The 108,287-nt window shown below is 46.5% G+C and carries 86 protein-coding genes and 1 pseudogene; 42 read left to right on the forward strand and 45 right to left on the reverse strand.

Going from position 1 to position 108,287, the window contains the following annotated elements; translation table 11 throughout:
• Window positions 1–181: 181 nt before the first annotated feature.
• The 4 genes from QUA90_RS11495 (at window position 182) to QUA90_RS30425 (ending at window position 1,430) form a co-directional block, all read left to right on the forward strand.
• A complete protein-coding gene (locus QUA90_RS11495) occupies window positions 182–475 on the forward strand; it encodes a hypothetical protein (RefSeq protein ID WP_333384843.1) in 294 nt (97 codons plus the stop codon).
• Between the two features lie 388 nt (window positions 476–863).
• The gene (locus QUA90_RS11500) at window positions 864–1,178 is read left to right on the forward strand and encodes a transposase (protein ID WP_333445549.1); all 315 of its coding nucleotides are present in this window, start codon (window positions 864–866) and stop codon (window positions 1,176–1,178) included.
• Window positions 1,160–1,216: a hypothetical protein gene (locus QUA90_RS11505; protein ID WP_333322245.1), complete on the forward strand. Its 57-nt coding sequence runs from the start codon at window positions 1,160–1,162 to the stop codon at window positions 1,214–1,216. The genes QUA90_RS11500 and QUA90_RS11505 overlap by 19 nt, the downstream gene beginning before the upstream one ends.
• A 7-nt stretch (window positions 1,217–1,223) precedes the next feature.
• Window positions 1,224–1,430 carry a hypothetical protein gene (locus QUA90_RS30425; protein ID WP_445300104.1) on the forward strand — a complete coding sequence of 69 codons (207 nt, stop codon included), beginning with the start codon at window positions 1,224–1,226 and terminating at the stop codon, window positions 1,428–1,430.
• Here the strand turns inward: QUA90_RS30425 and QUA90_RS11510 are convergent.
• Window positions 1,423–2,352, reverse strand: coding sequence for a hypothetical protein (locus QUA90_RS11510; protein ID WP_333445552.1), 930 nt, complete (start codon window positions 2,350–2,352; stop codon window positions 1,423–1,425). The two genes, QUA90_RS30425 and QUA90_RS11510, sit on opposite strands and share 8 nt — an antisense overlap.
• A gap of 301 nt (window positions 2,353–2,653) precedes the next feature.
• Here QUA90_RS11510 and QUA90_RS11515 point away from each other — a divergent pair, with 301 nt between their 5' ends.
• The 4 genes from QUA90_RS11515 to QUA90_RS11530 all read left to right on the forward strand — a co-directional run bounded on the left by QUA90_RS11515 (window position 2,654) and on the right by QUA90_RS11530 (window position 6,915).
• On the forward strand, window positions 2,654–2,830 hold the full coding sequence (locus QUA90_RS11515) for a hypothetical protein (RefSeq protein WP_333445555.1): 177 nt from the start codon (window positions 2,654–2,656) through the stop codon (window positions 2,828–2,830).
• Between the two features lie 646 nt (window positions 2,831–3,476).
• On the forward strand, window positions 3,477–4,379 hold the full coding sequence (locus tag QUA90_RS11520; RefSeq protein WP_333085160.1) for an MBL fold metallo-hydrolase: 903 nt from the start codon (window positions 3,477–3,479) through the stop codon (window positions 4,377–4,379).
• Between the two features lie 234 nt (window positions 4,380–4,613).
• On the forward strand, window positions 4,614–5,828 hold the full coding sequence (locus tag QUA90_RS11525) for a bifunctional riboflavin kinase/FAD synthetase (protein WP_333445556.1): 1,215 nt from the start codon (window positions 4,614–4,616) through the stop codon (window positions 5,826–5,828).
• A gap of 178 nt (window positions 5,829–6,006) precedes the next feature.
• On the forward strand, window positions 6,007–6,915 hold the full coding sequence (locus tag QUA90_RS11530) for a MoxR family ATPase (protein WP_333322016.1): 909 nt from the start codon (window positions 6,007–6,009) through the stop codon (window positions 6,913–6,915).
• Window positions 6,916–7,294: 379 nt separating this feature from the next.
• Here the strand turns inward: QUA90_RS11530 and QUA90_RS11535 are convergent, their stop codons facing one another.
• Both QUA90_RS11535 and QUA90_RS11540 read right to left on the reverse strand, forming a co-directional pair.
• The gene (locus tag QUA90_RS11535; protein WP_333445558.1) at window positions 7,295–8,494 is read right to left on the reverse strand and encodes a glycosyltransferase; all 1,200 of its coding nucleotides are present in this window, start codon (window positions 8,492–8,494) and stop codon (window positions 7,295–7,297) included.
• 384 nt (window positions 8,495–8,878) lie between these two features.
• Window positions 8,879–9,085 carry a hypothetical protein gene (locus QUA90_RS11540; protein WP_333322020.1) on the reverse strand — a complete coding sequence of 69 codons (207 nt, stop codon included), beginning with the start codon at window positions 9,083–9,085 and terminating at the stop codon, window positions 8,879–8,881.
• A gap of 114 nt (window positions 9,086–9,199) precedes the next feature.
• Here QUA90_RS11540 and QUA90_RS11545 point away from each other — a divergent pair, with 114 nt between their 5' ends.
• Complete coding sequence (locus QUA90_RS11545) at window positions 9,200–9,526, forward strand: MgPME-cyclase complex family protein (protein ID WP_333042436.1); 327 nt, start codon at window positions 9,200–9,202, stop codon at window positions 9,524–9,526.
• Window positions 9,523–10,260, forward strand: coding sequence for a hypothetical protein (locus QUA90_RS11550; protein ID WP_333322022.1), 738 nt, complete (start codon window positions 9,523–9,525; stop codon window positions 10,258–10,260). Before QUA90_RS11545 ends, QUA90_RS11550 begins: the two co-directional genes overlap by 4 nt.
• 67 nt (window positions 10,261–10,327) lie before the next feature.
• Here QUA90_RS11550 and QUA90_RS11555 read toward each other — a convergent pair whose 3' ends face one another.
• Both QUA90_RS11555 and QUA90_RS11560 read right to left on the reverse strand, forming a co-directional pair.
• The gene (locus tag QUA90_RS11555; protein WP_333445560.1) at window positions 10,328–12,424 is read right to left on the reverse strand and encodes a tetratricopeptide repeat protein; all 2,097 of its coding nucleotides are present in this window, start codon (window positions 12,422–12,424) and stop codon (window positions 10,328–10,330) included.
• Window positions 12,425–12,715: 291 nt separating this feature from the next.
• Window positions 12,716–13,657: an NAD-dependent epimerase/dehydratase family protein gene (locus tag QUA90_RS11560; protein ID WP_333445562.1), complete on the reverse strand. Its 942-nt coding sequence runs from the start codon at window positions 13,655–13,657 to the stop codon at window positions 12,716–12,718.
• 251 nt (window positions 13,658–13,908) lie between these two features.
• Between QUA90_RS11560 and dnaG the strand changes: the two genes are divergently transcribed.
• A complete protein-coding gene (dnaG, locus tag QUA90_RS11565) occupies window positions 13,909–15,936 on the forward strand; it encodes a DNA primase (protein WP_333445564.1) in 2,028 nt (675 codons plus the stop codon).
• An 87-nt stretch (window positions 15,937–16,023) separates the two neighbouring features.
• Here dnaG and QUA90_RS11570 read toward each other — a convergent pair whose 3' ends face one another.
• Window positions 16,024–16,350: a YnfA family protein gene (locus QUA90_RS11570; RefSeq protein WP_333445566.1), complete on the reverse strand. Its 327-nt coding sequence runs from the start codon at window positions 16,348–16,350 to the stop codon at window positions 16,024–16,026.
• A 256-nt stretch (window positions 16,351–16,606) separates the two neighbouring features.
• Window positions 16,607–17,131, reverse strand: a complete 525-nt coding sequence (locus QUA90_RS11575) for a pentapeptide repeat-containing protein (RefSeq protein WP_333322032.1) — start codon at window positions 17,129–17,131, stop codon at window positions 16,607–16,609.
• Between the two features lie 14 nt (window positions 17,132–17,145).
• Between QUA90_RS11575 and QUA90_RS11580 the strand changes: the two genes are divergently transcribed.
• Window positions 17,146–17,775, forward strand: coding sequence for a YraN family protein (locus QUA90_RS11580; RefSeq protein ID WP_333199168.1), 630 nt, complete (start codon window positions 17,146–17,148; stop codon window positions 17,773–17,775).
• A 198-nt stretch (window positions 17,776–17,973) separates the two neighbouring features.
• Here QUA90_RS11580 and QUA90_RS11585 read toward each other — a convergent pair whose 3' ends face one another.
• Complete coding sequence (locus QUA90_RS11585) at window positions 17,974–18,363, reverse strand: hypothetical protein (RefSeq protein ID WP_333057186.1); 390 nt, start codon at window positions 18,361–18,363, stop codon at window positions 17,974–17,976.
• A gap of 157 nt (window positions 18,364–18,520) precedes the next feature.
• On the opposite strand from QUA90_RS11585, the gene queA reads away from it, so the two are divergent.
• Window positions 18,521–19,660: a tRNA preQ1(34) S-adenosylmethionine ribosyltransferase-isomerase QueA gene (queA, locus tag QUA90_RS11590; RefSeq protein WP_333445568.1), complete on the forward strand. Its 1,140-nt coding sequence runs from the start codon at window positions 18,521–18,523 to the stop codon at window positions 19,658–19,660.
• Window positions 19,661–19,702: 42 nt separating this feature from the next.
• Here the strand turns inward: queA and rpmF are convergent, their stop codons facing one another.
• Together rpmF and QUA90_RS11600 are read right to left on the reverse strand one after the other, a co-directional pair.
• Entirely contained in the window at window positions 19,703–19,876 is a 174-nt protein-coding gene (rpmF, locus tag QUA90_RS11595) for a 50S ribosomal protein L32 (protein WP_006632406.1), read from the reverse strand.
• Between the two features lie 176 nt (window positions 19,877–20,052).
• The gene (locus tag QUA90_RS11600) at window positions 20,053–20,529 is read right to left on the reverse strand and encodes a TM2 domain-containing protein (RefSeq protein ID WP_333085149.1); all 477 of its coding nucleotides are present in this window, start codon (window positions 20,527–20,529) and stop codon (window positions 20,053–20,055) included.
• 403 nt (window positions 20,530–20,932) lie between these two features.
• Here QUA90_RS11600 and acsF point away from each other — a divergent pair, with 403 nt between their 5' ends.
• A complete protein-coding gene (gene acsF / locus QUA90_RS11605; protein ID WP_333058837.1) occupies window positions 20,933–22,009 on the forward strand; it encodes a magnesium-protoporphyrin IX monomethyl ester (oxidative) cyclase in 1,077 nt (358 codons plus the stop codon).
• Window positions 22,010–22,148: 139 nt separating this feature from the next.
• On the opposite strand, the gene QUA90_RS11610 is transcribed toward acsF, so the two are convergent.
• The gene (locus QUA90_RS11610; protein WP_333445570.1) at window positions 22,149–25,517 is read right to left on the reverse strand and encodes a tetratricopeptide repeat protein; all 3,369 of its coding nucleotides are present in this window, start codon (window positions 25,515–25,517) and stop codon (window positions 22,149–22,151) included.
• A gap of 87 nt (window positions 25,518–25,604) precedes the next feature.
• Between QUA90_RS11610 and QUA90_RS11615 the strand changes: the two genes are divergently transcribed.
• Entirely contained in the window at window positions 25,605–27,119 is a 1,515-nt protein-coding gene (locus tag QUA90_RS11615; RefSeq protein ID WP_333445572.1) for a phospholipid carrier-dependent glycosyltransferase, read from the forward strand.
• 149 nt (window positions 27,120–27,268) lie between these two features.
• Here the strand turns inward: QUA90_RS11615 and trmB are convergent, their stop codons facing one another.
• From trmB to csaB, 3 genes are all read right to left on the reverse strand, one after another.
• The gene (gene trmB, locus QUA90_RS11620) at window positions 27,269–27,901 is read right to left on the reverse strand and encodes a tRNA (guanosine(46)-N7)-methyltransferase TrmB (RefSeq protein WP_333135951.1); all 633 of its coding nucleotides are present in this window, start codon (window positions 27,899–27,901) and stop codon (window positions 27,269–27,271) included.
• A gap of 159 nt (window positions 27,902–28,060) precedes the next feature.
• Window positions 28,061–28,813 (reverse strand): Uma2 family endonuclease, encoded by a 753-nt coding sequence (locus tag QUA90_RS11625; RefSeq protein ID WP_333322049.1) that lies wholly within the window; start codon window positions 28,811–28,813, stop codon window positions 28,061–28,063.
• A gap of 22 nt (window positions 28,814–28,835) precedes the next feature.
• Window positions 28,836–29,873, reverse strand: coding sequence for a polysaccharide pyruvyl transferase CsaB (gene csaB, locus QUA90_RS11630; RefSeq protein WP_333445574.1), 1,038 nt, complete (start codon window positions 29,871–29,873; stop codon window positions 28,836–28,838).
• Between the two features lie 406 nt (window positions 29,874–30,279).
• Here csaB and QUA90_RS11635 point away from each other — a divergent pair, with 406 nt between their 5' ends.
• Window positions 30,280–30,591, forward strand: coding sequence for a DUF2499 domain-containing protein (locus tag QUA90_RS11635; RefSeq protein ID WP_333154630.1), 312 nt, complete (start codon window positions 30,280–30,282; stop codon window positions 30,589–30,591).
• Window positions 30,592–30,607: 16 nt separating this feature from the next.
• Window positions 30,608–31,027 carry a lysozyme inhibitor LprI family protein gene (locus QUA90_RS11640; protein WP_333384782.1) on the forward strand — a complete coding sequence of 140 codons (420 nt, stop codon included), beginning with the start codon at window positions 30,608–30,610 and terminating at the stop codon, window positions 31,025–31,027.
• Between the two features lie 73 nt (window positions 31,028–31,100).
• Here QUA90_RS11640 and QUA90_RS11645 read toward each other — a convergent pair whose 3' ends face one another.
• On the reverse strand, window positions 31,101–31,964 hold the full coding sequence (locus QUA90_RS11645; RefSeq protein WP_333445576.1) for a DUF4037 domain-containing protein: 864 nt from the start codon (window positions 31,962–31,964) through the stop codon (window positions 31,101–31,103).
• Window positions 31,965–32,224: 260 nt separating this feature from the next.
• On the opposite strand from QUA90_RS11645, the gene QUA90_RS11650 reads away from it, so the two are divergent.
• Entirely contained in the window at window positions 32,225–36,124 is a 3,900-nt protein-coding gene (locus QUA90_RS11650; RefSeq protein WP_333445578.1) for a DNA polymerase III subunit alpha, read from the forward strand.
• On the opposite strand, the gene QUA90_RS11655 is transcribed toward QUA90_RS11650, so the two are convergent.
• The 3 genes from QUA90_RS11655 to QUA90_RS11665 form a co-directional block, all read right to left on the reverse strand.
• Window positions 36,101–38,188: a protein kinase domain-containing protein gene (locus QUA90_RS11655; protein ID WP_333445580.1), complete on the reverse strand. Its 2,088-nt coding sequence runs from the start codon at window positions 38,186–38,188 to the stop codon at window positions 36,101–36,103. The two genes, QUA90_RS11650 and QUA90_RS11655, sit on opposite strands and share 24 nt — an antisense overlap.
• 329 nt (window positions 38,189–38,517) lie before the next feature.
• Window positions 38,518–38,856: a DUF3593 domain-containing protein gene (locus QUA90_RS11660; protein ID WP_333322069.1), complete on the reverse strand. Its 339-nt coding sequence runs from the start codon at window positions 38,854–38,856 to the stop codon at window positions 38,518–38,520.
• A gap of 297 nt (window positions 38,857–39,153) precedes the next feature.
• Window positions 39,154–39,804 (reverse strand): ATP-binding protein, encoded by a 651-nt coding sequence (locus tag QUA90_RS11665; protein WP_333445581.1) that lies wholly within the window; start codon window positions 39,802–39,804, stop codon window positions 39,154–39,156.
• 170 nt (window positions 39,805–39,974) lie between these two features.
• Here QUA90_RS11665 and QUA90_RS11670 point away from each other — a divergent pair, with 170 nt between their 5' ends.
• Both QUA90_RS11670 and QUA90_RS11675 read left to right on the forward strand, forming a co-directional pair.
• Window positions 39,975–40,184: a hypothetical protein gene (locus QUA90_RS11670; protein ID WP_333445583.1), complete on the forward strand. Its 210-nt coding sequence runs from the start codon at window positions 39,975–39,977 to the stop codon at window positions 40,182–40,184.
• A 206-nt stretch (window positions 40,185–40,390) separates the two neighbouring features.
• Window positions 40,391–41,134, forward strand: a complete 744-nt coding sequence (locus tag QUA90_RS11675) for a pentapeptide repeat-containing protein (protein ID WP_333322076.1) — start codon at window positions 40,391–40,393, stop codon at window positions 41,132–41,134.
• Between the two features lie 102 nt (window positions 41,135–41,236).
• Here the strand turns inward: QUA90_RS11675 and QUA90_RS11680 are convergent, their stop codons facing one another.
• Both QUA90_RS11680 and gatA read right to left on the reverse strand, forming a co-directional pair.
• Window positions 41,237–42,271: an alpha/beta hydrolase gene (locus tag QUA90_RS11680; protein WP_445300105.1), complete on the reverse strand. Its 1,035-nt coding sequence runs from the start codon at window positions 42,269–42,271 to the stop codon at window positions 41,237–41,239.
• Between the two features lie 142 nt (window positions 42,272–42,413).
• Window positions 42,414–43,874 (reverse strand): Asp-tRNA(Asn)/Glu-tRNA(Gln) amidotransferase subunit GatA, encoded by a 1,461-nt coding sequence (gatA, locus tag QUA90_RS11685; protein ID WP_333082744.1) that lies wholly within the window; start codon window positions 43,872–43,874, stop codon window positions 42,414–42,416.
• A gap of 1,089 nt (window positions 43,875–44,963) precedes the next feature.
• On the opposite strand from gatA, the gene QUA90_RS11690 reads away from it, so the two are divergent.
• A complete protein-coding gene (locus tag QUA90_RS11690) occupies window positions 44,964–45,419 on the forward strand; it encodes a helix-turn-helix domain-containing protein (protein ID WP_333082743.1) in 456 nt (151 codons plus the stop codon).
• Window positions 45,420–45,615: 196 nt separating this feature from the next.
• On the opposite strand, the gene tnpA is transcribed toward QUA90_RS11690, so the two are convergent.
• Complete coding sequence (gene tnpA, locus QUA90_RS11695) at window positions 45,616–46,014, reverse strand: IS200/IS605 family transposase (protein WP_333322080.1); 399 nt, start codon at window positions 46,012–46,014, stop codon at window positions 45,616–45,618.
• Between the two features lie 105 nt (window positions 46,015–46,119).
• Between tnpA and QUA90_RS11700 the strand changes: the two genes are divergently transcribed.
• The 3 genes from QUA90_RS11700 (at window position 46,120) to QUA90_RS11710 (ending at window position 49,513) form a co-directional block, all read left to right on the forward strand.
• Window positions 46,120–47,208, forward strand: a complete 1,089-nt coding sequence (locus QUA90_RS11700) for a transposase (protein ID WP_333445585.1) — start codon at window positions 46,120–46,122, stop codon at window positions 47,206–47,208.
• Between the two features lie 110 nt (window positions 47,209–47,318).
• A complete protein-coding gene (locus QUA90_RS11705) occupies window positions 47,319–48,620 on the forward strand; it encodes a serine hydrolase (RefSeq protein ID WP_333445587.1) in 1,302 nt (433 codons plus the stop codon).
• A gap of 56 nt (window positions 48,621–48,676) precedes the next feature.
• Complete coding sequence (locus QUA90_RS11710) at window positions 48,677–49,513, forward strand: alpha/beta hydrolase (RefSeq protein ID WP_333445589.1); 837 nt, start codon at window positions 48,677–48,679, stop codon at window positions 49,511–49,513.
• A gap of 128 nt (window positions 49,514–49,641) precedes the next feature.
• Here the strand turns inward: QUA90_RS11710 and QUA90_RS11715 are convergent, their stop codons facing one another.
• The 5 genes from QUA90_RS11715 to carA all read right to left on the reverse strand — a co-directional run bounded on the left by QUA90_RS11715 (window position 49,642) and on the right by carA (window position 54,451).
• Window positions 49,642–49,920: a DUF1816 domain-containing protein gene (locus QUA90_RS11715; RefSeq protein WP_333384762.1), complete on the reverse strand. Its 279-nt coding sequence runs from the start codon at window positions 49,918–49,920 to the stop codon at window positions 49,642–49,644.
• Window positions 49,921–50,213: 293 nt separating this feature from the next.
• Window positions 50,214–51,662, reverse strand: a complete 1,449-nt coding sequence (gene rlmB / locus QUA90_RS11720) for a 23S rRNA (guanosine(2251)-2'-O)-methyltransferase RlmB (protein WP_333445591.1) — start codon at window positions 51,660–51,662, stop codon at window positions 50,214–50,216.
• Window positions 51,663–51,925: 263 nt separating this feature from the next.
• Entirely contained in the window at window positions 51,926–52,372 is a 447-nt protein-coding gene (locus QUA90_RS11725; RefSeq protein WP_333227565.1) for a ribonuclease III domain-containing protein, read from the reverse strand.
• A gap of 383 nt (window positions 52,373–52,755) precedes the next feature.
• The gene (locus QUA90_RS11730) at window positions 52,756–53,112 is read right to left on the reverse strand and encodes an STAS domain-containing protein (RefSeq protein ID WP_333082737.1); all 357 of its coding nucleotides are present in this window, start codon (window positions 53,110–53,112) and stop codon (window positions 52,756–52,758) included.
• Window positions 53,113–53,293: 181 nt separating this feature from the next.
• Window positions 53,294–54,451 (reverse strand): glutamine-hydrolyzing carbamoyl-phosphate synthase small subunit, encoded by a 1,158-nt coding sequence (carA, locus tag QUA90_RS11735; protein ID WP_333384754.1) that lies wholly within the window; start codon window positions 54,449–54,451, stop codon window positions 53,294–53,296.
• 410 nt (window positions 54,452–54,861) lie between these two features.
• On the opposite strand from carA, the gene QUA90_RS11740 reads away from it, so the two are divergent.
• Window positions 54,862–55,506 carry a retropepsin-like aspartic protease gene (locus QUA90_RS11740; RefSeq protein ID WP_333150830.1) on the forward strand — a complete coding sequence of 215 codons (645 nt, stop codon included), beginning with the start codon at window positions 54,862–54,864 and terminating at the stop codon, window positions 55,504–55,506.
• Here the strand turns inward: QUA90_RS11740 and QUA90_RS11745 are convergent.
• A complete protein-coding gene (locus tag QUA90_RS11745) occupies window positions 55,503–55,679 on the reverse strand; it encodes a hypothetical protein (protein WP_333445594.1) in 177 nt (58 codons plus the stop codon). The genes QUA90_RS11740 and QUA90_RS11745 overlap by 4 nt on opposite strands.
• Entirely contained in the window at window positions 55,676–56,791 is a 1,116-nt protein-coding gene (gene trpD, locus QUA90_RS11750; RefSeq protein WP_333445596.1) for an anthranilate phosphoribosyltransferase, read from the reverse strand. Before trpD ends, QUA90_RS11745 begins: the two co-directional genes overlap by 4 nt.
• Before the next feature lie 875 nt (window positions 56,792–57,666).
• On the opposite strand from trpD, the gene QUA90_RS11755 reads away from it, so the two are divergent.
• The gene (locus tag QUA90_RS11755) at window positions 57,667–60,648 is read left to right on the forward strand and encodes a PAS domain S-box protein (protein WP_333322101.1); all 2,982 of its coding nucleotides are present in this window, start codon (window positions 57,667–57,669) and stop codon (window positions 60,646–60,648) included.
• A gap of 185 nt (window positions 60,649–60,833) precedes the next feature.
• Here the strand turns inward: QUA90_RS11755 and QUA90_RS11760 are convergent, their stop codons facing one another.
• The 8 genes from QUA90_RS11760 to QUA90_RS11795 all read right to left on the reverse strand — a co-directional run bounded on the left by QUA90_RS11760 (window position 60,834) and on the right by QUA90_RS11795 (window position 77,260).
• Window positions 60,834–62,603, reverse strand: a complete 1,770-nt coding sequence (locus QUA90_RS11760; RefSeq protein WP_333445598.1) for an adenylate/guanylate cyclase domain-containing protein — start codon at window positions 62,601–62,603, stop codon at window positions 60,834–60,836.
• The gene (locus QUA90_RS11765; RefSeq protein WP_333445600.1) at window positions 62,600–62,995 is read right to left on the reverse strand and encodes a response regulator; all 396 of its coding nucleotides are present in this window, start codon (window positions 62,993–62,995) and stop codon (window positions 62,600–62,602) included. The genes QUA90_RS11760 and QUA90_RS11765 overlap by 4 nt, the downstream gene beginning before the upstream one ends.
• Before the next feature lie 621 nt (window positions 62,996–63,616).
• Window positions 63,617–69,244 (reverse strand): AAA family ATPase, encoded by a 5,628-nt coding sequence (locus QUA90_RS11770; protein WP_333445601.1) that lies wholly within the window; start codon window positions 69,242–69,244, stop codon window positions 63,617–63,619.
• Window positions 69,245–69,458: 214 nt separating this feature from the next.
• Window positions 69,459–70,145 (reverse strand): ribonuclease HII, encoded by a 687-nt coding sequence (locus tag QUA90_RS11775; protein WP_333445603.1) that lies wholly within the window; start codon window positions 70,143–70,145, stop codon window positions 69,459–69,461.
• Between the two features lie 2 nt (window positions 70,146–70,147).
• Complete coding sequence (locus tag QUA90_RS11780; RefSeq protein ID WP_333445605.1) at window positions 70,148–72,469, reverse strand: Rne/Rng family ribonuclease; 2,322 nt, start codon at window positions 72,467–72,469, stop codon at window positions 70,148–70,150.
• A gap of 408 nt (window positions 72,470–72,877) precedes the next feature.
• Window positions 72,878–73,006 carry a hypothetical protein gene (locus tag QUA90_RS11785; RefSeq protein ID WP_333082727.1) on the reverse strand — a complete coding sequence of 43 codons (129 nt, stop codon included), beginning with the start codon at window positions 73,004–73,006 and terminating at the stop codon, window positions 72,878–72,880.
• Between the two features lie 940 nt (window positions 73,007–73,946).
• On the reverse strand, window positions 73,947–76,766 hold the full coding sequence (locus QUA90_RS11790) for a TIGR03960 family B12-binding radical SAM protein (protein WP_333445607.1): 2,820 nt from the start codon (window positions 76,764–76,766) through the stop codon (window positions 73,947–73,949).
• Between the two features lie 140 nt (window positions 76,767–76,906).
• Window positions 76,907–77,260: an STAS domain-containing protein gene (locus tag QUA90_RS11795; protein WP_333389936.1), complete on the reverse strand. Its 354-nt coding sequence runs from the start codon at window positions 77,258–77,260 to the stop codon at window positions 76,907–76,909.
• Between the two features lie 383 nt (window positions 77,261–77,643).
• Between QUA90_RS11795 and QUA90_RS11800 the strand changes: the two genes are divergently transcribed.
• Window positions 77,644–77,838 (forward strand): hypothetical protein, encoded by a 195-nt coding sequence (locus QUA90_RS11800; RefSeq protein WP_193975465.1) that lies wholly within the window; start codon window positions 77,644–77,646, stop codon window positions 77,836–77,838.
• A 461-nt stretch (window positions 77,839–78,299) separates the two neighbouring features.
• Here QUA90_RS11800 and QUA90_RS11805 read toward each other — a convergent pair whose 3' ends face one another.
• A complete protein-coding gene (locus QUA90_RS11805) occupies window positions 78,300–81,134 on the reverse strand; it encodes a PAS domain S-box protein (RefSeq protein WP_333445609.1) in 2,835 nt (944 codons plus the stop codon).
• Window positions 81,135–82,397: 1,263 nt separating this feature from the next.
• On the opposite strand from QUA90_RS11805, the gene QUA90_RS11810 reads away from it, so the two are divergent.
• The 6 genes from QUA90_RS11810 (at window position 82,398) to argH (ending at window position 90,021) form a co-directional block, all read left to right on the forward strand.
• Entirely contained in the window at window positions 82,398–83,123 is a 726-nt protein-coding gene (locus QUA90_RS11810; RefSeq protein ID WP_333082723.1) for a DUF502 domain-containing protein, read from the forward strand.
• Window positions 83,124–83,395: 272 nt separating this feature from the next.
• Window positions 83,396–84,028, forward strand: a complete 633-nt coding sequence (gene nusB, locus QUA90_RS11815; protein WP_333322117.1) for a transcription antitermination factor NusB — start codon at window positions 83,396–83,398, stop codon at window positions 84,026–84,028.
• A gap of 114 nt (window positions 84,029–84,142) precedes the next feature.
• Entirely contained in the window at window positions 84,143–85,900 is a 1,758-nt protein-coding gene (gene ftsY / locus QUA90_RS11820) for a signal recognition particle-docking protein FtsY (protein WP_333445611.1), read from the forward strand.
• A gap of 730 nt (window positions 85,901–86,630) precedes the next feature.
• Entirely contained in the window at window positions 86,631–88,118 is a 1,488-nt protein-coding gene (locus tag QUA90_RS11825) for a PP2C family protein-serine/threonine phosphatase (RefSeq protein ID WP_333445613.1), read from the forward strand.
• Window positions 88,108–88,347, forward strand: coding sequence for a hypothetical protein (locus QUA90_RS11830; RefSeq protein ID WP_333082718.1), 240 nt, complete (start codon window positions 88,108–88,110; stop codon window positions 88,345–88,347). The genes QUA90_RS11825 and QUA90_RS11830 overlap by 11 nt, the downstream gene beginning before the upstream one ends.
• A gap of 288 nt (window positions 88,348–88,635) precedes the next feature.
• Window positions 88,636–90,021 carry an argininosuccinate lyase gene (gene argH, locus QUA90_RS11835; RefSeq protein ID WP_333445615.1) on the forward strand — a complete coding sequence of 462 codons (1,386 nt, stop codon included), beginning with the start codon at window positions 88,636–88,638 and terminating at the stop codon, window positions 90,019–90,021.
• Between the two features lie 99 nt (window positions 90,022–90,120).
• Here argH and QUA90_RS11840 read toward each other — a convergent pair whose 3' ends face one another.
• Complete coding sequence (locus QUA90_RS11840) at window positions 90,121–90,312, reverse strand: hypothetical protein (protein ID WP_190738786.1); 192 nt, start codon at window positions 90,310–90,312, stop codon at window positions 90,121–90,123.
• A gap of 465 nt (window positions 90,313–90,777) precedes the next feature.
• On the opposite strand from QUA90_RS11840, the gene bcp reads away from it, so the two are divergent.
• From bcp to QUA90_RS11860, 4 genes are all read left to right on the forward strand, one after another.
• A complete protein-coding gene (gene bcp, locus QUA90_RS11845) occupies window positions 90,778–91,251 on the forward strand; it encodes a thioredoxin-dependent thiol peroxidase (RefSeq protein WP_333445617.1) in 474 nt (157 codons plus the stop codon).
• 77 nt (window positions 91,252–91,328) lie between these two features.
• Window positions 91,329–91,784 carry an NUDIX hydrolase gene (locus tag QUA90_RS11850; protein ID WP_333094826.1) on the forward strand — a complete coding sequence of 152 codons (456 nt, stop codon included), beginning with the start codon at window positions 91,329–91,331 and terminating at the stop codon, window positions 91,782–91,784.
• 215 nt (window positions 91,785–91,999) lie between these two features.
• Window positions 92,000–93,157, forward strand: coding sequence for an RNA-guided endonuclease TnpB family protein (locus tag QUA90_RS11855; protein ID WP_333445619.1), 1,158 nt, complete (start codon window positions 92,000–92,002; stop codon window positions 93,155–93,157).
• A 116-nt stretch (window positions 93,158–93,273) separates the two neighbouring features.
• On the forward strand, window positions 93,274–94,080 hold the full coding sequence (locus QUA90_RS11860) for an alpha/beta hydrolase (RefSeq protein WP_333445621.1): 807 nt from the start codon (window positions 93,274–93,276) through the stop codon (window positions 94,078–94,080).
• A gap of 53 nt (window positions 94,081–94,133) precedes the next feature.
• Here QUA90_RS11860 and QUA90_RS11865 read toward each other — a convergent pair whose 3' ends face one another.
• Window positions 94,134–95,045 (reverse strand): pantothenate kinase, encoded by a 912-nt coding sequence (locus QUA90_RS11865; protein ID WP_333445623.1) that lies wholly within the window; start codon window positions 95,043–95,045, stop codon window positions 94,134–94,136.
• Between the two features lie 315 nt (window positions 95,046–95,360).
• Between QUA90_RS11865 and QUA90_RS11870 the strand changes: the two genes are divergently transcribed.
• Window positions 95,361–97,469, forward strand: a complete 2,109-nt coding sequence (locus QUA90_RS11870) for a GAF domain-containing protein (RefSeq protein ID WP_333389946.1) — start codon at window positions 95,361–95,363, stop codon at window positions 97,467–97,469.
• A 642-nt stretch (window positions 97,470–98,111) separates the two neighbouring features.
• A complete protein-coding gene (locus tag QUA90_RS11875; protein ID WP_333445625.1) occupies window positions 98,112–100,718 on the forward strand; it encodes a Calx-beta domain-containing protein in 2,607 nt (868 codons plus the stop codon).
• 472 nt (window positions 100,719–101,190) lie between these two features.
• On the opposite strand, the gene QUA90_RS11880 is transcribed toward QUA90_RS11875, so the two are convergent.
• Together QUA90_RS11880 and QUA90_RS11885 are read right to left on the reverse strand one after the other, a co-directional pair.
• On the reverse strand, window positions 101,191–101,391 hold the full coding sequence (locus QUA90_RS11880; protein ID WP_333384098.1) for a hypothetical protein: 201 nt from the start codon (window positions 101,389–101,391) through the stop codon (window positions 101,191–101,193).
• A 9-nt stretch (window positions 101,392–101,400) separates the two neighbouring features.
• The gene (locus QUA90_RS11885) at window positions 101,401–101,631 is read right to left on the reverse strand and encodes a hypothetical protein (protein WP_333322151.1); all 231 of its coding nucleotides are present in this window, start codon (window positions 101,629–101,631) and stop codon (window positions 101,401–101,403) included.
• A gap of 238 nt (window positions 101,632–101,869) precedes the next feature.
• Between QUA90_RS11885 and QUA90_RS11890 the strand changes: the two genes are divergently transcribed.
• The 3 genes from QUA90_RS11890 to QUA90_RS11900 all read left to right on the forward strand — a co-directional run bounded on the left by QUA90_RS11890 (window position 101,870) and on the right by QUA90_RS11900 (window position 106,289).
• The gene (locus QUA90_RS11890) at window positions 101,870–103,597 is read left to right on the forward strand and encodes a diflavin flavoprotein (RefSeq protein ID WP_333445627.1); all 1,728 of its coding nucleotides are present in this window, start codon (window positions 101,870–101,872) and stop codon (window positions 103,595–103,597) included.
• Between the two features lie 324 nt (window positions 103,598–103,921).
• On the forward strand, window positions 103,922–104,551 hold the full coding sequence (locus QUA90_RS11895; protein WP_333445630.1) for a hypothetical protein: 630 nt from the start codon (window positions 103,922–103,924) through the stop codon (window positions 104,549–104,551).
• On the forward strand, window positions 104,544–106,289 hold the full coding sequence (locus QUA90_RS11900) for a diflavin flavoprotein (protein ID WP_333445632.1): 1,746 nt from the start codon (window positions 104,544–104,546) through the stop codon (window positions 106,287–106,289). Before QUA90_RS11895 ends, QUA90_RS11900 begins: the two co-directional genes overlap by 8 nt.
• Window positions 106,290–106,394: 105 nt before the next feature.
• On the opposite strand, the gene pgsA is transcribed toward QUA90_RS11900, so the two are convergent.
• The 4 genes and pseudogenes from pgsA to QUA90_RS11920 form a co-directional block, all read right to left on the reverse strand.
• Window positions 106,395–106,913, reverse strand: a complete 519-nt coding sequence (gene pgsA / locus QUA90_RS11905) for a CDP-diacylglycerol--glycerol-3-phosphate 3-phosphatidyltransferase (RefSeq protein WP_333445634.1) — start codon at window positions 106,911–106,913, stop codon at window positions 106,395–106,397.
• Between the two features lie 485 nt (window positions 106,914–107,398).
• Complete coding sequence (locus QUA90_RS11910; RefSeq protein ID WP_333445635.1) at window positions 107,399–107,686, reverse strand: hypothetical protein; 288 nt, start codon at window positions 107,684–107,686, stop codon at window positions 107,399–107,401.
• A gap of 105 nt (window positions 107,687–107,791) precedes the next feature.
• A pseudogene (locus tag QUA90_RS30430) lies at window positions 107,792–107,881 on the reverse strand (hypothetical protein); the annotation flags it as partial.
• Between the two features lie 173 nt (window positions 107,882–108,054).
• The coding region (locus QUA90_RS11920; protein ID WP_333445639.1) for a hypothetical protein at window positions 108,055–108,287 on the reverse strand (233 nt) is incomplete at its 5' end.

A 108,287-nucleotide genomic window follows, 5' to 3' on the forward strand; every position in this document is an offset into this window, starting at 1 on the left:
TTGCACTTTACCCTCGCTCTCGCGAGCGCATAACCCAGGCTACGTCAAGTGCCATCGATATATTCAGCAAGCCCTAACTATGTTTGCCGTCAAACGATCGCTAAAATTGAATAACAACGAAGCGACTTTGATGGCAAAACACGCAGGATGAAGGCGGGTTGTGTTTAATTTCGGGTTAAGCTTGCGAACTCAAATATATAGTGAGGGCAAGCTTTCGGACTCGAAGGTGATAAATGAAGTCAAAAAAGTTCTCACCAACCACGTCAAGAAGCAACCTGAATTCGCTTGGATGAATCGGTTGTCTAGCGGAGTCTACCAAAACGCTTTGATTGACTGGAAAGATGCGTTTACTCGGTATCGTTCCGGGAAAGCAGGTCATCCAAACTTCGCCAGTCGCCGGAATAGTCAATCTTTTACAGTTGACTCATCTAGCCCAAAAGTTCTTCTAAAAGGTGGTAAGCTGTCGCGCATTTAAATTGTATATTCAGGGCGGGCGGGACGCCCAACCCCTACTCCCCACAAGACTTTAAATTTTTTTGACATACAATTTAAATGCCACAACAGCTTAACACCATTAAGATTCCTACATTGGGAACGTTTCGGCTTGGCGTGTGCCACTAGAATGTGGTTACGTGTCTCAAACTTTTACTCTTTCAAAATAAGGCAGTCGTTGGTTTATTTCATTGTGTGTTGATGCAGAACGTTTACCAGTTCAGCAATCTCAGGCATCCGTGGGAATCGACCTAGGCATTAACTATGAATTAAAGATGTCCCAATTGCGATCAGCCCTCGCAGGGTGAGTTTTGTAACTTCAAGCGAAAAGGTAATTCCTACCGTGAATCAGCAACGCCGCACCAAAACCGTTGATAGGCAGTGCGAAAACCAAACTTGCTACTTTACAACGTCAAGCGTCAAAGCAGGTAAAAGGCTCCAATAACCAGCGCAAAACCTACAATAAAATTAGCCTAATTCACACACAAATAGCTTGTATTCGTCAAGATTTTTTGCACAAGTTAACAATTTACTTAGCCAAGACTTTCAAGCTCATCAAAATAGAAGACTTGAATATAAAAGGGATGATGGCTAATCACAAACGGGCGGGGCAATATCCGATCTTGGGTTTTACGAGTTCAATCGTCAACTCGATTACAAATGCCAAATGTATGGAGCAAATTTAATCCTAGTAGACCAATGGTACCCTAGTTCTAAAACTTGATCGAATTGTGGGAATAAAAAAGATATGCCACGCTCGTCTTCGGACTTATGATTGTCCTGCTTGTGGTAGATATATCGATCGCAATTGGAATGCAAGCGTTAATATTTTGAACTGGGAACCCTCGGCAGCCAGGGGGATAGCCGACTCTTTCCACTACGTTCCACTCAATAGCGTAGGAAGTAAACTCGGACGATCTAAAAATAGCTTTAGATAAGTTTAGATAATTTGTCCGAAGCAACAAAGCCATAAGTAGCGTCCCAAGTCTGCAAACCTTCGAGAAGGGCATTGCGGACTACAGCTTCTGGTTCCCGACTCAGCATCAGGCGAAAGCACTCGGCAGCGCGGGAACGGGCGATCGAACTTTTGACGGAACTCACAGGGCCAAACCCACCCTGATTCACCAAATCGGTCATTTGCCGCACTGCAATCAAACGCTTCACGGGGTCAGCATCAGTCAAATCCGCCAGAATGCGATCGAGCGCCACTTCATCTTTTGCGGCCCCCAGACTCAACCCTTGCCGCAGCAACAGCCCTGCAATCGCGATCGTGCCCAAGTTCTGCAAAATCACGCTCAAAGCCATCCAGTGGCTGCTTGAGTCCGCCCAAATCGCCAAACTCATGTAAGCGCCCAAGGTAGCAATGCCGCCGGTGCCGACGGCTAAAACGAACCGACGGTTCGGGCCCTCCCAAAATTGCTCGCCTTTTGCCCGCAGCAATTGCCAGTCCCACGACTGCCCTCGGTAAACCAGCATCATCGCTGCTATCCCCAGGCCTGTAGAAAACAGTAACTGACTGTTCCACCACCCCCAAACTGCTGCCAGGGTGACAACTCCCAGCCAACCTTTCGATCGAGTCAAACTCTCTAGCAGCCACTTGAGAAACGCAGTAGAAACCACAGGCGATCGGGCCCAGGAGGTCTTGCCATTTACCCTCTGGCGTCTTGTTTCGACAGTCCGGCCTGTGGCTGTTGGGGTTGCCGGCGGGCGATCGTCCAAACTAAATTCTCTCAAAGCTTGACCATCAGTTATTTCTAAAGACAGGTCGCTCAACGGAAGATTACCGAGTTCCAAAGTGCGATCGGACACTTTCACAGGCGATATATTCAGCTTGGTTGTAGTTTTTTTAACTTGATTCATACTGACTTTTTTGAAAAATAACTTAAAGTTATCCAGGCTTTTTTAGCACTGATTTAGATTCTCTGCAAATAAGACTCTAAGTTTCTATGATACCGGAAATTCAACCCCGTGGCGAGTACCGCAACTGCGCTGAATTCCGAGAAATCCTTACCAAAAATAGAGCAATTGAAGATTTTTGAGAAAATCACGAGAGGTTAACAGCGAATATTTCTGCATCACTCTGGAGACAGAATGGCGATCGGAGTTGGCATGATGGCAAAAAATCGAAATTTTTTAATTTCCGAAAATAGGGGAATTTTGAGTGATTCAATTCGTCCGCCAAGAAATGCACGACGAAAATTTAGCCTTTTGCCAGCAGGCCCGGACTCTCGCTGCTACCCCGGTGTCAGATGAGGCTGGGTTCAGCTTGACCGCTTGCGGGACGAACCGCAGCGCGCAGGGCGGGCCGACAATCCAGACAGTATTGGCGGATAATTAATAGCAGGAGCATTCCTAAACTGCTAAGATTTTTGAATTAATGGGAGTTGAGTTAATTAAACCGGGTTCGGGTAAAAACGACTCCCTGATGCTCATGGGCAGCGGTTAAATGGCCGGAGCATCTCCAGTCGGGTAAATTAACCGTCATTCTTGTAGAGGCGCCTTTACGCCCGATCGGCAATATCAGCCAGATATCGGCGCAAAAAAGTCCCGACACCTGCATATTATGGTTGATCGACCTGACTAAATAGCAGGAAGCCCATCATCCGCGTTCTAACCCGTAAAGCAGCAAGGCAAACAACCGACCGCGCGATCATGTTCGCCAAGTGCGGAGGCTGGAAAAACAGCGGCTTTTGACCAAACTAATACAGAACTACTGCCCCAAAGTGTGTCTGCGGAGGTTAGGCTAGTGAAGAGACGAAAAGAATAGTTACGATCGAGACTTCATTAGTCTACCTTGTAATTTATTGCTCAGTTGTCAAGCCCAACAGTTTTGCATTCTCGCGATGAGCGAGACTCTTGGCACTTCCAACAAGTGGGGAACTCGACCGTCAAAGAACTTGGGTTTGATGGTTAAGCCCTTAGTAATATGTAAACACCTTATCGATAACTCGCCAACTCGCCGGAACAATCTTGCAAGAAAACTCATGTCTAGTATGCAAAACCAATTCACGGTTCACTTCTGGGGCGTTAGAGGTAGCATAGCGTCTCCCGGGGCAGAAACAGTACGTTACGGGGGCAACACGCCCTGTGTAGAAATGCGAGTGGGTGACAGTCGCCTAATTTTCGATGGCGGTACTGGATTGCGGGTTTTGGGACAAACTCTCCTGTCCCAGATGCCCGTAAAAGCTCATATGTTTTTTACTCACTCTCACTGGGATCACATTCAAGGATTCCCATTTTTTGTCCCAGCTTTTATTCCTGGGAACTGCTTTCACATCTATGGGGCTATTGCTCCTAATCAGGCTACTATCCAGCAGCGCCTCCATGACCAGATGCTGCACCCCAATTTTCCGGTACCCTTGCAAATTATGGGGGCAGACCTGAAATTTAACGATATAGAAGTGGGCAAACCGCTGGAAATCGGAGAGATTAAGGTGGAAACTGCTTTGCTGAACCATCCTGGGGAAGCTATAGGCTACCGCGTCAACTGGCGGGGGTATGCGGCTGCTTACGTGACTGATACCGAACATTTTCCCGATCGTTTAGACGAAAATGTGCTGCATTTGGCTCAGGATGCTGAGGTGCTGATCTACGACGCTACTTATACCGATGAGGAGTATTATGCCGAGAAGAGCAGCAAGGTCGGCTGGGGACATTCGACTTGGCAGGAAGCGGTGAAGGTAGCAAAGGCTGCTAATGTCAAAAAGTTGGTGATTTTTCACCACGATCCGCTGCACAATGACGAGTTTTTAGACAGGGTGGGAGAACAAGTGGCTCAAAGGTTCCCGAACAGTTTGATGGCGCGGGAAGGTTTGTCGTTACAATTGTTGCCTCCTGATAACGATTTGTCTGAAGCGTCGGTGCAAGCGCCTCAAGTTCATGTCTGATGGATTTGAGCTTGTCAGATGGTTCTGAAATCTCGATCGGTGAAATCTGACATTTAAGCGAGGGCTGACCTCACTCAAAGACGGATACCGTGCCACGTGCTTCGGTCGTGGAAAACCAAAAAGTTTAGACCAAAGTTCAAGCTTCCAGATTTATCTGTGAAGTCAATTCTAAAATCTAAAATCTAAAATCTAACATCGACTGGCGATCGCACTAAGTATGTCAAAATTTTAAGCGTGTGGGTAACTTCTTCTTGTACCGCTGCTCTGACTCCAACTTCTGTTGCCTTGGGAAACTTTGATGGTTTGCACCTAGGGCATCGACAAGTCGTGCAGCCAATTTTAAATCGATCGCCTGAGCAAAATTCTGCGACGATTCTTGCGTCGGGGCCAAACTTGCGCTCCAACGCGGGCAGAGATGAAAATTTGGAAAGCGAACCTCCGGCGACCTGCTACAACGACTCAGCAGCACCGCCCGATCGAGCCGGCAGCAGCCATAATTTCGATAGTTTGATAGCCCCCAAAGCAGAGGGCAACAGCCTCTCTGGTCGCGATTCTGATGGGGTCGATCGGCTTTACGGCACTGTGGTGACATTCGATCCCCACCCGCAAGAATTTTTTACGGGTCAACCGAAAAAACTGCTGACGCCTCTGGCAGAAAAGGTAGAATTGCTCGCAGCAATGGGCGTCGAGCAACTTGTGCTGCTGCCGTTCGATCGAGAATTGGCGGCTTTGACTGCTTGTGAGTTTGTCGAGGAAATTTTGGTGCGACAACTAAAAGCGAGTCGAATTAGTGTGGGGGTTGATTTTCGGTTTGGGCGGGGACGCGCTGGGACGGCTGTGGATTTGCAGTCGATCGCGTCGGGTTACGGTATTGATGTTGCTCTTGTACCCCTGCACAATTGCGGTGAGGGCGATCGGATCAGCAGTTCTGCAATCCGCGAAGGTCTGGCATCCGGCGACCTCAGAAGAGCGAATCAGTTGCTGGGGCGACCTTACAGTTTAGTCGGAACTGTGGTTGGGGGACAGCGGCTGGGTAGGACGATCGGATTTCCTACTGCTAATATCGAACTGCCGCCGGAAAAATTTTTGCCACGTTTTGGCGTGTACGCGGTGCGAGTCTCGGTGAAGCAGGGAGGGGAAAAGATGGAAGATGGAAGTTCTTCCTATCAGCCGGAAAATGCCAAATCTCTAATCCCCGGCATAGCACCAACTTTATCTTTTGTCAATGGGGTGATGAATGTTGGCTGTCGCCCGACGGTAGACGGCCTGCAACCCACTGTGGAAGTTCACCTGTTAGATTGGTCTGGGGATTTGTACGGTCAAACCTTGAGCGCGAGTTTGGTAGAGTTTTTGCGACCCGAACAAAAATTCGCTTCTCTGGGTGCTCTCAAAACTCAAATTCAGGCAGATTGTGATATTGCTAGAAGCGTATTAGCTGCTAAAGTCTAATAATTATGTGATCTAGAACAGGCGATCGGTTTTAAAAATGGTGCAAGATGAGTCAGACTAAATTCTAGTTGTACAAATACGAAGTCCGCAAGGCAAAGACTCAAGATTTTGGCAATCTTGATATCTTTTCAACAATTAGCAATTAGCAATTCGCAATTAACAATTAGAAATCAGGGATATGAGACAACATATTGAGCGGCTCAAACAAAATCTAGGCAAAACTATTGTTGGCAAAGCCGATGCTATTCGCTTGGTGTTGGTAGCGGTGCTTTCGGGCGGACACGCGCTGCTGGAAGACGTGCCTGGTGTGGGAAAAACGCTGCTGGCGAAGTCTTTGGCGCGATCGATCGATGGGAAGTTTCAGCGGATTCAGTGTACTCCCGATTTGTTACCGACGGATATCACGGGTACTAATATTTGGAATCCGCGCAGCGGAGAGTTTGAGTTTTTGCCCGGGCCAGTTTTTGCTAATGTTTTGCTTGCCGATGAAATCAATCGGGCGACGCCGCGAACTCAGTCAGCTTTGCTGGAAGTGATGGAAGAAAAGCAGGTGACAGTAGATGGAGTTTCTCGGAATGTTCCGACGCCGTTTTTTGTGATTGCGACTCAGAACCCGATCGAATATCAAGGCACTTTTCCCCTACCGGAAGCGCAGATGGATCGGTTTACTTTGTCTTTGACTTTGGGCTATCCCGCTGCGTTGGAAGAGTTGCAAATGTTGGAACGGCTTTCTGATAGTTTTGCTGTTGAAGATTTGCAGCCTTGTATTTCTTTGGAAGAAGTGCAGGAATTGCGTCGTTTGTGCGCTGGTGTGAAGGTGGAAGCCTCTTTGAAACAGTATATTGTAGATTTGGTGCGATCGACGCGAGAGGATGAGGAGATTACTCTGGGGGTGAGTCCCCGGGGTGCGGTGGCTTTGCACCGGGCGTCCCAGGCATTGGCATTTATTTCAGGGCGGGATTTTGCTACCCCGGATGATGTGAAGGATTTGGCGCCGCACGTACTGTCTCACAGGTTGATTCCGGCGGGGGGAAGGAGGGCTAAGACGATTGTTGACAAGTTGTTGCGATCAGTTCCTATTCCTTAAAAAGTTTGTAAGTAGGTTGTTTTATTTAAAGGAACAGGCATCTTGCCTGTTCCACAAAGAATGAATTTTTTTGTGGAACAGGCATCTTGCCCGCCCTTGAAAGACTTATTAATAATTGTGCAAGATGCCATATCAAATCGGGTAGCATCGGAATTATAAAATCAAGTCAACAATCACGGACGCTGCAACCGGAATTGAGAGAATTCATCTGCGTTAATCTGTGTTTATCTGCCTGTATCTGCGGTAAAAAAAAGATAATTTATTCACCGCAGATGAGAATGGATTGACTCTGATTCACGCAGATAAAGAGAAGAGATATATGAAGAATTCCCCTGCTAACAGATTTGATGTCAGTTAATCAATAGGTTTTGCACCATTATCAAGCACTCTCAAACAGCCCCACTAATTTTTTTGCCTCTAAATCAACATTGTGTTGTTGAGCCACTCTCTCTGCTCCTGTTTTCCCCATTTGTTCTAGTTTTTCTAAAGGTGCTTCCAATACCGCGCGCATCGCTACCGCTAATGCTTCTGCGGAACCGGGAGGAACTAACCAACCGCAAACACCGGGTTCTACGAGTTCCGGGATGCCAGCAACATAAGTGCTAATTACGGGCCGATTGAGAGCGAGGGCTTCCATAATTACGACGGGCAAACCTTCAGCAAAACTCGGCAATACCATTGCCCGTGAAGCTAAAATCTCTTGCTGAACTCGATCGCCACTGGCCCAGCCGGTAATTTCTATATGATTTTGCAGGCCGAGTTGCAGAATCTGCTGTTCAATATCCGATCGCAGCGGCCCGTCTCCTACCAGTACCAACTTAAACTCTAAGCCTTGAACTGCTAGCAAGTTAGCAGCTTCTAGCAATAACAAATGACCTTTTTGTTCGCTGAGTCTGCCAATGCAAGCTAAGCGGGGTGCTGCGGGTATGGGGACGTAGGGTGCAGCTAAAAATGCGGCATCTACGCCGCAGTGTATGACGTGAATTTTTGACCAAAAAGTGCGATCGCACCACCGAAAAAGCTGACTTTTACCGAAGGAACTAACTGCTGCTACAAAGGTCGATCGCTTAATTTTTTCGTCTAAGGAAAGAAGTGTCGCTTTATCAAATTCTTCAGGGCCGTGAACGGTGAAACTGTAAGTCGGGCCGCCAAGCACGCGGCACAGCATAGCGACTGTTGTCGAATTTGTCCCAAAGTGAGCGTGAACGTGTGCTGTACCGGATTCTGCAAACCAATTTAAAAGAATGCAAGCTTCTGCTAAATAAGCTAGATGCAGCAAAATCCCCCGTTCCGAGTGCCAGCCAACTTTGAACATTAACCGCACAGCTTCGATGAATCGAATTGGTCTAGTTGCGGCAACGCGCAGCAAACCCCACGCTAACCCCTGTACACCAACTCCTAAGATTACTTTAGTCAATTCTTGCTCTAGTTTGTCGGCCTCATCAACGAGTTCAGACTCGCAGGATCGGATCGAAAAACGTGCGACTTTCATGCCGCAATTTTCAACGGCTAGCACTTCTCTGCGGACAAAGCTGTGGCTGACTTTGGGATATTGGTTGACTAAATAAGCGATGTTCATGAACGGGGAGAAAATTTTATGGTAAAACTTAGATTAGTTTAGCCTTTGGCTGCAATACGTGGGCAACAAATTTAGCTGATTTGTTGAGCTTATTTGAACAGGGGCGGAGGGCGATCGCTTTTGGCGGGATGGGGGAAGTGACAGCGGGGCGATGGCTATTCCGGTCAGAGCAAATCAATCCACACATTTTACATTTTTAATACAATAGTAAGGACTATTTTTAGGTAGTAGCCACAAACCCGTGATTTTCCCGCGAGCACATTGATCACCATGAAAGCCTTTTTTTAGGGTTCCCAATCAAAAACTGTCCGAAGTATTTTCATATGCAAACTACTCCCAATCAAGTTTAACAGCCCCCAGATTGCCTCAAGAATTGGTAATTATTCAACCTGCAATTCCATCTAATTTCCTATTGTCACCTAAATTTTCCCAAAAATCACTCGCCAGAAAAATAATCGCCCAAATCCCCAAACAACCAGCCACTCTCGCAACTCTCACAACTCCTCCAACTCTCACCACCAAAGATTTTTCTGAGGCGACTTGCTCTGCATCTACCCAAGATGACAGCAAATAAGGTAAAGTAAACGGCACAAGAGTCTAGAACTCTCCAACGACCGCAACTCGGCAAACCCGCCCCTGACCAGCAAAACTGGCCAGTACAGGCGGCATTAACCGCTAACCGTCAACCCCTAACAACCGACAAAAATGCAAACCTACTACTACGTTTTAGCCAGCCAACGCTTTTTGCTAGAAGAAGAAGCCCTAGATGAAGTGTTTAAAGAAAGAACCCGCAACTACAACGAACAAGAAAAACAAATAGACTTCTGGTTGGTCAAACAGCCGGCTTTCCTAGAAGCACCGACAATGGCAGAAGTTAAAGCAAAATGCCCTCAGCCAGCCGCTGCTATTATTTCTACCGATCCAGTCTTCATCACCTGGTTGAAACTGCGATTAGAATATGTACTGACAGGTGAATTTCAAGCACCGTCAGCAACTATTCCCGATGCCCTCGCATCCCTACAGACAGCATGACTAAAATAGCAAAATATCCGACAAAAGAACTAACAACAATTAGGGGTAAATTGTACAAACTTATTTTGTCTCTTCCCCTATTTTCTGCTACTTCGATCGCCCTTTTGGTATTGACAATTTTATCGAGTTCTGTTAAAGCTCAATCGAGCTGCCAACCGCCTCAGCCCGATGAATATCTACTGTTAATTGTCACCCGAACACCCGAACAGCAAGAAAGAGCAAAACGCTCTTTCCCTGGAAATACTAACAACACAGTTTGTCGGTACATCAATGACACGGTGACGCGAGTTGGTGGCTTTCGCGACTCGCAAATTGCCAGCGATTGGGTTAAATACATCGAAGATGTTGTCGGATTGCAAGCTTACGTAGTACGATCGCCCGCAGCGGCACTACCCCAAAATTTGCCAGTCTACAGCCCTCAGCCAGCACCAGGTTCTGAACCAATCACCAATCCTTCAACGGGCAATCTAGGCTTCAATCCCCAACCCCTGGGCCCTGGTTATGCAGTGTTAGTAGATTACTTCAACCAACCGGAATTAGCCGCCCAAGTCAGGCAAGCATTAGGCACGCAAGTAGGCTTAGCTTCCTACGGCCAGCGTCCCTTTTTATTCGTCGCTTATACAACGGATCAAAACGCCGCTACTGATGCGGTAAAAGCATTGAGTGATCGAGGTTTTTGGCCGATGTTAGTAGACAGCCGCCGAGTTACCGTAATTGCTCCCGCTGTTCGCTAAAATATAAAAGTTGGCAATTAAAATTGCTTCTTGTCAAACAAAGTCCGCTTAAGGGAACTAATAAGAATTATTGTTGTTGTTCGGATTCTAGCGGGCTGCTTCCTAGCTGACTTTCTGCCCGCTTTTTTGCTTCCATTGCCGCTCCGTAATCCGGTTTGTAGCGAGTTGCTTTGTCATAGGAGGCGATCGCATCTTCGTATCTTTTTACTGCTACAAGTGCATTGCCGCGGCTGTACCAAGCTTCCGAGTAGTCAGGCTTGACATAGACGGCTTCATTGTAAGAGGCGATCGCATCTTCGTACCGTTTTAAATTGTACTGGGCATTCCCTCTATTGTACCAGGCTTGATATTCTTTCGGGTTTAAGTCTAAGGCTCTGCTGTAACACTCAATTGCTTGTTCATACTTGCGTAATTCGTGGTACGACCAACCTAAATTGTACCATGCTTGATAATAATCAGGTTTTAATTTGACAGCTTTTTCGTAAGCTTCTACCGCTTCTTCATGTCGGCGCATTTTTAGCAAAGCGATGCCTTTACTGTACCAGCCTTGATAAAAATTGGGCTGAAACCGTACGGCTTTTTCGTAGGCTTCAAAAGCTTCTTGGTTTTTGTTTAATTCTAGGAAAACATTGCCTAAATTGTACCAAGCTTCAGAATTATCGAATTTAATTTCAACTGCTTTTTCATAGGATTCTACGGCTCGATCGTACTGTTTTAATTTTTGGTAAGCTTGTCCCCGATTGTACCAAGCACCGTACAAATTGGGCTGAAATTGTACAGCTTTTTCGTAGGAGGCGATCGCCTCTTCGTACCGCTGCGAATCTAACAGACTATCGCCTCTGCCTTCCCAGGCGGCGGCATAGTCGGGCTGGATTTTCAAAGCGTTATCAAAAGATGCGATCGCCTCTTGAGACTGTTGCAACTTATCCAAAGCATAACCGCGTCCCGTCCAAGCTTCCAAGTATTCCGGCTTTAATTCTATGGCTTTATCATAAGCTGACTGCGATTCTCGATATTTTTTCAATTCGTACAAAGTTTTGGCTTTTTCCTGCCAAACTTCCGCGTAGTCAGGCCTGAGAGTTATTGCTCGCTCGTAAGCTGCCAGAGCTTCTTCAAATCGGCTTAAATTGTAAAGAGTATTGCCTCGGTTGTACAGGTCAGTTGCATTGGCAGAATTAAAACTATTTACACCATAAATAGATGCTATAATACTGATGCCAATTAAACTGGCGATCAACAATATTTTTAAGTACAGTTTTTTGCGGGTTTTTACAGGCTTATTCGCAGCAGCAACCGGAGGCAATACAGGAACTGTACCGCTGAAAGAATCTTTCAATTCTTTAATAGCTTGCAGCGTTTCGCCGGCACTAGAATAACGCTGGCGAAAATCGTACTTTACCATCTTATCTAAAATCTTCGCAAATTCAGGGCTGACTGATGTTTTGTCCTGCCAAATAATTTCCTCTGTATCGGCGTTTCTTGGCATTTGGTGAGGATTTATGCCAGTGAGGAACTGAATTGCGATCGCACCTGCGGCATAGATATCGCTGCTGAGTTTGGGGTTGCCGTGAGCTTGCTCGCTGGGCATATAACCGGGAGTACCGATGCTGACACTCAGGCTATTCTTGGGCTGAGGAGTGGTGATTTGAGTAGTAATTTCTTTAACTGCGCCGAAGTCAATTAAAACTAATTTTCCGTCTCTATCTCTGCGGAGGATATTGCGGGGATTGACATCGCGGTGAATGACATTTTGCTGGTGTACAAAATCTAAAATTTCCAGAAGTTCTTGCAATATACAAATAACTTGATCTTGCTGCATGACTCCCGCATTCCCAGGAGAAGCGGGTGTAATTTCTTGACTTAAATCGTGACCTTCTATAAATTCTTGAACTAGGTAAAACTCTTGGTTCTCTTCAAAAAAAGCAAAAAGTCGGGGAATGCGATCGTGATTTCCCAATTTGTACAAAACTTGTGCTTCGGTATCGAATAAACGTCTTGCTACCTGTAGAGTTTGCGGATCAGTTGCTTGAGGTTTAAGCTGCTTAACGACGCAGAGGTGATGGCCTGGTAGCTGCTTATCTTCAGCTAAATAAGTTTGAGCAAATCCGCCGCCTCCCAAGTGACGGATAATACTGTAGCGATTGCCGAGTGTTATTCCAAGCATGAAATTCACCTAATATTTCCTAGTCGTTTGGAGAATTAGCTTCCAACCAAGCTGTCACATCTTCCGCATTTGAAAATTCTAACATGGTCTCTCTAAATTTTTTAATGGGTCGAACGACCACTGGGGAGTTTGAATTTCCATAAAATAAATTTACGGGTGAAATCCATTATGCCGTTCTTCAATCATTAATTTAGTTCCCTTTGCTTTCTTTCTTGTTCCCTCCCCTTACTAAGGGGAGGGTTAGGGTGGGGTTCTAGATTTTTTCGGGGATTGGGATGCTCCCACTCTAACTTAACTTTGAACCGATTTCAAAATTTGATCATCGACTGAAAAATCTATCTCAGCTTTGTCCCGTCCCGAAACTACATAATCATTCTGAAAAGAATCTTTCAATCCAGAAAGTAAGTCAAATTCCGGCTGCCAGTTAAGATCGGTGACAGCTTTATTAACTGAAGCAAAAAAGTGCTGCAATCGCATCGGAAAAGCTTTCTTTTTGCCGAAGTCAAATTGTTTCGGATCGTAGTGTACAATCTTAATAGCATCAGGGGATTTGCCTGCGGCTTGAATGCAGGCGCGGGCTAAACCGTCAAAGGTGACAAATCGATCGCCCGAAACGTTGTAAATTTGCCCGATCGCCCTTTCGTTCCCCAAAACCGCCGCCATTGCTTTAGCCAAATCCTGACAGTGCCCCAACTGCGTGAAGTGCATTCCGTTACCGGGAATCGGAATCGGTCGATCGCGCACAATCCGATCGAAAAACCAAGCCTCTAAATCGTTATAATTTTGGGGGCCGTAAATGTAAGTCGGGCGAATCGAAGTCCAAGGCAAACCGGACTCGGCCAAGTAATTTTCGGTTTCGCATTTACCCAAGTGCCGGCTTTTAGGATCAGTAGCGTCCCCTTCGATATGAGGCATTTGATCCGATTTCAAATAAACCCCTGCAGAGCTCATGTAAACAAAGTGCTGCACCCGCCCTTTAAATATTTCAGCTAAAGGCTTTGTATCGCTGAGTTCGCGGCCGTTGTTGTCAAAAACCGCGTCAAACTCGACCGTCGATAACTTTTCTTTTAGTTGTTCGACATTTGTGCGATCGCCCTGAATCTGTTTTACGCCCGCAACCGGTACAGGCTTGTTGCCCCGGTTAAACAACACCACTTCATGCCCTTGTGCTGCTAAAATCTTAGTAAGATAAACCCCGATAAACCGAGTACCGCCCATCATTAAAATTCGCATTATTTTCGATGCTCCTTACAGTTAGTGTAAATATCTTACAATAAATTTATGCCCTAGGGCGTGTTTTCTATCCCCGGAGATCCCCCTTAAAAAGAGGGACTTTGATACTGATTCTTTCACCTTTTTTAGGGGGCTGGGATTTTGAATCTCATGAGAAATCACTCAGAGTAGATAATTCATCCGTGTATCCGTGTCCTCATCCGTGTAGTGCTTTCCTTCTCCAATACTTTCAATTTGCCTAAAATAGCCCTATGCAAGTTCCCCGGCTGCACCCAGAAACAATCGAAGAAGTCCAACAAAGAGCGGACATAGTAGACGTTATTTCCGGTCGCGTCGTGTTGCGAAAACGCGGCAAAGAATTTGTAGGTTTGTGTCCCTTTCACGACGAAAAATCTCCCAGCTTTACAGTCAGTCCCGGCAAACAAATGTATTATTGTTTCGGCTGCGGTGCAGGCGGCAATGCTTTTAAGTTCCTCATGGAATTGGAGAAACGCCCTTTCAGCGAAGTAGTATTAGAATTAGCTAAAAATTATCAAGTTCCCGTCAAAACTGTCGAACCGGAACACCGACAAGAATTGCAGCGGCAAATTTCTCTGCGGGAACAACTCTATGAAATCTCAGCGCTGACAGCCAACTTTTACGAACACGCTTTGCGACAAACCCAAGGAGAAGAACCCTTAGCATATCTCAAATCAGAGCGCAAGCTTAGCGAAGAAACTATCCAACAATTTCAATTAGGTTATGCACCCCAAGGTTGGGAAGCACTTTACAGTTATTTAGTAGAACAGAAAAACTATCCGGCGCAATTAGTAGAACAAGCTGGATTAATTGTGCCCCGAAAAAATGGCGGCAGCGGTTATTACGATCGCTTCCGCAATCGCATTATGATTCCCATTCGCGACACCCAAGGCAGAGTCATTGGTTTCGGCGGCAGAGCTCTCGGCGACGAACAGCCGAAATACCTCAATTCTCCCGAAACAGAACTGTTCGACAAAGGCAAAACTTTGTTCGCCTTAGATACAGCAAAAACAGCCATTAGCAAAGCCGATCGAGCAGTGGTTGTAGAGGGGTATTTTGACGCGATCGCACTTCATGCCGCCGGCATCTCCAACGCCGTCGCTTCCCTCGGCACAGCCTTAAGTTTAAACCAAGTGCGGCAGTTATTGCGCTACACTGACTCCAAACAAATTATCCTCAACTTCGACGCCGACAAAGCAGGAACTCAAGCAGCAGAACGCGCGATTGGAGAAATAGAAAAACTCGCTTATCAAGGAGAAGTGCAACTGCGGGTGCTCAACATTCCCGACGGCAAAGATGCCGACGAATACCTCAAAACATACTCCCCAGAACAATATCGAGAATTGCTCGAAAATGCTCCGTTGTGGATCGATTGGCAACTGCAACAAATGCTCGTCAATCAAGATTTGAAGCAAGCCGATACTTCCCAGCAAGTCACCAAAAAAATCATTAATTTATTAACCAATATTACTGACGACAATCAGTTAGCACATTACTTGCAAAAGTGTGCAGAAATTCTCAGCAAAGGAGATTTTAGACTCACAAAAATGATCGCTGAAAACTTGCTCAATCAAGTAGTCAGCGATTGGGCCAAGCGGCAGACTCAAGACGAATCATTGACAATGCCCCTGTTAATTAGAAACAAGCTGAAGCCGAACAAACAATATAAAAAGCAACGTGCAAGCAGCGAAAATAAAAGCTCGAAATCAAGCCTATCTTTTGTAGCCCGCAGTCTTTTAGAAGAAGCAGAAGCGCAATTATTGCAGATTTATTTGCACTGTCCCGAATACCGTCAAGATGTCAGAGAAGCAATAGAAGCTAGAGATGTGCAGTTTAGCCTTTCTCACCACAGATTTTTGTGGCACCAGATTGTGAATGCAGAAATATTGCACAAAATGTCTTTACAAGTAGCGCCTTCTGAGTTAATATTGAAATTGCAAGATAGCTTCATTGAATATCCGAATCAACTCAATCAAATCTCGCATTTATTTCACTTAAACGAGTTCTCAGAAAGAAACGTTTATCGCGCCCCTTTAGTAATTAGATCGGCCCTCGCCTGTATCGAGCAAATAATTAGCATGAAGCGTCGCCGAATTGCACTCAATATGTGGGAAAAAGCCAAGGCCGCTAGCAGTGGCGAAGAGGCTATAGAATATCACCAACTATTCTGTGCCGAACAAGAATGGCTCAAGGAATTAGAGAGGCTGCGTCAAGTTAACTTTTACGATTTAACCTCCGTACCTTGGGGTGGAAATTTCTAGGAGTTAAGGATTAAAGCAGTGAATCTAATATTAAAGTCGTATATTTAGGTTTTTTATTCCTAAGTCTTTAATTACTGTGTCACGCTGTTATTGGCGATGTGGGCCGAACAAGATCACGATTGTTCCCACTAGAGAGAATGTAACGCCCAGCAAGTCCCACTTATCCGGCTTAACACCTTCAACTAGCCACAACAAGAACAGGGATAAGAGGATGTACAACCCGCCGTAGGCAGCGTATGCCCTACCAGCATTTGAGGTATCTACCTTGGTGAGAGAAAAAGCGTATATCATCAGGGCTAAGATACCTGGGATAATCCAAAATATGCTTTTGCCAAGTCTCAACCACGCCCAAAAGGCATAGCAGCCAGAGATTTCTCCCAGGGCCGCAAGTAAGAAGAAAATAAACGTCTGCATATTTAGCTTGACCTTTAAACACAAGAGCTTAATACTATACAGAGTTTACGTAAAGGGCACAAGCGATCGCCAAAAACTACGCGATTGATTAAAAGAGTTCACTAACTTTCACAACGGGTTAAAGTTCTTGTAATACTTAAACATTTGAGTTGTTCAATTAAATAGTTTGAGAGCAACCCATGCTTAAGCTGATCAGGTGAGAGTGTTCGCCATCAACGATGTGCCTGTTGCGTAAGTTTTTTCGAGCCTTAGCTTTTTAATAGTCGCAAAAAAGAGTTTCGCGAGTATCTCTACCTGTCACTGGATTAGTACCTTTTGCCACTTTACAAAGTTTTTCTATCATATCGTCTCGCAGCAGTGTCTCTGTAAAATCAGCACCGTCAATGATAGCTCCTTCCAGCCTGGTATTGTAAGCGAAAGCACCCTCCAGGATAGCATTAGTTAAATTTGCTTTCATCATGCGAGCCAAATCTAAAGTCGCACCCGTGAAATTCGCGCCTTCTAAATTTGCCTCTTCCATATTGGCCGCAAAAAAGCTGACGCCCCGCAAATCTGCATTAGTAAAATTGCTATTGCGAAGATTGGCTTTATTAAAGCTGTCGTCAGTCAGAACTTGGCCAGTAAAATCAGCGCCTACTAGAATTTCTTTATCGTGATCCAAAGCGAAAGCAGGTGCGGGATTAAAGGCGATCGCCCCAGCGGCAATTACTGCTAAAATAACAAAACTCAGCAAGAAAGTATAAATATTTTTGCGATGTTGGCGAATTCGAGAAATCATCATACAAGTTCAAGCTAATGGGCAGTCGTGACAGTTCAGAATTGAATTCTACCAGAAAGCGCGTCAAGCGTAGCTATCCCGTAGGGAATCGCCCGTTAGCGACGGCTGACTCCAATTCCCCCCAATCCCCAAACTCTAGGGATATCGGCACATTGGGAGAAAACTTAGTCGCCGAGTGGTTGCAGCAGCAAGGCTGGGAAATTTTGCACCGCCAGTGGCACTGTCGCTGGGGAGAGATTGACATCATCGCACTCGGAAGAGATGAAGAAAGCGAAATCAACAGAGGTAACGAAAATTCCCCATTCCCCATTCCCCATTCCCCATTCCCCATTCCCCATTCCCAAACATTAGCATTTGTAGAGGTAAAAACTCGCCGCCGGGGAAATTGGGATGCGGGTGGAATGTTGGCTATTAATACCACAAAACAAGCCAAACTTTGGCAAACAGCCGAAATATTTTTAAGCACTCATGCAGATTTAGCCAATAATTATTGTCGCTTTGATGTCGCTTTAGTCAGGTGCGAACCTTTACAACAAAACACTAAGCAAATATTACCACCATTAACTGCAGCGCATTCTCAATCCGCCGTTGCAGGTAACTACCGACTCACCCTGCAAGAATACATTCGCTCGGCTTTTAGCATTTAAAAATATATAATTAAAATTTAGAGGGTAAAATCTCAAACCAATGCCACTAGGTAATTTTTAATTGTTAACTTGCCTAGGCTGTCGCGCATTTCTCTCTTGAGCTTTAACGGAGCTGAAAAAAGCGTTAAATCTTCTCCCGCTTTCCCCTTCTCTCCCTCTCCGGTTCTGTCATCACAGTTAATGTATATGGGTAGCAATCTAGGCCAGAGTTTCCGGGCAATATCCCAGACCCTTGACAAACTGCTGGCGAAACGCTTCAATTTCTTTGCGGTCAGGGCAGCCGTGACAAACCACTGCCACCTGGTAGCGGCGCATCACGCTCAGTGGCGATTGTCCGGTTTCCAAACTCCAAAGCGCCATTTGCAAGCGAATTTCAGGATCGTAAGGAATCCCGAGTTCGTTCATAAAAGCCCGAAAATCCCCGTGCATTTCGGGAGTTAAATATTGGCTCATTTTCACCTTTACCACCCATCCGTCAATTTGGTGAATAACAGTGATAAATTGCAAGGGAAGATGATGAGCCGTGCGTAGGTAATCCACGACTCTCAGAGTAAGGCTAGTATTGGCGATGTAGTAGAGGTATTCCATAACGATCCTTATGAGCCTTATGAGCAAAGCTGATGCTATACCTCTATCGTCGCGGACTCTACCCGCCACCACAAGGGGAAAAGCACCCGACTTTGAATGGGGGTTTTTACCCAATTTGTTACCCAGTTGACAGATCGATCGCACAGGAATTCACTCGATGACAGAGATGGACTGGTCTTTGGACGGCTACGACTACGAACTCCCGCCCTCGCGCATTGCCCAAAATCCCGTAGTGCCGAGGGACAGTTCTCGCTTGCTGGCTGTAGATTCTCCCAGCAGCCACCAACACCGGATTTTCCGGGATTTACCCGATTTGCTGCAACCAGGCGACTTGCTGGTACTCAACAACACCCGCGTGCTGCCAGCGAGGCTCTACGGGCACAAACCCAACGGCCCGGCTGTGGAGATATTGTTGATGGAAGAACGGCAGCACAACTGTTGGCTGGCTTTGGTTAAACCGGGGAAACGCTTAAAGTTGGGAGCAAAAATTGAGTTTGATCCCATCGCCCCTGCCTGTGAGGACTCTACCACAGCTCCTTGCTGTTGCCTTCCGGATGCCACGATGGCCGATCGTCGTCGATTGACTGCGACAGTTATAGAGAGGGACGACGCAACAGGGGGACGGCTGTTGGAGTTTGACATCCCCGCAGATGAGAATCTGGTGAAGTTTTTGGACGAATACGGCCACGTACCCTTGCCGCCCTACATAGACCATTCCCAAGCTTCAGCGGAACAGTACCAGACTGTTTATGCCGATCGGCTTGGGGCGGTGGCGGCCCCCACAGCAGGCCTGCACTTCACCGAAGAATTGTTCAGCCGCTTGGAACAGCGGGGAATCGAAAAAACTTTTGTCACCTTACACGTCGGAGTAGGGACGTTTCGCCCGGTGGAGGTGGCAGACGTGACGGCTCACAAAATGCACGGCGAATGGGTGGAAGTAACCCCCGCCACCGTCGATAAAATCCGCGAAACTCAAGCCAGAGGCGGGCGGATCATTGCCGTGGGTACCACAGCAGTGCGAGCTTTAGAGGGAGCCGCCGCCGCGAGTGGCGATTTTTCCTTGCAACCTTTTTGCGGCCCAACCAATTTGTTTATCTACCCTGGTTACAAGTGGCGGGTTGTAGAGGGGATGATTACCAATTTTCACTTGCCCCGCTCTACTTTGATGATGATGGTAAGTGCGATGATTGGAAGGCCTCGGCTGTTGGATTTGTACCGAGAAGCGATCGAGCATCAGTACCGCTTTTATTCCTTTGGCGATGCCATGCTGATTGTACCAGCAGCAAAAAAGGATTGATCGATCGGGCATCGGGTCCGCCCCATGCCCGGTATTCCGTTTCTATTCTTCCTCCTCTTCTTCATTGCCGGGATACACGAAGCTGTTGGAACGCCCAGTCAGAACAGATTTGCCCAGAGACAGAGCTTTCTGAGCTGCCACTACAGCTTTGCGCTTCCATGTGGCCTTACGCATATTCTTCTTGGATTTGGAGGTTTTCTTCTTAGGGACTGCCATGACGCTAAATACTTTCTGCTTATATAGACAAACAAACATTCTAGCCGATTTTGTCGGCAATGCTTACTCAAAAAACGGCAATAACTGCTCACCAACCAATATCAAGTAGTAGGGTGCGTCAGCGATTAGCTTCTGGAAAAATAGACAAAATCCCCTAGATAACGCACCCGCAGCAGCTAAAGTTCGTGAAAGTGGTAGATCACGACGCCAGTTACGGCATCGTTCTCGATACTCACATAACCTGTTTTGAGCATTGCCGTGAAAGCCTCTTCCACTTCGGCAAAAGTAGCGCCGGTTGCCATCACCCCTTGGGTAACAGATAATCTTCCGTTTTTGGTATAAGCTGCCTTCAGGAGTTTAACCCCTAACTGGTCTGGAGTTGGCTTGGGATATGTCGCGGCGATCGCCCCGCTGCTGGGATATAGCGGTATACCTTCGGGAGATACGGCGAGTTTGCCCCTGAGAGTGGCATTGTGTTCGTCCACCATGTTCGGCAGCAGCAGCAAGTCAAACAATTGCCCAAACCCAAACAAACCAAAGGTAAACAGCCACAGCAAACCCGTACCAATCTTGCCGTTGTAGAGGCGGTGGAGTCCGAATGGGCCGAAAAAACAAGCTGCCCATAAAAGGTAACTAACACCTAAATTGCTCATTTTCTGACCGTCCTGCCTGATTATTCTAAGAATTGGAGTCCCTGTATACATTTTGTACTTTCTATCTGGTCTTTGAACAGTTTGACACCAGCAGATATTTGTGCATAGTCCGAAGTTATTGTTTATTTACTACCAATTCCCCATGCCCCATGCCCCATGCCCCATGCCCCATGCCCAGTGAGTAATTTTGCGTAGCAATTCTTAACGCCCGCAACATATTTGCGCGGGCGAGAGCTTGGTAAACTGGAGGGCGTGGAAATTACAGCAGCTTAGAACTGGATTCCACACGGAGCGCCAAAGCAAGCGCGCCGCCAGCGCTGGCCGGACATACACGAGCGCGATCGCCCGCAGTACCCGACAATGGAAACAAGCGAGTAGTTATAAGCAGAAATCCAATAAAAATATGGTAGATTCCCTCAAAAAACCCACTTTTGAAGAACTGCGGCCGGGAGTGAAAGCCCCAGCCAAAGAAACTATTCTCACGCCGAGATTTTACACAACAGATTTTGACGAGATGGCCAAAATGGACATCTCGGTAAATGAAGCCGAACTAAAAGCAATTATTGAAGAGTTCCGCGTTGACTACAACCGCAACCACTTCGTGCGTGATGCCGAGTTCGATCAATCTTGGGAACACATCGACGGCGAAAAGCGCCAATTGTTCATTGAATTCCTGGAACGTTCCTGCACCGCTGAGTTTTCTGGCTTCTTGCTCTACAAAGAGTTGGCACGCAAGCTCAAGGACAAAAATCCAGTGCTGGCCGAAGGTTTCTTGCTGATGTCGCGGGACGAAGCGCGGCACGCCGGATTCCTCAACAAAGCCCTCTCGGACTTTAATTTGTCCCTGGATTTGGGTTTCTTGACAAAGAGCCGCAGTTACACATTCTTTAAGCCGAAGTTTATTTTCTACGCGACTTACTTGTCGGAAAAAATCGGTTATTGGCGCTACATCACCATTTATCAGCACTTAAAAGCCCATCCTGAAGACCAGATTTATCCGATTTTCCGATTCTTTGAAAATTGGTGCCAGGATGAAAACCGCCACGGAGATTTCTTCGATGCGGTGATGAGAGCTCAGCCTCAGATGTTGAACGATTGGCGCGCTAAGCTTTGGTGCCGTTTCTTCTTGCTGTCAGTGTTCGCGACAATGTATCTCAATGATATCCAGCGCGCCGGTTTTTATCGATCGCTCGGTCTCGATGCTCGCGAATACGACATTGAAGTCATCAAAAAGACCAACGAAACAGCAGGCCGCGTATTCCCCGTCATGCTCGACGTGAACAACCCAGAGTTTTATGAACGGCTGGATGTTTGCCTCAAGAACAATCAGAAGTTGACCGCAATTGTTGCTTCTAATACTCCGAAATTCTTGCAGTTCTTCCAAAAATTGCCTTTGTATTTGTCGAACGGCTGGCAGTTGTTGAAGCTGTACTTCATGAAGACAATTGAATCACCTTCAGTTGAGGGTGCAGTCCGTTAAGTTTTGATTTTTCATCCTCTGTGACGGCGGTTCTGCGACAAGCGGAGCCGCTTTTTTTGGTATCCTGATTCACCGCAAAAAGTTCTCGCCAGACTTACACTCGCCCGGAATTGGAATTGATGCTGGTTTTCCCTAAAATTTATCGCCATTCCCCCTGAAGGTTAAAAGCCGCCCAATAATAAGGAGAACGCCACTCTTCCTGCTTCCACATTTCGAGTTGCGCGGCCCTCAATGCTGCTGCTGGCGTTAACCCTTTTTGCAGCATTCCCTGATAAAAACTCGACATTAACTTAGCCGTTCCTTCATCGTCCACACTCCACAAACTCACCACCACTCGCTGAGCCCCTGCATACATAAATCCCCGTGTTAATCCTACCATGCCCTCGCCTTGAATGTTCTGCCCCATTCCGGTTTGACAGGCACTTAACACGACTAAATCTGCTGCTAATTTGAGATTGAAAATATCAGTAAGTCGCAGGAATCCGTTTAAGGGATTGCCCTTTTCATCTACCAGTGACAAGATGAGTCCCGATAGTTCCGGGTTAGTGCTATTCGCTAAACCGTGAGTGGCAAAATGAATGATTTTATATTGGCTTAAGTTCTGACTGGTTGCGACGGCGCGGCTGGCTTCAAAATCCAAAGATTCGGTGCGAAAATTGGAAGGAATTAACGCTTGAATGATTTGAGCTTCTTGGCGAGTGAAGTTTAAACGGCTCAACTGTAAGTTATTGTCGCGACCAGAGCGGCTTAAACCCAGATTTACTGATTCTATTGCTTGCAGATTGGTGGCGGTTGACTGGTTTTTGACTCGTTCATCTTCCGGGCTAAAAACTGGATCGGCGAGAATCGCTAAAGTCCGAGTAGGAGGTTGTCTGTCATTGTAGTTTTGTCTTAAGATTCCCAAGGTGGAAGCGGAAGGCAGCAGCACGATTTCATGGTCTACTATTAAAGGCGGATTCCCATTTTCACCAGATTTTCCCGGGAGGGAAAGGGCAGCAAAGGGGAGGTAATTGAGAATGCCATCGCCAACAATCAGCAGGCGCTTTTGACCGAGTTGGGCAGCAACGGGCTGTAAGATAATTTGACTGATAGCATCGTTGGCTTGGGCGATTTGATTGGGGCTGTTTCGGGAACTTGGAGCTGTGACAGCATCGCGGAATTTTCTGGCATTTGTCTCGATGTCGGCAGCTTTTGGTAATTCATAAGTGGTGATGCTGGTTTTGGTGACAGCCCACAGATAGCTGCGCTCTTTCCCTAGAGAATACTGGAGTAAAATTGTATTCTCATCGAGGATTTGTTGTTGAATTTGTGCAAGCGTTAGAGGTTGCGGTTGGGTGAGGGCTGCGTACCGGGGGCTAGTAGCGCGGATTTGTGTTTGAATGTCCTGATATTGTGCGATTAAAGTTTGCCGTTGTTGTTCTAATTCTGCTTCTTGGGTGCGAGTGTAGTTGGGGCGATTGAGAACTTCGACACGCCGTTTTTCAAGGGCATCGAGTTGCTGTTGCACACTGCGTTCTCGCTGCAATAATTCAGGGGCGACACTTTGGCGAATATCGGCATTTGCTTCTTGCAGAAGTTCGAGGAGACTGCGGGCGCGGGAACGTTCGCTGGCTTCAAAGGCTTTGGTATCATAACCAGATTTGGGTTGCCTTTTGTGCAGTTGCATTAACAGATCAATGTAGAACTGGTAATAGTTTTGTACGGTGGCAAAGTATGAGGTGCGGAGTTCTGGGCTGGCAATTTTTGTGCGGAGGCTTTCAATAATTTTGAGGGAGGCTTCAATCTCAGTGAGAGCTTGGTTAAGATTACCATAGTCACGTTTGATAGTAGCAATACTATAGAGGGTAAGAGCTTCTAAGGAGCGATCGAGGGTAGCTTGACTCAGAGGAAGGGATTGATTGAAATACTCTAATGCTTTCTCTTTGTTTCCTAATTCTGCGTAGCTCCTGCCGATACCTATAAGGCTGTAGGCTTCTCTTTGGCGATCGCGTGCTTCCCGGCTCAAAGAAAGAGACTGATTGTAATAGTTTAGGGCTTTTTGTTGGTCTTCTAATTCGGCGTATATGTTACCAATGCCAGTGAGAGTGCGAGCTTCTCCAGAGCGATCGCCTACTATTCGCTTGAGGATAAGGGATTGGTTAAAATATTCTAAGGCTTTCTCTTTGTCTCCTAATTCGGAGTAGGCAATGCCAATGCTGGTGAGAGTGGTTGCTGCTGAGGATCGATCGCCTAGAGTCTGGAAAATTGCAAGGGACTGGCTGTAATACTCTAAAGCTTTCTGTTGGTCTCCCAATTCTGAGTAGACATGGCCAATGCTGATTAGAGTAACAGCTTGCCCAGATCGATCGCCCACAGCTTGGCTGATGGGAAGAGACTGGCCGTAATGCTCTAGGGCTTTCTGTTTTTCTCCCACTTCTGAATAGACAATACCTATGTAGTTAAGGGTACGAGCTTCTTGTTCGCGTTCACCTATAGCCCGGAACAATTTAAGGGACTGGTTGTAAGAGTCTAAGGCTGTTTGTTTCTCTCCCAATTCTGAGTAGACTCTACCAGCAGAAATCAGGGCGAAGGCTTCAACAGAGCGCTCGCCTATTTCTCGACTGAGGGGAAGAGATTGGTTGTAATAATCTAGGGCTTTCTGTTTTTCTCCCAAACCTGAATAGACATTGCCAACGACGATCAAGGTGAAAGCTTGCCAACGGCGATCGCCTATTTCCTGGCTCAAAGAAAAGGACTGATTGTAATACTCTAGCGCCTTCTGCTGTTCTCCAAATTCTGCGTAGATTATGCCAATACCTAGAAGGTTGTAGGCTTCTTTTTGGCGATCGCCTATTACCCGGCTCAAAGAAAGGGACTGATTGTAATAGTCTAGGGCTTTCTTTTTTTCTCCTAAAACTGAGTAGACTCTGCCGATGTTGGTGAGGGTGACAGCTTCCCCTGAACGATCGCCTATTGCCCGACTCAGGGGAAGGGACTGGCTGTAATACTCTAGCGCTTTCTGTTTTTCTCCCAAATCTGAGTATACTTTGCCGATGCTGTGGAGGGTGGTAGCCTGCCCAGCGCGATCGCCCGCTTGCCGATACAGCTTTAATAGTTCTTCAAACTTGGCGATCGCTTTTCTTAAAGATTCCGCCGTCCCCTGCTGGTACAGTTGATCCCCTTCTGTAAAGGCTCTTTGAGCATCCGCCGCCGGGTTTCCCCCTCCCTGCTGCGATACCCCTTGGCTAATTTTTATAACGCTGGGCGCAGCTACCGCCGGGACTCCTAGCAGGATACTCGCACCTACAGCGATCCCCCAAACCCACAGCCTGAGATTCATAAACACCTGCTCAAACAAGACCTGGTTAACCGCTATCATAGTCGATCGCAGCTTATCAGGTGCGCTTTCCCAGACTGCGTGCCGATTGCGTCGGGGGCATATTGTGCGATCCCGCCGCTGCACGTAGTGCCGCATCCTCTCAGGGCGATCGACCGCATCGGATTTGCCTCCGCGAAGGTTAAAAGTCATAATTGTAATTTTTACGCTATTCTCAACTCAGTATTTTTAAATTAGCGATCGCCCTCAAATCTAGCATTTACTATTTACTGCTGTTTTATGAAAATCCACAAAAAACACTTCAACAGATATACTTTAGTTTTTTGCTTAGGAATGTTGGCTGTGTTCCTCCTATCCTTAACACTACGCTTTTGGGAACTGGAGCGATTTAACACTTTAGTATTTGACGAGGTTTACTACGCTAAATTTGCCAACGATTATCTCACCAAAACTCCTTTTTTCAACGCTCACCCGCCTCTGAGCCAGTACATAATTGCGATCGGCATTTGGATCGGCACTCACCTTCCCTTCGGAAAAACAGCCGTCAACAGTATGGCTGGTTCCCTGCTTTCTCCTTGGGATTACCGCTGGCTGAATGCTCTTACAGGTTCCTTTATTCCGCTAGTTGTGGGAGCCCTGGCTTATCAGCTAGTTCCGCGCCGCACCTTTGCTTTTATTGCTGCTTTATTGATCGCTTGCGACGGTCTGTTTTTAGTTGAGTCTCGCTACGCGCTGAACAACATTTATCTAGTTTTATTTGGAATTTTAGGTCAGTTATTTATTTTAAAAGCGGTAGAAGCAGAAGGCAAAAAGCGCTGGCTTGGGCTGGTACTCGCCGGAATAGGTTTCGGCGCATCTGCGGCTATCAAATGGAACGGATTATGGTTTCTTTTCGGTACTTATCTAATTTTAATCTGTGCTTGGGCAGTTCGTTTTATCCAGGGTAACAGAGGAAATGAAGAACAAAGCCGCGAGGTAGATTCGCCTTTAATTCCTGCCGAAAGTCCCGTACAAAAACTGACTAAACTCAATTTTATAGAACTCTGCTTAAGTCTAGCTATTATTCCTATTTTAGTTTATAGCATCTCTTGGATTCCTCACCTGCACTTTAATCCAACTCCCAATTTCTGGCAGATGCAAACGGAAATTTTGACTTATCACCAGCGGATTAAAAGCGGCCCAGATGTGCATCCTTACTGTTCCACATGGTACAGTTGGCCGTTGATGCTGCGCCCGATAGTTTACTTCTTCAAAAAAGCTAGCAACAATGCCCAACCCGATCCGGTTTTGCCGCCTTTACCTGAACGTGCAACTGAGGTAATTTTTGACGTTCACGCAATGGGAAATCCCTTCCTTTGGTGGCTGTCAACCTTAGCTTTAGTGCTAGTAATAGGAGTTTTAATTCACCGGATTTTAGTGTGGCTGCAAACGCGCAGCGAGGCTGATGTTGACACGATAGAACAGCAGCGGCCGATTTTGTTTCCGCCGACTGCTGAAATGTGGCTGGCGTTATATTTAATAGTTAATTGGGCCGCTAATTTGCTGCCTTGGGTGAAGGTGACTCGCTGCATATTTTTGTACCATTATATGGGCTGTTCTGTGTTTGCAGCCTTAGCACTTGCTTGGTGGACTGACAGGTGGCTGCACAGCCCTCAAACTCGACTCCGAGGGATGGGGGTAACAATTATTTTTCTGGTTTTGGGCGCTTTTATTTTCTGGATGCCTATCTATTTGGGACTGCCTTTGTCGCAAATGGAATGGAAAATTAGGATGTGGCTGCCGTCTTGGGTTTAAGTTAGAAATAATTCTTTTGTTAACGGGATCTCCGGCCCGTTCCACAAGAAAATTAAGTTTTGTGGAACAGGCATCTTGCCTGTTCCTAACAAAGGTGCAAGATGTAAGTTATAACATTTATGACAAAGGTGAGTTGGCAAAAGCGAGCATTATTTTTGATACAGTGCTCGATAAACTGGTTCGCCCCGTTTCAGAGTAGCAATTTCTCTTTCAGTAGCAACAGGTAGGGGATTTTCTGCTAGCCATTCCCCCCCATTTTGACGTTTAAAACTAGGGTGAGATGAAAAGCGATCGCACATTTCCCTTTCTACTTCCTCAATATCTGACTGGATAAAAACTTCGCCGCCAATTGCCAGATAAGTTGCCAATTCGTTGACTAATTCTTGCTGCACCACCCGCCGTTTGTGGTGCTTTTTCTTGAACCACGGATCGGGAAATTGAATGCTAACTCGCTGCAAAATACCTGCGGGTAAAGTTTCTAAAATTGGCTTTAGGGAACTATTCGCATTGCAAAACAAATAGTGCAAATTTGTCAATCCTTTTTCGTCCCGCCAAAGATTCGCCTCCTCTACCAGAGGTTCCCGAATTTCTAATCCTAGAAAATTCCAGTCTGTTTGGATTTGCGCCATATGCCACAAAAACCTTCCTCTGCCGCAGCCGATATCTAAATGCAGCGGTAAATTTAAGTCGGCATAGATTTTAGTCCAATCCGGGGGACTTGCAGATGCTTGATATCTAATTGATAGGGGATTGACGTGTTCCCGCACTCTTACTCTTGCCAATTTTGCTGTCTCCTGAATGTAATTTTTAACCGCTGATGAAGGCAGATGAACGTGGATTTACGCAGATAAATATTGATTTTTGCGATGTTGTTCAATACTTTTTAATTAATGAGCAATCTTAAATTACAGAGAGACAATTTTAAACTGCTCATTATTGCATTAGGCCTCTGGTTCCATGCCTGCTGCTCTTAATTGGGCGGCTAGTCGATCGGCCCGTTCTCGTTCTTGTTCAGCTCGATGTTGAACAATTTCTATTTCTTGCCTTTCCCTTTCTACCATCTCTACTCCCCACAATAACATCTCTCCGCTCTCATCCCACCACCGCAACCAATATCCGGTTCTTTCGGCTTTTGTTCCCTGCCAAACACCCAGAAATAACCCAACTCCTGAAATCCAATAACGACCGAAAGCATCGGGTGGTTGTACTTCATACTTTCCTGATGAATCCAAGTGGTAGACTTCTAACACTCCCGTGGCAGGTTCAAAAAGTGCATAGATTGGCACTCGCAATATTTGCTCGTAAAAATACCATTTTCCAGGCGGATAAGTTTGTTTACTAGAATATTCATCGTTGGGAGTAGCTGACAAAAATTCCATCACGATCGCCGGAATGTCTCCTTCTAAGTTGGGAGTGTAACTGCGGCGAATTTCTTGACTAGAAAGCGGTTGTACGTTGCGGGCATAAAACCAATCTGGAGCTTTGATTACTAGCTTGCCGTTTAATGTAGCGCAAATTCCCATGTTTGGGGCAACTAATATTCCTGTTATAATTAGCCCTGCGATTTCTAAGATTTCCCGCAAGGCTGCAGCGAGCAAGGGTTGGTCGATATTTTCCACAGGTTCCTCGTCTAAAATGAAGTCGTCTGGCAATTTTTCCCAGGTAATTTTTAAGTCGGCTGTACTGATTGTCATTGTATTTCACCTCTAAATGAGATTACTGGAGTGCAGTTTGCAATACTTCGCGGTGAAAGAGCGATCGCCCTACTATAAATTTTATCCTGTCTGACGATAAGGCGTCGCCGTTAGCATAGTGTTCGATCCAGGTTTTGCTGATTAAATAAGGATCGTCTGGCAATTCTGATAATAAGTATCCCGGCATTTCTAGCTCTTCCATTAATTGGCTGACTTTCGGGTCGTAGCTGAGGGCAAAACAGCGGCATTCTTCCGATGCTGCCATAATTAAACTGTGGTAGCGCATCCCGATCGCCATTTCGACTCCCCGGAACACTCCTTTCAATTTTCTCGGATCGTCTAAACTCAGGATGCGGCTCCTTTTCGGCAGGGCTTCGTGCAAATGTTGGGCAATTTCTAAGTCGTGAGATGCTTGAAAAGGCAGCAGCAAAATTAAGGTGCGAGTTGCTTTTTGAAAGTCAACTAAAGCTTGAGTTAAGATTGACAAACGGGCGGGAGTTAGTGTAGAATGAGAACGCAAACAAACAGCTACTCTGGGCGCAGGTAAATCCCATAAACCCGACACGGGCGAGTTCTCCAAAGCCCACACAGGATCGGGCGCTAAAGTAAAGGGAATTTGCCAATCTGCAAGTAAAGTAGCTGAGCCTTTATCCCGCACGCTGACGCCGGTGCATCCAGCAAAACAGCGCTGAGATAACTTGCGAGTCATTTCGCGCTTCAAAGGCCCAATTCCCTGAGCCCAGGCAACAGTTTTTAAGCCCATCCGCTGCGCTAATCCCATCAAACCCCCATAATAGAAAGGGCTCGCAATGCTAGTAGCGTCTTGGATTAAACTACCGCCGCCCCAAATTAGCGCGTCGGATGTGCGGAGTGCTTCGAGAACTTGGAAGGCATTCATACGATCGCGCGCAGCTACCCCGTACCGCTGATTTGTCTCGACAGGATTGCCAGACAGGACGATCGGCGTCACGCCATCTGGTAACATTTGCAGTAGCGATGCCAACAGCGCCTCGTCGCCGCCGTTGCCTTTACCGTAATAGCCGCACAAAATTGCTCGCATTTCTACTCTTTTGTTTGTTTGTGATGGAGAATCTAAGTATTTTAGATTTTAGATTTTAGATTTTAGATTTTTTTGATATTTGAGATTTGATCCTACTACCAAAAAAATGCTACTGTCATCAAGCTTCAAGGCTTTACGTCATCAGTCAGCTCAAATCGCAAATCTAATAAAATCTCGAATCGCTAATCTAAAATTGTATGACCAGCCCAAAAACAGGTACAAGCCCCGACTTAACTCGTGGATGCTCCTAAAATTTTAGACCAAAGCTCAAGCTCCAAGATTCATCTGTGGAGTAAATCTAAAATCTAAAATCTAAAATCTAAAATCGACTGACTCATCATACTTTATATAACCGTTGCGTAAGTCCCGATCGATAAATCTTTCATCTTCGTTCACAATACAAAAAATGCACGCTTTGTCAATTCCCACCTGGATTATTCACGTCTCTAGCGTCGTCGAGTGGATTGCCGCCATCTGGTTAATTTGGACTTACGGCGAAGTCACTCAAAACCGAGCTTGGTGGGCCCTTTCCGCCGGAATGCTGCCCGCTCTCGTCAGCGCTATGTGTGCCTGTACATGGCACTATTTTGACAACTCCCCAGCCCTAGAATGGATCGTTACCCTGCAAGCGGCGATGACTCTCTTCGGCAATTTTACTTTGTGGGCGGCGGCTTGGTGGATTTGGCGATCGGCTCAACCCGAAAAAATTAAAGATTGAAAAAGAGGTAAATATTTTGAAAAAAATCACTATTTGGGTCAAATTAGCCGCGAGTTCGCTGTTGTTAACAGCCGGATTTTTGCTTCCCAGCAAAGCCAGCAACACTTCCTTGCAACTCGCCCAACAGCCCAACTGCAAAAGTCCTCAAACTACACAGGAGCAGAATGCGTGTTCCAGTCAAGAGTTTCAGGCAGCAGACAGAAAACTCAATCAAGTATATCAGCAACTTCAGCCGAAACTCAACAGCAAACAAAAGCAAAGATTGATAGTAGCACAGCGTAGTTGGCTCAAGTTTAGAGATGAATCTTGCAATTATGAAATGGGGCAGTTTGAAGGGGGAACTTTGGCTGCTTCTACCTACGGTTATTGCAGAGCGAGGGTGACACAAGAACGAGTGAAAGACTTGGAGCGTTATTTGCAACAAGCAAGTTTGTAAAAGTTCGATCGCTATTTAGGGAGGTGCACACTGCTAACCCTAGGATATGAAACTATTGTTTTGTGGCACTTACCTAGTTAGCGAGAGAATTAGTAGCAATTAAACCTGCCTCAATCAACAATCGATCGAGACTGTCAACCAGTCCATCAAGACAATGTAAAATTTGGCGATCGCCTGCAGGTAACGAAACAGAATTAGTTAGACTATGAATTTGGCTTTCCAAATCTTCCGGCAATTTTGAACACAAAGCTGTTGCCCTTTCTACCAGACGCTTTTCGCCCGGATGAGGGATAGAATTAATAGCAAAAACAATATCAAAATAACTGCCTAAAAAAGCGGCTGTTCGATGGATAATACTTACTGAATCGCGGCGCAAAACCGCGGATTCTAGCTGGTGGCGAAATGAAAAAATCTGGTGGCGCAAAATCGGATAATTTTTGGCAATTATCGCTTGACGAAGTTGTTCTGGATAAGGTCGATCGACCTTGGCTTGAAATTGCTGAAACCAACCGTCTCTGTCATACAATGATACTGAGGTGAGAACGTTCCACCAAAAACAGGTTGAATAACCTACTGATGCTTGATGTTTGACCAGGACGCGATCGAGTTCTTCTTCGATCCATTCGGGCCTGCGGTACATAATATCTATACCGCAGCCAGTGTTAATATCTATCCACTCGTCCCCGGGTTCCCAAAATTGATTGTTGATTGAAATGCGATCGGAAAATTGTCTCGCTATTGCCTCCCGTATGTCAACAGGAATTTCCTCTTTAACATACACGTAAAAATCAAAATCCGATGACTCATCCGTAACTATAGTTGTTCGAGAACCTGCTAAAACGATGGCTACAACTTGAGGCAAACTGCTAAACTGATCGCCAATAGTTTGAGCGAGTGGGGGAATTTGTTCGAGAGCTAGTTGATAATTGTGCAGCATTTAATTACCTTGTTTTGCACTTAAAAAATCACAGCAAATGCTTAACTCTAGCAGTCAATATTTTAACGCATAACTTTTAACTCGTAACTCAACAATTGATAATTGTTAACAAACACAGCGGAGGCGAACTGATGCGCTGCTAGATCAGACCCGCAACCCAAACCAGCTCAAAAGTGATATAAAATTTTGTTTTTTATTTTACCCTTTGACACGCCGATGGTGTAAAATCTAAATTCTCAAATCTTATATTTTAAATCCCTATGTCTTTCGTTGGTTTGCACATTCACAGCGATTATAGCTTGCTAGATGGGGCTTCTCAGCTACAACAGCTCGCAGAACGGGCGGTGGAATTGGGGATGCCCGCGATCGCCCTTACAGACCACGGGGTGATGTACGGGGCGATCGAGCTCATCAAAGTTTGCCGAAATAAAAATATTAAGCCGATTATTGGCAATGAAATGTATGTCGTCAACGGCGATATTGAAGTAAAAGTTCGAGGTAGAAGAAAATACCATCAAGTTGTTTTAGCTAAAAATACCCAAGGTTATAAAAACCTCGTCAAACTAACCACAATTTCCCACTTAAAGGGAATGCCAGAAAGAGGTATTTTTGCCCGCCCCTGCATCAACAAGGAACTGCTAAAACAATACTCCGAAGGTTTAATTGTTACCAGTGCTTGTTTGGGTGGCGAAGTTCCCCAAATGATTCTGCAAAACAAGCTAGATGCTGCCCGTGAAGTCGCCAGTTGGTATAAAGAAGTATTTGGGGAAGATTACTATATAGAAATTCAAGACCACGGTTCCCCGGAAGACCGGATTGTTAATGTTGAAATCGTTAAAATTGCCCGCGAACTCAAAATTAAAATAATTGCCACCAATGATTCTCACTATATTTCCTGCAACGACGTAGAAGCACACGATGCTTTACTGTGCATTAACACCAACAAACTGATTGAAGAAGACAAGCGGATGCGCTACAGCGGTACTGAATATCTTAAGTCCGCAGAGGAGATGGCGCAACTGTTTCGAGACCATTTGGATGATGAAACGATCAAAGAGGCGATCGAAAATACCCTAGAGGTCGCAAATAAAGTATCGAGATACGAGCTCACAGGAGAAGCTCGAATTCCCACAATTCCGATTCCCCCAGAACATACAGCCGATACTTATGTAGAAGAAATATCCTGGCTGGGACTGTTAGAACGCCTCAAAGCCCGCACCAGAAATGAAATCCCCCCAGTCTACAAACAGAGACTAGAATACGAACTGAAAATGCTTCAGCAGATGGGCTTTTCGGAATATTTCTTAGTAGTTTGGGACTACATAAAATATGCTAGAGATAACGATATCCCAGTAGGGCCAGGACGCGGTTCTGCCGCAGGTTCTCTAGTTGCCTACGTACTCAAAATTACCAATATAGACCCCGTACACCACGGACTACTATTCGAGCGATTTCTCAATCCCGAACGGAAATCTATGCCAGATATTGATAGCGATTTCTGCATAGAAAGGCGGGACGACATGATTAAATACGTTACTGAAAAATATGGTAGCGAGCGCGTAGCGCAAATTATTACTTTCAACAGAATGACATCAAAAGCTGTCTTGAAAGATGTTGCCAGAGTGTTAGGTATTCCCTACAAAAAAGCAGACGAAATGGCAAAAATGATTCCCGTGTCGCGGGGAAAACCGGAAAAACTTAAAGTGATGATTTCCGATGACACACCTGCACAGGAATTTAAAGACAACTATGAAAATACAATTTGCATAAATGCAGAAACTGGTACTGAAGTCCCCGTTCGTCAGTGGATTGACATGGCAATTCGCATTGAAGGAACCAACAAAACCTATGGTGTTCACGCGGCAGGTGTGGTAATTTCTTCAGAGCCGTTGGATGAAATTGTACCGCTACAGAAGAATAATGAGGGTGCTGTGATTACCCAATATTTCATGGAAGATTTGGAATTTTTGGGGCTGCTGAAAATGGACTTTTTGGGATTGAAAAATTTAACAACGCTCCAGAAAACTGTTGATTATATTAAGCAAACCCAAAATCTAATTGTCGATCCAGAAATGCTACCTTCTGATATAGAGCGCCGAGCTCAAGAGACTTTTGGCAGAATCAAAAAGTTACCCGATGATGTAGATAAAACATATAGACTTTTAGAAAGAGGAGATTTAGAAGGTATTTTTCAGTTAGAATCATCTGGAATGCTGGATGTAGTGAAAAAACTCAAACCTTCCTGTCTGGATGATATTTCTTCTATTTTGGCACTTTACCGACCTGGCCCGCTGGATGCAGGTTTGATTCCTCAGTTTATTGACTGCAAGCACGGTAAAACAGTTGAGTATGATCATCCGCTATTAGAACCGATTTTAAAAGAGACTTACGGAACGCTTTGCTTTCAAGAGCAAATTATGCGGATGGCTCAAGATTTGGCGGGCTATTCTTTGGGTCAAGCTGACTTGCTGCGGCGCGCAATGGGCAAGAAGAAAGCTGATGAAATGCAGAAGCAAAAAGAAACGTTTATCGACGGCGCAACTAAGAATGGAGTCAGTCAAAGAATTGCTGAAAAGTTGTTCGCGCAGATGCTACAATTCGCGGAATATTGTTTTAATAAATCCCATTCAATGGCCTATGCGTATATCACGTATCAAACTGCCTATTTAAAGGCGAATTATCCTCTAGAATACATGGCGGCACTGCTGACGGCTAACAGGGGCGATCAGGATAAAGTACAGAAATATATTGCCAATTGTCTCAAGTTGGGTATTGAGGTTGAGCCGCCCGATGTTAATAGCTCTGAACTTACTTTTACACCGATGCCGAAACAGATGACTGGAGCTGCAAAGGATAAAATTTTGTTTGGAATTTCGGCTGTTAAAAATGTGGGAGAAGCGGCAATTGAAAATATTTTGGCGGCGCGCCAGGAAGGGGGTAAGTTTAAATCGCTGGCTGATTTGTGCGATCGCGTAAATCTCCATTCTGTCAACCGCCGCGCTTTAGAAGCATTAATTCAATGCGGTGCTTTTGATAAAATTGAACACAACCGCAATCAATTAGTACACGACCTCGAAGGGGTGATCAAATGGGCGCAAGATCGCAAAAGAGACCGAGAAAGTGGCCAAGGTAATCTTTTTGACTTGTTAGGTGCGAATAGCTTTGGCAAGTCGGTCAATACCTATGAGTCTGCGCCCAAATCTAAAGCGGTAAAAGATTTTGAAAAACAAGAGAAATTGCGTTTAGAAAAAGAACTGCTTGGCTTTTATGTGTCAGAACATCCCCTAAAGTTTCTCATGCAAGTAAACGAAGACCCCGATGTTGTGGCTCTCGAACAGTTAGCAAATAAAAAAGGGAAAGTATCAGTTATTGTCATGCTCAGCGCTATCAAAATGGTAGTGACAAAAAAAGGCGATTCGATGGCAATTTTGCAATTAGAAGATTTGACAGCTCAAATAAAAGCTGTGGTGTTCCCCAAGGCTTACGAACAAGTGAAACCTTACATTGTAGAGAATGCGATCTTACTGATTAGTGGAAAAATAGAGAAAGATGGCGAGGAAATTCAGATAATTGTAGACACTGCAAAGCCCGTTAAAACAGTACAGGTTGAAGAGGAATTCGAGAGGGTTCAACCGGAAACACAAAACTCTTGGGCGGCGCAACCGGAAACACAAAACTCTTGGGCGGCGCAACCGGAAACACAAAATTCTTGGGCGGCGGAACCAGTCAACGTTGTACGATCGACAAAACCTGTCGAAGTTTTAGAAATGGTGATTGTCAAGCTGACACCGCAGCAAGTACAAGACGGGAAAAAACTCAATTCTCTCAAAGCGATTTTACAAGAACTTTCCAATCGTGGAGAAGGTGCTAGCGTTTCGGTGGGCGGAATTGTTGTCGGTGAATATTCCTGTCAACCCCTTCGGATTAACCCTCAATTGTGGGTGCAAGATGGCGAGGGAACTGTTAGCCGTCTCAAGTCGGCTGGATTTGATGCTTGGGTTTTTCCTCTACACAATCGCGGGGATGCTGCGGTGTTTCGAGAAATGCGATCGCAACTTAATGTACATTCTTGGGCGAGTCGCTTACTTGACACTGACACCGATCGCCTTCACAAGTATGTCAATTATCTCGCCCAACTAAACAGACGCCCGCCAAATTAACACTTCGCCGCCATCCCCACCGGTGACTAAAGTTTGACCGTCAGGACTAAAAGCCACCGGATTGCACCCAGCAAGAGAGGACAAACATTCTCCTGTTTCCAGGTTCCAGAGTTTAACCGTACCGTCTCGACTGCCGCTAGCCATAGTTTCGCGATCTGGACTAATCGCCACCGAAATTACCGCATCAGAATGCCCCCTCAAAGTATTAATCAATTCCCCTGTATCGGCATTCCACAATTTAACAGTAGCGTCGGCACTTCCACTGACAATCGTCTTTCCATCTTGACTAAATGCGATCGCATAAACCCAATCTGAATGACCCACAAAAGTCCGTACACTCTCCCCAACACCTACCAGCCACATCTTGATAGTTGTGTCAGCACTGCCGCTGGCCAGCATCATACTTTGAGGGCGAAAACTAACAGATAAAACCTTATCAGAATGTCCCGAAAGCTTTTGAACCAATTCTCCGTTGCGCTGGTTCCACAATTTAATACTCTGGTCGCCGCTGGCACTCGCAATCGCTCCAGAGTCGCAACTAAAAGCCACCGAGTACACTGAGCCGTAGCGGTGACTGTACGGCGAACCAAAATCGCTATAAAATTCGCGAATCATCGCCTTTTTATCCAGCTTCCACTCAATAACTTTTCTGTCAAAACTGCCGCTAACCATCATTCTTCCGTCTGGGCTGATTGCCACAGCATCAACCGTTGCGGAATGGCCGAAAAAAGTATGGATGAATTCACCTGTCTGCAGGTTCCACAGCTTAATTGTTTTATCGTCGCTGGCGCTAGCGAGGATATTGCCTTGAGGATTAATAACCACAGCATTAACCGGGGCTGAATGGCCTTGGAGAATGCGATCGCACCGCCAGTTATTAGAGGACAATAATCTCGGATCAGCGGATGGCACAACATGAATCTTCTGGGGCGGCGCGGCCGAGACGGCGGTTGCTGTATTTGGCTGCGAGTTAGTTACTGGCGAATTAATAGCTATTTTTGTTGGGGAATTATAACTGATTTGAGAGCGGGGATATTGCCCAACATTTACCAAGTCTTGCAACACTTCAGCAGCGGATTGATATCGCTCTCTTACCGAATCTTTGAGCAATTTATTCAAAATAGTTGCTAATTTTTGGCTGACTTTTATGCCTTTTTGCGCCAAGTGCGATCGCCAAATCCATTTGCATTCCAAAGCATCGAACAAATCCTTCAATACCGCCCCAGTTAGCAGGTGAATGCAGGTAACGCCCAAACTGTAAAGGTCGCTCGCCGGATAAGCCTTGCCGCTGCGAATTTGTTCGATCGGCGCATAGCCTGCCGTTCCAGTTATCGTCCCAGTTTGCGCCTCAGAAAGGCCGGTAATGTGCTTAGCAACTCCAAAATCTACTAGCACAAACTGACCCCCCCTGGCCTTCCCCTGTACAGCAGGAGATTCAGCCACAATTAGCCCTTTCATACCAGCAGAAGATTGAGGTAAATTTGCCCCTCCTTTTCCTTTACCAGGAGTTGAGGTGCTGTATCCCGCCGCAGCCCACAAGGTTTGGGGAGTTCTCCGCACAATATTTTCCGGCTTAATATCTCGATGAATCACCTGCTGCTCGTGAACAAATTGCAAAACAGGCAACAAATTGATCAACAATTCCCAAATCTGTTCCTCGCTAAAAGCTCCCCGCTGCTGCAACTCCTGAAACAAATTATTTCCCTCGATTAACTCTTCCACAAGATACAGACGTTTGGCTTGTTCAAAAGAAGCCAGCAAACTTGGAATCTGCGGGTGCTCTCCGAGTTCGTGCAGTCGGTGAGCTTCTTGTTTGAACAGTGCACTTGCCTTTTCTAATTCAGCTTTTTCTTGAACTTGGGGGAAAAATTGTTTGATGGCGCAGGGAGTTTTCAACCTATCTTCATCGACAGCTAAAAAAGTTCTGCCAAATGTTCCTTCACCGATAGGTTGAATGGCGCGGTAACGCTCTTTCAGTAGCAATTTAGAGCCGCAGGCCAGACAAAAATTGGTTGAGTCAGCATTCTGCGGCTTTTGGCAATGGGGATTGAGGCAATAGCTCATCTTTTTTCCGACCTGGAGATTCCCACCACAGCTAAACTTAGCAACATGGTAGTCTGTTTCCACTCACGCCCAGAGCACCATTCTCGATAATACCTGAGAAACTCGCTTTCTTAACCAAAAATCTCGGCTCTCAACTTGATCCCGTGCCAAGAAACCAAGGTGAGGACACTAGAAGTGCTTGATGTGAGTTTCCATATATTCTAATGCTTTCCTAAAATTTTGCCGGTTGGCGGCTCACAAACTGGTATGTCAACAGTTAATTAACTGTTAACTACGGCTATTCTGGAGCATTTATTCGGAGAGTAAATACAAAACTGAGATGAGCTCGGCTATTCTCCCCCATCTAAAAGACACTCTGGCTCCTCGCCGCCCTTCTGTGAGGATGCTTTGGCTTTAATCACCGCTTCTCTAAAGCCTAAAACTAATAAAATATTGGCAAGTGTCAAGAATAGTTCCGCAGAACCGTGCAGCCAATCGACATTTGCTAGTGACTCGTTGTAGGCCACTTTTGCGTAAATTGCGGCGGGAATCGTCACCGCTACAAAAACGAGAGTGCCGTAAAATCCCATTAGAGCTAAACGGGGTGTTTTTCCCGATCGAGTCAAAAACCAGAGAAATCCCAAGTAGGGAAATAGAGACAGAACAAATAAAGTTTCTTTGGAAATCATTAGTAATTGGTGAGCGACCAGATACTATGATAAATTAAACTATCAAAAATTAGTGTTAATAATTTTTAACTTTTAATGTTGAGTTTTTAATATTTAATTAGACAGATGCACCCGTTTCTATCAAACCGCTATAGAATCACCCAAGACCATAGCTCTTAACCCAAGCCGCAGCAGGTTGGCAGTATTCAAACCCCCTTACCCACTCGGAGACAAAACCCGTTACTTTTCCCCTAACACCGTTTTTAGCATAACACATTTTTAACCGTGCCAGTCTGTTAATTGTCCCTCACTCCCAAGCTACCCAGCAATTAGAAATAGAGACTGTTCCACAGTTTTCTGTCTGGTAGGCATCAAGCAAGTATCGTTCACAACCTCTAAATCCAAGCCGTTATTTCTATCTGCTGCCAGAATTTCCTTCAGCTTAGCATTAAAATCAAAACACGGGCCGCAATCCCAAACTTTGAGTTCCAACCGTCCCTTAAATACCCTAATTTCCAGTTGAACAGGAGTTTCTACTGGCAGATTTTTGTGAGCGTGGCGAACTGCATTAGTGAAACCTTCAGCCAACGCCAACTGCAAGTTCCACCAAACTTCATTGGGGAGCGATATATCTTTCAACTGTTCAAACCACAACAAAACTTGGGTTAAAGCATTGACATCTGTGTTGACTTGCAGGCTAATATGTTGAATACAAGTTTCATTCAGCTCTTCTTCCTGCTGTTTTTCAGTCTGCCAATCCCAGGTGTTTAATAAATTCATTAACCCATCTAAAATGCTAGCTTTTTTTATATTTTGGGAGCGATCGCGATTTTCTACTTCGTAAGTTTTTCTTAGCGACAAACAGTTTCGATTGTCGAGAGTCCGGGTGTAACTGAGCTCGTCTGCAATCTGCCACATGAGTTTGATCCCCCTGCCGCCTTCTGCAAGTCGATCTATGCTGTTAGACATCTATTTTCCTCGTTTGAAAGTATTAGCTGTACCCTATTTTCCCGCCCGCCGAGACACCCGGTATCTTTTTTATACTTGCTGGCTCGGTATTATTTCGGGGATCACACAAAAATGCTATCTTTTTTATAGAAGGCAGCGCATCAGCAATATGTCTTAAGAGTCTAAGCCAATTGGCTTATTTATCGATCGCCTGTACGGAGAACGATCGCCCTCGGCAGCAAAATCCAACTGCATCGATTACAAATACTTATCCGTTGTCGGAATCGGCCACTTGTTCCAGCCGTCGCAAGCTCCCGAATCCCTGGTATTCAGGGCATCCGGCCGTTGGCCGCTCGCTGCAAAGAAGCCTTGAGGTGCGCGCTTTCATCCCCAACGTGTAAGTAATATCCGTGAGGGCGATCGAACCTTACACCGTCGAGTCGCGTCCATCCACTAGACTAGGACTTACGCAAACCACCCAGTTTCTGCTGAGAATATTGGGTTTGACAGCGAGGAATTAACGAGGAAACCGGGTTTTTTTGTCCCCCGCGCGTAAGTCCCGCAGACAAATCGGTGATGAAAGGCAGTTACAGGACTTACCAAGACTATGACCAAAATCAAACTGAAAATTCTGACTGCTGCGATAATGCTACTCCCATTTTGCGCCGCACTTCCCTTGCAAGCTCAAAATCTGTCTCTAGTCAAGCGGCTGCTAGAAACCAGAGGATGTCCCGGATGCGACTTATTTGGCGCTTCCTTGAGCCGTGCAGATTTGTTTGGCGCTTCCTTGAGCCGCGCCACTCTCAGCAGGGCCGACTTAGTTGATGCCGACTTGACTGCGGCTGACTTAATGGAAGCTAATTTAAACAACGCCAACATGAGAAACGCCTTTTTGGCTGACGCCGACCTCAGCAAAGCCGACATGAGCAGAGCCGACATCAGGGGAGCAAACTTAGAAAATGCTAACCTCAGCGAGAGTTTTCTGCGAGGCGCATCGCTCCAGTTGGCTAACTTAAAATGCAGTAATTTGAGCGCCGCTAAACTAAATAGAACCGACCTGAGAAATGCTGATTTAAGCGGTGCAAATCTCACCGGTGCAGACCTCAAAGAAGCCGATTTAAGCGGTGCAAATCTCAGCGGTGCCGACCTTAGATCGGCCGACTTGACGGATGCGAGATTGAACAAAGCTAATCTCACAGATGCCAATCTCTGTGGCGCCCGGATGCCGAACAGAAAAACCTCTCGGCGAGGCTGCGAAGTTAAGAAAGAACCAGCGCTCAGCACGAACAATTACTGTAATTACTGCTATGCCTTGAATGACTGGTGGCTAAATGTATTAAGGTTCTACTAAGCAGTATCATCGTCATCACTACTGTGTTTAATATGTACTGTTAGAAGTGCGAGCAGGCGGTACAGATATCAAACTTAACCTGTTACCGCCAATAGCTTTTATCTACTTTGAAGAACCTAAAAATTGGCTCAGTATTTGCAGATATTCTGCGCCCCCGATCTGTGCCACATTAGTGTGACCTCCATCAGGAACTATGTACAACTGTTTGGGCTCCGGTGCTGCCTCAAACATTTTTTTGCTCATTTCCACTGGAACTACATTGTCAGCAGTCCCGTGAATAAAGAGCACGGGCATTTGCAGGCGATCGACTTTTGAAAGAGAATCAAACCGCTGTGTCAGCAAAAAATCGATCGGAAACATCCAAAACAGCCCTTTTTGAAAATTCACCATCGCCCGCGTCGAAGTAAAAGAGCCTTCTACGATTAACCCCGCCGCCTCCGGGTGACGCACGGCTAGATCGATCGCGATCGCGCCTCCCAAAGAATGACCGTAGATATAAATTTGATTCGGGTTAATCCCCCGCTGTTTCACCAAATAATCCCAAGCAAGTTGAGCATCCTCATAAACCTGAGATTCACTCGGAAAATCGCCCTGGCTTTTTCCATAACCACGATAATCCATCACAAATACCGACAAACCTAATCGATGAAATCGATGAGCGTGTTCGACATTTGATCCCACATTTGAAGCATTGCCGTGCAGGTACAAAACTACCCCCCCTAACCCCCCCTTAACAAGGGGGGGAACCGGAGCGACTGCCGGTCTCTCACTTTGCGGGGACGTTCCGACTCCTCTAGCTCCTCCCCTTGGCAAGGGGGGGCTGGGGGGGCTATCCGAGTCTCCGGTGTTAACAGAGGGAACAGCCTCTCCCTTTCTTGCTCTCCCCCTTGCTAAGGGGGGGCTGGGGGGATTTTCCGAGGCAGGAATCCACCACCCGTGCACGCTGTCAACCGCGCCTGTTTTAGTTGAAATTGGCAGCCAGACATCTTGATATTTCAACTGAAAATCATCTGGCGTAGTTTCGATCGCCCGCGCAGGAAAAAAGATAAACTTACCTTGCGCTACAAATAGGAATACACAAGCAGCAGAATAAGCAACGGCCAAAACTATCCCAAAAGCTATTAGCGATTTAGACAAAAGGAATACTAGCAAATTGTTCATAGATAGAGCACGCGGGAAATTAGAGATCGCTCAAAAGCTAATGGCAAATTATTAATTCAGACAATTAGCCAAGATCGATTACTAACTTCCGCCACCGTATTCCGCCGATTTTCAAAAATTAATGCAATTCCGGGTGGTGTAAGTGCCAATTCGTAGACTGTTCGTAAGCGTGAGCCACTTGAAACAACCGAGATTCTTGCAAAACATTACTAATCAGTTGTATACCCACGGGCAGTCCTTTATCATCAAATCCGCAGGGCAAACTCAAAGCTGGCAAACCAGCAAGATTCACGGGAATAGTCATCAAATCTGACAAATACATACTCAGAGGGTCATTGAATTTTTCGCCTGCCTTAAATGCGGTAGTAGGAGCAGTGGGACAGACTAAAACATCAACTTGAGAAAAAGCTTTTTCAAAGTCTTCTTTAATCAAAGTCCGAACTTTTTGAGCTTTTAGATAATAGGCATCGTAATATCCAGCCGACAATACGTAAGTGCCGATCGCAATCCGGCGTTTAACTTCCGCACCGAACCCCTGAGAGCGGGTTTTGGCATACATATCCAAAAGATTATCGGAGTCTGGAGATCGGAAACCGTACTTCACTCCATCATATCGCGCCAAATTTGCCGAAGCTTCCGAGGGAGCAATGATGTAGTAAGTGGGCAAACCGTAGCGGAAGCGGGGACAAGAAATGACTTGAATTTCTGCGCCCAATTGTTGAAATTGCTCGATCGCCTTAGTAACAGCGTCTTTAACCCCCGAGTCCAGCCCTACACCAAAAGTTTCTTTAATTACACCAATTCTAATTTGACCCTTGGGTCGCAAACTGGGTCTTAAAGCTTGAGCGTAGTCAGGAATTGGGACATTAAGACTCGTGGAATCTCTCGGATCATAACCGGCGATCGCTCCCAACAAAATCGCCGTATCCTCAACAGTCCGGCCAAAGGGCCCGATTTGATCGAGAGAAGAAGCATAGGCCACCAAACCGTAGCGAGAAACCAACCCATAAGTTGGTTTCAGCCCCACCAACCCGCAAAAAGCAGCAGGTTGGCGGATTGAGCCCCCAGTATCCGAACCCAAACTCACGACGCATTCTCCAGCGGCTACCGCTGCAGCAGAACCGCCAGAAGACCCTCCGGGCACGCGCTCCAAGTCCCAAGGATTCGCGGTAACTTGATAAGCAGAAGTTTCCGTCGAGCTCCCCATTGCAAACTCGTCCATATTCGCCTTACCCACAATCACCGCACCGGCTGCTTGGAGTTTGGAGACGACGGTTGCATCGTAGGGAGGCACAAAATTCTCCAAAATCCGAGAGGCGCAGGTTGTGGGAACGCCCTCGGTGCACATATTATCTTTAACGGCGATCGGGATGCCGGCCAACAGGCCAATTTGCTCTCCGGCTGCGATTTGGGCATCCACTTTATGGGCCTGCGCCAGTGCGCTGTCTGCCGTCACGCACAGAAAGCTTTTCAACTTCGGCTCTAGCTGGGTAATTCGGTCTAATGCTTCTTGAGTAATTTCCACAGCAGAGCGTTCTTTATTGACCAGTTGTCGGTGCAACTCGCGGATGGATGCCATGCTCGTACCTTTATTATTTCTACTTTGAGACAATACAGTTAATATAACTGGCAATTGTACCTGCTTACAGCCCGAAGGCAAAGTCGGCTATTTTTGTGGCGAAAGTTCGAGCCTCAAAGAGGACTCCGCTAACGGGCGATAGGTCATTTTATCTACAATAGATTAAATTCCCCAAATCCCACCGAACACAAAATAGCGATCGAGTTTTTTACCTCATCTTTTAACAAACCAAGAATGCAACTGTATCAAAACTTATGCAACAAGTGGTTGGACGCACGAATTATGTGAGGAAGCGGTAATGTGTGCAATGAGACCCCTACATAATTAGGTTCTGCCTCCAAGAATGTGTATGCAAGATCACAATCATTAGGAAATTAGTCATTCCCAATTCTGCAATCTAAATTCTCAAACATTAGAACCTAGCTTCTCTTCGACGCCATCCAGTATTTAGGGAAGAAAAAGATGGCATATAAAATAAACCAATTCCCGATTGTGAATGCTTTATTCCGGGTAACTTTCAGAGTATTATAATTCACAATACATATTTATTTATTAGGTTTAAGTTATTTTAAAGAGCATAACTAGCAGCGTTTAAAGCTGATTTTATAAAAAACTCATCTCCTGTAAATCCACAAAAAAATGAACTTAAAATAAAAAAAATATGATAATAAAGATTAGATTGTGGCGGTCTATAGCCTAATAATTAGTATCCGATTATGAAGAATACTTTTTTATTCAAAAATGACTAAAAGTTATCATTCAGCCGAGTGAATTAAGGGCCGCTGCCCGATCGAAGAAAATAGCGATCGACCTTTTCCGATCCACGCCCCTTGTGCCAGAGGTCAACAAGCCTGTCAGAAATCTGGGGTTCACAAAAAAGCTGGGAACGCTCACCGCCACGCCGTGGTCTCCTGTTGCGCGCACCTGCAAAAAAACAGCAGTCCTTCCTCAATTGCGACTAGCTGCGTGCATCTGCGGTAAAAAAAGCTACTTATTTGCCCGATCGATCCCCAGGAAAATAATTTCATCCGGAATTATCCCCAAAACCCAAGATATATGGTAAGAAGTTCCCGATGCCCCGTTGGAGGAATGCCACCTAAAGCTCACTTAGAATCCCACCTGACGGCAGAGGAACTCAAAATTCGCTACCGGCAGGCACAAAACACCACAGAGTCGCGCCGCTGGCACTTGCTGCTGTTAGTGTCCCGAAATTGGACTATCAAACAAGCAGCCCAAGTCGTAGGTCTCAACTACGACTACGCCAAAGAAATTGTCCAGCGCTACAACCGAGAAGGGCCTAACTCTGTGAGAAATCGCAGCGGAGACCGCCAGCCCCCTCCTGCAAAATCCTTGCTGAATCCTGAACAGCAAGAAGAACTGCGACAAGCGCTGCAAGGCCCTGCCCCCGACGGCGGAGACTGGACAGGCCCCAAAGTCGCTCGCTGGATTGCCGAAAAGATTGGTAGCGATCATGTCTGGCCCCAACGCGGCTGGGATTACCTCAAGCGGTTGGGTGCTGACTGGCGACGGCGGCGCAGAAAGTAGATAGTTCGCAATATTTAGAGGGGGTTGATTGCTTTGGTGCGATCGCTCCCTTTATTTTGGTTATTTTGCCACATTGGCGCGATCAAAACCATTTGAGATTTGAGATTTGAGATTTGAGATTTGTTCTTCAATCTACAATCTCCGATCTAAAATCTAAAACCGTTTGACAAAAAAATGAGATACAAGCCCCGTCCTTCTAGGACGGCTTTTCTTGGTTTCTAATATATTCCTTCAAAACTTCTAAAGGCGCACCTCCTACAGAAACAGCAAAATAACTAGGACTCCACAAAGCTTCTTTGTGGGGTTTTTCGTGTCCAGCCTGTCCGTACCGACGACTGGAAACGCCTTTTAATGCGTTAACAATTTGAGATGTCGATAATTTAGGCGGATACTCAATCAGCGCATGAACATGATTGCCTTCGCCATCGAACTCTAGCACTTGAAAGTTCATTTTTTGAGCTACCTCACGAAACGATTTTTCAATCAAATCAAGACTTTCGCTCGTAAATACAGACCGACGATACTTTGTTACGCAGACCAAGTGCATTTTAAGTTCTGTAACAGAATTGCGCTCATGGCGGTAAATAGTTGTCATTACTTGCAAACCAATATATAATCAAACCTACAGACCAATATTAGTATAAACATGAAGGCGAGGTTCAAGTACAGATTTTATCCAACGACAGAACAAAAGCAGAGCTTGGCTCGGCTGTTTGGCTGCGTGAGGAAGGTCTGGAACGATAGCCTAGCTCTCTGCAAGCAGTCCGAGAAAAAGCCAAGTTCGGCCGAACTGCAAAAAATCGTGATCACCCAAGCGAAAAAGACCGAAGAAAGAGCTTGGCTAAGCGAAGTCTCCAATATTCCTCTACAGCAATCTGTAGCGGACTTGGAAACGGCTTTCAAGAACTTTTTCGACTCCTGCAAAGGAAAGCGAAAAGGTTGCAAGGTTGGTTATCCCAAGTTCAAAAAAAGAGCAAATAGCCAGTCGGCACGATTTAGGATTGGGGGTTTTTCTCTGAAAAATGGCGGTGTCTATTTAGCCAAGATAGGTGTTGTTAACCCTATATGGTCAAGAACACTGTCATCCGAACCTAGCTCTGTCACAGTAATCAAAGATTGTGGAAATCGTTATTTCCTGAGTTTTTTAGTAGAAATTCAACACATTCCATCTGAGGCGAAAAACCAAAGTATCGGAATCGATTTAGGAATCACAACTTTTGCAGTGATGAGTAACGGTGAGGAAGCCAAAAGCCCTAGCTATAAAAGTCTAGACCGCACAATCCGTAAACTTCAACGTAAATTAGCTCGCCAGCCGAAAGACTCTAAAAGGAGAAACATAACACGAATCAAGATTGCTAAATTGCACAACCGCATTGCCGACACCCGTAAAGATTTTCTGCACAAGTTGTCAACTAAAGTAGTTAACGAAAACCAAGTGATTATTTTGGAAGATTTAAATGTATCCGGGATGCTAAGAAACCGGAAGCTCTCAAGGGCAATTAGCCAGCAAGGGTGGAGAGAGTTTAGAACTCTCTGTGAATCCAAATCCGAAAAGTTTGGCAGAGAGTTTCAAGTAATTAGTAGGTGGGAACCTACTAGCCAAGTTTGTGCGGATTGTGGTTTCAAATGGGGTAAAATCGATTTGTCTGTTCGTTCAGTGCTTTGCCTGAGTTGTGGTACTAAACAAGATAGGGATCAAAACGCTTCTAGAATTATAGAGAAAGTCGGGATGGGGAATCGCCACGACTCAAAACGGGCGCAGAGGGATTGTCAGACTAGCAACGGTTAGCAAAACCCGATGAAGCGTCAAGAATCACCGCTCATAAGAGGCCGGTGAGTATTTCAATGATGTAACAATAGCTGCTTATATTGAATAGGGTTGTGTTGAGGATGTTAAATATGCGAGATATTAGGTGTTTTTTGTCGATCGCCAACAAGATGGCGGCAGTAGTAGCCGGCATTGGACTGGTTCAGATGTTAACCATCGCAAGTTCATTCTCTCAATCATCTAACCCGCGTTCCCTCGACGAACTCTACAAAATTCGCGATGGGCTGATCACCGAATTAGAACAACCCTCATCTCCCTCCCCAGAACCAACCATCCTTTCCGGCTTAGTTCCCTTCGCAGCTAATCCTCAAGAACAACTGCTACAGCAGTTGCAAGCGGTGGAAGCTCAAATATTAGTAGAACAGAGGGCTAACGACAACTTACAGCAAGCAGTCCGTTTAGCCAACAGAGCCGTAGAAACTAAACGGCAGCCAAATCAGTCGATCGAATCTTCGCAGCAAACTCAATTTTTCTGGCATCAGGCGCTCAACAACTTGCAGGAAGTTCCTCAAAATTCATTTTTAGCTTCCGTCACTGCCTCAAAAACTCAAGAATACCGGGAAAATTTAACAGCAGCAACCTTTCAAGTGCAGCAAGCAAAATCTGATGTTTTGGGTGCGCTTGCCCGAGAAAGCGGTTTGTCGGCTCAAGCTTCGATCGGTATTTGCAACCTTTCTAGAGAATGCGTAAACCTCCGGGGCGATGTACCTCCTGTCAGTCCAGCCAGCTTAATTAAACTGCCGATTGCTGTCGCCCTGATGCAAAAAGTCGATAAAGAAAAAATTAGTCTGAACCAGGAAGTATTAGTCACTCGCGGTAATTTCACCGAAGACGCATCGGCAAAGATTAGGTCCAATCGCAATTACCCGCTACAGCTACTGTTAGAAGAAATGATCTATCGCAGCAGCAATATCGCCACCAATCAACTGATCGATTATTTAGGTTCGGATTACATCAATCAATATTTAGATAATAGCGGCTACGAAGTCACCCGCGTCAACTTCAAATTAATGGGGGAAAGAATTATGCCCTCCAACCCCGGTTCGGGTCGCAACCGCGTGACTGCTAACGAACTCACGGAAATGATGGTGCAAATTTACAACGGTGAAACACCCGGTGCTAAACTGTTAATAGAAACTCTCAACCGCCAGTACGATCACGCTCTGGGATTTGCTGCCTTGGAAGGAACTAAAGCTCAGTGGTTGGGGGAAAAAACCGGTCAAAATTCCTGGGTACTCGGCACAACTTTAGCGATGAGCATTGACGACGAGGCCTATGTGATTACTGTGATTGACAGCCGCAGCGGCGAGCTACAAATGCGCCAGTCTATTTCTAAAATTGCAGATTACATGGTCCGAAACCCCAGCTTTTAATCGCTGGAATATACAATTTATAGCGGGGGAAAACGCACCGCCCAAACAGTTAAAAAATGCCGCATCAAAAACTCAGTGTTTCCGTCAAAGGCAAAGGATTTCCTATTCTCTGCTTGCACGGCCATCCAGGTTCCGGCGATTGTATGTCGGTATTCACAGAACACCTCTCAAAACGCTTCCAGACGATCGCCCCAGACTTGCGCGGCTACGGCAACAGTCGCACCTCAACTTTCTTTGAAATGACCGATCATCTGGTGGATTTAGAAGCACTATTAGACAGATTAGGAGTCGATCGCTGTTTGGTGATCGGATGGTCCTTGGGAGGGATTTTAGCCCTGGAATTAGCCATGAAATATCCCCAGCGAGTCACCGGTTTGATTCTCCTTGCATCCGCAGCCAAACCGCGAGGAAGTCACCCTCCCATCTCTTGGCAAGATAACCTTTACACCGGTTTAGCCGGAATTATCAATTGGGCCCTACCCGGTTGGCAGTGGAATATTGATACTTTTGCGAGGCGATCGCTCTTTCGCTACTTGATACAGCAGCATAACGCCACCCCTTACCGCTACTTAGCACAGGCAGGTACTCCCGCCTACCTCAAGACTTCCAACACGGCCACCAAGGCGTTAAATACCGCTCTGAGGGCTGGATACGATCGACTGCTGCACCTTGGCGACATTCAATGTCCCAGCTTGGTGTTGGCCGGAGAGGCCGATCGGCACATCACCTCAGCATCCAGTTTAGAAACCGCCCGCCACCTCCAGGATTGTCAGTGGCAGTGCTATCCCAATACAGCCCACTTGTTCCCTTGGGAAATTCCCGATCGGGTAATCGCAGACATCGATCGTTGGATTGAGAGTCACCCCGAAGCAGTTGGAAATTGCGAGTGTTGAGTTGGGAGTTTGTCAGAAGCAATTTATCACCCAACACTCAAGAGTTTTGAAGTTATAACTCACAACTCAAAACCGCACAGCGTTGCGAGGGAAGCGTAGCCCTCTCAAAACTCAAAACTCCCCTGTTTCTACTGACCGCTCAAAACCGGCCACAGCCCTCCATCACCAAGCTTTCCCAAATCTTCTGCAACAGTTAAAGTAATTGGTTTGCAGCGGTAAATCGAAACACTAACACCTTCTGCCCCTTCATTTTCTATGTCTTCTACATATCCTGCTTTTGCAGTTTCCGCCTCTCCCTGGGTTAAGAACGGGCCAAAATAGTAAATGCACCGCGGCGCTGAAGTTTTAACTTCAACCCACCAAGCCAATCCGAAAAAGTTGAGCAAGCTAATCAAGAATTCTTTCATCTGCTTTTCTAATGTATTTGACGGTGTTTTCTGGGTGCTGCGAACACGCCTAGGCTTTTGTTATTTACACGTGGCTGACTGCTGCCAAGAACCGCTCCAAACCTATTTAAATATATCTAAATAGATTTGTGTCGAATTCCTGTTTGAACGTAGGGGCAAGACCCCTTATACTTTGGCCTGAACAAGTAACGACAGTCGATCGGCTATCCTTACTTGTTCCGGGTGTCGTGCCACTCCATTCTGGGTGGCATTGACAATAAACTACTCTGTTGTGCTCTTTTTTTCAACCACCTTTACGATCCGTGTACGTGAAACTTTTTGGGCCCACGCTGGCGATAAATTTCGTATAAAGCCATCCCCGTTGCTACCGAGACATTCAGGCTAGGAGTATGGCCTCTTAAAGGAATTGAAACTAATCCGTCACATCCGCGCTGTATCAAAAGGCTCAAACCGTCAGCTTCACCACCCACCACTAAAACAGTGGGCCCGGAGAACTTGACTGTCTCTATAGATTGACCGACGCCTGCTGCAGTGCCATAAATCCAGAATCCAGCCTCTTTGAGTTCTTCCAGCGCCCGGTTAAGATTGACAACCCTCGCCACTGGCAGGCTTTCCAATGCCCCTGCTGCCACTTTTCTCACTGCCGAGGTAATCCCAACAGCCCGTCGCTGCGGAATCACCATGCCCTGAGATCCCAATGCTTCTGCGGTGCGAATAATCGCCCCTAGATTGTGCGGGTCGTTGAGTCCTTCTGCTACCACAATTACTGGATCTTCGCAAGCCGACTTAGCCTTTGCGATCAGTTCGCTCAAATCCAGGTATTCGTAGGCTGATACTTGGGCGGCTACGCCTTGGTGGTTTGCTTTGCGCGTGATGTAGTCGAGGCGCAAATCGTCAACTTCGTCAATAATGCTGCCGTTGGCTTTGGCTTCGGTTAGCAAGCTATGAAAGCGGGGATCGTAGCGCAGGTGGGGGACAACCCAGATCCGGTTTAGGACTTGGTTTGTTTCTAAAGCCGCTTGCACCGCATGGCGGCCGTAAATCATGTCGTCTGTGTCTGCGTCTGGTTGCACGACTGTATTTGAGGCAGTGTCAACAGGGCGAGTGTCTCTGTCTTTGTCTCTGTCTCTGAAATGGTTGCCCCGGAATTCCTGCGGGCTCTTGTCTTTGTCTCTGTCTTTGTAATAATTGCCCCTGGATTCCTGCGGGCTGCTGTCTCTGTCTCTGTCTCGGAAATTGTTGCGGGCCGGCTGCGGGCTGCTGTCTCTGTCTCTGTCTCGGAAATTGTTGCGGGTCGGCTGGGGGCTGCTGTCTCTGTCTCTGTCTCTGTCTCTGTCTCGGAAATTGTTGCGGGTCGGCTGGGGGCTGCTGTCTCTGTCTCTGTCTCTGTCTCGGAAATTGTTGCGGGTCGGCTGGGGGCTGCTGCTATCTCTGTCTTGGTAATAATTGCCCCTGGATTCCTGCGGGCTGCTGTCTCTGTCTTTGAAATGATTATTTCTGCGAATTTCCGGTTGGCCGTCGGCATCGGATCTCCGTTTGAAAATTGCTCTCACAGGCATTTCTCGTGATTGCGGGGCGAAGGTCGATCGCTTTTGAGGCGCGTCTACTCCGCGAGTATCGGGACGGGGCTTGCGTTCAAAGCGGGGAGAGGATGGTTGTGAGTCCTGACGGCGGCCTTCGCTTTTGAATGGCTTGCTGTCGGAATTGGATCGCGAAAAGTTGGGTTTGGTAAATTTTCTCATGGGTTTCTTGTGCTCAAAACGTTTTGGCTGAAGGCTAGTCGATTGTAGATGGTAGATGTGAGATTCTTGATTGAGGGAGCAATCTTTGGGCTTTGAGATTTGAGATAGTCTAGCGAGGGAGCAAGGATTTTGCTGTGTTCAAATTGCTAGTTAATAACTGATCAATCCTGTTTTGCCGATCAAGATTTTTGCGGTTTTATGTTAGCCGTGCCAGGATGGTTAATTAATCCCTCCCCATTCCCAACTTTTAACTGCTAAATCCTTTAAGTCTCAAGATCTAAAAGTGCCAGAAGTTCGGTCAATCTTTCGGGATCGGTGAGATACAAATATCCGATCAAAGTTTCTAAGCTGCTGGCTTGTTGGTATATCTCTGGATCTGCTCGCTTAGAACGGCCCGCTGCAGCATTGCGGCCGCGCTTGACAATTGCTAATTCTGTACTGTTCAAGTAAGGAGAGATCGATCGCAAATGACGCGCTTGAGTTTCGGCTCGTACTTGCCCCACCACTAATTCGTGATAAGCTTGCAATCTTCTGGGTGGCACTAAGTACGAACTCCGAACGTAGAGTTCGTACACTGCATCTCCCAAATATGCCCAGGCTGCGGGCGAAATTCTTTCTATTTCTGCTGGTGTAGCCCTCGCAGGATGCACTCGATTTAAACTGATATCCGTCAGACTCAGTTTGAGTCCGTCATCTGCGATCGGCGACATACTTTTTTAAATAAAACTTCCGCACAGCTTGGTTTTTCTAGTCACTTACTTATTTCGTCTTTCGTTACTTCAGCAATTATAGCTTTCACAGGAGTGTTCGCTGTCCGATCGCGAAGCGAGATATATAGGCAAAGGTTGGCGTGACGATCGCACTCCTAAAAAAGGCTTTTTACCAGATCGGGATGCTCTAATTTTTATACCATTTTTTCGCGTGTTTGCCACACATATTTTACTGCCCATCCACCGAAACTCTAAGCATCGGGGAGATAGCGGCTGGCGCGTGTCGCAGCTTCTGGGAAAATCGGTATTATTTTACCCGCAAAAAAATAAAAATTTGCTATCCAGCGTTGAGAACCGGATAGCTAATTTAATCCACTTTGGCGTCAAGCATCCTTGACGTTTTTTACCGCCTCATCAACCGAAGGCTGCAAAGACAAAAATTTCTCTAAGCGAACCAGTTTAACAGTCTGAGTTACGCGGGGATTTGAGACAATTTGCAATGTCCCTTCCAAGGTTTGGGCTTTTTTGACAAGTTGCACAAGTGCGCCCAAGCCTGAACTATCCACAAAGTCTATCTGAGACAAGTCCAAAATTACGTGTTTTGGGCCGTCGTCAATACATTTGCTTATTACCTTCCGAAAAGTGGCCTCAGAAAAAGCGTCCAGCAGGCCCGTCAGGCGAAATAACTGACAGTTATTCCTGACTTCGCGAGTGCCTCTGAGGCTAACGGTCAGGGTCAATGACTCAGAAATGACACCCTCCTAGCTAGATATGGCTTAAAGTCGAGGCTTCATTATAGGAGTTTTTTGTTTTTTTGTCTACAGTTTTTTAGTTATGAGTCATTAGTCATTAGTCATTAGTCAGAAGCGCTCGACACAAACAGCCTCTGATGACTACTGACTAATGACTGCTGAGTGCTGACTACTTACTGCTGGCTACTTTCTGATTGTCTCGCATTGACTGCACGAATCGATCGAATAAATAGTCGGCGTCGTGCGGGCCCGGACTGGCTTCTGGGTGGTACTGCACTGAGAACAGTGGCAGAGTTTTATGCTTCAATCCGGCTACGGTGCGATCGTTCAAATTGAGATGAGTAATCTCTACTTCGGGGGCTAGCGAATCGGGGTCGATCGCAAAACCATGATTTTGGCTAGTAATTTCTATTTGCTCAGTTAAACCCGCTGGATGATTCAATCCCCGATGGCCGAACTTAAGTTTAAAAGTTTCTGCACCCAAGGAAAGTCCCAAAATTTGGTGTCCCATGCAGATGCCGAATACGGGTTTGTCCGACTTTAATAAAGCTTTCGCAGTCGCTATCCCTTCCGTTACCGCCGCCGGATCTCCAGGGCCGTTGGACAGAAAAATGCCGTCCGGGTTGTATTTGAGAATTTCCTCCGGCGACGTGTCAGCGGGGACAACGATGACCCGACACCCGTAACTCGCCAGACGCCGCAGGATGTTGCGCTTGATCCCAAAGTCTAGCGCTACCACAGTCCACATTTTGCCGTTAGCAGGTTTGACTGTAGGACTGAACTCCCAAACCGAGTCCGTGGCTTCAGACCACTCGTAAACCTCGCGAGTGGTGACTTCCTGGACTAGATTCAGCCCGTCCATGCTGGGGGCGTCTTGCACTAGCTCCAAAAGCTCTGCCTGGTCGAGAATCGTGGTCGAAATGCCACCGTTGATCGCTCCCACCGTGCGAATTTTGCGAGTCAGGGCGCGGGTGTCGATCCCGTAAATTCCGGGGATATCGTACTGTTTCAGGTAGTCTTGCAGAGATTGCGAGCAGCGCCAGTTGCTGGGGCGGCTGCATACGTTCCGGGCGATCGCACCCCGAATTTGCGGGCGCGAGGATTCTTCGTCTTCGAGATTTACCCCGGTATTGCCCAATTCTGGATAAGTAAAAGTTACAATTTGACCGCAATAGCTGGGATCGGTCAATACTTCTTGGTAGCCCGTCATTCCCGTATTAAATACTACCTCGCCAACGACGGTGGCGTCAGCGCCAAACGACCAGCCGCGGTAAGCAGTACCGTCAGCCAGGACTAGGAGAGCGGGTTGTGCAGTTGAAAGTGACATGGCATCCTTAATTACTTTCGTTTGGTTTCATTCTTACCACTGCCAGGGATTTGATGCTAGTCGGCAATATACAGATATTATTTTAATTTGTGCAAGGGTTCGGAAAAGCAAGGCACTTATGCCGCAGGTAATCAAAAAGCAGCAATACAGCAGTTCTCAATCTTGGTGAGGTATGCCCTATGCCTTATGCCCTATGCCCTATGCCCTATGTCCTATGCCCTATGCCCTATGCCCGCTTATAAAGCGTGTACCTCATGTTACTGAGAAAGGCTATAAGTGCGTGCAAATTTTCCATCTCCCCCGCGCCAGCAATTTATCTGCAAGCAGCTTAGGAGGCGGGCGGAAATTCTATATCTATACCAAAAGGCAGTTGTCGCTGTTACGATCGAGCTACAGCGTTTAACGAAACTATGGCTAGTAAATCACCCTTGCCTTTACTCTCAAACTCAAAAAAGCCTCTACCGATCCCTCAAAACCTGCGCCAACCTTTACTGGTTTTAGCAGGGGTTATTTCTCTGAGCAGTTCAATTTTAGTAGGGAGTGTTGCCAACTCCTCGCCAGCAGTGGCTCAAGAAAGTGAGGGATGCTTCATGCGGAGCTCGTCAGGCCGAACCGTCAACCTCAGCCAATCAGTCTGCGGTTTTCTCCCCAAAGAATTGACTCCCCCCACTTCGGCGGCGGCAAAGTCGGGAGTGTTTCAGGCAAAAATCAAACGCCGAGAGGCTAATATCCCCGTCATAGAAGTCACGTTTAACGGCAAACAAAAGTTCGAGATGATGGTAGATTCTGGAGCTAGTGGCACAGTAATTACACCAGCAATGGCTAAAGCCTTGGGCGTTGTTCTCCAGGGAACAGTGCAAGCACAAACTCCCAACGGAGTGGCTACTTTTCCCCTCGGTCGCCTGAGCTCTATGGAAGCAGGTGGTCTGGCAGTTAACAATGTAGTTGTCGCAGTCTCGCCGTCGCTAGATATCGGACTGTTGGGTCACGACTTTTTTGGTAATAAAGATGTGACTATTAAGCAAGATGTCATTGAATTTCGATCGCGCTCTTAACAAGAACGAAGGAGGGAGAGGGAAGAAGTAAAGAAAAATGGAAAATTAAATAATTTTTCTTGTGGGTTAGTTAAAACAAAAAATTCCTTCTTCCTTCTTCCTTCTTCCTTCTTCCTTCTTCCTTCCGTTACATCCGTTGCAAAATCCGTTGCCGAACTTCCTTCTTCCTTCATTTCAAAAACTCAATCAACTGCTGCAACTTCAACCAAGATTCGCCGCTCAATAAAATCTCCTTAGCCAGAGAAACTCCTGCTGCGTGAGAACCCATAGGAATTGCACCTCCCACCTGAAAAGCTAAAGACGCATTCAAAGCTACAACATCCATTTGCGCGCGCGTACCTTTCCCTTGCAAAATGTTCCGCAAAATCTCGGCGTTTTCCTCAACATTTCCGCCTTTTAATGAGCCGATCGCACTTGGTGTCAATCCTACCTTTTCCGGGTCTAAAGTAGTGAGTTCCACTTTGCCATCAGACAAAACCGCCAAATCAGTCACATCACCCAAACCCGCCTCGTCCAATTTTTCTCTGCCGTGAACGACTAAAGCTAACTCAGTCCCCAACTCGCCCAAAGCTTGAGCAATAGTTGATACCAGACTAGGATCGAACACCCCGATTATCTGCCCTGTAGGGCGCATAGGATTGACAAGGGGCCCTAATAGGTTAAAAATAGTCCGCACCTTCAAAGTTCGCCGGAGCGGCGCTACAGCCTTAAGTGCGGGATGCCACCCAGGGGCAAATAAAAAGGTGATGCCCACAGAGTCTACCGCAGATCTTACCTTCGCGGGATCGGCGTTGAGGTTGACTCCGAGTGCTTCCAACACGTCAGCAGAACCCACTTTGCTCGATGCGGAGCGATTTCCGTGTTTGGCGACTCGAACTTTGCCGGCGGCGGCCACAAAAGCTACAGCAGTGGAAATGTTAAACGTGGAAGCGCCGTCGCCACCTGTGCCGCAAGTATCAATTAATTTGAGATTGGAGATTGAGGATTTGGGATTGAAAATGCTCTCTGATTCACCTGCAAGCGACTGAGAATGCAATACCTGAGCCATTCCTGCCAATTCTTGGGCTGAGATGCCTTTGGCTTGGATGGCCGCTAAAATGGCTCCTGAGAGGACGGGGGGAATAGCTTCGGCTAGCCATCCCTGCATCAAGTCGGCTGCTTGGGTGCGTGAGAGAGATTGTCTGTCTAATAGTTGTTGCAGGAGGGCTGGCCACACAGGAGAATCCGGCGTCGGGGTTGAAGCAGGGGATAACTCTGGCGTTGCTAGTAGAGGAGAATTTGTCATTTATTAGTTTTTAGTCAAATTTAGCTTGATCGAGCTTTGTGGCCAAACCGAGAATCGATCGGGATTTTACCAGACTTGCCGACCACATTTTGCGCGATCGGGCCCCGATTTTTGCTCAAATGCCAGCACCGCTACAGAATTTTTCCGCCCGCAGTAGCAGAATATGAATTTTTTGATACAACAATTACCCTATTGTTGTGCCAACTTTACATAGAAACCCCAAATCGTACAACTGCTAGCAGTCTGCTGTATTATCTATCAGCAATAATACTTAACACTAACTCAGAGCAGCCAAAGACCGATAAAAGTTTCCGAGAGGAGTTCTGGAGACCAAAAAATTTTAGACATTAGGGAGCCCAAGATTCATCTGTGGAGTCAATTCTTTAATCTAAAATCTAAAATCTCAAATCGATTGACAGCAAGGACAGCGAGCGTTTAGCTCTTGCAGGCGGGTTTGTGGCATTGGGCAAGAGTCGATCGTCGTACTCTCACCCAAATCCTAAAAATAGGATCTTGCGGTTGTAGAAGTCGCTGCCTTTTATTGTAAGAACATCCTTGCTACTAACTTATTTCAGGGTATTCAACTGCTAATATATTCAGGGAGATTTCAAGGAGCGGGTTTTGCTCGAACACCTGCACCGCAAGCCGATCGATGTGCCAATGCGATCGTGACAGCCAGTCAAGCATCAAATAAATACGGGATTAGCTAAACTTTCCGCAACTATCACTAATAACTAACAGTCCAGTAGGACAGATGAATAAACACACTCGTCTCCGGCTGCGATACACCATCTTTCAGCCTAAATAACGGCTCAAATTTAACAGGCGGTAGACCAAAAATATTCAACTCACACACAAGAGCAGGGTATTCACAAGTGGGAAATCAAAAATTAGGAAATAAAGCGATAGAATGCCTGAATGTCGCGGAGGCACTGCACCAAATGGAAGCAAAATATTATAGTATGTTTGAAAATGCTGTGTCGGGTATTTTTCAAACAAGCCAATCCGGTCGCTACATCAGCGCTAACCCAGCTTTGGCTCGCATCTACGGATATAATTCCGCCGAAGAATTAATGGGCTGTCTGACTGATATCAGCGATCAGCTTTATGTCAATCCCGATCGGCGCGATCAGTTTGTTTCTGCTTTGCAAGAACAGGGCATCGTATCGGATTTTGAGTCGCAGATTTATCGGCGGGACGGAACAATAATTTGGATCGCTGAGAATGCGCGCGCTGTCTGCGATGAAGCAGGAAAATTGCTCTACTACGAAGGTTTTGTAGAAGATATTACCCAGCGAAAGCAAGCAGAATCTGCACTTCGAGAAAGCGAAGAACGCCTGCGCTTAATAATTGAAGGCGTTAAGGATTACGCTATATTCATGTTAGATCCTGAGGGGTATGTAGCTAGCTGGAATTCTGGTGCAGAACGCATTTTGGGATACAGATCTCATGAAATAGTCGGCAATAATTCGGAGTGTTTTTTCACTAAAGAAGATCTTGAAATCGGCAAGCACAAAGAAAAATTAATCCTGGCGGTGGCAGAAGGTCGATACGAAAATGAAGGCTGGCGGCTTCGCAAAGACGGATCGCGATTTTGGGCGAATATTATTGTTACTCCTTTGCGCGATGAAAGGGGAAAGTTGCAGGGCTTTTCTCAAGTAATGCAGGATATTACTGAGCAAAAGCGGGCGGCTGAGGAAAAGATGCAGTTGATTGCTTCTTTGCAGGCGTCGGAAAAAAAGTTTCGCACTTTGTACGAATCGACGACTGATGCGGTAATGCTGCTAGATGAAGAGGGTTTTTTGGATTGCAATCCGGCTACTTTAAACTTATTTGGATGCAGCACTGAGTCGGAGTTTTGCGGCAAGCATCCTTCGGAGTTCAGCCCGCCGTTGCAACCGGATGGACAAGATTCTAGGAGTCTTTCTCAAGAGCGAATTAATACGGCTCTGCGATCGGGAAATTGCCGTTTTGACTGGCGGCACCGTCGTTTGGATGGTTCTGAGTTTCCGGCGGAAGTGCTGCTAACTTCTATGGATATCGGCGGCAAAATAGGGCTGCAAGGCGTGGTGCGCGATATCACTTATCGGGTGCAGGCTGAGGAAGCCCTGAAGCAGGCTAATGAGGTATTGGAATGCCGGGTTAAAGAGCGGACAAGTCAGTTGGAAGAGGCTATTAAAAAGTTGAGTTTATCGGAAGAAAAGTTTTCTAAGGCTTTTCGATCGAGCCCAGATCCGATGATTATTACTACTTTTGCTGAGGGTCGTTTTATTGAAGTTAATGATAGTTTTCTGTCGATGACTGGTTACGATTTAGAAGAAACGACCTGGAATACAGTACCGGGGTTAAATATTTGGGTAAGGCCTGAAGACAGACTTAATTTTAGGCGAAGTTTGCACGAACAAGGTGTTGTTCGCAATCAGGAATGCGAGTTTCGGATGAAGTCGGGATCTGTGGTGGTATGTTTGCTGTCAGCAGAGTTGATTAATTTGGACGGCGAACTCTGTATGCTGGCGGTGATGACGGATATTACCGATCGCAAACACGCCGAAGAAGCCCTACGGGAAAGCCAGCGGGCCTTGGCGACGCTGATGAGCAATTTGCCGGGAATGGCCTACCGTTTTCGCAACGATGCCGATCGCAGTATGGAGTTTGTCAGCGAAGGTTGCTATCAGTTAGCCGGCTATTCTCCTGAAGAATTTATCGGCACTCGGCAAGTTTCTATATCGGAATTGACTCACCCGGACGATCGTGAGAATTTGTGGAATGCCGTGCAAGTTGCTTTGCAAGAAAATCGACCCTATCAGCTAAATTACCGAATTACTGCTAAAAATGGCGAATTAAAATGGGTTTGGGAGCAAGGTTTGGGAGTGTTTTCCGACTCGGGAGAATTGATAGCTTTGGAAGGGTTAATTACTGACATTTCCGAGCAGAAACGCAGTGAAGAAGCTTTGCGGCGATCGCAAACAGAGTTAACCCAACAAAAACTTCAACTTGAAAATACTTTGCACGAATTGCAGCAAACTCAAGCTCAATTGATTCACACTGAAAAAATGTCTACTCTCGGTCAAATGGTAGCCGGTGTTGCTCACGAAATTAACAATCCCGTTAGCAGCGTTTGCGGCAATCTCGTTCACGTCGGCCACTACACGGAAGATTTGCTGAATTTGCTCGATATGTACCAGCAGCACTGCCCGCAGCCGCCGGCAGCAATTCAAAATAAAATTAAGGATATCGAATTAGAGTTTCTGCTAGAAGATTTGCCGAAAGCGATGTCTTCGATGCAGGTTGGGGCCGATCGCATTCGGGAAATCGTGCGATCGCTCAGAAATTTCTCCCGCAAAGATGATTCTCAAATGAGCAAAGTTAACCTGCACGAAGGGATTGAAGGAACGTTGCTGATCCTGCAAAGCCGCCTGAAAGCCAGAGGCAACTATCCCGAAATTGCAGTAATTAAGGACTATGGAAATTTGCCTTTGGTTGAGTGTTATGCTGGGAAAATCAATCAGGTATTTATGAATTTGATCGGAAATGCGATCGACGCGATCGAGGAATACAACGAAGGGCGTTCAGTTGCCGAAGTCAAAGCTAACCGCAGCAAGATTAAAATTAGGACAGAAGTCCAAAACTCCCATGCTGTAATTAGGATTTCTGACAACGGCCCCGGTATGCCCGAAGAAGTTTCCCAGCAGTTATTCGAGGCTTTTTTTACCACCAAACCCGCCGACAAAGGCACCGGTTTAGGCCTGTCAATTTCCTACAAAGTTGTCCAAGAACACGGTGGCAAACTTAGCTGCGTGTCCGCACTCGGCCACGGAGCCGAGTTTATCATAGAATTGCCGATCGAACAACCGTAGTCAGCAGTCATTAGTCATTGGTTATTGGTTATTTGTGACTGTTGGCTGTTGACTGATGACTGTTGACTGATGACGCTCGATCCCTAACCAATGACTAATAACTAATGACTAATGACTAATAACTAATAACTAATAACAACTGACAAATGCCAACTGCCAACTAACAACTACCAACTGCCAACTAACTACTGACACCTTTCCCAATAAATTCGAGCCACCTTATCCCCCGGATTTGGCCCCAAACAATCCGCAAAAAGTCCCGCAGCTTCCCTAAAATTATTCATATTGTACAAAGACAAAGCCTCAGTAAATAGTTGCAGAGTCGCTAACTTCCCCGCTTTAACTTCCGGCAAATCCGCATCGAAAACTTCATAAACAGTCACCCATTCAGACTTACCCTTAACCTGAACTTTATCAATTACCCTAATTCCGTAATCAGCAGGATTTGTCAAGCGATCGAAAGTCTGCTGAGTAATTAACAGCGACACCCCGTAATTCTTCGTCAAACTTTCTATCCGAGAAGCCAAATTAACCGCATCGCTAATCACAGTACCCTCCATGCGGCTTTTTCCGCCCACTATACCCAGAATCAAAGAACCAGTATTGATTCCCACCCCAATCTCAACTGGCACATAACCCACAGAAGCGCGATCTCGATTGTATTCAGCCAGAGTATGCAGCATCGCAATTCCGGCTTTCACAGCATCATCCGCCCCCTCACTAAACAAAGCCATAATTGCATCGCCAATATACTTATCAATAAACCCCTGATTTTCCACAATCAGCGGTTCCATTCGACTCAGATAAGAATTGATAAATTTGAAATTCTCTTCCGGTGTCATCTTTTCCGAGAGAGTAGTGAAATCGCGGATGTCAGAAAACAAAACTGACATTTCCAACTCCACCGCTTCTCCCAATTTAATATCAACAATACTATCACATCCCAAAAAAGCTAAAAACTCATTGGGTACAAAGCGACTTGTCGCCTCCGCAATTTCTAATTCTGCATCCAGTGAAAGTTCCAAATTGCAATTGACCTCAAAGAGATCCTCAATGAACTTTTTGCGTTCTGCCTCAGCTTCTTGGCGTTCCGTGATATCTTGAAAAGTGTTGATAGCATAAACAATATTTCCTTGTTGATCGTAGATTGGAGTAGCGAATATCTCTAAGGGAATAATCTTATCGCCTTGATGAACTTCTGCATCGTCAGCCGTAGCACTTTCCCCCTTCAAGGCGCGCACGATGGGCAAATTCTCCGTAGGATACTTTTGATTTGTGCCTGCTTGATAGAGTTGATAAACCTCTGACAATTCCTTGAAACTGGTATCCGGCACAACTCCTTTACCCAATATCTCTTTTGCTTTCCGATTAATGTAGTAAGGTTGGCCGTCCGCATCTAGGACACCCACACCAATCGGCATTGCTTCCAAAAACTGCGTCAACCGATTTTCATCTTCGTGTAGTTTAGCAATGAGTAGGGTTTGCTGGCTGTTTAACTCGGCAAACTCCTGATTTATTTGCTGGAGTTGGGCATTTTGTTGTGCGAGTTGTTGATGTTGAAGATAACTATTTAGCGCTTCTCTAACCGTCAATTTCAAGTCTTCAGCTTGCCAAGGTTTAGTAATATAACGATATAAGTTTGCAGAGTTAATAGCATTGGCGATTGCCCCAATATCTGCTTGTCCTGTCAGCATAATTTTTATAGTTTTAGGCGAAATTATATGAGCCTGTTTTAACAGCTCATCTCCCTTCATTTCAGGCATAATGTGGTCGGAAATAATTAAAGGAATTTCATCCCCATCCTCTAGCAATTCTTCAATTAACTCTAATGCCTCTTGCCCACCTTCAGCAATTTCGATTATATAATCATTGCCAACAGCCTCTTGCAGTTCTGCTTTAAGACTCCTGAGTACAGTTTTTTCATCATCAACACAGATAATTACCTGTTGGCTCATAGTTTAGATAAACCAGATTTAATCGTTTCTAGTAAATCGGATTCCAACCAAGGTTTAGACAAGCAACAATGAAGATTAGCCAGTTTTTTTGCTCGATCAATTGCTACTTCATCTGCTTGACCAGTCAGCATAATTTTAATAATATGCGGGTGTTTTTGGTGAATGCGAATTAGTAGATCATCTCCCTTAATACCGGGCATTAACCAATCCGAAATAATCAGAATCACGTGGGTTTGTTCGTCAGAAAGTTCGCTGATTACATCTAAAGCCTCCTCAGCATCTTCGGCTGCTTCGTAGGTGTAGGCATTGCCAAATTCTGCTGCTAGCTGCGTCCTGAGACTGTCTAATACCATTCTCTCATCGTCAACGCACAAAATAACTGGTTTAGACATCTATTTTTTCTCCTTTTTACTTGTTATTAGTAGCAAAAGTAGTCACAGTAGTAAAGTGTATTAGTCGACCCCATCTTATCTTAAGATGTCACAAGTCAACGGCTCGCCAAATCCTCTCCCCCTCCCCAGTCGCCGAAACCAAGCAATTTATATGCGTAAGCATAACGCATTGTAGTGCTGTTTTACATCCGTTTCCTGTGGAATCCAACTTATTGGCATCATAACGCTTTAACTTTTAAAATCCTCCCAGTTGGGTAGATTGCAGGTTGGGTGTAACTGACATCTTGCACCATTCTCAAGAACAGGCTTATCGGCCTGTTCCACGAGAGATAATTTTTTGTGTGGAACAGACCGGAAAGCCTGTTCATAAAAGGTTTATTGACAATGGTGCAAGATGTGAGGTGTAACCAAGTAAAATCCGACCTACTTACTGCTTTACATCATTGGCGAGATCCTTCACCTGCTTATACCAATTTAATGTGAAATTACATATATTTCGAGCCCCCTCGAATCCCCCTTAATAAGGGGAGTAGGGGTTGACTTTGACCAAGCTCTTGTCCCCCCCTTATTAAGGGGGGTTAGGGGGGCTCAGATTCTATGCAGCCTCATATAAAATTGGTATTATACACCGCTCATTGGCAGGAAAACATTAAATGTAGTTTTGTCCGGAATTGATTCGACTTCAATTTTTCCCTGATGCTTGTCAACAATCTTCTTCACAATATCTAGTCCCAATCCGCTGCCTTCTCCTGCCGGCTTAGTAGTAAAAAACGGGTCAAATATTTTCCCTTTTATCTCTTCTGGTATCCCTTTGCCGCTGTCGCTAATGCTAATCTTAGCCTGGTCATCTTGAGCCGTTAACTCAATTGTTAACGTGCCTCGATAATCCATGGCTTGCAAAGCATTGTGAATTAAATTCGTCCAAACTTGATTGAGTTCGTCGGGATAGCACAGTATCGGCGGGATTTCGGCATAGTTTTTGATGACCTCAACTCCCTGTTTCAGTAGATTCTGATAGAGGGTTAAGATTGTTTCAATACCTTCTGTTATACTGGCTGCTGTTTTTTCGCCCGACTGTTCGTAACGGGCATAAGTTTTTAATGCAAAAACTACTTTTGATGCTCTATCTGTAGCTGTGCTGATAGTAGCGATGCCTCTTTTTAATTCAGAAATTTTGTAGGCTATTTCTAGGAGATGTAAACTATCCGATCTTTGCAACAAAGGGACAAAGGTATCAATTTCATTATAAACGCCCATGATCACTAGGCGATCGGCTACGGTATCGGAACTATAAATCTCTAATTCTTCCAGTTGGCTTCTCAAAGCTCTCTTCAATTTACGTTCTTCTTTGGTTGATAAGCTTGCTTCTTGTTTGAGGGAACGCTGAAGTAAACTCAAAAAATTCTGTGCTTCTTCTGGAGAGAGAGATTGAAAAAGTGCGGGCAACTGTTCTAAAGTTTGATTCAAGAACTTAGAAACATTTCCTGCCGACGAGCGAATTGCACCCAGGGGAGTGTTAACTTCGTGGGCAACTCCTGCCACAAGTTGTCCTAAAGCTGCCATTTTTTCTGATTGAATCAATCCTTCTTGGGTGGCTTCGAGATTGCTTAAAGCTTGCGATAATTCTTGGGTGCGTTCTTCTACTTTTGCTTCTAAGTTGGCATACAGTTGGGCATTTTCTATGGAGATGGCAGCTTGGGAGGCTAAGATATTTAAGACTGCCAACCGATCGGGAGTAAAGGCATTTGTAACGAGAGTATTTTCTAAGTAAAGAATGGCGATCACCTTTCCTTGATGTTGAATCGGCAGACACAAAACCGACTTGGGTTGATGCTGGATGATATAAGAGTCAGCAGCAAAGGTAGCCTCAATCGTCGCATCATTAATTACCAAAGTTTCTTGGGTGCGCGAGACATAGTTAATAATCGCGATCGGAATTTCGTTAGAGTCAGCAACGGGAGTTGAGTGCAGGTTGCACGATTTACCGATCGCACATTGAGCCGCGACGAAGAAAGAATCTTTTTCTCTCAAAATCATAGCTCCTTTTTCTGCTCCCGCATTCTCAATCATCACTTGCATCAAAGTGGAGAGCAACTTATCGAGGTTGATTTCTCCTGAAAGTGATTGAGATGCTTTAATTACTGTTGCCAAGTCCAGAATTTGTGACACACCTGAACTGGTACTAGCAACAGTTTCCGTCATCATTTTGGCAAGTGTCTGACCTCTTTTTAAGCTCATTGTAGGGTGAAAAATAGGCGTCAGTAATTGGAGATAGCGCTTTTCTAAATCCTCAACTTTTGCCTGGGCGCCCCAGCGTGCATAGGCGTAGTAAGCATCAGTTAGGTAGACTTGGGCAATTTTTTCTTTTCCGCAGGCTAAATAGAATTTGGCTGCCATCTCATTGCTAAGTGCTTCTTCGTTAATGTACTGATTTTCTTGAGCGAGTTTAATGGCGCGATCGTAATCATCCATCGCCTCCATATTTTGACCTAAAACTCGATGTCGTTCAGCCTCTACTAAATACCATTTATGCAAATAATTCATGGGAGCATTTTGCGCCCACTGATGCAGCGTGCTTTGATGGGTTTCCACCTGGGCGAGAATTTCAGCTTGCTCGCTTTCTGGCTGTGTGGGAAAAAGTGCCAGGTGGGTGAGGGCGGCATAAAAATGAAAAATGGGAACAAAAACCGATCCCGATACTCCCATCAAATACTGTTTGACTTGGGTAATGTTTTCTAGGGCAGCCGTGTAATTCCCATAGCAGTAAGCAAGCAGCAGTTTGAAGATGCAGGCACAGGCGATCGCCGTAAATTCATTATCCTGATAGTGCTTGGGAATCATCACCGTTTCATCGTAGGCGGAGCCTATTAACAAATCCGGCCGCCTATGGGTTTCCCTCAAGTTTTGCACCGTCTGCTGAACCATATCCAAATAAATCTGAGCAGAATATTGTTTCAACTGCGCCATAACAGCCCTGTAACCTGCTATTTCTGGTTCCCAAGTGTCTAGTTCTACCCCAGCGAATAAATGCGTATAAAAATAAATATATATGTTGTAGCCAGCGTCTACAAAGTCGCCAGTTTCCATGCCAGCCGTAAAGCCATCTTTCAGCGTCGGTATTGTTGCCAAAAGAGATTCTTGGCGATGCTGAATCCAGCCACCAAACAAAAGTAGAACTGTGGACTTGAGTTCCCGTACATTCAACCTATCGAGCAATGAGAGTGCCAATTGCCCAAAGCCATAGCCCGTTTCCACCTCTTGTAAAAAGGCACACAACACCATCCCGTGCATCGCATACCCCACCGTGGATGCGGGTGCATTCCCAAAGGAGAGCGATAAACTCACCATCGTGGAGCTCAGCAGGGGCAGCAAACCGGGCATTCCCTGGAAAATGGGTGGAAACAACATACCAGACAGTTGCATAGCTGCCTGAGTCTGTGGATTTGTCATCACAGGTAGGTCAACCAATTCCTCAATCTTTCTGCCGGTTAGTTGGGGCGCAAGGGCTTGTAACGCTTTGCCAATCTTGGCTTCATCAGGTTCGGCAGGGAGTTCAATTCCCAATTGTAAGAGTGCCTCTCTTGCTACGGCGATCGTTTCTAACACCTTGCTCTGGGCGGTCTGAGCGGCAATTTTAATTTCGTAAATTTTAACTCGATCTAAAATTGTTTGGGCTTCTTGCAAAACCAGTGCTGCCATCTGTTCCATACCATCAAAGTCAGCATTCAAATAGGCAGCTTCAGCGGCAGCAATATAGAGATTCAGGGTCAATTCATACTGAAGAAGCCAGCAGTTGGTCCTCAAGAGTTCAATCCCTGTTTGCAGATAGATATTTGCCGCAGCATAAGCAGTTGAAGCTTTAGCTTTACGTCCGGCCATTAAATTTAATTGAGCTAGTCGATCTCGCTCAGTCTGATACTCAATTAACTCCACCCCCATATTCAACTGGTTGACAATATCAAAAATTTTATCTTGTATTTCTGCTTCAGGAGTATTCCTCAATAGCAGTTGCCCAATTTCGAGATGGGTTGACTGTTTCTGGGATTCGGGAATCAGAAAATATGCTGCTTGCTGCACTCGGTCATGTAAAAACTTGTAGGGAACCGATAACTCCGACGCTTGTGCAACTTCAACTGATTCCGAGTCGTGAAAAAACTTGTAAACTTCAGTAATCGGAATAACTAACCCTTCTTGCAACGCTTTCCACACATGGGCCGCTGTCTCACTCTGAGATTTTTTATGAACAATCGCCAGGGTTGATAAGTCAAATTGGTTGCCAATACAAGCTGCAAGTTTCAGAACATTCTGGGTATCTATGGGCAATTTTTGCAACTGAATCGCCATAAACTCGACCACATCATCGGTAAAAGCTAGCGTCCTAACTTGGGAAATATCGCATTGCCAACCCCCGCTTGCGTCCCTCTTCCAAGGGGGGGGTGGGGGGGTACAATCAAACTTAACTAACCCATCTTTATGAAGAAAATTAAGAAATTGAGTAGCAAAAAAAGGATTGCCTTTGGTTTTTGTAAAAATTAGTTCTGTCAGAGGAATTGCCCTTTCTGGTGGACAGGAAAGAGTATCGGCAATCAGGCAATTTAGAGAAGTTTGGTCTAGGGGTGCTAAAGTAATTTGGTTGACTGTTGCCGAGTTTTTGCGAATCTCATCCAAGGTCAGGATCAGTGGGTGTGCTGGAAAAACTTCATTATCGCGATACGCTCCCATTAACAACAGATAGCGGGTATTCGTCTCGCTCATCAACAATTGCATTAGCTTCAATGAAGCTGAGTCTGCCCACTGCAAATCATCTAAGAAAATTACTAAAGGATGCTCTTTTGTCGCTAAGACTCGGATAAAATTTTGCAATAATAAATTGAAGCGATTTTGAGCGGCAGTCCCCTCTAGTTCTGGCACTTCTGGCTGCTTGCCAATTAGTCGTTCTAATTCGGGAATGACATCGATAATGACTCGAGCATTCTCACCCAACGCCTCTAATATTTTGACCTGCAATTTCTGCACCTCGACAGCACTTTCGGTAAGTAATTGTCGGATTAAATTCTGGAATGCTTGCACCCATGCCCAGAAGGGTATATCGCGCTTGAATTGGTCGAATTTACCTTTAATGAAGTAACCCCGTTGGCGGACAATGGGTTTGTGAACTTCGTTGACGACGGCAGTTTTACCAATGCCGGAAAAGCCCGCCACCAGCATGATTTCGCAAGTGCCTTCGCTGACGCGATCGAATGCTTCTAGTAGCGCCTTAATTTCAGTTTCTCTACCGTAGAGTTTTTCGGGAATGACGAAGCGATCGCAAATATCCCTATTCGCCAAGGCAAACGGGCTAATCTTCCCATTCTCTTGCCATTGCTGCCAGCAATTTTCTAAGTCGTACCGCAGTCCAAAAGCACTTTGATAGCGCGATTCTGGAGTTTTTACCATCATTTTCATAATGATGTTATTCAACACTGCCGGGATAGCTGGAATCAGATCGATCGGGGGTGTTGGCATCCTAGCAATATGGCAGTGAACTAGCTCCATCGGATCGGTAGACTTAAAGGGTAATTGCCCTGTCAGTAGTTCGTAAAACGTGACTCCCAGCGAGTAAAAATCGGTGCGGTAGTCAATCCCTCGATTCATCCTTCCGGTTTGTTCCGGGGACATATAAGCTAGTGTTCCTTCTAAGACGTTTGGATTTTGGATTTGTTGGTTTTCTCTGGGTAAAAGAGAGGAAATGCTGAAATCAATTAATTTAACTTCTTTAGTTTTAGGGTGAATGATAATATTCTGGGGCTTGATATCTTTGTGAATAATTTTGTTGTGATATAGTCCTTCTAGGGTTTGGACAATCTGAATCGCGATGGGCATAAATTCATCGAGGGGTAGGGGCGAAGTATGGGGGGAGGAAACCTCAGAATTACTTGATAGGCGATCGCCCAAATTCTTCGCTTCAGGATTAGCAGTATACTCAGCAAGGGAAACACCCCCAACATCCTCCATTACCAGAGCAAAAGCATTGCGGTAGTTTAAGAGTGAAATGGGTTTGACTATTCCGGGAAGGTCAAGATTTTTGGTAATGGTGTACTGATTCCGCAACTGCACGAGTTCGCTAAAAGTGGGGTACTCGCTCAATAGCAGTTTGATAATTACTTTTTGGTTTGACTCAGAAAGTCCTCGATAAACCTGTGTTCTAGAGCCATTGTAGATCTGCTCAATGATGCGATAGCCGGGAATTGTTAACAAATTATCAGTCATGCTGAAGAGGTTAAATAAAGATTCTATAGATGCTACCGGAGCCTGAAAATGATAAATTTGGGAATAGATTAAGACAGCTCTATTGCTTGCTCGTTTCTCTAACAGGTGATAGACATTTTTCAGCCTGTACTAGCTGAATTTTTTAAGCGGAAATTCTTGGTTTTTCAAATTTTATATAATTTCGCTCAAATTAGCTAAGTTTTTCACCGTTATTTTAAGATTTTCGACAAGGACTAAAAGACACTCGGTGAAAAGCGGATCGCCCGCAGCGTTCCAAAGCCAATTTATGTTTTGCTGTTCCATATCCCTTGTTATTTATCAAGTCATATTCAGGATAGTTAACAGCCAAACGTACTATTAATTCATCGCGCCAAACTTTCGCCACAATACTAGCAGCAGCAATCTGAATCGATCGCGCATCACCCTTGATCATCGTCTCTTGCTCGATCGCCAAATTGGGAATCCTTTGATTCCCATCAACCAAACACAAATCCGGCGTCACCTTCAACTTCAAAATCGCCCGTTTCATCGCCAACAAAGAAGCCTGCAAAATATTGAGGCGATCGATCTCCCGCACCGAAGCCACACCAATTTGACAGTCAACAGCCACAGCCCGGATTTTCACAGCTAACCGACTCCGGGCTGCGGCACTCAACTGCTTGCTGTCGCGCACCCCGCAACTTGCTAATTCATCGAGAACTTCGTCGGGCAAAATGCAGGCAGCAGCCACCACCGGCCCGAACAAAGCGCCTCGTCCAACTTCATCCACACCCGCAATTACCAGAGCGTTCGAGGGAGAGGGGGAAAGGGGAAGATGGAAAGATGGGAAGAGAGTAAAAATTTCTACTTCTTCCTTCTTCCTTCTTCTTTCTTCCCTCTTCTCTCTTCCCTCTTCCTTCATAACTATTCATCCAAAAGGGCAGATGAGCGGCGGCGGCGGCGGCGGTTGATAGCAGGTTCCTCCGGTTCGCTCGATTCGATCGGCTCCTGGGATTGGATCGGCTCCTGGGATTCGATCGGCTCCTGGGATTCGATCGGCTCCTGGGATTTGATCGGCTCCTGGGATTCGATCGGATCATAGGATTCGTCCATCACATCGCTGGGTTCCTCCATCCCATCAAAATCATCAGTTTCGTCGATCAAACTCTCGCCATAAATTTGGACATCATCATCATCATCATCATCATCCTCAGAAAAAACAGGCTCAACTACCGACCTTTCTGGATAATAATCCCGTTCATCATCCTCAACATTCTGTGGAGGCGTCGTCGCTTCAAATTCAAATTCGAGCTGCTCGAAAGGCGGCTTGTTCGGTGCCGCTCCGGGGAGAGTCACCGAAACGATCGCATTCTTAGGATTTTTCACACTGCGATCAGTAAGCACCAAAGGAGAAACCCCCATCAGAGCATAAACATCCTGCTCCTCCGCCGTCATTTCCACCGAAATCACCTCTGGAGGCTCCACCATCGGCTTCATCAACTCAGACTTAGCCGGACGCACACGCTCGAAATCCTCGCGCCTGCCAACAGTCGCCATATTCACCAGCCCGAAGCCCTCCGAAGCCGCCCGGATGCCGGGGGGTGCCAGATACTCAGAGCGCGTATCCGCGACGGGGGCGCTCGAAGTATTCGGCAGCCGCAACTTGCTACGTACAGGTTCCTCCTCCGCCGGGAGAGCAAAAGGCTCTTCGCCAATCCGGCGGCGGCGGCGGCGTCTGGTTCCGTTCCCCAAATCCTGATAGCTGGGATGGTTGAGCAAGTCCAAAGGCGATGCGTTGCTGCCGGTCTCAAAATCCAAACTTTCGCTTTGAGGCTCCCAAGCAGCCCGAGCAGGTTCGGGGGGGCGTTCTTCCCGCACGGGGGCAGGAGTTGCAGCCGCCACAGGCGTCAAGCTGCGGCGTTCCAATCCTTCGGGCAAATTCAACAAAACGCGGTTCGACGTAGCAACGGTGCGATCGCCCGATTCCCGCACCGCTGCGGCGAAGTCTTCTTCCCCAGGCAAGTGCACCAGATGACCCAACCCGCTGCAAGTCGGACAACTGTGGCCGAACAACTCGTAAATATTTTGACCTTGGCGCTTGCGAGTCAGTTCTACCAGTCCCAATTCCGACAGTTGAGCGATTTGCGGCCGAGCTTTGTCAGCTTTGAGAGCTTTATTGAAATGTTCCAGCACCTGCAACTGATCGCGGCGGGATTCCATGTCAATAAAGTCAACAATAATCACCCCGGCAATATTGCGTAACCGCAGTTGTCTAGCAATTTCCGTTGCTGCTTCGCAATTTGTCCAGAGTACAGTTTCTCGAGCCGTGGCCGATCGAGTAAACGAGCCAGAGTTGACATCGATCACCGTCAGCGCCTCAGTCGGCTCGATAATCACATAACCACCCGAAGGCAAATCAACCCTTGGTCTGAGGGCTTCTCGAATCGCAGCGTTAACCCGGAAAAATTCTAAAATCGAGGCGCGCTCTCGGTGGTGGTCGATCAAAACTCCCGCAGGAAGTTTACCGCCGTTCCAGCTCATCAACTGCTGCTTCACCCGCTTAATTCCATTTTGCGAGTCCACCACAATCCGATTCACGTCACCGCTGAACATATCTCGCAGCACCCGCTGGATAAAATCGTCATCCCGGTTGAGTAGTGCCGGCGCCCGCGAAGTACCGCCTTCGAGTTGAACGGCTTCCCACTGTTTTTGGAGGACTTCCAAATCTTCCATGATCGCTTCTTCGGTCATCCCTTCAGCTTCAGTGCGTACCAGCAGCCCCATCCCGGCCGGTTTCACCAAAATAGCCAGGGCTCTGAGGCGGTTGCGCTCGGCTTCCGACTTGATCCGCCGTGAAAGATTGACTCCCCTGCCGTAGGGCATCAGTACCAAATAGCGGCCTGGCAGGGTAATGTTGCCTGTCAGCCGGGGGCCTTTGCTGCCCGTCGGTTCTTTCATTACCTGTACCACCACTTTCTGCTGGGGGGTCAGGAGTTCTGTAATTGCTCCTGCCGAGCGTTTAAGGCGCAGCGGGCCGAGGTCTGTGACGTGCATAAACCCGTTACGTTCTGGATCGCCAATATTAACGAAGGCCGCATCTATCCCAGGGAGTACATTTTCAACAATTCCCAAGTAAATGTCACTGACTTGATGGCTGCCTGTGGCTACCACAAGTTCTTGGATTTGATCTTCTGAAAAGACGGCAGCAATGCGATGCTGCTCTGCTATAACTATCTGCTTTGTCATTCAATTTCCTCAAAAAACTGGCAGCAAGTTAGAGACACTTACGCACTCATAGTGCCTCTGACTTAGACTGTAATTAGTAGTAGCTTGAAGAGTTATTAGCTGTGAGTTGGTGCAGGGTGGAAGGAAAGTTAACTGTTGACCGTTCACTGTTAACTGTTAACTGTTGATTGTTCACTGTTAACTGTTACAGATAAAGTAGTTAAACCCGCCCGTACAGAGTTATGAGTTATGCTCAGCAGATAAATCTGAGAGATAGAAATAAGGAGGCTTTTATCGAGTTAGCAATATTGAGATTTGAGTTGACAATTGCGAAATCAATACTCAAAATTCAACACTTACAACTCTTCCTTTGAACTCAGCGAATAAATTCATTGACACCGTACCAATTTCTTAACACACAACTTAACACTACGAACTGATAACTCCGCTTGCGTGGTGGTTGAGGGCTGGTTTTGAGCGAAAGTAGGTAGGAGTGAAAGCGTAAGGACTTTTGTTGAATTCTTGTGCGATCGCACTCAACATACCCCAGCTTGGCATTCGACTGCAACCTCCGCCCCTGCCAACCCTAAAACCTCGTCAGTCGATTTGAGATTTTAGATTTGAGATTTTAGATCTACTCCACAGATGAATCTGGGACATTGAACTAGACTCTAAAATCTAAAATTTTTGGTTCTCCACGAATTAAGTCGGGGGCTTATTTCCGTTTTTTGACGGGTCAGTCGATTTGAGATTTTAGATTTGAGATTTTAGATTTACTCCACAGATGAATCTGGGAGCTGGAACTAAAGTCTAAAATCTAAAATTTTTGGTTCTTCACGACTTAAGTCGGGGGCTTATCTCCGTTTTTTGACGGGTCAGTCGATTTGAGATTTTAGATTTGAGATTTTAGATTTACTCCACAGATGAATCTGGGAGCTGGAACTAAAGTCTAAAATCTAAAATTTTTGGTTCTTCACGACTTAAGTCGGGGGCTTATTTCCGTTTTTTGACGGGTCAGTCGATTTGAGATTTTAGGTTTTAGATTTTAGATTTACTCCACAGATAAATCTGGGAGCTGGAACTTTAATCTAAAATCTAAAATTTTTGGTTCTCCACGACTTAAGTCGGGGGCTTATCTGCGTTTTTTGACCCGTAAAAAAAATCTATTGTTGAATACCCGCTCTGCGGTTTGAACCGTGAGATTTTTGAATAAGCCGACCACCGACAACCAGTCGATCGATCGAAATTAATCGCTAAATTTGGTTCAGACCCCGCTCCGGCGGGTTTGGCGCTAGATTTAGCCCGTGAATGTACAACAAAAAGGCTTGAAGTCTTGAACAGAAGCAATTTGCACCCAGCCCGCGTTGCTGGTTGACGAGGGCGGCGAGCGACTAAAGCGCTCGAGCCACCGCGGCTTCCATAACAAGCGATTATAGCGTGAAACGACACATCCCGATCGAGAGCCGAAGGTGAAATATTCCACCACGGCTTCCCTATCTTAACCATAACCTAGGATTAGCTGACTACGCTCAACCTGCAGAAGCTGAATTTCCTGCTGGCTGACTTGTTCGAGCATGAACACAATATGTTCTGGCTTTAGCAAGTTGCCATCGCTGCGACAACTGCCGGTAAAGCGCAAGACGGCTCTACCTTCGGATGTAGCACTAGAGGCAGAGGTGCTGTCTGGTTTCTGCTCTACAAGTTCTAGTTTGTGCAGTCGATCGCGCAAATTGACATCCTTCGTCTTTCCCGACTTAGTAGTATGCACCCGCCAAAAAGCCTCGGTTTCGGCGATCGTCTTGACCCAAGCTTCCCAGTTGGCATCAGGAGCCACGGAGACAGGAGCAGAATTTTCATGGTCTAATTCGCCATTTTCTGTCAACGAACCCCCTACAGCCACAGTAATCACGTACTCCGCTGCTTCTAACAACTGGTTAGCAGAAGGAGCCTTGAGATCGATCGACTCAACCTTGTAAATCGGAATATTTTCCGGCAGCTTAGCGGCCAACTTTTCCCGAAAACTCTCAATATCGATCAGCTCAGTGAGCTCAAAGTCGGCAATTTCCCCAGTGCTGGTAACACCCAGAGGCAGAGCATTTGCCAGAGAAATCCGAGGGTTCGGGTGAAACCCGCCGGTAAACGAAATCGGCAAATCGGCTCTGCGGACTACTCGATCGAACAATCGGATCAAATCCAAATGACCAACCAAAGCCATATCGCCCACCTTGCCGAACCAAACCCGCAAACGCTGTTTCCGCTCCGTATCCGGGACAAACTCCCCAGCAAACTCTGGAATTGGCAGCGCATCCACAACCACATTGTGTCCAAAATCGGTGCCACACACCCCGCAGCGCGAACACCCTTCAAAGGAACAGTCGGGAACCGTCGCTGCTTCTAAAGCCTTTTGCAAGTCAATTTTCAGCCAGTTTTTGTCGATTCCCGTATCTAAGTGATCCCAAGGCAGAGCCTGATCGAGAGAGAGGGGGACAGAGGGGGAGGGCGAGAGGGGGATATCCGGAGAATTGGGAAAATCTTCCTTGATTTCTCTGCCTTCTTCCTTCTTGCTTCTTCCGACTTCCATCGGACTGACATCCGTTACATCCGTTACTGAATCCGTTGCCGAACTTCCTTCTTCCTTCTCAAACAGATTCCACTCGCCGCTTTCGACTTGGCGGTATTTCCAAGTAAGGCCCGACTCATCTATTGCCTGAGTCCAAGCTTTGTAAGCCTGATCCAAGCTTTCCCACCACGCATCCATACCCGCGCCAAGTTCCCAAGCGCGGCGGACTACAGCAGCCAAACGTCGATCGCCCCGTCCGACAAAATCCTCCATTGCCGAAATCCGCACATCAGTGTAATTCACCTTGACGCCCCGCATCCCCCGAAACTCTTCCTTCAGGAGTTTTTGCTTACGGGAAAACTCAGCAGTAGAAACCGAGTGCCACTGAAAAGGAGTGTGAGGCTTAGGCGTAAAATTAGAAATGGTCAAGTTAAAATTCAGTCCCCGCCTGCCATCGATCCTGCATTCCCTGTGCAGCCAGCGGACTGTTTCGGCGATGCCGAGAACATCAAAATCTGTTTCTCCGGGCAAACCGATCATAAAATACAGCTTGATTTTATCCCAGCCGCGATCGACCGCAGTTTTGACACCCCGAAGCAATTCTTCGTTGGTCAAACCTTTGTTAACGATGTCCCGCATCCGCTGAGTACCAGCTTCCGGGGCAAAAGTCAAACCGCCTTGTCGCGTACCGCCGAGAATGTCGGCAATATTATCGTCAAATCTGTCAACCCGCTGACTGGGTAGAGACAGAGAAATATTTTTATCTTTCAGGCGATTTTTGATTTCCATCCCGACTGCTGGGAGTGCCAGATAGTCGGAACAACTCAGGGAAAGCAGGGAAAACTCGCTGTGTCCGGTGGCTTGCATCCCCTGTTCGATCGCCTCTACGACTTGCTGCGGTTCGACATCGCGCGCGGGGCGAGTCAGCATTCCCGGCTGACAGAAGCGACACCCGCGGGTGCATCCCCGGCGGATTTCTACTGTCAGTCTGTCGTGTACTGTCTGGACGTAGGGAACCAGGCCGATCGAATAAGCTGGTATGGGAGTTGCCACGCGGCGCAGAATTCGTTCTGGAACTTGCGGGCGGTTGGGATGAACAGAACCGTCGGCCGCCATATCGTAGAATTGCGGGACGTAAACGCCTGGAATTTGCGCTAAATCCAGCAACAATGCTTCTCGGCTCAAATTATTTGTTTTGCCTTCTGCCAAAATCAAGCCAATTTCTGGCAGCAACTCTTCTCCATCACCCAAAGCGATGAAGTCAAAAAAGTCTGCGTAGGGTTCGGGGTTGGAAGTTGCCGTTTGCCCGCCAGCAAAAATCAGCGGTATTTGACCGTTTTGGGGATTTGTTGCTCTTTCTTGCCAAGTTAGGGGAATGCCGGCTAAATCCAGCATTTCCAGAATGTTTGTTGCTCCGAGTTCGTAGCTGAGGCTGAAGCCCAGAATATCAAATTCTGTGAGCGATCGCCTGGATTCTACCGCAAACAGCGGAGTTTTGGTCGATCGCAGTTTTGCTGCCAAATCTGGGGCGGGCAAATAAGCTCGATCGCACAACTGTCTCGGCCCTGCGTTCAAAATGTTGTAAAGGATGATGTGCCCCAGATTGGAAGCACCAACTTCATAAACTTCTGGGTAAGTGAGAACCCAGCGCACCAATGCCTCGTCCCAAGGCTTGTGCGTAGATCCCAATTCGTTTCCCAGATAACGAGCAGGCTGATTAATGTCTGCTGTAAGTAATTCTTCGACTTTTACTGCCACGGCTCGACTCGCTAAATATTTGCGACTCTTAAGCAGCCTACCTTAAAATCTGCCAACACGCCAACGACAGTAGTCTGTCTTTTCGGGCATTTAACGGAATTTACTGGGTTTTGTTGCTTGTTTTCGCCGAGGAGGCACCTCTACCAGTGCTGGTTTACACAGGAGTTTTCGGCTTCAAAGCTATCGACATTTTCAAATATCTCAAAAACTCGATCGAGTTGGCTGAGTTCCAGAATCATCTTAATCCCGGGGGATACCGAGCAAAGACTAAACCTGCGCCCCATTTTTTTCGCCTGCTTCAGGCCCGAAACCAATGTCATCAAACCGGCACTGTCAATAAATTTTACTGCGCCCAAATCTACGAGTACCGCTACAACCCCGGGGGCTGCAATTGCTGTCATGAGTTGCCGTCCGAGTTCTCCGCAGGTGGCTGCATTCAGGTGGTCTAGGGGTCGAATCACCGTAATTGGTTTATGGGCAAGAAGTGTCTGCATATGTCAAACCTATGGTTGCTACGTACTTTCAACTACTGTGCTGGACAGATGTAAGCCTAAACCTACTTGATTACTCTGAGCCTAACTTGCTCTGAGCGAAATCGACCAGTTGTTTTCAGTAATTTTACTGAATCTTTATTTATTGACTCTTTTTTATAAAATTTTGTGCAAGATTTGCGAAGGAAACGTAAGCTACTATACTATTTTTTATTTATGCCGGCAGGTTTAGTCTTGAGAATTCTAAAAAATGCGATCGACTGTCCCCTGGCTGTTAGATAAAAGTGAATAATGTAATTGAAATCACTTGTTAGTTCTGATTTAGATCACGCGCGCGATCGACTGTTCAGATAATAATTAACTTGTACGGAGTTCTCCGAGCTACTATGCAAGCAACCTATGCTATTCGTCATCTTGTAGAAAAAGCCCTCTACATTAAGCAGTTAACGCCTGACATTGAAAACGAAATCAACTACGAGCTCACCCGTTTGGGCTACATCTCGGATATTGATTATGAGGCTTTAGAGTTATTAATGGATGAAATGGATGCCGGTCGGGTGCAACTGGTATCTAGTCGATAGTTGAAACCAGGGCCCAGAAAAATCCAAGAGCGACACAAAATCCTTGTAGGGCGGGAAATAGAGGAGTGCGAGCAGCATTGACCCCGACATGGCATTTTTCAATTGAAGCACGTATTTAGTGAACTTCATATTTGAGGAGATACAGTTAAGGACGATCGTCCCTGCAACTCATACAATTTTAGATTTTAGATTTTAGATTTTAGATTTTAGATTTTAGAAGTCGGACTACGGATGATGATCAGGGTTTGGAACTTGTCTACAGTTGCATTCCTTTTAGAAACTGCTATCAGTATCAAAAATTACCAACTTTGAGGCTAATTAAATTTATAACTGTTGGGGCTTGACAAGTTAGCTAGAGTTCTGATTTCTACTAAGAAAAACGTTGTTATGCCGAATTTTCCGAGCGCTCGAATGCAAGAAAAATGATGTGTAGTTACGACATCCGTCATCGCGGAGTTAATCTAAAATCTAAAATCTAAAATCTTTGAGCGCGTGGCCAAACTTGCCACCACCGCCACCAACTCAGCAGGCTCGATCGGCTTGGGCACGTAAATTTGAAAACCTTGCTGCAGTGCCCGTATTCGTTCCTCTACCCTACCAACCGCCGTGAACGCCAACGCCGGAATTTCCCTGTCCACCATCCGCGATCGCACTTGCCGCAGCAGAGCCTCTCCGTCAAGGGCCTGTATCCCGATATCGATCGCCAACACATCCGGATTCAGCCTTTCAATCGCCTCCAACGCACGTTTTCCAGAGCTAGCAGTCTCCACCTGGGCCCCGCAATCTTCGAGCACGGTACAGGCAAAATCCAGGGAATCCGCGTCGATATCGACCACCAACACCCGAACTCCCGAAAGATTGCTGTTGACAAAAGACTCCTTTACAGGGGCTCGCGCCTTGCTTGGAGGAATCGCCAACTCCCCGAGTCCCGCAACAGAAAATCCGCCGTCGCCAGGAAGCTGTTGAATTGGCAATCTCACTAAAAACCTCGACCCTTTTCCCTTCCCTGCCGAGTCGGCTTGCACCGTCCCCCCGTGCATTTCCACAAAATGCCGCACTAGAGCCAAACCCAAACCCAATCCGTTGTACGATCGCCTTATAGAGCTGTCAGCTTGGCTGAACCGCTCGAAAACGTGGGGCAAAAACTCTTCTGAAATCCCTTGTCCCGTGTCGCTAACCTCAATTTCGACACTAGCGGGCGACAAATTTTTACAGCAAGCGGATTCCTCACGGGCAAAAGTCCTCTCCATCTTTCGCACCGCCACCCTCACCTGTCCGCCATCGGGAGTAAACTTAATCGCATTCGACAGCAAATTCCAGGCTACCTGCTGCAAGCGACCGGAATCGGCAAAAATCCGTCCTGCAGTTGGGTCGAAATCCGTCACAATTTCAATATTTTTGGCGGCAATCGCGGGCGCGAGAGTATCGATCGCAGCCTCAACAGTCGAAATCACATCCACCCAACGCAAATTCAGCGACAGTTTCCCGGTAATAATCTGCGACACGTCCAGTAAATCCTCGATCAGAGTTGCCAGCGCTCGTGTATTGCGGTCGATCGTTTCCAGAGCCCGAACAGTCGTTTTTTCGTCAAACTTGCGGTTTCGCAGCAGTTGCGCCCATCCCAGCATCGCATTCAGCGGCGTCCGCAATTCGTGGGACAAAGTTCCTAGAAACTCGTCTTTAATTCGGTTCGCCCGCGCCAATTCTTCGGCTCGATCGTGCAGTTCTCTTTCCAACTGCTTGCCAACAGTCAAATCGAGAATAAAAGCCACAGATTCTTGCCGCTTTTGCGCCAGCAAAACATATCCGATTAACACCGGAATCCGGCTGCCGTCTCTCCTCCAGAATTCCTTTTCGTAGGGAGTGCAAGCCCCTGTTGCTTGTGCCTCTGTCATCCCCTTCTTGTCGAGAGACTGGTACTCCGGCGGCGTGATATCAATCGAGTTTAATTCCCCGCCCTGCAACTGTTCCCGCGTGTAACCAACTATCCGCAAAAATTCATCGTTGGCCTCGATAATACGGCCGTTAACATCCCCGAAGATAATTCCTATCAAGTTAGCTTCGGCTAACATTCTCAGCTTTTCTTCGCTAGCTTGGAGTGCAGCTTCTGTTTGCTTGCGCTCGGTAACGTCTTGGATATAACCCGACAAACCAGAATCGGAAGGATAAAAACGCATCTTCAACCACTTATTCCATAACGGTACGAATTCTTCATACTCGATTGTTACCTTTTCTGCTAATGCTTGGGTCGCCATTTTGTAAAACGGTAAATCTAAAGCGCAGGGAAATATATCCCAAATTTTTTTCCCAATCAGTTCTACTTTTGGTTGACCTAACAGCTCAATAGCTTGGTGGTTGACATAGGTATAGTTCCAATTTAAATCAACAGCGATAAAAGCATCGGTAATGCTTTCGAGAATGTTAGTAATTTTATCGTTTGCCAATTGCAGCGCTTTAGCTGTTTCTTCTGCTTGCAACCTCGCTTCTTGTTCGCGGGACAAAGCTGCCGCCCGTTCTTGTTCTGCCTGTTTTCGATCGCTAATATCGATGTAAGAACCGATGTAACCGGCAAAAGTGCGATCGGGTCTGTACCGGGGTACGCCTGTACCCAAAACCCAGCGGTATTCCCCGTCATAGCGTCTCAGGCGGCATTCGAGTCGGTACTCGCTGCCAGCGTCGAAAGCTTTTTGGTAAATATCCAGACATTCTGGTAAGTCATCTGGGTGCAAGTTTTCCATCCAACCCGTGCCCATTTCTTGCGCCAAAGTTCTACCCGTAAACTCCAGCCAAACTTTGTTAAAGTAATCGCCAAGTTGGTCAGTATCGGACATCCAAATCATCACCGGCGCGGTATCTGCCATAATCCGAAATCGAGCTTCGCTTTCCTGCTGCTGTGCTTCGGCTTGCTTGCGCTCGTTCCGTTCTTGAACTTCCCGCAGGGCCCGCTCAATCGACGGCACTAGGCGTATCAAACGGCGTTTGAGAACATAATCTGTAGCGCCGCGTTTCAAAGTTTCGATCGCCACTTCCTCGCCCAAAGTAGCCGAAACAAAAATAAACGGCACTCCCGGACAAGTAGTGTGGGCGATTTCCAGCGCAGCTATCCCGTTAAAACAAGGCAGCATATAATCTGCCAAAATAATGTCAAAACGTTGTTTTTCCAGCGCCGTGGCAAAGTCTTCTCGATTTTCCACACACACCAGAGAAAATTGGAGCCCGCCATCCATTAGATATGCCTCAATCAGTTCGGCATCTAGGGGACTGTCTTCTACTAAGAGGATATTGAGCGTTTTCACAAAAATTCCTTTTACTTAAATATTAATTATCTGATACAAAATTTGATCTGGCTGCGGCTTTAAGTGAAGCCCACAAAAGTCTTGCGTGTTTAATGGCATAAAAAAATGTAAAAATCAATTGGTTTCATGAGTTGAGCATTCATATCTCAATCCTAGCTTCTAATCAAGTCTATTGCTGCTTGCAGCGAGGTAAATCCCCGCTCTGACTTGAGCGGCTAGTACGCTTGTTTTTCCTTAACTTTCGTCGGCTTCCAAGAAATCGGCATCGCTGGAGTCTTGCTTCTATGTAGCAGTTTAGCTATACCCTGTTAAACAAATAGTTTCGCGCTTCTGGCTAGAAACAACTAGCTATGTAGTAATTTATCTCGCTTGCTACTAACTACTGCTACCTCGTTTGGCAGATTATTTTTTTTGTAGTGATGCCAGAGTTAATTCTATATTGCTTTGTCGCTCCTCTCAAGCTCGAATTCGCTTGAATTCTGCCATTATTTCCTGAATATCGATCGATCGTGTCAAAAAAAGTCAAAGTTGCTGGTATGTCTGCTTTACTTTTTGCCGGATTTACGTACCATGCAAGTGTTGCATGGTAGGCAACTGTTGCCTTATTGATCGCAGTCGCCCTCAAAAAACACCGTTATTTCAGTAGCAAATGGGTACACTGAATCTATCTAAAGATAGATTTTTGCAGACACACTGCACTCAACCTGCAGAGATTCGCCAGAATTCGGTAAAACTCATAGGTTGCACCATTTTCAAGAACAGGCTTTCCGGCCTATTCCACAAATAGTGAATTTGATTGTGGGATGGGCAGGAGAGCCCGTCCATAAAAAGCTTATGGAAAATGGTGCAAGATATAAGTAAAACGAAGTGCCACCCCGCCGAAAATCTGAGAAAGCTCGATCGACCAATTAATTTCCTATGCAAATCACAGAAAATTTGATCTGGACTCGCTACACTGCGACTCCCAGGCTGTCTCTGACCGATCGGCTTATTGATTGAACCGACCCAAAATGTCTTAAAATATACAATACGGTGAGCTGGTGCACAGCCCGCATATATTAAAACTAAGCGCCAAATTGCAATAATTCTTTAAAATAAAGGTAAAGCACCGGCGATCCCTAACTCTTCCCCCTCAGAAAGGGTAGGGTTTAGCAGAATTGAAGACGATTGTCTATGGTGACATCCAGTAAAGCCCGTGCAGTTGCTTTAGTCTCAGGTTTATTCAGGTTATTGGCAACCAGTTACGAGGAGATTTGACCCGCCGTGCTCCAACGCATCAAACAAGACTTAAAAAACGACCTGATCGCAGGACTATTGGTAGTGATACCCTTAGCTACCACCATCTGGCTGACAATTACCGTCGCCAGTTGGGTGATCAATTTTCTCACCAAAATTCCCAAGCAGATCAACCCTTTTGACGGACTCCACCCGATTTTGGTGAATCTGCTAAATCTTTTAGTAGGGCTGGCTGTACCCCTGCTGAGCATCTTAGTCATCGGTTTAATGGCCCGCAACATTTTCGGCAAGTGGCTGCTAGACTTTGGCGAACGGGTGTTGCAGGCAATTCCCCTAGCTGGTTCGGTTTACAAAACCCTCAAACAACTGCTGGGAACCCTCCTCAACTCAAACGACAAATTTCGCCGCGTGGTGTTAGTGGAATATCCCCGGCGGGGAATCTGGACTTTAGCATTTGTGACCGGTACGATCGAGAGTAACGACATCCCGCCTCACCTTTCCGGTGAAACCCCGATCGGCATTTTCATCCCCACCACTCCCAACCCCACTACCGGATGGTACGCTATAGTGCCGGAGGCAGATTTAGTCAACTTGTCAATGTCGATCGAAGATGCCTTTAAAGTCATCATCTCTGGCGGCATCGTCAACCCCAACAACTCAATTGCTGTAACCCCCGAAAAAATCAAGGGCAAAACACTCGAACCCTTGGTATCCGAATCAAGATACCAGGCTGTTCCAGTCGAAGAAGAGTGAACCAAGACATCTTTAGTGACCCGTAAGACCGTGTAAACTTTCCCCATAGCAGATAATATTTCGACAAAACCAGCCCAAACCGAGAAGGCCTATACTCAGAAACCCGGTTTCGAGCATAAATCTTAGGTTTGACAGCCAAGTATCTGTAAACTACCCGCCGCTGGCGAGTCAGACGGCTGGTCTTGTACCGCTTTTAGTCGAGTTTTCTGCTAAAGTTCAAGTCCGCGCGCGATCGAAAAACTTCCTAAATTCTCAATTCCTATCTAAAAATTATGAAAAAAGCCCGCGAAACAGCACGCGAACTAGCACTCCTCGGTATCAGCCAACTGCCAGCGAATCCAGAACTCTTAGAAGCCAAGAAACTGCAAGACGTTCTCCTCGCCGCCATCCGTACCCTGACAGCAGAAGTTCAAGAATCCCTAGAAGCAGCAGCATCCGAAGTGCAGCGGAGTAGCGACAAACTGCTTGCCAGCGAAATCCGCGCCTCCGATATACAAAGTGCTAGAACAATGGTACGGGAAGCAGTCGAACTCACTCAAACCGCAATCAACCGTCTCGGTTCAGCAATGGAGTTTCCAGAACTAATCCAGCTAGCCAACCAGCAAGATGTCCGCACCTATGCTTTGCAAATTCTGACGAAAGTCAGCGCCAACCGTGTTCAAATTGATGAATTGCTCTCGGAATCCCTTGTAGATTGGCAAATAGAACGGTTGCCCCGGATAGATCGAGATATCATGAGAATCGCGATCGCCGAAATGCTATATCTGGGCTTACCGGAGCAAGTCAGCGTCAACGAAGCCGTCCAACTGGCAAAACGCTACAGCGGCGACGAAGGACATCGCTTCATCAACGGAGTCCTCCGCCGAGTAGTCGATAAAATCAACGCAGAAGTTGTTAGTCCGTAGTCCTTAGTCAGTAGTCCTTAGTCAGCAGTCATTGGTGATTGGCAATCCGCAATCGGCTCTACACTAGGGACTGAGGACTAATGACTAATAACTATTCTCTATTCCCCATCAACTATGGTATTTAATTGGTTTCGTCGCCAGTACAGCGAAAGCAAATCTTCTGAAACAGAGGCAACCCCCGAACAGCCGCAAGATGAGTCGGCAAAATCCGCACCGGTTGAGCCTCAAACAGATACAACAGAGCAAGCTTCTCCTGCTGTAGCCGAAGATTATCTCAATTGGGCAAAAGCTGCTTACAAAAATATTCAAAAACAGCAAAAACCCGAAACAGAAGTTTCCGAGACAGCAGCGCCCGATGTTCCAGCAGCCGAAGGAGAAATCGCGACAGTTGCAGAAGTTGCAGAACCTGCGACTATTGAAGCAACCGAGCCGATCGAACTTGAACCAGCACCCACAGCACCAACTGTTGCAGAAGTTCCAGAAGTTGCAGCACCAGCAACAGTTGAAGCAACCGAGGTTTCGGAACTCGATGCAGCCAAGCCAGCAGAAATTCCAGAAACTCTGCAACCAACAGCCGGGGCGATCGACATTGCACCTATTGCTCAACAATTAGAAGTTACAACAGAAAATATAGAAATTGCCGAACCTTCAACAGAGGTTGTAGAAACCGAATCACTCGCATCCGACGGCGAAGCAGCCGAAGCCCTGCCGTTTTGGGCTAGAGCTCAGGCCGAGCGCATGGAGCGCATCGAACGCCTCAAAGAAACCGCCATTGAAGAACCAGACGTAATTGCAGCCGCCGCCGAGAGAGCCGCAATTATCGAAGAAATTCCCGGTTTCGCCTTTGACGAAGGCTTCCTGTGGTCTTCAGAAATCTTAGCCAGTCAAGGCCGCCGACCAGACCAAGTATCAGTCGAAGAAATCACTTGGCTGCAAAAACTGCGGAAAGGCTTAGAAAGAACTCGTCGCAGCTTAATTAATCGACTAAAGGCGATCGTCGGTCAAGGCCCGCTCAATCAAGACGCAGTAGCCGAAATTGAGACTTTGCTGCTACAAGCCGATGTCGGAGTCGCAGCCACCGACATCATTATCAGTCGCCTCCAAGAAAGACTCACACAAGAAGTGCTGCCGCCAGAACAGGCTCTAGCCTACCTGAAAACGATTCTGCGCGATATTCTGGACGCTCCCTGTGCCGAAACCGCCGCCGGTAATCCCGCCTACAGCCTGACATTTGCCCCGGAAAAAGACACTTTTAACATCTGGTTAATCGTAGGAGTCAACGGTGCGGGCAAAACTACGACGATCGGCAAACTTGCCCATATTGCCCAAAAATCCGGCTACAAAACCCTAATTGCTGCCGCCGACACTTTCCGCGCCGCCGCCGTCGAACAGGTGAAAGTTTGGGGTTCCCGCAGTGGGGTCGAAATTATTGCCAACCCAGGAAAAAATACCGATCCGGCTGCTGTCGTGTTTGATGCGATCGCCGCCGCCAGCGCCCGCGGCACAGAACTGCTGATCGTAGACACCGCAGGTCGCCTGCAAAACAAAAAAAATCTGATGGACGAATTAAGTAAAATCCGTCGCATTGTAGACAAGAAAGCCCCAGGCGCTACCGTAGAATCTCTACTGGTCTTGGATGCCACACTGGGTCAAAATGGTTTGCGACAGGCAGAAGTGTTCGCAGAATCGGCCAAATTAAGTGGAGTAGTATTGACAAAACTCGACGGTTCTGCTAAAGGTGGTGTTGCCCTAGCAGTAGTGCAGCAGCTTGGTCTGCCCATCCGCTTTATTGGAGTCGGGGAAAGCATCGAAGACTTGCGCCCGTTTTCTAGTTACGAATTTGTGGAAGCCCTACTCGATTTTAGATTTTAGATTTTAGATTTTAGATTGATCAGGTATCTGTGGTCGTCCCGATTTTTGGAGGCGGGTACAGAGGTTCAAAATCTCAAATCCTTAACCTCAAACTACCATCGCAGGACTTGCGCCACCACGGGCGGCGAGTGAAAACTAAATACCTAGAAACAATACCTTCCCCCTGTTCTTGCTGGTTTGGATTCAAAGTGCCAGTAGCGTGTCAAATTAAGCTCAAATTTAGTATCAGTCTGCTGTCTGATTGCACAATCTTCCCGATACCCCTGGCCCTCCAGGGCTGTTTCATTCTCTTGTAGTGGCTGCCCCCCGTGGCTGCCCCGATATCTGAAACCCCGACTCGTTTATGGGCTGGGCGGGCACAGGGGCACCGCCCTACAAAACCTTGGTTTTCCGTAGGGGCAATCCCCCCGTGGTTGCCCCGAAACAGCCCTGCCTGGCCCTCCCCTTAAGAAGGGCGACAGCAAATGGTTAAAGTCCCCCTGCTTAAGGGAAGCCGCTGCGGTCTTGGGGCCCCCCAAATAAAGCAAGCGGCGTGGATTTAGGGGTATCTAGACTCAGCTATAAACCAGATTTCTTAAGAATTTTAGACTTAAGTTTATACTCATGTCCTAGTGCCCAACTTACTCGATCAAACCAAACTACTTGCTCGAAAAAAAAACGGGTTTCTGTTCAAGTGGCCCGTAAGTCCTCAATCATTACTCCGTCTAAGATCGAAAATCACACATTTACAATGACTGCTGTGCCTTTGCCTCGCCCCTCACCTCAACCTGCTGACCGCCCTTCGGGTCGCAATTCCACCGACGCGACGCCAGTATTTGCCCTCAAAGAACTGGTGGCGCGTTTGCACCGATATCAGCACAACGTTCAAGATATGTTGGGCTCGCTGGGATTTGCCCTGCGAAGTTTTAACAATCTCAACCAATTTTTGGAGTTGGTGCCTTTGGTGGCGACTCGCGTTACGGACGCCGACGGGGGAGCTTTAGTGCTGTTCAAACCCAACGGTCAAGTCAGGTTCCAGCAGTTGCATTGTCAGGAAGGACGGCAGTGCCAAGATATGCGAAAAGCGCTGGAAATAGCCACCAGGCAAGCTACAGCAGGTGTGGGCGCTACTGCTGGATCTTTTTCGGAAACCTCTGGGCAAACTTCTAGTCTAGACCTGCAAGTCGGTCGTTATTTGGGCCCGGATGTTCATTTGTTTGGGGCGCCAATTTTAGTCAACAATTTGGAACGCGGACGGCTGTATGTTTTTAGCAGTGACCCACAATATCTCTGGACTCCCAGCAGACAGAAATTAGTTCGGTTGGTGGCGGATCAAACCGCTGTGGCTATTTGCAAAGACGAACTTACTGTTAAGTTGGCGGAAAAAGACCGCTTAGACAGAGAGTTAGAAATCGGGGCGGAAATTCAATTGCGGCTGCAACCCCGTAGTTGTCCGAAAATTCCCGGCCTTGACGTGGCCGCCCGCTGCCAAACTGCTAGCAGAGTCGGCGGAGATTATTATGATTTTATTCCCGCTGACTATGACCCGATCGGCAAGGAGAATGAGGGGGAAAACCCCCCATCCCTGATTAAAAATCTCAAGTCCAAAATCGACAAGGGCCGCTGGAGCATTGTGATCGGCGACGTGATGGGCAAGGGAGTGCCGGCTGGCCTGTTGATGACGATGACACGGGGTATGCTGCGGGCGGAGGTTTTGAACCGCCACTCGCCGTCGAGAATTTTGCAACATTTAAACCGGGTTATGCACGCGGATTTGGAAAATTCCCACCGTTTTGTGACTCTGTTTTATTCGGAGTATGACCCGAAAACTCGCGTTTTGTCTTACAGCAATGCTGCTCACCACCCGCCTTTGCTGTGGCAAGCTGCCACTAATTCGATTCTTCAGCTTGATACTTTGGAGGGAATGTTAATTGGGCTGGATGCTGATTCGCTTTACCAAGAAGCCCACATTCAATTGCAGCCAGGAGATACTATTATTTATTACACAGACGGATTTACCGATGCTTCTAATCAAAGGGGCGATCGGTTTGATGAGGATAACTTGACCTCGGCTTTTCAGTGGGCCTGTCAAAATTATCAGCAGTCTGAAGAAATTTTGGATTATTTGTTCGATCGCGTGCACCAGTTTATCGGCATCGGCAATCGTAACGAAGATGACATGACACTGGTTGTACTCAGGGTAACACCTTTAGCAGGAGAAAATCACCATGATAGTTAATTTAATGCCGGAAATTACTGCTGGATTAATCAACTCGATTAATTGGCACGATGCTGCTCACATGGTAGTTTTGAAATCTCATTTGAGTTCGACGGTGCTTTTGGGCCAAAGTTACGAAATTTTTACGAATTTCCAGAAAGCTTGGAACAATTTTGTTTCGACAGGTCAAATAGGAGCTTTTTTTATAGGTATTTTTGTTGGGTGGTTCTTGAAAGGGATTTTTCGTTAGAGTTATTGTCGCAGAAGGTATCGGGAACGGATTTAAAAGGTTTTTAGCCAAAACTTAACTTTTTTATGATGCAGCAAAAGTTTCACAATTTTGTAGTCCAGACTTCAGTTTTTTCTGGTCAAAAGATGTATAAAAACTTTGTAGTCAGAACTTGAGTTTTTTATTGCCGAATTGGGAATGGAGGACTAAAGTCCTGACTACAAACCGGAAGAAGGACTAAAGTCTTTGCTAAAAACCGGTTTTTATAGACTTCTGCAAGAGAGATATAATCTAGTTTTAGCTTGAGCAATGACAACACAACAAAAAACTTGGAGTCAAAGATTTGAATCGGCGTTGCACCCGGCGATCGCCCGATTCAATGCTAGTATTGGCTTCGATATTGAATTGATTGAGTATGACTTGACGGGTTCTGTCGCTCACGCTAAAATGCTGGCAAAAACGGGGATTATTTCCGCAGCAGAAGGGGAACAGTTAGTCAATGGTTTGGAACAGATACGCCGCGAATATCGCCAAGGACTTTTTGTTCCGGGAGTTGATGCAGAAGACGTTCACTTCGCTGTAGAGAAGCGGCTGACGGATATTGTGGGAGATGCTGGGAAAAAGTTGCACACGGCCCGATCGCGCAACGATCAAGCCGGCACTGATACTCGCTTGTATTTGCGCGATCGCATCGCAGAAATTCGCGAGCAATTACGGGAATTTCAAGGGGTTTTGCTCGATATTGCCGATCGTAACGTGGAAACTTTAATTCCCGGTTACACTCATTTGCAGCGCGCTCAGCCGATCAGTTTGGCTCATTACTTGTTAGCTTATTTTGAAATGACCGATCGCGATTGGGAACGCCTCGGCGATATCTGTAAGCGGGTGAATGTTTCGCCTTTGGGTTGTGGCGCGTTGGCGGGGACGACTTTCCCAATTGACCGACATTATACGGCAGAACTATTGCATTTTGACAAGGTTTATGCTAACAGCTTAGATGGAGTGAGTGATCGAGATTTTGCGATCGAATTTCTCGCTGCCGCCAGCTTGATTCTGGTACACCTGAGCCGCTTGTCAGAAGAAATGATTTTGTGGTCTTCTCACGAATTTGGATTTATTACGCTCAAAGATAGCTGCGCTACTGGTTCTAGCATCATGCCCCAGAAAAAAAATCCCGACGTGCCGGAGTTGGTGCGAGGCAAAGCGGGGCGGGTGTTCGGTAACTTGCAAGCCTTGTTGGTAGTAGTGAAGGGACTTCCTTTGGCCTACAACAAAGATTTGCAAGAAGATAAAGAGGCTTTGTTTGATACCGTCAAAACGGTACAAGGTTGCTTGGAAGCAATGACCATTTTGCTGCGGGAAGGCATCGCCTTTAATGGCGATCGCCTCGCCGCTGCCGTTACAGAAGACTTTTCTAATGCTACAGACGTAGCCGACTACTTGGCCGCCAAAGGCGTTCCCTTCCGGGAAGCTTACAACCTTGTCGGCAAAGTCGTCAAAACTTGCCTTTCGGGGGGCAAACTCCTCAAAGATTTGACACTTGAGGAGTGGAAAGACTTGCACCCAGCTTTTGAGACAGACATTTACAGCGCGATCGCACCTCAGCAAGTGGTGGCGGCTCGCAATAGTTACGGGGGTACCGGGTTTGAACAAGTGAGAAAATCACTTATCGCTGCGCGCGATCGGATCGCCTAAACATCGTTGAATTATTCGACAAATTCCGGCTGGCTATCTCTCCTTAGAACGATCGTGTTTTCCACTCTGGTTCTAAGTTCGGCAGATAGCCTGACTCAATTAATCTTCAGCAGCAGCCATGTCTTTGTCTCTGCCGCCACCGCTCATGGCGCCCATGCCACCGCCGTTACCGCCGTCAAATCGTCTTCTCTTGTTGGAGAACATATCTTGATTTCTCCGCTTGCGAAACTTGCGAGCGTATGCTTGATTTCGTTGTGCCTTCTCTTTCTTGAGATTGCGGCGCTTAGCCATTCTGACCTCACTAATAAACATTGACAGTCCCCGGGCTTTCACGCCCAGGGATTCTTAAGTTTGACACTCTGTGCACTCTTGGTGACTGAGATTCTTGGTTCAGCGAAGTCACTTACTGGCGACAGGATTTCTCCAGCCAAAATATAGGTGTCTTCTCCCCAAGCGTTAATTCCGGTATGCCCTACCGTACTCGATCAGTTCTCTTTATGTAGTTAGGTTTTCTTCAAATTTAGCTTTCCTAAACCGCAACACCGTTAGGTGTGACTACGCACTCAACTAATCCAGTTAAGTTTTTACGTTGGCTAGTTATACTCAATTTTAGACCGATGACGATCATAGCACACCCGGTACAAGACCCAGAAAAAAGAACACGGGGATTCAAGTCGCTGGGAATCTGGGTTTGATCGGGACGCAATGTTGTCAATCTTCCAGAAGATTTCTATAAACTCTTGACAAATACGACAAATGACTATAAATCCCGGTGACGTAGCTCCTGTCTTCAGCCTGCCCGACGCGCAAGGCAATGTCGTCAGCCTTGCAGATTTTCGAGGGGGGCGAGTTGTACTTTATTTTTACCCTAGGGACAATACCCCTGGCTGTACCAAAGAAGCTTGCGGCTTTCGCGACATTTACTCAGACTACCAGTCGCGCAATATAGCAGTCCTCGGCGTCAGTACAGACGGGGCGGGGCCCCACGCCAAGTTTGCAGCTAAATATCAACTGCCTTTTCCCTTGCTGTGCGACTCAAACGCCGAAGTTGCTACCGCCTACGGCTGTTACGGACTCAAAAAATTTATGGGAAAAGAATTTATGGGAATTACTCGATCGACCTTCGCGATCGACCCTGATGGTAGGATTGAAAAGGTTTATCGGAAAGTCAAACCAGAAACTCACGCAGCCGAGATATTAGCAGACTTGCCAGACCTCTCGCCTGAATGAAAAATTAAAAATTAAGACTTTTGAGTTGCCAGCTAAGAAACCTGAAATTACTTTCCCCTAAACAAGCTTTTGAGTTTATGCGTCGATTGTGGCAAATTGTACAAACTGTGCTGGGACTGATTTTTCGACATCCCGTCACTGGTACTGCGGTGATTCCCGTATTGCCTGACGGGCGAATTGTGTTAATTCGCCGCCGCGACAACGGTCGCTGGGCACTGCCGGGAGGTATGGTGGATTGGGGAGAGGATATTCCCACAACTGTGCGCCGGGAATTAGCGGAGGAAACAGGACTCGATTTAGTCAAAATCCGTCGCTTGGTGGGTGTTTATTCGGCGGCCGATCGAGACCCTCGCCTGCACTCGATTTGTATCGTGGTGGCAGCAGAGGTGCAGGGCAATATGCAAGTTCAGGATACGCTTGAAGTCAGCGAGGTTGAGGCTTTTTTGCCCGCATCCCTGCCGGAGGGGGCACTCAGCCACGATAACGACCAACACTTACAGGACTATTTTCAAGGCCTGACAACTTTGGCGTAAATCGGCGGGGCATCGAAATTTCAGAAAAGTCGGAAATTACCTCGCGGTCAAAAATTGTCTGTTATGAATGTGGAATTAATTTTCACCAAAGAACTGGGCGGAGCGTAGCGGAGGGCTGAAGCCCCTTCCTTATAGGACGGCTTTGATTCTCTTCATTTTCAGTTAATTGTATTGATAATACATGGTACAATAAAGCAATCAAGCAATAGTAAACAATGAAAGCAAGGTACAAGTACAGAATCTATCCGACCGACCAACAGAAACAGAGCTTGGCTCAGTTATTCGGTTGCGTTCGCGTTGTCTGGAATGATGCTCTTGCACTTTGCAAACAATCCGAAAAAAAGCCGAAATCGACAGAACTTCAGAAAATAGTAATAACTGGGGCAAAACAGACTGAGGAAAGGACTTGGCTGGAAGAGGTGTCATGCGTTCCCTTGCAACAGTCTGTAACCGATTTAGAAACGGCTTTTAAGAATTTCTTTGATTCCTACAAAGGGAAAAGAAAAGGGCAAAAAGTACGGTATCCTAGGTTTAAAAAAAAGACAAGCCGTCAATCGGCAAGATTTACTCTTCGTGGATTTTCCCTGAAGAAAAACGGTGGCGTTTACTTAGCAAAAATTGGAATTGTCAAGCCAATATGGTCTAGGGAGTTGCCGTCAGCACCTAGCTCGGTCACGGTAATCAAGGATTGCGCTAATCGCTATTTCTTAAGCTTTGTTGTAGAGGTCGAACCATTTCAATCCGAGGCTTTGCATCCAAGTATTGGTATCGACTTAGGGATTAAAACCTTTGCGGTAATGAGTAATGGCGCAAAAGCCGAAAGTCCAAGTTATAAAAAACTGGACCGGAAAGTTCGCAAACTGCAACGCAAGTTAGCTCGCCAACCTCATGACTCCAAAAGAAGGAATATAACTAGAATCAAGCTCGCCAAGCTTCATAACCGTATTTCTGATGTTCGTAAAGATTTTATACACAAATTATCCACCAAAATAGTCAACGAAAACCAAGTGATTGTTTTGGAAGATTTAAATGTGTCGGGCATGGTTAAGAACCGCAAAGTGGCTAGAGTAATCAGCTTGCAAGGTTGGAGAGAATTCAGGACTTTGTGCGAAGCTAAGTCTGAAAAGTTGGGCAGAGAGTTCAAGGTGATTAGTCGATGGGAACCCACCAGCCAGGTCTGTTCGGACTGTGGTTTCAAGTGGGGTAAAATCGATTTATCTATTCGCTCAGTGCTCTGTTTGAATTGTGGTACCGAGCAGGATAGAGATGAAAATGCGGCTAGAAATATAGCTCAAGTCGGGATGGGGAATCGCCACGACTCTAAATGGAGTGCTGAGGGATTGTCAGACTATTTCGGTAGCAGAACCCGATGAAGCGTCAAGAATCACCGCGCCCTGACTGCCGGTGAGTATTTCAATGTTTTCCTACTTTTATTCACAAACTCTGAACATTAAATTAATCATCTTTTTATTACTAAATATTTAACCGGATGTACTCACCGCTACGCAATTCTCGGCTCAAACTCTCTGTAGGGCAAATCTTTTGGCACGAAGTCGGTCAAGGCCCGAATTTAGTATTTTTGCACGGTTCTTGGCACGACAGCAGTCAGTGGCTGAGGACGATCGAACATTTGAGCCCCTACTACCACTGCTTCGCACCGGATTTGCTGGGGTTTGGCGACTCGGAACACCCAAATCTTCATTATTCGATCGACTTGGAAGTAGAATGTCTCGCCCAATACCTCGATACTTTGAAGTTGCGACAGGTTTATTTAATCGCTCACTCTGTGGGTGGTTGGGTGGCCACCAGCTACGCTATCAAATATCCCGATCGAGTTCAGGGTTTGGTGTTGTTGGCCCCAGAAGGCGTCAAGGTTGGCAACCGGCGGGGGCGGTGGCAGACGGCTAACTGGCTGATCGGTCAACCACCGCTGGCTTTGTGGTTGCTGCGATCGATCTATCCAATTGCTAAGTTGCTGGGTAGCCAAAAAAAGATTGACGGATTGCTAAAGTTCAGACAGCAGTTGATGGAGTCCCCAGTTGCCGTGCAGTTGCTGTTCGGGCGGCGGCGGGCTGAAATTACAGCGGAGTTAGTTGATGAGAATTTGCCTTTGCTGAAAGCGCCTGTTTTGCTGTTGCACGGTTCTGAAGATACTCCCGCAGCTTCGTCTCTGTGTCAATCCTATGCTGCTCTGGCTCCTAATGTCGAACTGCAATCGGTTAGTCCGGGGGAAAGCAATTTGCCGCAGGAAGTCCCGGATGTTGTTGCTAAGTATATTCGGGAATTTGCTAAGTGAATTGGGCATTGGGCATTGGGCATTGGGCATTGGGCATTGAGCATTGGTAACAGTTAACAGTCAACAGTTAACAGCCTAATTCCCCAAAAAATGGCTTCGGGTGCGTCAATTAGTACGGAAGCCGTATCGGGAAAAGCTGAGGCGAGATATTGCAATAGCAAAGTTCGATCGCCCCCCGTGACCGCAATTTTGCTATCAGGAAACAAACACCGCCAATCTTCAATAAAATCCCTAACTCCTGCCACCGTCGCATACACAACTCCGCTTTGAATTGCCCCAGCAGTGTCTTTCGCCCAGCGGTATGGCAGATTTTGTGGTAAACTGATCAAAGGTAATGCAGCAGTTTTTTTAGATAGCGACGATAACTGCAAACCCAAACCTGGTAAGATTGCGCCCCCAACTAAATACCTATTGACATCAGCCCCAGTAAATGTTAAAGCTGTACCAGCATCTATAAGTAAAACTGGCCAACCCAATTGGTTGCCAGCGCCCAGTACAGCCAAAGCTCTGTCAATTCCCAGGGTAGGATAGAGTCCCCCGATCGGCAACTGGTCTAAAGTAATAATTCGGACATCAGGATAACTCTGCCAAATTGCTGTTTGCTGGGTAACTACTGAAGCCAATATTAGAGGCAGCCGCACTAAAGAAAGTGTGCGAGGATTAGAAAAAGCGGTAGTAGCAGGAAGACAAAGGAGAGTTTGAGAAGATATTTCCTCGATCGACCTCATTACTATTTGCACCAAATATTCTGCTTTTTCCTCCTCCGAGAGTCGGGAAACAGCATCAGTATTTAGATGCTGTGTATCCCATGTTTTCTCCAGGGTTTTGCCCACAAATAATCCCCAGTGCAGCCGGGAATTGCCGATCGCCAAAGCTATTTTAATCTGGGCTTTACCTGTCAATCCAGAAGTAATGTTGTCGGTGCTTGCTGGCGAACGGAAATTGTCGGGAATTGAATTTTCCATATTGATCGATCCGGCGCAAACATTGAACTAAAGATAGATTTTAGATTAATTTTATTCGCTTAAACGGGCGGTTAACTCTATTTGACATCTGACCAAGTTCCATGCCACGCGCCAATTAGTATTGTCGGCTGCAGAGGGCATACTTGCTAAATATAAATATTTGTAAAGCAAATAATTGCTTTGCTCAGGCGGCATCCTTTATAATGTCTTAAGATATTCCAAAAGTCCTGGTAGCTGCGATGGGGCTGTTGGCGGGGTAAACATAGGTTTAAAAAACCAGACTCAATCAAAATACTGTACAACTCCTGAGTAAATATGTCTTTAAAAATACAAGAACACGAAAACCCCTGGCAAAGAGTAACTTCGCGGTTGCCTGAATCGGAAAACTGGAGGCAGGAAGAAAGTCTTTCGCTGCCGGAAGTAGACCAACAAAAAGCCCTAATCGTGCAGATGCAGCAGCAAGTTCAGTTATCAAACTTGCTGAACCAAATTAATAACGAAATTCGCAGTACACTTGACATAGAAGAAATTTTGACATCGGCCTGCAGATTGCTGGGACAAGCATTACAGTGCAGTCGCGTGAGCATTTTAGTCAAAGAATCAAATACAGAAAAAACTTTAGTTACGCGCGGAGAGTACAACGCGGGGGACTATCCGATCCAACTGGGAATGAAAGTACCGATGACTGACAACCCGCATTTGGCTGCAGTCGTGTCTCAACAAGATTCCCTAGCAGTGACGAAGTTTCTCGATTTTCCGGGATTGAACCCACAAACCCGAAAAATTGCCGAAGCTTTGGAGATTAAGTCAATGCTGGCAGTAGCTACTCGCTATCAAGGTGAAGTGAATGGCATAATTGGCTTGCATCAGTGCGATCGCGAACGGGAATGGACTGATTGGGAAAGGCAGCTTTTAGAAGGGGTAGGATCGCAATTGGCGATCGCGATCAATCAAGCCAAACTCTATAGCAAAACCAGGCGCCAAGCCGAACGAGAATCGCTGCTAAGGCTGATCGGCAACCAAATTCGCAGTACCCTGGATCTGGAAACTATCCTGGAAACAGCGGTGAGGGAAGTCCGCCAAATGTTGCAGTGCGATCGAGTAATTATCTATCAGTTTCAAGACAACTGGCAAGGAAAAGTTGTTGTTGAAAACATGACGGTTCCTTGGCCTTCAATTTTAGGAGATATGGGGGCTGATAAGTGTTTCCGGGGAGATTACGCCGATCTTTACCAGCAAGGGCGAGTCAAAGCAATTAATGATATTTTTAATGCTGGTTTAGAGCCTTGTCATGTCGATTTCTTAAATAGTTTGCAGGTTAAAGCTAATCTGATCGTGCCAATTGTTACATCCAGAACTGAAGAAAATACCCCCGACACAGCCGGAAGCTATAATCCTAAATTTCCCGGTAGGCTGTGGGGTTTGCTGATTGCTCACGAGTGCCGGGATACCCGCAATTGGCAGCGGCAAGAAATGGAGTTGCTCTCCCAGATAGCCAACCAAATGGCGATCGCCATTCAGCAAGCAGAACTTTACAGCCAAGTCCAAGATGCTGCGGTAAAATCTCAAGCTCAAACCCAGCAGTTGCAGGCTGCATTAGAAGAATTGCGATCGGCACAGCAGCAATTGATTCAAAGCGAAAAAATGTCAGGTTTGGGTCAAATGGTAGCGGGAATTGCTCACGAAATTAACAACGCCAACAATTTCATCCACGCTAACTTGTTTCATGCTCAAGAATATTTTAAAGCCTTGAACGAAGCTCTAGAACAGGCCGGAAATGCCTGCCCAGAAGCAACGGAAGCAATTATCAGAATCAATGAAGAACTAGAACTCGATTACATTCGAGAAGACTTTGGTAAACTGCTCAATTCAATGCGAGAAGGCAGCGGGAGGATTCGCTCGATCGTGATGACGCTGCGAAATTTTTCTCGTTTAGACCACGCTGAATTAAAACCAGTAGATTTGAATGAAGGTTTAGAAAGCAGTTTCTTGATGCTGCAAAATAAGCTAAAAACCCATATCAAAATAGACAAGCAATACGGCAGTTTGCCGCCCGTCCAATGTCATGCCAGTCAAATTAACCAAGTATTTTATAACTTGATTGACAATGCTTTAGATGCGCTCCAGTCAACGAGCAAACCGGGGCAATTAACCATCCGCAGTTGGCAAAGCGAGCCGGACTGGGTAACAATCTCTGTCCGCGACACGGGAACTGGCATTCCTGTTGAAATTCAAGACAAGATTTTTGACCCATTTTTTACTACTAAACCTGTGGGTAAAGGTACGGGTTTAGGACTTTCAGTGTGCTATCAGGTAATTGTTCAAGCTCACGGCGGCAAGCTGAGTTGCATCAGTCAGGTTGGCGAAGGAACTGAGTTTATTGTAGAGTTGCCCCTGACAAATCAGAGGAGGATAAGTGCATAATTCCTGCTTTAGTCAGATTAACCGTGTTTTGTCACTCTGGCAGTAGTAGAGAACCCATTTGACATCTTGAGGGCGATCGTAAATCACATTACGGATCACCAATAAACTTGGTTTTTTAGCGATGCCTACGGCCAGCTTCGCTAACGCATTTTTAAGGGAATCACATTTAACTTACACCCGAACCTCAATTTTCACAAATTCCCAACTGGGTGATGCTTAGACATATAAAAATCTAAGTATTTTTACTCATGATTGTCTCTCCTGATGCACTTTTGTCCGCTGAAGCAGTGAACGCTGCCTCTTGGGGGGCCGGAATGTGGGATTTCAGCTCTCCTCTACAGATGTGGAAAACCCGCTTTTTATAGGTCTGAAAAAAAGATCGCAATTTTTCCGGATAAAACTTATTGATGATGAAAGTTAAACATACCTAAGTAAATATGTGTAAGTAGGTGTAATTATTTACACTCAACCTTCGATCAGGGGCAATAATACCTTCAGATGCTTATTGGGCAAGCATTTTTACTTGATTTACCTACACGTATGAGGAAATGTTTCTTGCAGTAACAGATCGCTACAAGAAAGCCCAACCTCTGGTTTTCAGTGACTTCTAATCCTTAATTACTCATCATCAAAGGAGAAGCTATGGCTACTTCATTCACTGGTTCTTTGGGTACAACCACTAATTACAGCAGCATCAGTGACCTAATTACACAATGGCCTACTGCCGCCAAGAATCAAGGCATCCAACTGTCTGGGATAGCTTTTGATGGCTTTGAAACGAACTACACTAGCCCTGAACCCATCGCCAACCTCACGTTAGCAACGAACGAAACCCCTAAAAGCGGGTTGAGCTACGGCGCTCCGGCTGGTATTGGTGTCCTAGGCTCTTATAGTGGTTGGTTTACCGACCCCACTAAAAGTCGGGCGGAAATCAACTATGACCCCAACACCAATCTATCTCAGACGCTGAAGGTGAAATGGGCAGATAACAAAGACATCACTAGCGCCACGATCGGCCTCAGTGGATTATTTCCCAAATCAAGTTCTACTACAGCCGACGATCAAGGCGATGAAGTTGGTTCGCTGCAACTCTTTAAGGATGGGGCGCGGGTATCGGCCAGCAATTTTACGATCACTCGCCTCAGCGCTCCTGGCACTCCAAAACCGCTCGGTGTGTCTTCAGATGGAGTTACTTTCACTGGCGATCGTACCGATGGCAATTTCACATTCCAGATAGTAGGAGACTCTCTCACCGGCATTACTTTTGACGAACTGCGGTTCTCCGCCACAGCCTACGCGAACCCCACCGCTGCCTACCTCGCTGCCTCCACTAAAACCGATAGTTCCGACTACCTAGTGCGGAGTATTCAATATCAAGGCTTTGATGTGACGCCAACGCCGACGCCGACGCCAACTCCGACGCCGACGCCGACATCTCCAAGTCTCTTCCAGTTCGCCCAACCAAATTACACGGTGGCTGAAGGCGGCGTGGCTACGATTAACGTTACTCGCACCGGTGGCACGGCGGCTGCATCGATTAGCTACACTACTCTTGACGGTTCGGCAAGTTCAGCAGGCACAGCAGCAGATTACACTTCGGCGGCGGGGGTGTTGAATTTTGCTGCGGGGCAAACAACCGCTAGTTTCACCCTGCCGGCTTTGACTGATTTGAATGTGGAATCGCCGGAAACGGTGAATTTGGTGCTCTTCGGTGGCAATGTCGGCAGTAGTCCGTCAATTTTGACGATTAGTGATGTGCCGCCAACTCCGGGGACAACTCCGACGCCGACGGCGACAACTCCAAGTATCTTCCAGTTCCAGCAACCAAATTACACGGTGGCTGAAGGTGGGGTGGCGACGATTAACGTTACTCGTACTGGTGGCACGGATGCTGCATCGATTAACTACTCTACTCTTGACGGTTCGGCAAGTTCAGCAGGCACAGCAGCGGATTACACTAGCGCGACAGGGGTGTTGAATTTTGCTGCGGGGCAAACAACCGCTAGTTTCACCGTGACGGCTTTGACTGATTTGAATGTGGAATCATCGCCGGAAACGGTGAATTTGGTGCTCTTCGGTGGCAATGTCGGCAGTAGTCCGTCAATTTTGACGATTAGTGATGTGCCGCCAACTGGGACAACGGTAACTCCGACCCCAACTCCGACCTCTCCAAGTATCTTCCAGTTCCAGCAACCAAATTACACGGTGGCTGAAGGCGGCGTGGCGACGATTAACGTTACTCGCACCGGTGGCACGGCGGCTGGATCGATTAACTACCAGACTCTTGACGGTTCGGCAAGTTCAGCAGGCACTGCCGGCGATTACACTCCGGCGACAGGGGTGTTGAATTTTGCTGCGGGGCAAACTACCGCTAGTTTCACCGTGACGGCTTTGACTGATTTGAATGTGGAATCATCGCCGGAAACGGTGAATTTGGTGCTCTTCGGTGGCAATGTCGGCAGTGGTCCGTCAATTTTGACGATTAATGATGTGCCGCCAACTGGGACAACGGTAACTCCGACGCCCACTCCAGCAACATCAACAGCAAGCCAGTTTGTTTTTAGTGCGGCTACTTTCACCACTCCGGAATCATCTGGCTTTGCTACGGTGACAGTCAATCGCATCGGCCCCACTACGGCTGCCGGAACCATTAGCTACAGTACTCTTGACGGCAGCGCCCTATCAACTGGAGGAACTGCGGCTGATTATGCGTCTACTGCTGGTGTACTCACCTTTGGCCCTGGGGTAACTTCCACGACGTTCAACATCTTTGTCAATGCTGATACTGTGCCTGAAATGACTGAGAGTGTTAACCTATATCTCAACAACGGTCCCGTCGGCACTCCGTCAACAGCAAGACTAGACATTATTGACGGTAGCAGCAGTGCATCTGGCAATGTCTTCCAGTATAGTGCGTCTAATTACGGCTCGATCGGCGCTCAGGGGGGCGGCACAACGGTTACAGTTACCCGCTCAAGCGGCTTAGGTGCAGCATCGATTGATTATATTATTCTGGCGGGGACTCCAGGCGCCGGCCCTGCACCTGTATATGGTACCGACTACCTGCTTAACCCGGGCGGCGCCACTGGTGGCACGTTGTCCTTCGCCGACGGCCAACTCAGCCAAACCTTTGCTCTTCAAGACAACCCATTTAGTACCAATAATGGGATTGTGCGCTTAGGTCTTGCTAACCCCACTGCGGGCTACAGTTTCGGCAGTACAGCGGCAACAAGTATCACTCTCATCTAAGGCTATTAGTAGGGCGAGCAATCCTTGCTCTACTAATATGTCCGGCACGTAGTTAAATGCTTTTTATCAGTCTGGCTCCTCACTACAGCTTTTTTCAAAAAAGTGAGGTACGCGGGTAAAATCTTCGCTAGGTTAAGTGCAGCGAGCATTGTCGGTGATTATTCAATTACTGACTTTCGTTTGGCTAGTACGATCGACAATAACAAAGTTAGCAATGTCAGGCAAGATGGGATTCGGTTGCCAGGTGGCCATACCGATATTGAGAACAACGATATCACCAACGCTACTATTGGTGGTGGTCTCAACAGAGGTGGTATCGGGTTACAGGATTCCAGCTTGTTTGGTGGTTCAGAGCCGACAACAATCAGGGCGGTTTCATTCTCACGAAAATCGCAATTTTGACTCTGTAGGGGTAGTGCCCCCGTGCCTACCCCCACGAGCCTACCCCCCCACAGACGATTTCACAGGCGTTTTAGACATGGGGGCAGCCACGGGGGGCTGCCCCTACAAGAGAATGAAACACCCCTGCCCAAGATGGGGAATCAAACCAAGATGGCAATTTCACAGTCGGTATATTTGGGGCAGTTTCTAGTTCCCACCACTCCTGCAATCCCTGTTGCCCGTGTCCTAATTGCCCACCAAAATTAGTTTTATCAAAGGAAGTTTCAGACATAGCTTTACATCAATAAGTAGATTTTTGATTACGGATTGGAAATTTTTTTCTTCTATCATTATCCCCAAATCCCCGACTTTTTAAAGAAATCTGGAATAAGAGAACGCGATCGCATTTGACGTTTGATAAGGTTGACTTAAATGCCGAGTTATTGTCCCTAATCCAAATCGCCGCGCGATCGAGAATCGCATTTGAGTGATATTCTTCTAAAGTGGCGATCGCCCAACCGATGGAACTCATTTTTATTACCACAGAGATAAGTTTATTGTCAACTGTTTATAGATCCAAAATTGATTTTATTGAATTTTCCTTCTTCCTTAAATCCGTTAAATCCCGATTCAGTGCGCGTTGCCGAACTGCCTTATGCCATAACTTTTGGGATACTTAACAGCCTCATAAGAAAATTTATAAAGATTTACAAAAAAAACGTGTCAGAATGAAGACAATAAGGTAATGGGTAACAGACAAGGAGGCACTGATGGTAGCGCTGACTGAACGAGTCCAACGCAGATTGACGGTGGAAAAAGTCGAAATTGCCTCTGATACAACGGCAATTCGATGCCTGGACTGGGATAGAGACCGCTTTGACATCGAATTCGGACTCAAAAACGGTACAACTTACAACTCATTCATCATTCGCGGTGAAAAAACAGCCCTCGTCGATACCTCGCACGAGAAGTTTCGCCAGCAATACATGGAAACTCTGACGGGCGAAATTGACCCCAAAGAGATTGACTATTTAATTATCAGCCACACCGAACCAGACCACAGCGGTTTAGTCAAAGACGTGCTGGCGTTGGCACCCCAAGCCATTGTCGTGGGGGCAAAAGTAGCAATTCAATTTTTAGAAAACCTTGTACACCAACCATTTGAGCGATTGGTAGTCAAAAACGGGGACAAACTAGATTTAGGAAACGGCCACATTATCGAATTTGTATCGGCGCCGAACTTGCACTGGCCCGATACTATTTTCAGCTACGACAGCAAAACTCAAGTGCTGTTCACCTGCGATGCTTTCGGGATGCACTACTGTTCCGACAGCACCTTCGATGACGATTTAGCAGCAGTTGAGGAAGATTACCACTTTTATTATGAGTGTTTGATGGCTCCCAATGCTCGATCGGTACTCAGTGCGATGAAGCGGATGGCAGAGTTGGGAGAAATCAGTACAGTTGCGACCGGTCACGGCCCCTTGCTGCGACACAACGTAGTTGAACTCACCGGGCGCTACAAAAAGTGGAGCCAAGCGCAAGCTAAGGCAGAAACCACTGTAGCGGTATTTTACACTTCCGATTACGGATTTAGCGATCGACTCAGCCAAGCGATCGCCCACGGTATCACCAAAACCGGTGTCGCTGTAGAAATGATGGATTTGAGAATCGCCGACTTGCAAGAAGTCCGCGAACTTGTCGGTACCGCCGCCGGTATCGTGATTTGTTCGCCGCCGAGTAGTGGTACTGCTGCTGCGAATGCCGAAGCTGCTATCAACACAATTTTAGTTGCGGCTAACAACAAACAATCTTTCGGTTTGTGCGAATCCGGCGGTGGCGATGACGCATCGATTTACCCGCTGCGAAACAAGTTCAAAGAGTTGGGTTTAAAAGAAGCATTTCCCAACATTTTAATTAAAGAATCACCGACAGAAGCTAGTTATCAACTTTGCGACGAAGCAGGCACCGACTTGGGACAGTGGCTAACGCGGGACAAGGCTGTCAAACAGATGAAATCCCTTGACAGCGACCTTGATAAAGCTTTGGGACGAATCAGCGGCGGACTGTACATCATCACCGCCCAAAAAGGCGATGTTAGCGGTGCGATGCTGGCTTCTTGGGTAACTCAAGCTAGCTTTAAACCGCTAGGTTTAACAATAGCAGTTGCGAAGGATCGGGCTATCGAATCGATGATGCACGCGGGAGATAAATTTGTTCTCAACGTGCTCGAAGAAGGCAATTATCAAACTTTGATGAGGCACTTTTTAAAGCGTTTTGCTCCTGGTGCAGATCGATTTGCCGGAGTTAAAACTCAACCAGCAACCAACGGTTCTCCGATTTTGACAGATGCTTTGGCGTACATGGAATGCGAAGTAGTCAGCCGGATGGAACTTTCGGATCATCATATCGTATATGCGATCGTCGATAGTGGCCGCGTCTCCAATCCCGATGCACTGCCTGCAGTTCACCACCGAAAAGTCGGAAATCATTATTAGGAATTCAGTTGAGGGTTGTCAGTTGACTGTTGTCAGTTGTCAGAAGCAAGAGGGAAATCCAACGATATATTGATCGACTGTCTGAGTCAACACACCCCCAACATATTAGTAAGGTGCGTCAGCCGATGTTTTATTCGACTTCATCATCGACTATCTACTGACGCACCCTACAATTACAGTCCAGGACACAACTGGCTAGCCAAAAACTCTCAACTTTGGGTGCTTGTGGCGCACCTTACCAGGTTCAGGGTGTTGGGTGCGCCACAAGCAGCAAACCGGGCAAACCGTTGTCATTTAGACTCCATTTTAATAGGGGAATTGCCAATGCCTGCCAATCTTTTAGAAGACCGAGATTACACAATTATTATTGCCAGAAGCGATGCCAGCAGAGACCCTCACCATCCTTGGTACGAGGATTGGGTAGAAGCACAGGCATCTCTGATCGACTTAGCAAAAAAATGTCAGGAATTTGACAGCGACGGCATCACCCTTTACGAAGCTTCTACTCCTATGTGGAAGTATAAAAATTCAAATGTTGCCCGGTTAGCTCAAATTTTGCAGCGACAAAATACGGAACCGGATTCAGAAAACCCGACTGCAATTAATTTGGAAGAAGCTCTGAAAGCAACTTTTAGTGATTATTTCGCAAGCAAACCAAATGCCAAAGGGAAGAACGGAGCAATAATTGTTGCAGTCCTAGATCAAAAACCAGAAAATACTGCTGCTGTTGCCGAAATTCTTGTAAGTGCGGCCAATACCATAGATAAAGATGAAGAAATTGGAGTGAGCTTTATCCAAATTGGGGATGATTTGACAACCAGGGAATTTCTGATTGACCTGGATACCAATTTACAGGCCCGAGGTGCAAGGTTTGACATTGTAGATACCAAGTTTTGGCACGAAATCAAAAGAAGTTCTGTAGTTCAGTTTCTCATAGGTGCAATACATGACTAACACTTTGACTCCTAGACTCGCATCGGATGCCAAACCCCGCGACGTGCAGTTTATCCCGATCGCACTCGATACTTTTATTGTGCGATCGCGCACTTGGGACAGACTCAAATTTGAAGTCGAGTATTCGCTGCAAAAGGGTACGACAGCAAATAGCTATATTATTCAAGCTGACAAAACTGCTTTGTTCGACCCGCCGGGGGAATCTTTTACTCAAAATTACCTGGAATTTTTGCAGCAACGGGTGGACTTGACAAAGCTGGATTACATAATTTTGGGACATTTCAATGCTAACAGAGCAACTACGATTAAAGCTCTGTTAGAATTAGCTCCTGAAGTAGCTTTGGTTTGCACGAATCCCGCCGCAATTAGTTTGCGAGCCGCTTTTCCAGACCAAGAATTAAACATTATGATCGTTCGGGGAGAAGAAACTCTCAACTTAGGAAAAGGTCACGCCTTAAAATTCATTGCGACTCCGACTCCCCGCTGGCCTGACCAACTTTGCACCTACGATCCGCACACTCGAATCGTGTTCACGGACAAACTATTTGGAGCTCACGTTTGCGGCGACCAAGTATTCGATGAAGGCTGGAGCGTTTACAGCGAAGATCGGCGCTATTATTACGATTCTCTGCACGCATCTCAGGCAAAACAAGTGCTGACGGCAATGGATAAATTCGCCGATTTACCAGCAGCATTTTATGCTCCCGGTCACGGCCCGATCGTCCGTTACGGCCTTAATGAACTGAGCAATTTGTATCGGGAATGGAGCCAGCAACAAAATTCAAAAGACTTGACAGTTGCTTTGATTTATGCTTCTGCTTACGGAAATACGGCTACTTTAGCGCAGGCGATCGCCAAAGGAATTACGAAAGCCGGCGTTGCGGTGGAAAGTATTAACTGCGAATTTGCCGAACCGGGAGAAATTCAAGAGGCGATCGAAAAATGCGCGGGATTTATCATCGGAACTCCCACGCTAGCAGGACACGCTCCGACGCAAATTCAAACTGCTTTGGGGATTGTTTTATCTACCGCAACTAAGAGCAAATTAGCGGGGGTTTTCGGTTCTTTTGGCTGGAGTGGAGAGGCGATCGACTTAGTGGAAAATAAGCTGAAAGATGCTGGGTATCGAATTGGATTTGAGCCGATTCGAGCTAAATTTAAGCCGACGGCGGCCACAATTCACGAGTGCAAAGAAGCGGGAACGGATTTTGCTCAAGCTTTGATTCGATCGCAAAAATTGCGGGCACCGAAACCGCAGTTAGCAGCAGGGAGCGATCGCACTGAACAAGCAGTAGGGAGATTGGTTGGTTCGCTGTGTGTACTCTCGGCGAAGCGGGGGGATGTTAGCAGTGCGATGCTGGCTTCGTGGGTGTCGCAAGCAACGTTTAATCCCCCCGGTGTGACGATTGCGGTGGCGAAAGATCGATCGATCGAAGCTTTGATGTACGCCGGAGATAAATTTGTGCTGAATATCTTAGCCGAAGGGCGACAGTTGCGGAAGTATTTCATGAAAAACTTTGCTCCCGGAGAAGACAGATTTGCCGGAGTCGAAACAATGGAAGCTAGCAACGGCTGTCCGGTTTTGACTGATGCTTTAGCTTATCTGGAATGCGAGGTAATAAGTCGGATGGAATGCGGCGATCACTGGGTAGTTTATGCAGCGATTGAAAACGGTCATTTGCTGCAAAATGATGGGGTGACAGCGGTGCACTACCGGAAATCTGGGAGTCATTATTAAGGGGAAGTAATCTTGATAAATCCTCGCTTTTCCACAAGTCCGCCGGGGGTTTAAACCCCTGCCGGACTCGGGGAAAGCGCGTGTTTCATAATATATAAAACTCCCTTACTTTTCTTTTATTTCCTGTTCCGGCCACAGATAAATAGCGCCAGAAATCAAAGTTAGAGCCACAGAAACCCAAAAAGCAATTACTGCGGGAAAATTCCACGCTTCAGACAGAGGAGCAATTAAAAGCGCGATCGCCACAATCTGACTCACCGTCTTCAACTTCCCCCAAATATTAGCACCCGAAATCGTAGTTTTATTAACACGCCACCCCGCAATTGTCAACTCCCTGCCCAAAATCAAAAACACCCCCCAAGCCGGAACTCGACCCAACTCAATCAACACTAAAAGCGGCGCGAGAACCAACAATTTATCCACCAAAGGATCGAGAAACTTGCCCAAATCGGTAATTTGATTCAGCTTCCTAGCCAAATAGCCGTCCAGCCAATCAGTAGCCGCAGCTACCACAAAAATTGCAGTGCAAATCCAGCGGCTTTGCGCGCTTGGGTCGTACAAACCGTAGAGCAGAAAAGGTACTCCCAGCAAGCGAGAAAAAGTGATCAAATTAGGCAAATTCATAAATCAAAAATTAAGGGCTACTCTACGAAGGCTTTCCTTAATTTAACATTTACCCGACTTATAATCACGTGGATTTACTTAATTCAACAACATTCTGATTAGAGTTGTCACAAGATTCGAGAATTTATCGGATCAATTTGTTGTGTCGCCTCGGGCGATCGAATTCGATTTTTACTCGCGATTGGCGATCTTAACTGGCTAGAAAAATTCTGAAACAGAGTTCACTAGCTTAGGCTAATCTTTGGCGAGCGCGGCTACCGACAAGGCCAAACTGGGCAGGGAAATTGGCATGAAGAAAAAGAATCTGCGGATTCCTGGTCAAATACTAAAGTCCTGGTGCCTTTAAAGAGACATCAGGAGATAAAAACTGTCAAGGGACAGAATATAGATTTGTGCGGTGGTGGCTAGAAAAAATGAACTTATTTACCGCGTCTCAAGCCAGTTTGCGCTTGGTTTGGGCTTAAAATTTGTTGAAGTCCCGTTAATTAAATGAGTGGTTCCTCAACGAAATGCGAGGCGTTAAATTGACGCACTCCTTGAACCACAGCTAGCGTTTCCGCTTGAGAAATCGGAATTCCGGCTTCAGGCGTGACGTAGATCCGAGTGCTCGGAGTAGCAACCCCGTTAACTGTCAGCGAGATGTTCTGGAACGATAGCTGCTCAAAGGTAATCCCCTCCAGTAAGAAGTAGTCAGTGCCTTTCACGAAGTCAACGATGTAGTCACCAGCAGGAGGAGTAATAACTGGCTCACCGGGATCGATGGGTTCGGGCACAAAATCGGTGAATAACAACTGGAAGTAGTCGGTGTCAGCCCCGCCGGTTAGCGTGTCGCGGGCGGTTTGAGTTTCCGCATCTTCGCCGCCAAACAGCAGGTCAATGCCAGCGCCACCGATGATGCGATCGACTCCTGCACCAGCATCCAGGAAGTCATCGCCTGCACCACCATTGAGGATGTCATCGCCAGCCAGTGTTTCAGCAACTCCGTAGTCGCCATCATTCGTAACAAGTTAGAAGGGAGTATATTTTGTCAATACCTCTTTGTATAGAAATCTAAGTGAATAATAATGATAATCAAAAAAGGGGGTAAGGGTGGGAGAGTCAGCCTGTGGCTGACTCTCCCACCCAATCGCGATTATCATTATTAATAAGTTGTTGGCTTGATTGGCGTTGCACCGCGATCGAATTCTGTGGCGGACGATCGATAATAGTGGCGGACGATCGATAATAGTGGCGGGCGATCGATAATAGTGGCGGGCGATCGATAATAGTGGCGGGCGATCGATAATAATGGCGGGCAATCGATAATAATGGCGGGCAATCGATAATAATGGCGGGCGCTCGATCCCGGGTTGCACCACAAGTACACGGCAGCGT

It is taken from the genome of Microcoleus sp. D3_18_C4 (genome assembly GCF_036702355.1).
Classification (GTDB): domain Bacteria; phylum Cyanobacteriota; class Cyanobacteriia; order Cyanobacteriales; family Microcoleaceae; genus Microcoleus.

Bases quoted from the DNA above. Each gene is read 5' to 3' on its own strand.
- QUA90_RS11510 (WP_333445552.1), bottom strand. From the start codon at position 2,352: ATGAATCAAGTTAAAAAAACTACAACCAAGCTGAATATATCGCCTGTG.
- QUA90_RS11520 (WP_333085160.1), top strand. From the start codon at position 3,477: ATGTCTAGTATGCAAAACCAATTCACGGTTCACTTCTGGGGCGTTAGA.
- QUA90_RS11530 (WP_333322016.1), top strand. From the start codon at position 6,007: ATGAGACAACATATTGAGCGGCTCAAACAAAATCTAGGCAAAACTATT.
- QUA90_RS11535 (WP_333445558.1), bottom strand. From the start codon at position 8,494: ATGAACATCGCTTATTTAGTCAACCAATATCCCAAAGTCAGCCACAGC.
- QUA90_RS11545 (WP_333042436.1), top strand. From the start codon at position 9,200: ATGCAAACCTACTACTACGTTTTAGCCAGCCAACGCTTTTTGCTAGAA.
- QUA90_RS11550 (WP_333322022.1), top strand. From the start codon at position 9,523: ATGACTAAAATAGCAAAATATCCGACAAAAGAACTAACAACAATTAGG.
- QUA90_RS11555 (WP_333445560.1), bottom strand. From the start codon at position 12,424: ATGCTTGGAATAACACTCGGCAATCGCTACAGTATTATCCGTCACTTG.
- QUA90_RS11560 (WP_333445562.1), bottom strand. From the start codon at position 13,657: ATGCGAATTTTAATGATGGGCGGTACTCGGTTTATCGGGGTTTATCTT.
- dnaG (WP_333445564.1), top strand. From the start codon at position 13,909: ATGCAAGTTCCCCGGCTGCACCCAGAAACAATCGAAGAAGTCCAACAA.
- QUA90_RS11570 (WP_333445566.1), bottom strand. From the start codon at position 16,350: ATGCAGACGTTTATTTTCTTCTTACTTGCGGCCCTGGGAGAAATCTCT.
- QUA90_RS11575 (WP_333322032.1), bottom strand. From the start codon at position 17,131: ATGATGATTTCTCGAATTCGCCAACATCGCAAAAATATTTATACTTTC.
- QUA90_RS11580 (WP_333199168.1), top strand. From the start codon at position 17,146: ATGGGCAGTCGTGACAGTTCAGAATTGAATTCTACCAGAAAGCGCGTC.
- QUA90_RS11585 (WP_333057186.1), bottom strand. From the start codon at position 18,363: ATGGAATACCTCTACTACATCGCCAATACTAGCCTTACTCTGAGAGTC.
- queA (WP_333445568.1), top strand. From the start codon at position 18,521: ATGACAGAGATGGACTGGTCTTTGGACGGCTACGACTACGAACTCCCG.
- rpmF (WP_006632406.1), bottom strand. From the start codon at position 19,876: ATGGCAGTCCCTAAGAAGAAAACCTCCAAATCCAAGAAGAATATGCGT.
- QUA90_RS11600 (WP_333085149.1), bottom strand. From the start codon at position 20,529: ATGAGCAATTTAGGTGTTAGTTACCTTTTATGGGCAGCTTGTTTTTTC.
- acsF (WP_333058837.1), top strand. From the start codon at position 20,933: ATGGTAGATTCCCTCAAAAAACCCACTTTTGAAGAACTGCGGCCGGGA.
- QUA90_RS11610 (WP_333445570.1), bottom strand. From the start codon at position 25,517: ATGACTTTTAACCTTCGCGGAGGCAAATCCGATGCGGTCGATCGCCCT.
- QUA90_RS11615 (WP_333445572.1), top strand. From the start codon at position 25,605: ATGAAAATCCACAAAAAACACTTCAACAGATATACTTTAGTTTTTTGC.
- QUA90_RS11625 (WP_333322049.1), bottom strand. From the start codon at position 28,813: ATGACAATCAGTACAGCCGACTTAAAAATTACCTGGGAAAAATTGCCA.
- csaB (WP_333445574.1), bottom strand. From the start codon at position 29,873: ATGCGAGCAATTTTGTGCGGCTATTACGGTAAAGGCAACGGCGGCGAC.
- QUA90_RS11635 (WP_333154630.1), top strand. From the start codon at position 30,280: ATGCACGCTTTGTCAATTCCCACCTGGATTATTCACGTCTCTAGCGTC.
- QUA90_RS11645 (WP_333445576.1), bottom strand. From the start codon at position 31,964: ATGCTGCACAATTATCAACTAGCTCTCGAACAAATTCCCCCACTCGCT.
- QUA90_RS11650 (WP_333445578.1), top strand. From the start codon at position 32,225: ATGTCTTTCGTTGGTTTGCACATTCACAGCGATTATAGCTTGCTAGAT.
- QUA90_RS11655 (WP_333445580.1), bottom strand. From the start codon at position 38,188: ATGAGCTATTGCCTCAATCCCCATTGCCAAAAGCCGCAGAATGCTGAC.
- QUA90_RS11660 (WP_333322069.1), bottom strand. From the start codon at position 38,856: ATGATTTCCAAAGAAACTTTATTTGTTCTGTCTCTATTTCCCTACTTG.
- QUA90_RS11665 (WP_333445581.1), bottom strand. From the start codon at position 39,804: ATGTCTAACAGCATAGATCGACTTGCAGAAGGCGGCAGGGGGATCAAA.
- QUA90_RS11675 (WP_333322076.1), top strand. From the start codon at position 40,391: ATGACCAAAATCAAACTGAAAATTCTGACTGCTGCGATAATGCTACTC.
- gatA (WP_333082744.1), bottom strand. From the start codon at position 43,874: ATGGCATCCATCCGCGAGTTGCACCGACAACTGGTCAATAAAGAACGC.
- QUA90_RS11690 (WP_333082743.1), top strand. From the start codon at position 44,964: ATGCCACCTAAAGCTCACTTAGAATCCCACCTGACGGCAGAGGAACTC.
- tnpA (WP_333322080.1), bottom strand. From the start codon at position 46,014: ATGACAACTATTTACCGCCATGAGCGCAATTCTGTTACAGAACTTAAA.
- QUA90_RS11705 (WP_333445587.1), top strand. From the start codon at position 47,319: ATGCGAGATATTAGGTGTTTTTTGTCGATCGCCAACAAGATGGCGGCA.
- QUA90_RS11710 (WP_333445589.1), top strand. From the start codon at position 48,677: ATGCCGCATCAAAAACTCAGTGTTTCCGTCAAAGGCAAAGGATTTCCT.
- QUA90_RS11715 (WP_333384762.1), bottom strand. From the start codon at position 49,920: ATGAAAGAATTCTTGATTAGCTTGCTCAACTTTTTCGGATTGGCTTGG.
- rlmB (WP_333445591.1), bottom strand. From the start codon at position 51,662: ATGAGAAAATTTACCAAACCCAACTTTTCGCGATCCAATTCCGACAGC.
- QUA90_RS11725 (WP_333227565.1), bottom strand. From the start codon at position 52,372: ATGTCGCCGATCGCAGATGACGGACTCAAACTGAGTCTGACGGATATC.
- carA (WP_333384754.1), bottom strand. From the start codon at position 54,451: ATGTCACTTTCAACTGCACAACCCGCTCTCCTAGTCCTGGCTGACGGT.
- QUA90_RS11740 (WP_333150830.1), top strand. From the start codon at position 54,862: ATGGCTAGTAAATCACCCTTGCCTTTACTCTCAAACTCAAAAAAGCCT.
- QUA90_RS11745 (WP_333445594.1), bottom strand. From the start codon at position 55,679: ATGAAGGAAGAAGGAAGTTCGGCAACGGATTTTGCAACGGATGTAACG.
- trpD (WP_333445596.1), bottom strand. From the start codon at position 56,791: ATGACAAATTCTCCTCTACTAGCAACGCCAGAGTTATCCCCTGCTTCA.
- QUA90_RS11760 (WP_333445598.1), bottom strand. From the start codon at position 62,603: ATGAGCCAACAGGTAATTATCTGTGTTGATGATGAAAAAACTGTACTC.
- QUA90_RS11765 (WP_333445600.1), bottom strand. From the start codon at position 62,995: ATGTCTAAACCAGTTATTTTGTGCGTTGACGATGAGAGAATGGTATTA.
- QUA90_RS11770 (WP_333445601.1), bottom strand. From the start codon at position 69,244: ATGACTGATAATTTGTTAACAATTCCCGGCTATCGCATCATTGAGCAG.
- QUA90_RS11775 (WP_333445603.1), bottom strand. From the start codon at position 70,145: ATGAAGGAAGAGGGAAGAGAGAAGAGGGAAGAAAGAAGAAGGAAGAAG.
- QUA90_RS11780 (WP_333445605.1), bottom strand. From the start codon at position 72,469: ATGACAAAGCAGATAGTTATAGCAGAGCAGCATCGCATTGCTGCCGTC.
- QUA90_RS11785 (WP_333082727.1), bottom strand. From the start codon at position 73,006: ATGCCAAGCTGGGGTATGTTGAGTGCGATCGCACAAGAATTCAACAAA.
- QUA90_RS11795 (WP_333389936.1), bottom strand. From the start codon at position 77,260: ATGCAGACACTTCTTGCCCATAAACCAATTACGGTGATTCGACCCCTA.
- QUA90_RS11800 (WP_193975465.1), top strand. From the start codon at position 77,644: ATGCAAGCAACCTATGCTATTCGTCATCTTGTAGAAAAAGCCCTCTAC.
- nusB (WP_333322117.1), top strand. From the start codon at position 83,396: ATGAAAAAAGCCCGCGAAACAGCACGCGAACTAGCACTCCTCGGTATC.
- ftsY (WP_333445611.1), top strand. From the start codon at position 84,143: ATGGTATTTAATTGGTTTCGTCGCCAGTACAGCGAAAGCAAATCTTCT.
- QUA90_RS11825 (WP_333445613.1), top strand. From the start codon at position 86,631: ATGACTGCTGTGCCTTTGCCTCGCCCCTCACCTCAACCTGCTGACCGC.
- QUA90_RS11830 (WP_333082718.1), top strand. From the start codon at position 88,108: ATGATAGTTAATTTAATGCCGGAAATTACTGCTGGATTAATCAACTCG.
- argH (WP_333445615.1), top strand. From the start codon at position 88,636: ATGACAACACAACAAAAAACTTGGAGTCAAAGATTTGAATCGGCGTTG.
- QUA90_RS11840 (WP_190738786.1), bottom strand. From the start codon at position 90,312: ATGGCTAAGCGCCGCAATCTCAAGAAAGAGAAGGCACAACGAAATCAA.
- bcp (WP_333445617.1), top strand. From the start codon at position 90,778: ATGACTATAAATCCCGGTGACGTAGCTCCTGTCTTCAGCCTGCCCGAC.
- QUA90_RS11850 (WP_333094826.1), top strand. From the start codon at position 91,329: ATGCGTCGATTGTGGCAAATTGTACAAACTGTGCTGGGACTGATTTTT.
- QUA90_RS11855 (WP_333445619.1), top strand. From the start codon at position 92,000: ATGAAAGCAAGGTACAAGTACAGAATCTATCCGACCGACCAACAGAAA.
- QUA90_RS11860 (WP_333445621.1), top strand. From the start codon at position 93,274: ATGTACTCACCGCTACGCAATTCTCGGCTCAAACTCTCTGTAGGGCAA.
- QUA90_RS11865 (WP_333445623.1), bottom strand. From the start codon at position 95,045: ATGGAAAATTCAATTCCCGACAATTTCCGTTCGCCAGCAAGCACCGAC.
- QUA90_RS11870 (WP_333389946.1), top strand. From the start codon at position 95,361: ATGTCTTTAAAAATACAAGAACACGAAAACCCCTGGCAAAGAGTAACT.
- QUA90_RS11875 (WP_333445625.1), top strand. From the start codon at position 98,112: ATGGCTACTTCATTCACTGGTTCTTTGGGTACAACCACTAATTACAGC.
- QUA90_RS11880 (WP_333384098.1), bottom strand. From the start codon at position 101,391: ATGTCTGAAACTTCCTTTGATAAAACTAATTTTGGTGGGCAATTAGGA.
- QUA90_RS11885 (WP_333322151.1), bottom strand. From the start codon at position 101,631: ATGAGTTCCATCGGTTGGGCGATCGCCACTTTAGAAGAATATCACTCA.
- QUA90_RS11890 (WP_333445627.1), top strand. From the start codon at position 101,870: ATGGTAGCGCTGACTGAACGAGTCCAACGCAGATTGACGGTGGAAAAA.
- QUA90_RS11895 (WP_333445630.1), top strand. From the start codon at position 103,922: ATGCCTGCCAATCTTTTAGAAGACCGAGATTACACAATTATTATTGCC.
- QUA90_RS11900 (WP_333445632.1), top strand. From the start codon at position 104,544: ATGACTAACACTTTGACTCCTAGACTCGCATCGGATGCCAAACCCCGC.
- pgsA (WP_333445634.1), bottom strand. From the start codon at position 106,913: ATGAATTTGCCTAATTTGATCACTTTTTCTCGCTTGCTGGGAGTACCT.